The 115,343-nt window shown below is 50.3% G+C and carries 97 protein-coding genes (1 of these 97 running past the window's edge); 52 read left to right on the top strand and 45 right to left on the bottom strand.

The genetic code is table 11. The annotated features are described in order from the left end of the window. The 6 genes from FT643_RS15270 to FT643_RS15245 form a co-directional block, all read left to right on the top strand. Window positions 1-651 carry the 3' portion of a CaiB/BaiF CoA transferase family protein gene (locus FT643_RS15270; protein ID WP_156872282.1) on the top strand. 561 nt of this gene lie to the left of the window's left edge, so only the last 651 of its 1,212 coding nucleotides appear in the window; its start codon lies beyond the left edge, outside the window; it ends in the stop codon at window positions 649-651. A 171-nt stretch (window positions 652-822) separates the two neighbouring features. Next, window positions 823-1,845 (top strand): AraC family transcriptional regulator, encoded by a 1,023-nt coding sequence (locus tag FT643_RS23920; protein ID WP_156872281.1) that lies wholly within the window; start codon window positions 823-825, stop codon window positions 1,843-1,845. 39 nt (window positions 1,846-1,884) lie between these two features. Next, window positions 1,885-3,198 (top strand): cytochrome P450, encoded by a 1,314-nt coding sequence (locus tag FT643_RS15260; protein WP_156872280.1) that lies wholly within the window; start codon window positions 1,885-1,887, stop codon window positions 3,196-3,198. A gap of 93 nt (window positions 3,199-3,291) precedes the next feature. Next, window positions 3,292-4,149 (top strand): SDR family NAD(P)-dependent oxidoreductase, encoded by an 858-nt coding sequence (locus FT643_RS15255; RefSeq protein ID WP_198043585.1) that lies wholly within the window; start codon window positions 3,292-3,294, stop codon window positions 4,147-4,149. A 37-nt stretch (window positions 4,150-4,186) separates the two neighbouring features. Beyond that, the gene (locus tag FT643_RS15250; RefSeq protein ID WP_156872279.1) at window positions 4,187-4,519 is read left to right on the top strand and encodes a 2Fe-2S iron-sulfur cluster-binding protein; all 333 of its coding nucleotides are present in this window, start codon (window positions 4,187-4,189) and stop codon (window positions 4,517-4,519) included. Window positions 4,520-4,607: 88 nt separating this feature from the next. Further along, window positions 4,608-6,362: an FAD-dependent oxidoreductase gene (locus FT643_RS15245; protein ID WP_156872278.1), complete on the top strand. Its 1,755-nt coding sequence runs from the start codon at window positions 4,608-4,610 to the stop codon at window positions 6,360-6,362. On the opposite strand, the gene FT643_RS15240 is transcribed toward FT643_RS15245, so the two are convergent. After that, the gene (locus FT643_RS15240) at window positions 6,359-7,417 is read right to left on the bottom strand and encodes an aldo/keto reductase (protein WP_156872277.1); all 1,059 of its coding nucleotides are present in this window, start codon (window positions 7,415-7,417) and stop codon (window positions 6,359-6,361) included. The two genes, FT643_RS15245 and FT643_RS15240, sit on opposite strands and share 4 nt — an antisense overlap. A gap of 95 nt (window positions 7,418-7,512) precedes the next feature. On the opposite strand from FT643_RS15240, the gene FT643_RS15235 reads away from it, so the two are divergent. Then, window positions 7,513-8,817 carry a hypothetical protein gene (locus tag FT643_RS15235; RefSeq protein WP_156872276.1) on the top strand — a complete coding sequence of 435 codons (1,305 nt, stop codon included), beginning with the start codon at window positions 7,513-7,515 and terminating at the stop codon, window positions 8,815-8,817. Between the two features lie 26 nt (window positions 8,818-8,843). Here FT643_RS15235 and FT643_RS15230 read toward each other — a convergent pair whose 3' ends face one another. From FT643_RS15230 to FT643_RS15215, 4 genes are all read right to left on the bottom strand, one after another. Next, window positions 8,844-9,671, bottom strand: coding sequence for an alpha/beta hydrolase family protein (locus tag FT643_RS15230; protein WP_156872275.1), 828 nt, complete (start codon window positions 9,669-9,671; stop codon window positions 8,844-8,846). Window positions 9,672-10,185: 514 nt separating this feature from the next. Continuing rightward, window positions 10,186-10,779, bottom strand: a complete 594-nt coding sequence (locus tag FT643_RS15225) for a nucleotidyltransferase family protein (RefSeq protein WP_156872274.1) — start codon at window positions 10,777-10,779, stop codon at window positions 10,186-10,188. Continuing rightward, window positions 10,776-11,768: an XdhC family protein gene (locus FT643_RS15220; protein ID WP_156872273.1), complete on the bottom strand. Its 993-nt coding sequence runs from the start codon at window positions 11,766-11,768 to the stop codon at window positions 10,776-10,778. Before FT643_RS15220 ends, FT643_RS15225 begins: the two co-directional genes overlap by 4 nt. A gap of 92 nt (window positions 11,769-11,860) precedes the next feature. After that, window positions 11,861-13,060 carry a cytochrome P450 gene (locus FT643_RS15215; RefSeq protein WP_156872272.1) on the bottom strand — a complete coding sequence of 400 codons (1,200 nt, stop codon included), beginning with the start codon at window positions 13,058-13,060 and terminating at the stop codon, window positions 11,861-11,863. A gap of 168 nt (window positions 13,061-13,228) precedes the next feature. On the opposite strand from FT643_RS15215, the gene FT643_RS15210 reads away from it, so the two are divergent. After that, window positions 13,229-13,828 (top strand): TetR/AcrR family transcriptional regulator, encoded by a 600-nt coding sequence (locus FT643_RS15210; RefSeq protein ID WP_156872271.1) that lies wholly within the window; start codon window positions 13,229-13,231, stop codon window positions 13,826-13,828. A gap of 100 nt (window positions 13,829-13,928) precedes the next feature. Then, a complete protein-coding gene (locus FT643_RS15205; RefSeq protein ID WP_156872270.1) occupies window positions 13,929-14,816 on the top strand; it encodes an acyl-CoA thioesterase domain-containing protein in 888 nt (295 codons plus the stop codon). Window positions 14,817-14,842: 26 nt separating this feature from the next. Here the strand turns inward: FT643_RS15205 and FT643_RS15200 are convergent, their stop codons facing one another. Beyond that, a complete protein-coding gene (locus FT643_RS15200) occupies window positions 14,843-16,054 on the bottom strand; it encodes an MFS transporter (protein WP_156872269.1) in 1,212 nt (403 codons plus the stop codon). Between the two features lie 210 nt (window positions 16,055-16,264). On the opposite strand from FT643_RS15200, the gene FT643_RS15195 reads away from it, so the two are divergent. The 9 genes from FT643_RS15195 to FT643_RS15155 all read left to right on the top strand — a co-directional run bounded on the left by FT643_RS15195 (window position 16,265) and on the right by FT643_RS15155 (window position 24,115). Next, window positions 16,265-16,918, top strand: a complete 654-nt coding sequence (locus FT643_RS15195) for a TetR/AcrR family transcriptional regulator (protein ID WP_156872268.1) — start codon at window positions 16,265-16,267, stop codon at window positions 16,916-16,918. 181 nt (window positions 16,919-17,099) lie between these two features. Then, window positions 17,100-17,912, top strand: a complete 813-nt coding sequence (locus tag FT643_RS15190) for a TauD/TfdA dioxygenase family protein (RefSeq protein WP_156872267.1) — start codon at window positions 17,100-17,102, stop codon at window positions 17,910-17,912. Between the two features lie 52 nt (window positions 17,913-17,964). Further along, window positions 17,965-19,662, top strand: a complete 1,698-nt coding sequence (locus FT643_RS15185) for an FAD-binding protein (protein ID WP_156872266.1) — start codon at window positions 17,965-17,967, stop codon at window positions 19,660-19,662. Between the two features lie 9 nt (window positions 19,663-19,671). Then, window positions 19,672-20,253, top strand: a complete 582-nt coding sequence (locus FT643_RS15180) for an SRPBCC family protein (protein WP_156872265.1) — start codon at window positions 19,672-19,674, stop codon at window positions 20,251-20,253. 26 nt (window positions 20,254-20,279) lie between these two features. Continuing rightward, window positions 20,280-20,708, top strand: a complete 429-nt coding sequence (locus FT643_RS15175; protein ID WP_156872264.1) for a nuclear transport factor 2 family protein — start codon at window positions 20,280-20,282, stop codon at window positions 20,706-20,708. Continuing rightward, window positions 20,709-21,476 carry an SDR family NAD(P)-dependent oxidoreductase gene (locus tag FT643_RS15170; RefSeq protein ID WP_156872263.1) on the top strand — a complete coding sequence of 256 codons (768 nt, stop codon included), beginning with the start codon at window positions 20,709-20,711 and terminating at the stop codon, window positions 21,474-21,476. After that, on the top strand, window positions 21,473-22,033 hold the full coding sequence (locus FT643_RS15165) for a carboxymuconolactone decarboxylase family protein (RefSeq protein ID WP_156872262.1): 561 nt from the start codon (window positions 21,473-21,475) through the stop codon (window positions 22,031-22,033). Before FT643_RS15170 ends, FT643_RS15165 begins: the two co-directional genes overlap by 4 nt. Before the next feature lie 91 nt (window positions 22,034-22,124). After that, the gene (locus tag FT643_RS15160; RefSeq protein WP_156872261.1) at window positions 22,125-23,780 is read left to right on the top strand and encodes an MFS transporter; all 1,656 of its coding nucleotides are present in this window, start codon (window positions 22,125-22,127) and stop codon (window positions 23,778-23,780) included. Between the two features lie 44 nt (window positions 23,781-23,824). Then, the gene (locus tag FT643_RS15155; RefSeq protein ID WP_156872260.1) at window positions 23,825-24,115 is read left to right on the top strand and encodes a DUF1330 domain-containing protein; all 291 of its coding nucleotides are present in this window, start codon (window positions 23,825-23,827) and stop codon (window positions 24,113-24,115) included. Between the two features lie 30 nt (window positions 24,116-24,145). Here the strand turns inward: FT643_RS15155 and FT643_RS15150 are convergent, their stop codons facing one another. Further along, window positions 24,146-27,748, bottom strand: coding sequence for an indolepyruvate ferredoxin oxidoreductase family protein (locus FT643_RS15150; RefSeq protein ID WP_156872259.1), 3,603 nt, complete (start codon window positions 27,746-27,748; stop codon window positions 24,146-24,148). Window positions 27,749-27,757: 9 nt separating this feature from the next. Next, window positions 27,758-28,246 carry a VOC family protein gene (locus FT643_RS15145; protein ID WP_156872258.1) on the bottom strand — a complete coding sequence of 163 codons (489 nt, stop codon included), beginning with the start codon at window positions 28,244-28,246 and terminating at the stop codon, window positions 27,758-27,760. 179 nt (window positions 28,247-28,425) lie between these two features. Between FT643_RS15145 and FT643_RS15140 the strand changes: the two genes are divergently transcribed. From FT643_RS15140 to FT643_RS15130, 3 genes are read left to right on the top strand one after another with little or no spacing between them, the layout of a single operon-like run. After that, the gene (locus FT643_RS15140) at window positions 28,426-29,685 is read left to right on the top strand and encodes a metal-dependent hydrolase family protein (RefSeq protein WP_156872257.1); all 1,260 of its coding nucleotides are present in this window, start codon (window positions 28,426-28,428) and stop codon (window positions 29,683-29,685) included. Between the two features lie 35 nt (window positions 29,686-29,720). Further along, entirely contained in the window at window positions 29,721-31,112 is a 1,392-nt protein-coding gene (locus tag FT643_RS15135) for an aromatic ring-hydroxylating oxygenase subunit alpha (protein WP_156872256.1), read from the top strand. Between the two features lie 52 nt (window positions 31,113-31,164). Next, entirely contained in the window at window positions 31,165-31,491 is a 327-nt protein-coding gene (locus tag FT643_RS15130) for a Rieske (2Fe-2S) protein (protein ID WP_156872255.1), read from the top strand. 119 nt (window positions 31,492-31,610) lie between these two features. On the opposite strand, the gene FT643_RS15125 is transcribed toward FT643_RS15130, so the two are convergent. The 5 genes from FT643_RS15125 to FT643_RS15105 all read right to left on the bottom strand — a co-directional run bounded on the left by FT643_RS15125 (window position 31,611) and on the right by FT643_RS15105 (window position 38,120). Beyond that, on the bottom strand, window positions 31,611-34,067 hold the full coding sequence (locus FT643_RS15125; protein ID WP_198043584.1) for an efflux RND transporter permease subunit: 2,457 nt from the start codon (window positions 34,065-34,067) through the stop codon (window positions 31,611-31,613). Window positions 34,068-34,111: 44 nt separating this feature from the next. Next, window positions 34,112-35,590, bottom strand: coding sequence for a class I adenylate-forming enzyme family protein (locus FT643_RS15120; protein WP_156872253.1), 1,479 nt, complete (start codon window positions 35,588-35,590; stop codon window positions 34,112-34,114). A gap of 102 nt (window positions 35,591-35,692) precedes the next feature. Continuing rightward, window positions 35,693-36,403: an SDR family NAD(P)-dependent oxidoreductase gene (locus tag FT643_RS15115; protein ID WP_156872252.1), complete on the bottom strand. Its 711-nt coding sequence runs from the start codon at window positions 36,401-36,403 to the stop codon at window positions 35,693-35,695. 41 nt (window positions 36,404-36,444) lie between these two features. After that, window positions 36,445-37,281, bottom strand: coding sequence for an enoyl-CoA hydratase (locus FT643_RS15110; protein WP_156872251.1), 837 nt, complete (start codon window positions 37,279-37,281; stop codon window positions 36,445-36,447). A 59-nt stretch (window positions 37,282-37,340) separates the two neighbouring features. Then, the gene (locus tag FT643_RS15105; protein WP_156872250.1) at window positions 37,341-38,120 is read right to left on the bottom strand and encodes an SDR family NAD(P)-dependent oxidoreductase; all 780 of its coding nucleotides are present in this window, start codon (window positions 38,118-38,120) and stop codon (window positions 37,341-37,343) included. Window positions 38,121-38,368: 248 nt separating this feature from the next. On the opposite strand from FT643_RS15105, the gene FT643_RS15100 reads away from it, so the two are divergent. From FT643_RS15100 to FT643_RS15090, 3 genes are all read left to right on the top strand, one after another. Further along, window positions 38,369-39,595 (top strand): CaiB/BaiF CoA transferase family protein, encoded by a 1,227-nt coding sequence (locus tag FT643_RS15100; protein WP_198043583.1) that lies wholly within the window; start codon window positions 38,369-38,371, stop codon window positions 39,593-39,595. A gap of 69 nt (window positions 39,596-39,664) precedes the next feature. Continuing rightward, window positions 39,665-39,955 (top strand): hypothetical protein, encoded by a 291-nt coding sequence (locus tag FT643_RS15095; RefSeq protein WP_156872249.1) that lies wholly within the window; start codon window positions 39,665-39,667, stop codon window positions 39,953-39,955. Window positions 39,956-39,965: 10 nt separating this feature from the next. Continuing rightward, a complete protein-coding gene (locus FT643_RS15090; RefSeq protein ID WP_156872248.1) occupies window positions 39,966-41,459 on the top strand; it encodes a class I adenylate-forming enzyme family protein in 1,494 nt (497 codons plus the stop codon). Between the two features lie 117 nt (window positions 41,460-41,576). Here FT643_RS15090 and FT643_RS15085 read toward each other — a convergent pair whose 3' ends face one another. The 8 genes from FT643_RS15085 to FT643_RS15050 form a co-directional block, all read right to left on the bottom strand. Then, a complete protein-coding gene (locus tag FT643_RS15085; RefSeq protein WP_156872247.1) occupies window positions 41,577-42,830 on the bottom strand; it encodes an acetyl-CoA C-acetyltransferase in 1,254 nt (417 codons plus the stop codon). 124 nt (window positions 42,831-42,954) lie between these two features. Then, window positions 42,955-44,280: an amidohydrolase family protein gene (locus FT643_RS15080; RefSeq protein WP_156872246.1), complete on the bottom strand. Its 1,326-nt coding sequence runs from the start codon at window positions 44,278-44,280 to the stop codon at window positions 42,955-42,957. 69 nt (window positions 44,281-44,349) lie between these two features. Beyond that, entirely contained in the window at window positions 44,350-45,081 is a 732-nt protein-coding gene (locus FT643_RS15075) for a DUF2889 domain-containing protein (RefSeq protein WP_198043582.1), read from the bottom strand. Window positions 45,082-45,088: 7 nt separating this feature from the next. Next, the gene (locus FT643_RS15070) at window positions 45,089-46,267 is read right to left on the bottom strand and encodes a thiolase family protein (RefSeq protein ID WP_198043581.1); all 1,179 of its coding nucleotides are present in this window, start codon (window positions 46,265-46,267) and stop codon (window positions 45,089-45,091) included. After that, window positions 46,264-46,662: a Zn-ribbon domain-containing OB-fold protein gene (locus FT643_RS15065; protein ID WP_156872245.1), complete on the bottom strand. Its 399-nt coding sequence runs from the start codon at window positions 46,660-46,662 to the stop codon at window positions 46,264-46,266. Before FT643_RS15065 ends, FT643_RS15070 begins: the two co-directional genes overlap by 4 nt. Before the next feature lie 229 nt (window positions 46,663-46,891). Further along, on the bottom strand, window positions 46,892-47,932 hold the full coding sequence (locus tag FT643_RS15060; protein ID WP_156872244.1) for an acyl-CoA dehydrogenase family protein: 1,041 nt from the start codon (window positions 47,930-47,932) through the stop codon (window positions 46,892-46,894). After that, window positions 47,929-49,134: an acyl-CoA dehydrogenase family protein gene (locus FT643_RS15055; protein WP_156872243.1), complete on the bottom strand. Its 1,206-nt coding sequence runs from the start codon at window positions 49,132-49,134 to the stop codon at window positions 47,929-47,931. Before FT643_RS15055 ends, FT643_RS15060 begins: the two co-directional genes overlap by 4 nt. Before the next feature lie 48 nt (window positions 49,135-49,182). Then, window positions 49,183-50,094, bottom strand: coding sequence for an SDR family oxidoreductase (locus tag FT643_RS15050; RefSeq protein WP_156872242.1), 912 nt, complete (start codon window positions 50,092-50,094; stop codon window positions 49,183-49,185). A 460-nt stretch (window positions 50,095-50,554) separates the two neighbouring features. Between FT643_RS15050 and FT643_RS15045 the strand changes: the two genes are divergently transcribed. The 5 genes from FT643_RS15045 to FT643_RS15025 all read left to right on the top strand — a co-directional run bounded on the left by FT643_RS15045 (window position 50,555) and on the right by FT643_RS15025 (window position 57,952). Continuing rightward, the gene (locus tag FT643_RS15045) at window positions 50,555-52,792 is read left to right on the top strand and encodes an acyl-CoA dehydrogenase family protein (protein ID WP_156872241.1); all 2,238 of its coding nucleotides are present in this window, start codon (window positions 50,555-50,557) and stop codon (window positions 52,790-52,792) included. A 40-nt stretch (window positions 52,793-52,832) separates the two neighbouring features. After that, window positions 52,833-53,969, top strand: coding sequence for an acyl-CoA dehydrogenase family protein (locus FT643_RS15040; RefSeq protein ID WP_156872240.1), 1,137 nt, complete (start codon window positions 52,833-52,835; stop codon window positions 53,967-53,969). Further along, window positions 53,969-54,904 (top strand): acyl-CoA dehydrogenase family protein, encoded by a 936-nt coding sequence (locus tag FT643_RS15035; RefSeq protein ID WP_156872239.1) that lies wholly within the window; start codon window positions 53,969-53,971, stop codon window positions 54,902-54,904. Before FT643_RS15040 ends, FT643_RS15035 begins: the two co-directional genes overlap by 1 nt. Continuing rightward, window positions 54,897-55,724, top strand: a complete 828-nt coding sequence (locus tag FT643_RS15030; RefSeq protein WP_156872238.1) for an enoyl-CoA hydratase/isomerase family protein — start codon at window positions 54,897-54,899, stop codon at window positions 55,722-55,724. The genes FT643_RS15035 and FT643_RS15030 overlap by 8 nt, the downstream gene beginning before the upstream one ends. Window positions 55,725-55,804: 80 nt before the next feature. Further along, a complete protein-coding gene (locus FT643_RS15025) occupies window positions 55,805-57,952 on the top strand; it encodes a TonB-dependent receptor (RefSeq protein ID WP_156872237.1) in 2,148 nt (715 codons plus the stop codon). 57 nt (window positions 57,953-58,009) lie between these two features. Here the strand turns inward: FT643_RS15025 and FT643_RS15020 are convergent, their stop codons facing one another. Continuing rightward, window positions 58,010-59,320, bottom strand: a complete 1,311-nt coding sequence (locus tag FT643_RS15020) for a DUF427 domain-containing protein (protein WP_156872236.1) — start codon at window positions 59,318-59,320, stop codon at window positions 58,010-58,012. Between the two features lie 56 nt (window positions 59,321-59,376). Continuing rightward, complete coding sequence (locus FT643_RS15015; RefSeq protein WP_156872235.1) at window positions 59,377-60,084, bottom strand: TetR/AcrR family transcriptional regulator; 708 nt, start codon at window positions 60,082-60,084, stop codon at window positions 59,377-59,379. A 304-nt stretch (window positions 60,085-60,388) separates the two neighbouring features. Here FT643_RS15015 and FT643_RS15010 point away from each other — a divergent pair, with 304 nt between their 5' ends. The 4 genes from FT643_RS15010 (at window position 60,389) to FT643_RS14995 (ending at window position 64,558) form a co-directional block, all read left to right on the top strand. Next, window positions 60,389-61,516, top strand: a complete 1,128-nt coding sequence (locus FT643_RS15010; RefSeq protein WP_156872234.1) for an acyl-CoA dehydrogenase family protein — start codon at window positions 60,389-60,391, stop codon at window positions 61,514-61,516. A 71-nt stretch (window positions 61,517-61,587) separates the two neighbouring features. Beyond that, entirely contained in the window at window positions 61,588-62,778 is a 1,191-nt protein-coding gene (locus FT643_RS15005) for an acetyl-CoA C-acyltransferase (RefSeq protein WP_156872233.1), read from the top strand. Window positions 62,779-62,791: 13 nt separating this feature from the next. After that, a complete protein-coding gene (locus tag FT643_RS15000; RefSeq protein ID WP_156872232.1) occupies window positions 62,792-63,556 on the top strand; it encodes a 3-hydroxyacyl-CoA dehydrogenase in 765 nt (254 codons plus the stop codon). 27 nt (window positions 63,557-63,583) lie between these two features. Beyond that, window positions 63,584-64,558: an NAD(P)H-dependent flavin oxidoreductase gene (locus FT643_RS14995; RefSeq protein ID WP_156872231.1), complete on the top strand. Its 975-nt coding sequence runs from the start codon at window positions 63,584-63,586 to the stop codon at window positions 64,556-64,558. A 92-nt stretch (window positions 64,559-64,650) separates the two neighbouring features. On the opposite strand, the gene FT643_RS14990 is transcribed toward FT643_RS14995, so the two are convergent. The 4 genes from FT643_RS14990 to FT643_RS14975 all read right to left on the bottom strand — a co-directional run bounded on the left by FT643_RS14990 (window position 64,651) and on the right by FT643_RS14975 (window position 69,337). Beyond that, complete coding sequence (locus FT643_RS14990) at window positions 64,651-65,643, bottom strand: NAD-dependent epimerase/dehydratase family protein (protein ID WP_156872230.1); 993 nt, start codon at window positions 65,641-65,643, stop codon at window positions 64,651-64,653. Further along, a complete protein-coding gene (locus FT643_RS14985; RefSeq protein ID WP_156872229.1) occupies window positions 65,640-66,599 on the bottom strand; it encodes an alpha/beta hydrolase in 960 nt (319 codons plus the stop codon). Before FT643_RS14985 ends, FT643_RS14990 begins: the two co-directional genes overlap by 4 nt. Then, the gene (locus FT643_RS14980; RefSeq protein ID WP_156872228.1) at window positions 66,600-68,552 is read right to left on the bottom strand and encodes an acetoacetate--CoA ligase; all 1,953 of its coding nucleotides are present in this window, start codon (window positions 68,550-68,552) and stop codon (window positions 66,600-66,602) included. It lies immediately after the preceding gene. A gap of 77 nt (window positions 68,553-68,629) precedes the next feature. Continuing rightward, window positions 68,630-69,337, bottom strand: coding sequence for a GntR family transcriptional regulator (locus FT643_RS14975; protein WP_198043579.1), 708 nt, complete (start codon window positions 69,335-69,337; stop codon window positions 68,630-68,632). Between the two features lie 281 nt (window positions 69,338-69,618). On the opposite strand from FT643_RS14975, the gene FT643_RS14970 reads away from it, so the two are divergent. The 4 genes from FT643_RS14970 to FT643_RS14955 all read left to right on the top strand — a co-directional run bounded on the left by FT643_RS14970 (window position 69,619) and on the right by FT643_RS14955 (window position 74,307). Continuing rightward, on the top strand, window positions 69,619-70,992 hold the full coding sequence (locus FT643_RS14970) for an aromatic ring-hydroxylating oxygenase subunit alpha (RefSeq protein WP_198043578.1): 1,374 nt from the start codon (window positions 69,619-69,621) through the stop codon (window positions 70,990-70,992). A 37-nt stretch (window positions 70,993-71,029) separates the two neighbouring features. Further along, window positions 71,030-72,259: a CaiB/BaiF CoA transferase family protein gene (locus FT643_RS14965; protein ID WP_156872225.1), complete on the top strand. Its 1,230-nt coding sequence runs from the start codon at window positions 71,030-71,032 to the stop codon at window positions 72,257-72,259. 81 nt (window positions 72,260-72,340) lie between these two features. After that, window positions 72,341-73,507 carry an acyl-CoA dehydrogenase family protein gene (locus FT643_RS14960; RefSeq protein ID WP_198043577.1) on the top strand — a complete coding sequence of 389 codons (1,167 nt, stop codon included), beginning with the start codon at window positions 72,341-72,343 and terminating at the stop codon, window positions 73,505-73,507. A gap of 32 nt (window positions 73,508-73,539) precedes the next feature. Further along, window positions 73,540-74,307, top strand: a complete 768-nt coding sequence (locus tag FT643_RS14955; protein WP_156872223.1) for an enoyl-CoA hydratase/isomerase family protein — start codon at window positions 73,540-73,542, stop codon at window positions 74,305-74,307. Between the two features lie 124 nt (window positions 74,308-74,431). Here the strand turns inward: FT643_RS14955 and FT643_RS14950 are convergent, their stop codons facing one another. Genes FT643_RS14950 through FT643_RS14940 form a run of 3 tightly spaced genes read right to left on the bottom strand, consistent with a single transcriptional unit; the run spans window position 74,432 to window position 78,871 of the window. Continuing rightward, window positions 74,432-76,159: a thiamine pyrophosphate-binding protein gene (locus tag FT643_RS14950; protein WP_156872222.1), complete on the bottom strand. Its 1,728-nt coding sequence runs from the start codon at window positions 76,157-76,159 to the stop codon at window positions 74,432-74,434. 32 nt (window positions 76,160-76,191) lie between these two features. Continuing rightward, the gene (locus FT643_RS14945; RefSeq protein ID WP_156872221.1) at window positions 76,192-77,928 is read right to left on the bottom strand and encodes a thiamine pyrophosphate-binding protein; all 1,737 of its coding nucleotides are present in this window, start codon (window positions 77,926-77,928) and stop codon (window positions 76,192-76,194) included. A 31-nt stretch (window positions 77,929-77,959) separates the two neighbouring features. Then, the gene (locus FT643_RS14940; RefSeq protein WP_156872220.1) at window positions 77,960-78,871 is read right to left on the bottom strand and encodes an SDR family NAD(P)-dependent oxidoreductase; all 912 of its coding nucleotides are present in this window, start codon (window positions 78,869-78,871) and stop codon (window positions 77,960-77,962) included. A 368-nt stretch (window positions 78,872-79,239) separates the two neighbouring features. On the opposite strand from FT643_RS14940, the gene FT643_RS14935 reads away from it, so the two are divergent. Together FT643_RS14935 and FT643_RS14930 are read left to right on the top strand one after the other, a co-directional pair. Continuing rightward, window positions 79,240-80,490: a CoA transferase gene (locus FT643_RS14935; protein ID WP_198043576.1), complete on the top strand. Its 1,251-nt coding sequence runs from the start codon at window positions 79,240-79,242 to the stop codon at window positions 80,488-80,490. 108 nt (window positions 80,491-80,598) lie between these two features. Continuing rightward, on the top strand, window positions 80,599-82,035 hold the full coding sequence (locus tag FT643_RS14930) for an amidohydrolase family protein (RefSeq protein ID WP_156872218.1): 1,437 nt from the start codon (window positions 80,599-80,601) through the stop codon (window positions 82,033-82,035). Here the strand turns inward: FT643_RS14930 and FT643_RS14925 are convergent. From FT643_RS14925 to FT643_RS14910, 4 genes are all read right to left on the bottom strand, one after another. Further along, complete coding sequence (locus FT643_RS14925; protein WP_156872217.1) at window positions 81,995-83,479, bottom strand: alpha/beta hydrolase domain-containing protein; 1,485 nt, start codon at window positions 83,477-83,479, stop codon at window positions 81,995-81,997. The two genes, FT643_RS14930 and FT643_RS14925, sit on opposite strands and share 41 nt — an antisense overlap. Before the next feature lie 289 nt (window positions 83,480-83,768). Continuing rightward, complete coding sequence (locus FT643_RS14920) at window positions 83,769-84,773, bottom strand: enoyl-CoA hydratase/isomerase family protein (protein ID WP_156872216.1); 1,005 nt, start codon at window positions 84,771-84,773, stop codon at window positions 83,769-83,771. Next, entirely contained in the window at window positions 84,770-85,171 is a 402-nt protein-coding gene (folK, locus tag FT643_RS14915; RefSeq protein ID WP_156872215.1) for a 2-amino-4-hydroxy-6-hydroxymethyldihydropteridine diphosphokinase, read from the bottom strand. The genes FT643_RS14920 and folK overlap by 4 nt, the downstream gene beginning before the upstream one ends. Continuing rightward, a complete protein-coding gene (locus FT643_RS14910) occupies window positions 85,168-85,923 on the bottom strand; it encodes an SDR family NAD(P)-dependent oxidoreductase (protein WP_317622039.1) in 756 nt (251 codons plus the stop codon). Before FT643_RS14910 ends, folK begins: the two co-directional genes overlap by 4 nt. A gap of 366 nt (window positions 85,924-86,289) precedes the next feature. Here FT643_RS14910 and FT643_RS14905 point away from each other — a divergent pair, with 366 nt between their 5' ends. The 3 genes from FT643_RS14905 to FT643_RS23915 are packed head-to-tail and all read left to right on the top strand — an operon-like array spanning window position 86,290 to window position 90,453. Next, complete coding sequence (locus FT643_RS14905; protein WP_156872214.1) at window positions 86,290-87,300, top strand: hypothetical protein; 1,011 nt, start codon at window positions 86,290-86,292, stop codon at window positions 87,298-87,300. A 33-nt stretch (window positions 87,301-87,333) separates the two neighbouring features. Continuing rightward, complete coding sequence (locus FT643_RS14900) at window positions 87,334-88,359, top strand: putative solute-binding protein (protein ID WP_156872213.1); 1,026 nt, start codon at window positions 87,334-87,336, stop codon at window positions 88,357-88,359. A gap of 24 nt (window positions 88,360-88,383) precedes the next feature. Further along, window positions 88,384-90,453 carry a TRAP transporter large permease subunit gene (locus tag FT643_RS23915; RefSeq protein WP_156872212.1) on the top strand — a complete coding sequence of 690 codons (2,070 nt, stop codon included), beginning with the start codon at window positions 88,384-88,386 and terminating at the stop codon, window positions 90,451-90,453. 90 nt (window positions 90,454-90,543) lie between these two features. On the opposite strand, the gene FT643_RS14890 is transcribed toward FT643_RS23915, so the two are convergent. Next, window positions 90,544-91,488, bottom strand: coding sequence for a helix-turn-helix domain-containing protein (locus FT643_RS14890; RefSeq protein WP_198043575.1), 945 nt, complete (start codon window positions 91,486-91,488; stop codon window positions 90,544-90,546). Between the two features lie 38 nt (window positions 91,489-91,526). Continuing rightward, window positions 91,527-92,027, bottom strand: coding sequence for a DUF2244 domain-containing protein (locus tag FT643_RS14885; protein ID WP_156872210.1), 501 nt, complete (start codon window positions 92,025-92,027; stop codon window positions 91,527-91,529). A 179-nt stretch (window positions 92,028-92,206) separates the two neighbouring features. Between FT643_RS14885 and FT643_RS14880 the strand changes: the two genes are divergently transcribed. Beyond that, window positions 92,207-93,076, top strand: a complete 870-nt coding sequence (locus tag FT643_RS14880; RefSeq protein WP_156872209.1) for a metal-dependent hydrolase — start codon at window positions 92,207-92,209, stop codon at window positions 93,074-93,076. Between the two features lies 1 nt (window position 93,077). On the opposite strand, the gene FT643_RS14875 is transcribed toward FT643_RS14880, so the two are convergent. The 3 genes from FT643_RS14875 to FT643_RS14865 all read right to left on the bottom strand — a co-directional run bounded on the left by FT643_RS14875 (window position 93,078) and on the right by FT643_RS14865 (window position 95,714). Beyond that, complete coding sequence (locus FT643_RS14875) at window positions 93,078-93,467, bottom strand: response regulator (RefSeq protein WP_198043574.1); 390 nt, start codon at window positions 93,465-93,467, stop codon at window positions 93,078-93,080. Window positions 93,468-93,671: 204 nt separating this feature from the next. Beyond that, window positions 93,672-94,919, bottom strand: a complete 1,248-nt coding sequence (locus FT643_RS14870; protein WP_156872207.1) for a GAF domain-containing sensor histidine kinase — start codon at window positions 94,917-94,919, stop codon at window positions 93,672-93,674. A 168-nt stretch (window positions 94,920-95,087) separates the two neighbouring features. Further along, window positions 95,088-95,714: a TetR/AcrR family transcriptional regulator gene (locus FT643_RS14865; protein ID WP_156872206.1), complete on the bottom strand. Its 627-nt coding sequence runs from the start codon at window positions 95,712-95,714 to the stop codon at window positions 95,088-95,090. Window positions 95,715-95,806: 92 nt separating this feature from the next. Here FT643_RS14865 and FT643_RS14860 point away from each other — a divergent pair, with 92 nt between their 5' ends. From FT643_RS14860 to FT643_RS14850, 3 genes are read left to right on the top strand one after another with little or no spacing between them, the layout of a single operon-like run. Next, window positions 95,807-97,057 carry an oxygenase MpaB family protein gene (locus FT643_RS14860; protein ID WP_156872205.1) on the top strand — a complete coding sequence of 417 codons (1,251 nt, stop codon included), beginning with the start codon at window positions 95,807-95,809 and terminating at the stop codon, window positions 97,055-97,057. A gap of 4 nt (window positions 97,058-97,061) precedes the next feature. Further along, window positions 97,062-98,450, top strand: a complete 1,389-nt coding sequence (locus tag FT643_RS14855; RefSeq protein ID WP_156872204.1) for a cytochrome P450 — start codon at window positions 97,062-97,064, stop codon at window positions 98,448-98,450. After that, complete coding sequence (locus FT643_RS14850) at window positions 98,447-99,313, top strand: SDR family oxidoreductase (RefSeq protein ID WP_156872203.1); 867 nt, start codon at window positions 98,447-98,449, stop codon at window positions 99,311-99,313. Before FT643_RS14855 ends, FT643_RS14850 begins: the two co-directional genes overlap by 4 nt. 92 nt (window positions 99,314-99,405) lie before the next feature. Here FT643_RS14850 and FT643_RS14845 read toward each other — a convergent pair whose 3' ends face one another. After that, window positions 99,406-99,882 carry a VOC family protein gene (locus FT643_RS14845; protein WP_156872202.1) on the bottom strand — a complete coding sequence of 159 codons (477 nt, stop codon included), beginning with the start codon at window positions 99,880-99,882 and terminating at the stop codon, window positions 99,406-99,408. A 311-nt stretch (window positions 99,883-100,193) separates the two neighbouring features. On the opposite strand from FT643_RS14845, the gene FT643_RS14840 reads away from it, so the two are divergent. Then, entirely contained in the window at window positions 100,194-101,666 is a 1,473-nt protein-coding gene (locus FT643_RS14840; RefSeq protein WP_198043573.1) for a mechanosensitive ion channel family protein, read from the top strand. An 18-nt stretch (window positions 101,667-101,684) separates the two neighbouring features. Here FT643_RS14840 and FT643_RS14835 read toward each other — a convergent pair whose 3' ends face one another. Then, complete coding sequence (locus FT643_RS14835; protein ID WP_198043572.1) at window positions 101,685-102,833, bottom strand: AI-2E family transporter; 1,149 nt, start codon at window positions 102,831-102,833, stop codon at window positions 101,685-101,687. A gap of 353 nt (window positions 102,834-103,186) precedes the next feature. Between FT643_RS14835 and FT643_RS14830 the strand changes: the two genes are divergently transcribed. The 3 genes from FT643_RS14830 (at window position 103,187) to FT643_RS14820 (ending at window position 105,649) form a co-directional block, all read left to right on the top strand. Continuing rightward, window positions 103,187-104,467 (top strand): hypothetical protein, encoded by a 1,281-nt coding sequence (locus FT643_RS14830; protein ID WP_156872199.1) that lies wholly within the window; start codon window positions 103,187-103,189, stop codon window positions 104,465-104,467. Next, window positions 104,467-104,895, top strand: coding sequence for a hypothetical protein (locus FT643_RS14825; RefSeq protein ID WP_198043571.1), 429 nt, complete (start codon window positions 104,467-104,469; stop codon window positions 104,893-104,895). The genes FT643_RS14830 and FT643_RS14825 overlap by 1 nt, the downstream gene beginning before the upstream one ends. Window positions 104,896-105,061: 166 nt before the next feature. Beyond that, the gene (locus tag FT643_RS14820) at window positions 105,062-105,649 is read left to right on the top strand and encodes a DUF502 domain-containing protein (protein ID WP_198043570.1); all 588 of its coding nucleotides are present in this window, start codon (window positions 105,062-105,064) and stop codon (window positions 105,647-105,649) included. Between the two features lies 1 nt (window position 105,650). Here FT643_RS14820 and FT643_RS14815 read toward each other — a convergent pair whose 3' ends face one another. From FT643_RS14815 to FT643_RS14805, 3 genes are all read right to left on the bottom strand, one after another. After that, on the bottom strand, window positions 105,651-107,075 hold the full coding sequence (locus FT643_RS14815; protein WP_156872198.1) for a hypothetical protein: 1,425 nt from the start codon (window positions 107,073-107,075) through the stop codon (window positions 105,651-105,653). Between the two features lie 17 nt (window positions 107,076-107,092). Next, window positions 107,093-108,175, bottom strand: coding sequence for an amidohydrolase family protein (locus FT643_RS14810; RefSeq protein WP_156872197.1), 1,083 nt, complete (start codon window positions 108,173-108,175; stop codon window positions 107,093-107,095). Between the two features lie 259 nt (window positions 108,176-108,434). After that, complete coding sequence (locus FT643_RS14805) at window positions 108,435-108,941, bottom strand: RNA methyltransferase (RefSeq protein ID WP_156872196.1); 507 nt, start codon at window positions 108,939-108,941, stop codon at window positions 108,435-108,437. A 213-nt stretch (window positions 108,942-109,154) separates the two neighbouring features. Between FT643_RS14805 and FT643_RS14800 the strand changes: the two genes are divergently transcribed. Together FT643_RS14800 and FT643_RS14795 are read left to right on the top strand one after the other, a co-directional pair. Continuing rightward, a complete protein-coding gene (locus tag FT643_RS14800; RefSeq protein WP_156872195.1) occupies window positions 109,155-110,894 on the top strand; it encodes a GMC oxidoreductase in 1,740 nt (579 codons plus the stop codon). Then, window positions 110,894-111,943, top strand: coding sequence for a lipase secretion chaperone (locus tag FT643_RS14795; protein ID WP_156872194.1), 1,050 nt, complete (start codon window positions 110,894-110,896; stop codon window positions 111,941-111,943). Before FT643_RS14800 ends, FT643_RS14795 begins: the two co-directional genes overlap by 1 nt. On the opposite strand, the gene FT643_RS23910 is transcribed toward FT643_RS14795, so the two are convergent. Next, the gene (locus FT643_RS23910) at window positions 111,940-115,200 is read right to left on the bottom strand and encodes a diguanylate cyclase (protein ID WP_198043568.1); all 3,261 of its coding nucleotides are present in this window, start codon (window positions 115,198-115,200) and stop codon (window positions 111,940-111,942) included. The two genes, FT643_RS14795 and FT643_RS23910, sit on opposite strands and share 4 nt — an antisense overlap. Window positions 115,201-115,343 lie beyond the last annotated feature (143 nt).

Below are 115,343 nucleotides of genomic sequence, written 5' to 3'. Positions count from 1 at the left end.
GCAGCGTTGTTTCACCGCCGCCGAACCGGTGAAGGCCAATATGTTGATGTTTCTGCGGTCGAGAGCATGAGCAGTATGATCGGCGACTCCCTCATGGACTATACCCTCAACGGCGCAGTCCAGCCTTGCGATGGCAACCGGAACCCCGATATGGCACCCCATGGTGTCTACCCTTGCCTCGACGATGAATGGGTTTGCATCGCTGTAAACGACGATAGGCGTTGGCAGGCTCTAGCCAGAATCATGACGCCCTCAGGTCTAGAAAATGACAGTCGATTCAATAGATTAGCCGATCGCAAACAGAATGAAAAAGCCCTCAATGAGCTTATCAGTCGGTGGGCTTCAACTCAGAATGCGCAAACGCTGGCATCGGAACTTCAGGCATTGGGCATTGCCGCAAGCAAAAGCCAGAGTTCGGTTGATCTGGTGGCAGACGGTCAACTATGGGCCCGTGAATTTTATCGGGAAGTGGCTTATAGCGACGGCTCATCGGGCACCATTGTCGGGCCGGGTTGGAAGATGTCTAGAAACGCCGACATCACCAGCGGAGCCCCCCGTCTGGGGGAGCACAACGCTTACATTCTTGGTGACGTGCTCGGTCTATCCCCCGAAGAACAACAACAGCTCTGCTCTGCTGGTGTTACCCGATAGCTGTGCCCTCTCCTTGGATTGCGTGAAATGTGCATGAATTGACGCAGAGTGGAGAGAGTCGATACCGGGCAACGGATATATTTAGCATAGGGAACCGTTGAATACATTCGTTGTACGGTGTTGTAGCAGGCAATGTTAACGACATTGTAATGAACATTCGGGAGAGATGATGTGACAGAAAAGCTCTTTGCATTTGATGAACGAAATTTTCACGAATGCCAGTCCACCTTTCGGGGTGAGAATAATCAGGAATACTATCTGGGTGAATATACCATTGATGGTGGCTCTAATATTAACGTGCGCGCGGACAAAAAGGCCGTTGGCGCCTATTCGATTATTCGATTGCTATCAAAGTCACGCCTTTTCTTCCGGCGGTCCTGGTCACATATCCGAGAAGATGCGACGGATGTCACCGTTCTTTGGTTCGTCAAACGCGGCAGCATCAGTATCTCTCACCAAAGTGGAAAGTGCACCGCGAGTGCCGGGGAATTCGTAATTACCAAGTCCATGGCGCCCTTCACCATGGAGTGCAAAACAGACGATCAATCAATCCACGAAGTACTTCATGTTGTCGTCCCTTCTCATATTTTCAGACGGTTTTTTCCTGATGAAATTAATGCAGGTTTCTGCACATCGGTGGAGCGTCGCGAATTTAGGATTGCAGAACGTATGCTGGCGGAAGTGTACGAGGACCCCGGCGATCTAACCAGTCGGGTTGAACAGGTCTTAGTAGACAGTGCGCTGTCCATTCTGGCTGAAGGCTTGAAAAACACCGAGAACTCCATGCACGAACGTCAAACGCTGTCGCAAAAACGACGCCAAGATGTATTGCGCTTCGTTGAGATTCATTTGTCGGATCCAAAATTGAATGCTGAAATGGTTGCGCAAGCGTGCGGAATTTCCAGACGGTACCTGTCCCACCTATTGCGTCAGCATGGGACATCACTTCCGAATTTGATTTGGGATTGGCGGCTAAAAACAGCACACGAGTGGCTTTCGACTGAAGTTGGCCGGGACGTGTCCATCGCTGAGATTGCCTATCGTATTGGTTTTAAAAGTCCAGCCCACTTCAGTCGCTTATTCAAGCGTGTTTATAAAGTCAGTCCCCGGGAATTCCGGACCACGAAAGCAGATAAAGTGGCTCAGCCGGAACTAAAAGAATTTTTTGTGAGTGGACCCAGCTCAATACAATGAGCGTTGTCGCAACAGGAACACACAAGTGAGAGGAAGACGATGAACAGCAGTGAAAACGCCGGCACGAATACAGGTTGCCCCGTCGCACATGAGTCAATGGCGCTGAAGGATATGTCGTTGGCAGATCCGATGATTCAAGCACACCCCAAGCACTTTTATACCAAGCTGCGTAACGAAAGCCCGGTCCATTACGATGAAAAACTGGGTATGTGGCTGGTGTCGCGCTACGAAGATATTGTAACGTTGCTGCGTGACCCCAAAACCTATTCCGACAAGCATGGTTATGAGGCCCAGTATGCCAGTGGCTTTTTCGCCGAATTCAAACAAATATTGGAAGAGCAAGGTGGCGGCTTCTTTGCGGATGCAATAAAGAGTGATCCGCCAGAGCATACCCGTATCCGAACGTTATTGAACGGCGCATTCACCGCGCATCGCGTAAAAATGCTCGAACCGGTTATAACTCGCATTATTGCTGATTTGGCAGACCAACTGGCTGAGAAAGCGGCTAATGGTCAGGTAGTGGACGGTGTAAAAGATTTTGCTATTCCGCTAACGATAGCGGTTATCTGCGAACAGCTGGGCATGAGCCAGTATGACGGTGATAAAATTTCTGAGTGGTCTGCCGCGATCACAGCGCAAATTGGTCGCATGCAGAATCGCGAGCAAATGGTTGAGAACGCCATGAAAGTTTGCGAACTGCAGAATTACATTATCTCGCAAATGAAAGATCGAGAAAACGAACCCAAGGAAGATATGATTTCGGATTTGGTGCATGCCACGCTGGACGATGGAGGCAAGTTGGAATTCGGAGAGGCTGTCTCTCTTATCCGTGCATTGATTATTGCGGGCAATGATACCACTGCTACAGCGATCGGGAATCTGATGTTTATTCTGGCGACACAACCGGATTTGGCGCAGCAGTTATTCGATAATGTTGAAGATGAACGCTATCTGAACCGTTTTGTGGAAGAACTACTGCGCTTTGCGCCGCCGGTTCGTGGACTTGCGAAAATGACCACCTGTGAAACCGAACTGGGTGGCGTGAAATTACCAAAGGACGCCCACATGCTGGTGCTGTACGGATCGGGTAATGATGATGAATCACGATTCGAATGCCCTCGTACTTTTGATGTGTCACGAGGGAATACCGGGACACATGTTGCCTTCGGCGTCGGGATTCATCGCTGCATCGGTGCTTCACTGGCGCGTATGGAAATTAAAGTGGCCGCAAAAGAGCTGATTAAACGGGTAAGTGACATAAAGCTGGCGATTGCACCTGAAGATATAACCTATCAGCAATCCGTCGCGGTTCACGCGATCTCGTCTTTGCCGATCACCTTGAATCGTCGCTAATAAACGGCAGCGATCAAAATAGGCAGACTTCAGGGTTATCTATCCAGCATGCGAAATATCATCGGCGTCAGGCACGCCCAGCGGGAGGTTTAAGTGGGACAGGATCTAGCAGGTAAAGTAGCCATAGTTACCGGTGGTGCCGGTGGCATTGGGCGAGCAACGGTAGAATTGTTTGTGCGCGAAGGCGCAAAGGTGGTAATTGCCGATATCAATGACGAGCAAGGCGAGAGCCTGGCGAGCGAACTGGGCGAATCCGCCTACTACCGTCGCGTTGACGTCTCCAAAGCCGACCAGATGCAAGCATTGGTTGATTTTACGGTGGAGCATTTCGGGGGCTTGCACATTATGTTCAATAACGCGGGCATCTCCGGTGCCCAGCACGCCCGCTTCCTGGATGATGATCTGTCGGACTTTAACAAGGTGGTGGGTATTAATCTGTTCGGCGTGATGGCGGGTAGCAGCAGCGCGGGCAAGTATATGTCCAAGAATGGTGGCGGCGTCATTATCAACAATGCGTCTATCGCGGGCCTGCTTCCGGGTCAGGCATTGATGACTTATCGTGCCACTAAAGCAGCGATGATTATGTTCAGTAAATCTCTGGCCATTGATTTGGCAGAATACGGCATTCGCGTGAACTGTCTTGCACCCGGTCATATCCGCACCAGTTTGACGGCGTTTTCTATGCCGGGCATGACAGAAGAGCAAATTGAGCGGGTTAAACAAGCCATCTCCCCTGCTTTTGATTCCAATCAACCCCTTAAACGTCATGGTAAACCGGATGATGTTGCACAGACGGTGCTGTTTTTGGCCAGCGACCGGGCTGCCCAAATTACGGGTGTGGTTTTGCCAGTCGATGGCGGTATTACCGCTGGTGATCCGGTGAACCACTTGCGGGAAATACAAGAAGCGCGCGCACAAGCGCTGGCAGATATTCAAGGGGGCACCCTTTAAGGGTGTTCAAGGTTAAAAGCTCAGGAGTTTATGAGTAATGAGTGCAGTAAAAATTACCTTTGTGGAAATCAGTGGTACTGAAAAAGTAATCGAGAATGTCGAAGTTGGCGACAACATGATGCAGATCGCTCAAGCCAACGGTGTTGAAGGCATACTCGGTGAATGCGGTGGTGGCTGTGCCTGCGGTACCTGTCACATCTATGTTGATCCACAATGGCAGGAAGCCGTTGGCGAAGCCAGCGAAGTGGAAGACATGACCCTGGATATGGTGTATGAGACGCGCAAACCCAATAGCCGGTTGTGCTGCCAAATTGATGTCAGCGCGGATATGGATGGTCTGCGGGTAATGGTGGCGCCGGAAACGCTGTGATTCGTTTCGCTTGAGACGCGGGTGTTCGGTGGTTGTACTAATCAATTTATAATGGGCTGGGTTGCCTTAATAGTTCCGGAGAAAAAGAATGATTCAATCAGAAACCTATGATGTCATCGTGGTGGGTTCGGGAGCGGCCGGAGCATTGGCGGCTTTACGTGCTGCGGATCTTGGTTTGTCAGTATTGATCGTAGAAAAGGCGCATAAATACGGTGGCACTTCTGCTACCTCCGGCGGTGTGATGTGGATCCCGAACAATCAATTAGCACCCAGTGATGACGACCGCGATAAGACATTTACTTATATTGACAGCTTATTGCGAGGGCCGGTGCAGCGTGACCGATTGGAGGCGTACGTTGATGAGGCGCCGAAGATGGCGAACTTCTTGAAATCCATCGGTGTACCGCTCACTCAAGCCGCTTGGCCGGACTATTTTCAAAATGCGCCTGAGGCCCGGGCTGATCGCTCGGTACTTTGCGATACGTTTGATGGTCGTCAGCTCAACGACGCTCAGTTCGTTTCCATGCGTGAACAGTACAATCGCTTCAAAATATTCCGTCGCTATGCGATGGATATTGGTGAATTTTTTGCGATATCGACCAAGGGTCCCGGTTGGGTTCAGGTATTTCTGAAAATGGTCTGGCGTTATTGGTCTGATATCACTACCCGTAAGCTCAGCAGTCGAGACCGACGATTTACCCAAGGCGGCGCATTGATGGGCCATCTGTTTAAACAAATTTTTGATCGGGGCGTTGAAGTTCGTACAGAAACCGGGTTGAAAGAACTGATTGTTAACGAAGGGCGTGTCACTGGTGTGCAGGTTAATAATTTCGGCAGGTTGTATGAGATTAACGCCACCCATGGTGTCGTTCTAGCTGCAGGTGGATTTGAGTGGAATCAAGAACTGCGCGATAAATTCTTTACCGTACCCGGTCTCACCCGGCACAGCAGCTCTCCGGAAGATGCCAACCGGGGTGAGGCGCTTATAGCGGGGATGAATATCGGTGCTGCTACTGAACATACGGAAGCCGGTTGGTGGATTCCGACCATGCACAAGCCGATGGACAGTGCATCAAACTTTGAAGAAATTCACCAAGCGGCATTCGATGTCGGGCGCCCGCATAGCGTATGTGTAAACCGCAACGGTAAACGATTTGTAAATGAAGCCTGTAGTTACGATGAGTTCGGTATTGCGATGGTTGAAGATCAGCAGAAAACCGGTGCAAACACCCCTTGTTGGTTGGTGTTCGACGCCACCTTCCGTACCAAGTTTACCGCCGGCGGTTTCCTGCCGAGCATGATTATGCCGGATTGGAAAATCCCCTCCGATTGCTGGGATCACTATATTTTTAAAGCCAACTCCGTTGATGCATTGGCTAAGAAAATTCATCTTCCTGCCGACGCACTGCGTAGAGCTGTTGCCGATATGAACCGGTACGCTCAATCTGGCGCTGATCCGGAGTTTGGTCGCGGCAGCAACGCATACGATCAGATGTTTGGTGATGCGAATGTACAGCCTAACCCGTGCCTTGGGCCTATTGATACAGCGCCCTACTATGCCGTACCAATCAATCTAGGCGACCTGGGCACGAAAGGTGGACTTAAAGCCAACTCAAAGGCACAAGTCGTGGATGACAATGATCAGCCGATTGCCGGTTTATATGCAGCGGGTAATAATTCCGGCAGCCCGTTCGGGAATCTGTATCCCGGCGCCGGCGGCACCATTGGACCAGCCGCAACCTTTGGCTACGTAGCGGCGAATGACATTGCGGTGAAAGCTGGGAAGTTAGAAGCGGAGCCGTCTGACCAAGCCAGACCGGGTGGCAAAAAAGCCGTCGCCTAAGGTGACGGTCTTTTCGCAATTTTAATACTGCCGAACATCATATCGGCGGTGGGTGTATCGATCATAGTGTGCGGAAAGCAGGACTCAACACGACTGATTTCCTGTAAACGGATTATCTGGTCTTCGTTAAACTCAATTTGCAAAGCCGCCAGGTTGTCCTCGCATTGAGCGTAGGTTCGTGCACCGATAATCGGCGAGGTAACCGCTGGATTCAATAACGTCCAGGCCAACGATACCTGTGCAGCACTGCAGTTTAGCTCAACAGCGATGGTGCGAACGACGTCGGCAATATCCAACGCTTTTTCCGTGAGTCTGCCGGTGGCCAGATTGATATTTTTGCGGGTACTCATATCAGCGGACTTTTGATGCAGGTCTTCCCTGGTGTATTTGCCGGAGAGCACGCCACCGGCTAATGGTGACCAGGGTAATACTCCCAGTCCCATTTCCAGGGCCATCGGCATGAACTCTCGCTCCACAGTGCGTTCGGTCAAATTATAAGGCACCTGCAGCGCAACAAAGGGAGACCAGCCTCTTAAATCGGCAATAGCCTGTAAGCGGGAAATTTGCCAAGCGGGTGTGTCAGAAATGCCGGCGTAAAGAATTTTGCCGGAACGAACCAAATCATCGAATGCACGGAGAATTTCCTCCGCGGGAGTATGGTTGTCCCAAAGATGAAGATAGAAAAGGTCGATGTAGTCGGTCTGTAAGCGTTTGAGGCTTTCTTCTACCGCTTGCACCATATTTTTGCGCTGATTGCCACTGGCATTGGGGTCACCGCGACGCATCGATAAGCTGTATTTGGTGGCAACAACCAATTGCTGACGGCGTGTATCCAGAATTTGCCCAAGCATGGTTTCTGCTTTGCCTGCAGCATAAAAATTGGCGGTATCGATGAAGTTGCCGCCCTTCTCCAGGTAGTGATTAACCATCTTTTCTGCTTCGTTCAGATCGGTGCCCCACCCACTCATGCCAAACGTCATGGTGCCGAGCGATAGAGGTGATACGCGGAGCCCAGAACGGCCCAGAAGACGATAGTGATCGAGTTGAGTTGGCATAAAAATGACGTCCGGTTAGTTGCTGCTGATGTGAATGCTAGCAAGGTTGAATTTTGAAACCAACTTATTATTGGAATTAGTTAGCGAGCAGTCCATTGGAAAAATACGATTGGGTAACAGGTAATTTTTTAGAAGCAGAAATTCCAGCTCACAGTGATGCATTACGGGCAGGAGGAGCTGATTTTCTTACTGCGGCGTTTCATCGCGCCGGTTCTTTGTGCCGTAATAATCGGGTTACTGAAATAACCCAATTCACCGAGATCTCCGGAGGCAGTACAGGCCGCAAATTACTTATATCTGTGCAGTATGAAAAGCACCAGCCGCATTTGCACCAGGATTTGTTTATAAAGTTTTCTCGAGATTACGACAGCCCTGCTCGCGACGCAGCACGTACTCAAATGGCGTTGGAAGTTCAGTTCGCATTGTTGTCCATGAGCCCTGATTTTCCGATTGATGTACCTGTCTGCTATTTCGCAGATTATCACCACGATTCCGGCACTGGCATCCTCGTTACCCAGTGCATCCCGTATGGTAAGCAAGGTTTTGAAGATCATCACCCCAAGGCGCTGGATTACCGGATTGAAAATCAGTTGGAACATTATCAAGCCTTACTGCTTTCACTGGCCCGGTTAGCAGGCTGCCACAAAGCAGGTAATCTGGATGAGGCGGTGGAACGCTACTTTTCATTTGATCCCTGCCGGTTGGATGTCAGCAGACACAAACAGTCCACACCTGAACAGATCAGAGAAAAAGTACGGGACTATGCTGAATTCGTCGCCATATACCCGACTCTGTTCCCTGAAAATATTCGGTCTGAGGCATTTTTAGTTCGGCTTGCGGAAGAAGCCCCACGATTTCAGTCGCAGCTTGAGAAGATCAATTCTGTTTTACACAGCACGCCGGAGATGGTCGCCTTATGCCATTGGAATGCCCACATCGATAACGCCTGGTTCTGGCGCAATGACGACAACCAACTCGAGTGTGGATTACTTGATTGGGGCAATGTCAGTCAGATGAACGTCGCTATGGCTTTGTGGGGCTGTCTAAGTGCGGCGGAAACCTTTATTTGGAATGAACATCTGGACGATTTGCTGGCGTTGTTTAAGAACGAGTTCGAGCGCTGTGGAGGCGCAGCCATATCGGTTCAGGATCTGAAGCTTTACCTCATTCTGTATGCCTGCAAAATGGGACTGGTTTGGATGCTGGATATGCCGCTGGTTACGCTTTCGAAAATACGAGAACTGCCCCAATTGAGCTGCCGTTTTGATCCGCTAATAGAAACTAATGAACATGCCAGAGCGCAAATTCTTATAATGAGTAATTTTCTGAATCTGTGGCATAAGTCGGATATGGGGGCTGTAATCCGGTTTCTAGAGGCATACGATGGTGCCGACCTATAGCCTGGATGGCTATAGGTCGGTTGGTTCTATTGCAAGAGTGTATCAAGGTGTTTGGATGTTAACGTCCAATGCTCCGGTGTGCAGTCAGAGCACACCTTAGCCGAGGTCAGCTCATTATACGATTCGGTGGAACCATACAGTGCAAGTTGCATCCAGTTAAAGGAGATATCGGCAATTTCCTCCAAAATAGGTACGGTTGTTGAAACCGTCTGGTGGCCACCTTCAAAGCGATTAGCCACCATTCCCGGGATACCTTCAGCAAGTGCGTTATAGTCTGCGACCGCGTTAGGCCCGGCGATATCAGACGGACCGCCGACAACAAAGCCAACCGGAACGGTAACGTCATCCATGATATTGTTGCTTGATGCACCGAGTGCACTGGAACCGGATAGAACGAATACTGCTGATACTCGCGGGTCAATCGCCGTTAACCCCAATGCCGTTACCCCGCCACAGGAGTTACCGGCAGCAACGACCTTGTCTGCATCCAGCATATCCACATAGTCGGCCTGATTCAGCGCCCAATCAATCAGCGCACCGTGCTGTGTGACCGAAGTCATGCCCAGCTGACCTGCCCCTGGTGAGGCTGACAATGCCAGAACAACATAGCCTTCAGCAGCCCATCGTTTGAATAAAGGCTGCCAAGTAAAATCACTGCGGAAACAACCCCCGTTCGCCCAAACAATTACCGGCAAAAGATGCCCTTTTTGTTCTACTGCAGACGCCAAATCTGCAGGCCGGTATACCGTAAACCAGGGTGCCGTGTCCGGATCTTCTTTTACCGTGGCCAAACCCGGGCCCTGGTAATCGTACTCACTGCCACCGCATCCGTTTAGTATGAATAAACCTGCCACGATTACACTGAATACTCCCTTTTTCCCCCACCCGCCAAATGATAGGCTAGCCAAACGGGATGCGAGTTTGCTGAATCGTCTTAGGCTGATTAGTGAGTGCGTTCTTGTTGCATTTTTGGGTCTCATTCTATTCTCCAATATGAGTATCAATATTTTGTATCGAACCCGGTTTCGGATTCGGTTAAGTCGGGAGGAAAAAAGAAGTGAAAGCAATGTGAGTTCTTTTTTATTTTTTTTATATTTTTTATTATGTGGTCGCGCAGGCTCAATTTTGGAGCGCAATCCAAATTAACAGCCTGTGTCCACGGTTGTTGCCCGGTAGACGCTAGAGCTGCGACACCTTGATGTCAAGCAGTTGAATTAGCGATCTCGCGTTTTTGAGGAAGAGGTAGCAGTTTTGCTCGCCAGCCAGTGTAAAAGATGACTGCGAAGATTTTTGGTAACTATAAAAAATAGGGAGAATCCCATTGATCTGGATTACGCCGGTCGTTCAGGGGACTTTGTACATGTGCCATCAATTAGTTTTGTTTAACAGGCTGTGTAATTGTTCAGGTGTATCAATGTCTGATACCACGCCGGAATCGTTCACTTCGTATTGCATCGGCCGTGCCGACTCCAATACAGATCGCCCTCCTCTATCGCCGTTCAATTTCGCAAGTTCAGAAAAATAGTGTTGCCGGAACCCTACCGGATGTCCCCATTGTCCGTTATATACCGGAACGACGGCAGAGCAAGATTGCAATCCATTATGTAGCTGTTTTAGGGTTTCGGGTTGGACAAAAGGCATATCGCCCAGACCGATTAAGCTGGCGTTCCATCCCAACATTGAAACGCGCTTGATTGCTGCGGCCAAGCTGTCCGCCATGCCGTACACAGTAGGATTGTCTGACGGTTCGGGCATGACAAGAAGCTGACTTGTTTTTTCAAGTTCGGATACGGTGTTTTGCGATAGGCTCTGATTGATCACAACCAGGATCGGGCACGATAGCGCTGTATATTGTTGCACTGTGTACAATAATAACGGCATACCTTTTATCCGCGCTTCACGCTTGTCACTCCCGAAGCGGGTCGACCTGCCTGCGGCTAACAGAATAACGCCACAAGTCACGACGTTGGTTCTTCGTTAGTATTGCTTTCTGACGTGCGACGTATTTGAGTGAGTTGCGCTAGTATAGAAACAGCAATCTCCGGTGCGGTTTTACTCCCGATCGACAGTCCTACTGGCGCATGTAACCGATTAATCTGTTTTGGGCTCAAATCTAACTGAGCAAGCCGTTTTAGGCGTTGATTTGTCGTGCGTACTGATCCCAATGCTCCGACATAATAGTTTTGAAGTGTTAGCGCCTCCATGAGTGCCATGTCGTCAATGCGGGGATCGTGGGTTAGCGTGATGACGATACTGAACGGGTCATTAGCATACTGACGGGCCACATCATCAGGCATACCCCCGACGCACTCACAGTCGATGCTTTCGTTTTTTATATGCGACTGAAACTCTTTTAGTTTGTCCTCACGGGGATCGGTTACGATAACCCGGTAGTCCATCATGCTTGCCATCTGCGCGAGGCATTCCGCAATCTGGCCTGCCCCGACTAACAATAGGTTGTAACGAGGGCCATATACCTGGATACATCGCTTTTCGCTCATCTCCAAAGCGGCAAAACGCTGGGCAGGTCGTAAGCTTATAGTACCGCTTTCCAGCTCGGTCGTGCGCTCAATGCACTCGCGGTTATTCAGGGTTTGATTTATAGATTGCAATATCGGAAGTGCTGATCTATCCAGCTTTTCTATCATCACCGTGAGCTTTCCGCCACAGGGCAGGCCCAACCGTGCATTCTCTTCTGCACTCACGCCATATTCAACGATGGAGGGAAAGTCTGTGATATCGGAGTTCAGCAGACGTTGGATCAGATCCTCTTCAACACAACCGCCGGACAAGGAGCCTGTTACCTGTCCTTTCCGGTTGCAGGCCATTACAGACCCGACTGGACGGGGCGAAGAACCGTGTGTGGCAACGATGGTGCACAGCCAGGAAGTAAGTTCCTGCTCTACCCATTGCTGTAATGTGAATAACACCTGATGATCAAGACTGTGCATAAAAGTGTGTTTTAGATTCCGGCAGATATAAAACTGGGTGAACCGCACCTAACGCGGTTCACCCAGTCTAACAAATTCTACCTGGCTTTTTATCAGTCTTTTTTGTCGCAGGTAACAACGGCGTTCCGCAATTCGTAGCCGACCACTTCCTGGTGCCAGGAAATATCCGGTTCGCGGGCTAATTTGATTCCAGGCACCTTGAAAAGTAATTCAAGAAAGATGCGGGTTTCATGCAACGCCACCTGCCATCCGGGGCAGCTATGAGATCCGTCGCCAAAACTCATGTACCGGCCCAAATCCTTAACCCGTTTTGCCCGATCCGGATCCAGAGCGAAAGGACATTCCCCGACAAGTGCTTCGTCAACGTTGGATTTGCGCAGGTCAATTCCATAGAGTTCCCCGGAGGGAAGGGTTTCGCCTTCAAAATCCGGTAATTCTTCATGGAGGCGACGGTGGATCATGCCCGCCACCGGCTCCAGGCGCAGTATTTCCATTAAGATAGCGAGTTGATCTTTGGTATCACCCTGCATGAATCGATCGCGCAAGGCCTCGTCTTCAAACAGATACCAGGCTGCCATAACAATAAATTCCCGGGTTGTCATCATACCGGCTGCACCATAAGTCAGGCACTCTATGATGATCGATTTTACCGGGTATTTTTCTTCTATATAGTAAGAGAGGGCGTCATTTTTCGGCGACTTTTTCCGCGCGTTGATGGCAGGACGCACGTCGCGCCAGTAAAACGTGCCGATCAGGGAAATCTGCGTACATTTCTGAATCAGCCCGGCGATACCTTGTTTCGGCTTCACAATCGTCTCTTCCATAACGCGGCGAATACGATGCGCCCTTCCGGCTCGATCACTGTCGGTGAGGCCGAGGATCTCACCCACCACTTCAACGGCCAGTTTAAAACTTATATCTTCAAGATTATCGGAACCTTTTTTCTGGAATTCCTCGAGCAAGACGTTGGTAAAGTCCGTCATCACTTTAAAGTGTTGATCGCTCACGGCTTTGGGAGATAAAAAACGTTGGGTTTTTCGCTTTTTATTTGCGTGGTCCTCACCATCCAGGAAGAATACGGAAATATGTTCCGGGTTATCTGCGGTCATGTACTCCGCACCCGCACCAGCCTGTAATGATTTCTTGCTGCGTAATACTTTTCTGGCAATTTCCGCCGTTTTGACCCAGCGAGCCCCTTCATCCGGTTGGACATTCGCTTCGGCAAGTTTTGCACTCTTACGGCGGTCAATATTATCGTGCATTGGGCATTGCGAGGGTGCTGTATCGTTCATAATGACTTCTCTTGCTGGGTCGCATCAGTTAACGGGTTCGGGCCTGTAGAGCCAGGTAATCGCTGCCTATTTCTGTTAAGTAAGCAGTCGTTTACTTATGCTTGAAACACTATCAATTCCCCCGTAGCATGTCAATATCTGGCCTCTGCAGTAATGAGTATTTAATCTATGGATGAAGTCTCTACGATCAAACGTCGGGATCCGGAAAAAACCAAAGCACGTATTCTGGAAGCGGCGCAAAAGCTGTTCGCGGAGCGAGGCTACGCCCAAACAGGTTTGCGGGACATTGCTAAACTCGCCGATGTCTCTTCGGCTCTACCGGTGCGTTACTTTGAGTCGAAAGCCGGGCTATTTGAAGCCGCCCTACTCAGTGCGTTGGATCTTCAGGCGGTATTAAGCCTGCAAAAGGAAAGCTTTGGTAAAACCCTGGTTCGGGCCGTGCTCGATCCGGACCAGACGATCAGGTTACCTGCGATGATCGCCCTGGCCATCGGCGATGATGAATCGGCTGCCATCGCAAAAAAGTTCGCGCAAGACTATATGCTGAACCCGATCGCAGAATGGATTGGTCCCCCCCATGGGCTGGCCAGGGCCACCTTGATTCTGAACATCAGTACGGGATTTGTAATCTATAACCGGCATATTTTCATAGAGGGAACACCCGCATCGAAAGCAGCAGTAGCGGTTTGGCTGGAAAATACATTGCAGGGCATTGTTGAAGGAACCGCAGACTCGCTGGATTATTTTCTACCGAAAAATAATTTCTGAGAAATCAGCGCTAACGCATTACAATAAACGTAATTTAATTTTTGACGTTTCGGCCAGGTGAATAAACCTGATCCGGTGTGGTAAATGTGTGAGGTAATTGATGGCCATTTCAGAAGTAAATATTAAAAGCAACTTCGTCGCTGATCTTGATCTTACATCGATGCTGGTCACACCTGAGCGTTGTATTATGCTAGCGCCCTTAACGGATGCCGTGCGCTCCTCCAAGGGATCGTCCCGGGTCGGTGTTTTGTCTACGATGCTCGATGTTGCATGCTCTGACCCTGCGTTAGCTGCCTGTCGGCCTGATTGGACCGCAACCCAGGATTTAAGTGTTCATGCTATAGATTGGTTGGTAGAGGGTCCTATGGTGGTGGATGCGCAGCTGCTACGAATCGGCAAGAAGACCATTGTTATTTCGGCCATCATCTATGACGGACATGGCCGGAGTGATATTCAGGAAATAAAGACGTTAATAGATGGCGCGCCAAAAACCAATACTTCGGGTGAGCAATCCGCACTTACACCCGCCGCAAAATGCCTGCTGACATTTGCCCGTATTCCCGGTACTGCCGCCAGTGGTGCAGAAAATTATACGCCAGCTGAGTGGGTGGGAAAGCTTAGGCGTCGCACCCCGGAAGGTGCGGAACCGGGTGAAATCAATGAAAAAATTGGTATGAACATGATCGACGCAGAAAACGGCGTGATCGAGGTGAATTGCATACCCTACATTATCAACGCCATAGGAACGATCAATGGCGGTGTCCAAACAGTGATTCTGGAAGTTGCTGCCGAGAGTATGCGCCCCGGTTTGGTGGCGACGGATATACAGGTTAATTTTTTATCGCAACTGAAAGTCGGTCCGGCACGGACTTCGGCGACAGTTCTAAGAGATTCAGCCGATCATAGCGTGGTTTCATTGCAACTGATGGATGCCGGCAACGATGATAAACTACTAACCCTGGCGACGGTGCTTTTACAAAAACCTTAGGGCACCGTCATTCAAATGCCCGACGCTCAGTGCGCCGGGTTGTCCACGGTTTCAATGGAACCCAAACGCAAAAGATTTACTCCTCCGATTAATACCAGAGTGCCCCCGAGCAGTAAAAACCCTGTAAAGCTATCGGATTTCGACAGCATGAAGCTGAGTAAACCGGAGCCAATACCAATGGCCAGTCCCACTGCCGTGGTCAATAGCCCCATGACTGAGCTGTAAATATGCATCGGAAAATAGCGGGCTGTAGCATAGGCAAGAATGTCCGCTTCCGCACCGAACGACAGCCCGATCAGGATAATGGCAAAGCCGAGCACCGCCAACTGGGTGGTGTCTGTGGCAAGGATATAACTTCCTACGCAGGGTAAGCCCATACCGATGGCCGCAACGATGTGCGTAGGCCATTTATCCAATGCGACACCAGCGACTAAGCGCCCCAATATCACACCCACTGCAAACACCGATACCATATAACCCGCTTCGATGCCTGTGACGCCGTGGTCGGCTAACATGACTTTAACCTGAGATGTCGCCAATGCGTGGGTGAGACTACAAAGAAATCCGCTGACGGCAATGATCCGAAACGCCGGGCTGGTAAAGATAGAGCGGTAGTCTTTCCGCGCGTTGTGTTTACTGTCATCCGCTTTGCGTGCGTTGGATTTATTGGGTAGTAATATAAACGTGACCACACCCAGCAACCCGGAAAAGATCGCCATCGCATGGAAGCCGGCTCGCCAACCATTGAGATCAATGTAGGTGGTTAACAACGGGCTGGCCACGGCACCGGCCACCGCCGGCCCTGCTGCGCAAATGGCTAAAGCCACGCCTCGCCGTTCGGAAAATTTTTCTGCGACGACCCGACAATACACGGTTGCCGTGGTGGTGGCGCAGAAGATGACTTGCAGGAAGTGTATGGCATACAGACCGCGTATGTCTTCGGACAACATGCTCATCAAAATGAAGCTGCACGGGTACGCGAGAATACCGAAAAATGCCACTTTACGGACACCGAACAGATCCGCCATTCGACCTACGAACGGTATCCAGAAAACCGTGATTATCGAAATAGCACCGTTTAGGGCTAACTCGGATTTACTCCAGTTAAACGCCTCAAGTAGATAAGGTGCAAAAATATTATTAATGTAGGCATTCAGTCCCAATCCGGCGCTCATTCCCGCTGTGGCGGCTATCAGGGCTGTCCAGCCGCTCCGGAACTCTCCACGATTGGATTGCATTACAGGCTTCCTTTTTTATTTGAATTATCTGAGCACATTGACACTATCAGAGATGAAGTACAGAAGCTCAATTAAACACCATTGTTGTATATTGTTAAATAGGTAATCCCGTTAAAAGTATCGAATCCCAGTTGCGGCCAGGACATAACAAGTCTCTTGCCCTATGATTACCGCCATTGAGACAACCATCCGAGTTAATTCCGTGAGGCTATGACTAGAAAACCCATAAAGACAAAATCCGCCACCAGACCGCGTGGACGCCCACGCCCGGAGGATGTGGGCGCGATTGAAAGTAAATACCTTGAGGTCGCACTGAAGGAGTTTCTGCAATACGGCTACGGTGATGCGGCTATGGCCCGCATAGCACAGGCTGCGGGGGGCTCCAAAACAACTCTATACTCGCGCTACCCGTCCAAAGAAGATCTATTCAGGGCTATTATTTTTGACCAGATTGCGCGGGCTTCGCCTGAGGCGGCATTGCGCTCTGGCGCGGCTCCATTGGGGCTTCAGCAAGGGCTTAAATCGTTCGCGAATCATATGCTTGAACACAGTTTGCAGGCAGACCAGATTGCGGTGAATAAGCTAATGTACAGCGAATCCTACCGTTTTCCCGAATTGGGCGTGGCCTCTGCGGAAAAAACCAATCGTGGAATACTGAGGATTTCCGCCTTTATCCGGGAAAGTGCCTCTCGGGATCGTGTTCCCTGTGCGAATCCCGATGCAGTGGCCAAGGCGTTTATTTTTATGATCCGGGGCTGGTATATCCATCACCTGCTAACCGATACGACAGTCACGGATAAGGAACGGAAACAATGGGTGGATCAGGCCGTTAACACGCTGGTTCTATCGCGCGAAGACTGGTGATCGCCAGGCATCGGATAGTGGGTTTAACTGCTAGCAGGTGACACTGTCGAAATTCGACGCCTCCCTTGCCAGGCTTAGTCATCAGAGTTCCGCTTGACGGTTAATAGTACACGGGCGTACCATACGATAAATAGTACAGCGATGTATCAATAAGCATAATTGAATAAGGCGAGGTAAAAGTATGTCGTTTAAGGTGTCGCCGCTGAACGAGCTAATCGGTTCAGAAATAGAAATTGAATCGCAATATCTGAGTTCCCCTGAAGTGGTTCCTGAATTAAGAAAGTTACTTATTGAACGTGGTGTGCTGGTGTTCAAGGAGCTGCACCCAACGGACGCAGAGCAGATGAGTATGGCGCGCTTGCTCGGTACTCTGCGCGAAGAGCTGGGAAAAGGCATTTATAAAATCACCCTGGATAAAAAATCCAATGCCAACGCTGAATACCTTAAAGGTTCTTTTCAGTGGCACATTGATGGCACCCACGACGATATACCGCCATTTGCCACCATGCTCACCGGTCTGACCTTATCGGAAACAGGCGGACAGACTGAATTCGCGAATTCTTATGCTGCTTATGAGCAACTCCCACAAGAAACCAAAAAGCGTATTCAAAACCTCCAAGTTGTCCACAGCGTAGAAATGTCGATGACCCGCGCTGACATCACCCGCTCTGAAGCAAACCTGGCTTATTGGAGAAGCTTTCAACCGAAGACGCATAATCTTGTCTGGACACACCAATGCGGTCGCCGGTCTTTGGTCATTGGTTGCCACGCTTCGCATATTGTCGGTATGCCGAAATCAGAAAGCGATGCGCTGTTATCCGAATTGCTTGAATGGGCGACGCAACCAAAATTTGTCTACCGGCATGAATGGTCACCAGGTGATTTGATTATTTGGGATAACACCGGGGTTATTCACAGAGTGGAGCCCTATCCCCTGGATTGTGGGCGTATCATGCATCGATGCACGTTAATGGGTGAAGAGCCTTTCGCATAAGGCGATAGTCAGGGTTCTGCAGCACAACAAAAATAAAACGGAGAGATTGAAAATGATTCATAACGTACCCGAAAAGTGGGATCTCGAAGCAGACCTCGTTGCCGTCGGCTCCGGTGGCGGTGGGCTTACTGCCGCCATCACGGCTTTTGATCACGGTATCAGTGCTTTGGTATTGGAACGTAGTGATCAGGTCGGTGGCGTGACCGCATACTCGATGGGTGAAGTGTGGATACCTGGAAATCATTTGGCGCAGCAAGCGGGCATTACAGACTCTAAAGAGAGTGGCTATCGTTACGTAAAAGAACTGTCCATGGGTTACGGTGAAGAGCTGGCAATTCTAAATCAAGCGGTTCATGGGCCGGTTGCCTTGAAGTATTTCGAAGATACTATTGGCCTCAAGATGTGTGTTATCAGAGATTTGCCGGACTATTATTTTCCATACAACCAGGATGGATTGCCGGAAGGTCGTTATCTGGAGGCTTTGCCCTTCCCAGCTGAGTCACTTGGAGAATGGCAGAGTAAAACCCGGGTTTCCCCGCATGTCCCTTATAGTTTGACCCATGAGGATATTTTTAGCGGCGGTGGTATGGCAAATATGGCCGGTTGGGATTACAACGTCATGGCGGAGCGCTTGACCAAGGATTTACGTTGCGCAGGGCCCGGGCTGGCAGCGTATTTTGTCAAAGGGGTGCTTGACCGGGACATCCCGATTCACGTTAATACCAGCGTGGAAGAACTGATTGGCGATGGTGAACGGATTATCGGCGTGCGTGCCATGCAAGACGGTAAGGCGATATTTATAAAGGCCAATCGAGGGGTGGTCATCGCGGTTAGCAGTTATGAACGCAACGCCAGTTACGCCAAAACGCTGGGTCATCAATTGAAAGTTGAATCGATGGTAATGCCCTCGATTGACGGTGCCCATTTACGTCTTGCCGGTCAGTTTGGAGCCCGCGTAGCACGGGTGCCTGATGTCACTTTACTGGGTTTCCATGTGCCAGGAGAGGAACAGGAAAATGGTGTGCCTTTGTGGCGTGGCGCCCTCCCATTCCTCGGCATGCCGCACACTATAGTAGTGAATAAAGCGGGCAAGCGTTTCGCAAATGAAGGTTTCTATCGCTCAATTTATTACGCCACTGATGCCATTGACGGTAATACGCAAACCCATCCTAATTTTCCATGCTGGGCCATATTCGATCATCAGGCGCGGGAGAAATACCCGTTTGGCTCTCTGATGCCGATGCAGGAAATGCCGGAAGGCTTGGGCGTGACGGCAGACAGTCTGGCCGAATTGGCAGATAGAATCGGGGTTGATCCGCAGCAACTGGAGCAAACGGTATCCACCTTTAACGGTTATTGTGAAAGCGGCGTTGACGCGGAATTCCACCGTGGTACCCATCCCTGGGGTGCATTGATGTGCGGCGATCAATCGCAGAAGCCCAACGGTAATTTAGGTCCGTTATCAAAAGGGCCTTTTTATGCAGTTGAGCTTCATCGTCTGGCGGGTGGCGGTATCTGCGCTGCAGGCGTTTTGGCAGATCATCATTGTCGAGCGATGGGCTGGAACGATAAACCGATAGAGGGTCTTTATGTAGCAGGTAATTCAATGGCCCGACTGGACAATGGCGCTTTTATGCAAAGCGGTATCACGAACGCGCGCGGGCTTACACATGGCTATCTTGCAGGCAGGCATGCTGCGGGCAAGCCAAGTGAGTTACTGAAACAAGAAATTGAACGCCTGGGCTTGTAAGGAACCACTATGATTACAAGTAAACACACTTTCGTGATCAATACGTCAATTGATAACGTCTGGAAATATGTGGAAGATATCCGCGGTTGGGCCAGTATATTTCCAGGCCACCAGAGCTGCAACATCATCAATGAAAACGTCTCCGAGTGGGTCATTAAGGTCAGTGCAGCCGGCGTAACCCGCACCGATACCGTCCAGGTTTGTGTCGAACAATGGGACGGTCCTGAGCGAGTAAATTTCGTATACAACGTCGATGATTTACCGGTTGAAGGAAAAGGTGTTTATAGCGCAAGGCCCGTTGGTGCTCATGAAACCGAAGTCACTCTAGATATTTGTATTATCGGAAGTGGACCAATGACGGCAATGTGGGAAGCCATCGGCGCCCCGCTACTGCCTCAGTTTGTTAAGGCCTTCGCAACCAAACTGAAAGCGGAAGTGGAGCGAGTTGCAGGTGTGGGAACCGCCAGTGCTGCTGATACTGGATTTGCAATACCGATGGCAACCGGACTGGTGAAATCGACGTTTGCTGCGTTGCGTATATGGATAAAAAATTTGTTTGGATGGTCACCCAAAACCGATACCAAAGACTAATACGACAATAAGAAGGAAGGCACAGTATGAGTAGCCAAACTGAAACCAACAAATCCGTAGTTCGAAAATTTATTGAAGCGATGGGCGCCAGTGACGGAGCGACCGCAGCCACCTGCCTGAGTAAGGATGCGTATACGTTGGCCAAGGGTTTCGGAAAATTCGCCGGGGTTCGCCACTATGACACGATTATAGGCACGATCAACGCGTTCAATAAACTACTGCCAACCGGTTTGCGACCCGAATTCGGTAGCTTTACTGCGGAAGGCGATCGTGTGGTAGTGGAATTTGAAGGCAATGCTACGACCAGCGATGGCCAGCCCTACAACAATCAATACTGCATGGTGTTCGTGTTGTCGGAAGGCAAGATACGGCAGGTTAACGAATATTTCTGTACCAAAACCGCCGATGATGTTTTATGGCCATTGGTGGCGGCTATGTCGGATGAGATTGCCTAAATGAGCACATTACTAACCGATAAGATCGCCATAGTGACCGGTGGCGCTAGTGGCATTGGTCGCGCAACTGCAGAGTTGTTTGTTGAGCACGGAGCCAAAGTAGTGATCGCCGACCGTAACGAAGAGCAAGGGACTCTGCTTGCGCAAGCGTTGGGAGCCGGTGCTGAGTTCAAATACACCGATGTTGCCAAAGCCGAACAGGTGCAAGAATTGGTTGATTTTACCGTGGATCGATTCGGTGGTCTCAACGTTATGTACAACAATGCAGGCATCAGCGGCGCAATACACAACAGCTTTCTGACTGACGATTTTAACGATTTTGAACAGGTTATTTCAGTGAATTTGTTCGGCACAATGGTGGGTTGTCAGTGTGCAGCACGTTATATGGTGGACCATGGAGGCGGCTCTATTATCAATACTTCCTCTTTGGCTGCGCTCAAACCCGGCCTGCCATTAATCACTTACCGAGCAGCCAAGGCCGGAGTGATGCAGTTGACACAAAGTATTGCCAGGGAATTGGGCGTGCATGGGGTGCGGGTCAACTGCATCGCACCGGGACACATTCCGGCGGGTATGACGTTTTATGATATCTCCGCACGCATCAAAAAAACGCAACCTTTGCAACGTCAGGGGGCTCCGGAAGATGTCGCCAATGCGGCACTGTATCTGGCCAGCGATCTCTCCGCTCAAGTGACCGGGGTTATTCTGCCAGTTGATGGTGGCACCAATCTGGGTGATCCGATTTATGTTCAGGAGCCCGGTTTATGAGATTCCCTCCCATTGGACATGAACAATGGACGGATGACGTGCGTGACATACTGGCCTCTTTTTCAGTTCCCTTCAGCGAGTTCGGTTTGAATGGAGATGAGTCTGAAAAAGACCAGCTCTCCCCCATCCTGTCAACGGTGCTACAGAATCCGGCACTAGCGCGAGTCTATTTCCCATTCGCCAAATATCTGTTACGTGAGAGCAGCCTGCAACCTCGTCATACACGAATGATCATTCTACGGGTGGCCTGGTGCTGGCAGTTCGATCTGGAATGGACGCAACACTCGATGATGGCGGTACGCGATAATCTGCTGACAGAAAATGAAGTGGGACGTATAGCGGCAACGGAAATATCCGACCATTGGGGTGCTGAAGAGCGCCTACTGCTGACTGCAGTGGATCACATGCGCCGTCAGTCAGATATACCGGACGCTATCTGGCAGCAACTTGCGGTTCACTTTGATCAGCGGCAGCTTGCAGATCTAACCTTCACTATTGGTGGCTATGTGTTAGCCGGCATGTATATGAATGCATTCAGAATACCTGTGAATAGGTAGTGATTAATTAAGCATCATTGTTGTATATTGAAGGTAGGCGATCGGGCGGATCAGGCGCGATTTACATGCCTATGACAACAAGAGAATCTTAATGCAATCGGTTAATAAAAGCGTCGGTGCCTTTTCCCCGCTAAGGCACAAGACCTTCCGCAACATCTGGACCACCAGCGTTTTTTCTTATTTCGGGCATCTAATACTGGGCGTGGGCGTGGCCTGGGAAATGACCCGCCTAACGGATTCGCCGACGATGGTGGCATTGGCCCAAACGGCGTTAATGGCACCTTATGTACTAGTGGCTTTGCTGGCAGGGGCCGTAGCGGACATGTTCGACCGGAGGCTGATCGCGCTGGTCTCGCTGGCATTTGCCATTATTGCTTCGGCAACACTAACATCATTAGCTTTTATGGGCATCACCACGCCTTGGATGTTGTTGCTGTTTACCGTGATGATTGGCTGCGGCGTGGCATTCTACTCCCCTTCATGGCAAGCCTCTATACCTGAACAGGTACCGGCAGACCAGTTGCCGGCCGCCATCGGTTTAGGTGCAGTTGCCTATAACGTGGCTCGTAGTGCGGGTCCAGCGTTGGGTGGCGTCATTGTGATGGCTTTTGGTGCCAACTATGCGTTTGCAGTTAATTCTATTTTCTATATCCCGTTGTTTGTCGCCTTCTTCTTCTGGCGTCGCAACACGGTCGCATCGCGCTTGCCACCGGAACGAATCGGACGAGCGTTGGTTTCAGGTATGCGCTATGCCAAACACTCTGCCCACATTACCAGAGCGTTATTCCGCGTGTTCGTGGTCTGCTTGTGTGTCGCTTCTGCCAACGCACTGTCTCCGTTGATCGCGCGGGACATTTTGGGTGGTGAAGCGGATATGTATGGTTTATTGCTGGGTGCCAGTGGCATTGGTGCTGTGATAGCCGGACTTATGGTAAACGCCATGCGCATGAAACTATCGACCGAAAGCGCCTTAAAGCTATTGGCTCTGGTCGGCGCGCTGGCATTGGTGGTGGTGGGATTAAGCAAATCATTGCCGCTTACCTGTGCTGCATTATTCATTGCCAGTGGCGCAAGTATTCTTGTGGTGTCCCTGCTCAATGTCACAGTGCAGTTATCCACGCCACGCTGGGTCATCGCGCGCGCGCTTTCCATGTTTCAGACCTGCACTGCTGGGGGAATTGCCGTGGGCTCCTGGATCTGGGGCGAATTCGCCGCGGACTATTCGGTGCAAATCGCAATGATGTTGTCGGCAGGTGCGTTGGTGGTGACCGCCTTTCTCGGCTTTCTGTTGCCGGTTCCCAATGACATTGCAGAAGATATTCAGCAAATTGAAATCCCCGAGATACCGGAGTTTGCACTGGAGCTTTCGTTGCGTTCAGGGCCGATTGCATTAGAAATAGATTACGATGTTGATCCCGAACAGGCGCGGGAGTTTTATAACAACATGGTCAGCATGCAAAAAGTAAGAATGCGAAATGGTGGCTACGATTGGTCGTTGGCCCGCGATATAGAAAACCCTGCACTGTGGACCGAGCGGTTTCACTGTCCTACATGGGGTGATTATCTGAGAATGCGTTCCCGGTACACGCAAACGGATATTTCGGTTCAGGCAAAGATAAAAACATTTGACCGGTTTGAGGGTGCAACTAAAGTGCGTCGTAAACTCGAGCGCCCCATTGGATCCGTACGTTGGAAAGCAGAAACTCCGGATGCCAAGCAAGGGCCACTTGATTACACCGGGCCGTAGCCAACCTGCAATTCACTTTTTTATTTTGTTAACCAGGAAACAGTATGCCAGCTTATATCATTGTAATGCGTGAAGATTCTGTCCGTGATCAGGACGCGCTAAAGCAATACCAGAGTCTCACGCGGCAAATGCAGACAACCATCAAACCTGATCCAAAGGTGGTCTATGGTAACGTTGAAGCACTGGAAGGGGATGCACCGGACGGCGTTGTGTTACTGGAATTCGTTTCTATACAAGAGGCACGCAACTGGTATAACAGCGGTGATTACCAAAAAGCATTACCGTATCGGCTGCAAGCTGCAAAACACCGTGCATTTATTATGGAAGGTTTGTGAGCGTCAACATCAGAGCTGACGCTCCCCTGGTTACAGTTGCCTTACTTTTAATTTTTCTTGCGAAGGATACGCCGCAACCGGGTCATTAAAGGCTTGAAGCCAGTTTTTCAATTCTGCGTGATAACGCTGAACCGATTCTTCCTTCACCGGGCCGTATCCACCGATTTCCCGTGCGGCTGCTGCTATTTTAATGCCTATCTCGATGTTATCCTCGTTGAGATTTCCAATGACGCTGTCAATGAGTTCGCGATACTCGACAATTAATCGACGTTCCATTTTTCTTTCAGGAAAGTAGCCGAAGATATCAAAGGGCGTTCCACGTAAGCCTTTTAGCTTACTCAATAGTTTGAATGCTTTTAACATCCAGGGGCCAAAACTGCGTTTTTTCGGGCGACCGGTCGCCTTGTCCTGACCGGGTATTATTGGTGGTGCAAGATTAAGGGTAAGTTTGAAATCGCCGCTGAACTGCTGTTTGATGCGCTGCATGAATGTGGGATGAGTATATAGCCTCGCCACTTCATATTCGTCTTTATACGCCATTAATTTTGCCAGAGTGAGTGCGGTCTGGCGGGTGAACTCTTGTTCTTGGTCAAACATTTGATTGAGCTTGAGACCAGCAATTTTTTCGCGTACAGCACCGATGTACGCGCTATAGTGCTGTGCGTAGGCTTCGTTTTGGTATTCCGAGAGCAGTCGCGTGCGGCTCGCCAATACATCTTCCACGGTGTCCAGCGGTGGAAGCGACGGCGTGTCGTCCAATTCTTTTGCCAATGCGACCGGATCGTGCGCAGCGAGACGTCCTAACGCCAGCGTTCGCAAATTGCCTTCTACAAATGTCCCGTTCAGACGGATCGCCTGCTGGATGGATTCCACCGATAATGGCAGCAGCCCTTTTTGTATTGCATAGCCGAGCATTAACATGTTCGTGCCAATACTGTCACCGGTTAAATCGGTCGCTAGCTTACTGGCATTCAAATCATAACAACGCCCCCCGTCCAGGGCTTTGTGAATGGATGAGCGCAACCGGGCTTCACCTAAATCCAGGTACTTATTGCTTTGGAAGTCGCCTGTCGGTGCCACATCTGTATTTAGAATGGCGGTGCTCGTTCCCGGTCGCAAGGTTTTCAACACCGGAGCACCGGAGCCGACAATCATATCGCAGGCAATCAGTATATCGGTCATGCCCTCGCTCAAGCGCGAGGTAAAAATACCTTTTGGATCTGGTCCAATGCGGATATGGCTGGTTACCGCCCCACCCTTTTGCGCCATACCTGTTAAATCGAGGATGGTGCAGCCTTTGCCGTCCAGATGCGAAGCCATGCCCAGCAAGGCACCCACTGTCAGTACGCCGGTGCCGCCTATGCCCGCGACCAGAATATTAAACCCGGAATGGTCCAGGGAAACCTGAGCGGGTTGAGGTAGCGAATCCAGTAACGCATCCAGCCGTTTGGCATCACCATGAATATGAGTGGCTATCTTCGCCCCTTCGACGGTCACGAATGATGGACAAAATCCTTTTACGCAGCTGTAGTCTTTGTTACAGGTGGACTGGTCGATCTTACGTTTGCGTCCCATTTCGGTTTCCAACGGCGTAATGCTGATGCAGTTGGATTGTACCGAACAATCTCCGCAACCCTCGCAGACCTCGGGGTTAATGAACAGGCGTTTATCCGGGTCGGTCATCAAGCCACGTTTACGACGTCGGCGTTTTTCAGTGGCGCAGGTCTGCTCATACACGATGCCAGAGACGCCGGGTGAGTCCCGTAGCTCTTTTTGCAATCGATCCAGTTCATCCCGATGAAAAACACGGGCGTTTTCAGGCAACTTGATTTGGTGGTATTGATCCGGTTCATCCGACACCAGATAAACCGGGCGCACGCCTTCCGAAAGTAATTGGTTTACCATGTCAACCGGTGTGATTAGTTGCTCTACCGGTTGTCCACCGGTCATGGCAACGGCATCGTTATACAGCACTTTAAAAGTGATATTTACCTTTGCAGCCACTGCTGCGCGGATACCCAGTACACCGGAGTGAGAATAGGTGCCGTCCCCCATATTCTGGAACATGTGCTTGGTATCGACAAATTGCGACACTGATACCCATGGTGAGCCTTCATGGCCCATGGGCATGAATTGCATGGTATCCCGATCCATTACTACTGCCGCCAAGCCGTGGCAGCCAATCCCGCCCATGGCTTTGGAGCCCTCGGGCAATTTAGTGCTGGTGTTGTGCGGGCAGCCGGAGCAAAAATACGCGGGGCGATTCACGTTGCTACCCAGAGTTATTCCGCGGGCTTCCAACTCGTTGTAATTAGCATAGCGAGCAATGGCATTGGCATCGGCAACACCCAGTTGATCAAGCAAGACTTTTATGGCCTCGCGAACCTTGCCGACGGTTAATTCTCCAACAGAGGGCAATAACGCGTTGCCCTGCAGGTCGTCCTTACCCGCCAGAGCCGGGCGCAGATGAGAACTTACGCTGTAAAGGTGTCGCGCAATTTGCTCCTCCATGACCGGGCGCTTTTCTTCGACTACCAACACCGCTTTACTGCCTTCGGCAAACTGATTGAGGCCCACTTTATCCATGGGCCAGATCAAACCCGGTTTATACAATCGAATACCCAGTTGGCGGCATTTGTCGTCATCCAGATCTAAATCCGCAAGCGCCTGCCGTACATCAAGATAGGCTTTCCCAGCAGTGACAATCGATAAATTGCGCTGTTCGCTATCGAGGATGACTTTGTCGATTCCATTGGCTCGGGCAAATGCCGTAGCGGCCGGTAAACGATAATTGACTAGCGATGCTTCTTCCACCAGCGGAGGCAGATTAGGACGCAGATTTAATCCCTCGGGCGGAATAATAACATCGGTGGGTGTATTGTAGGTTCTGTACGGATCAGGCAGTTCCACACAGGCGGATAAATCCAGTGTATCGGTAATGGTTTTCAATCCCACATAACAACCGCTGTAGCGGGACATTGCCCACCCAAACAAGCCGAATTCAATGATCTCACTGATGGTGGCGGGATATAAAATTGGTACAAATGCGGCCATCAATGTGTTTTCGGATTGATGCGCACTGTCAGAGGACTTGCCGCCGTGATCATCACCCGCCACGATAACAAATCCCCCGGTAGCGGAGGCCCCTTCCAGATTGCCCAGCTTCATCGATTCGCAGGCACGATCAACGCCGATTCCCTTCCCGTACCACAGGCCGAATACGCCGTCGTATTTAGATTCTCCGAACCATTCCAATTCCTGAGTACCACGAATTGCGCTGATTGCCAGCTCTTCGTTCAAACCGGGTTGAAAAACGATGTTATGGCTATCCAGCAGGTTCTGAGCACCCCATAGCGCGGAGTCATACACCCCGAGCGGAGAACCTCGGTATCCCGAAATGTAACAGGCCGAGTTTAATCCAGCCGCTTTATCCCGGCGTGCCTGGTCCAGAGGTAGACGCACAAGAGCCTGGTTGGCGTTCATAAAAACGCGTCCGGTGGCCTGCACGTATTTGTCGTCCAGCGTGACTTTGCCGGTCGACCCTTGTTCTGCCCTATTGGCGTCAGATCCGGGCGATTCGATCGCCACCGGGTTTTTATTTACATCGTCGGAATTAACTACAGCGCTTGTCATTCAACAGGTCTACTTTGCTTTTTTAGAAATCGGAGTGAGGCAATCGAGGGGAAAATCACATTTACTATCAATGGTTTCCTGGATTTCGATAAGATTACCTTCGGGATCGCGCCCATAAATGGTAATGACGTGACCTACATTGATCGGTTCTGGCTCAGGAAAGGTCATGCCGAGACCTTTCAGGCGTTCAAATTCAAATCCGATATCTGTCACATCGACACAAAAGTGGGTATAGCCTTTATCAAAGGGATCTAACCCTTTGGTATTGTTAGGTTTCGGGGCGCTGTACTGGAAAAGCTCCATGTAGCAGCTGCCTGCGCGCAGCATTGCGCCCTTGGAAGCCGAGCCTTTCACCGCCACAATGCGGTCAACGAAGTCGTCTTTTTCCCAGCTGAAAGGTTCCCCGACGACCTCAAATCCGAATGCATCTTTGTAAAAGCGAATCATTCGCTCCATGTCGTGAACATGCACGGCAACGTGGTGTATTCCTCTTATCATTGTTCTCTCCCACTTGTTTTTGTTCTCTATACAGGCCGAGTCTACTGGCTTCGCTCAAAGCCGATAAGTGGGCGTGCAGAAGTAGTCAAGTGGCTATGCGCGTGAGGTCATTTTGACCATTATGTAAGGTGGGCATAATGGAGGCATAACAAAAATGAGAGAGGCGTAGGCAACTTAAGATGAGCAGATTACTTATTCGCGGAGCCAGAATCTTCGATGCTACCGGAACGGATCCCTATGCAGGAGACGTTCTGGTGGAAGGCAACCGGATTAAGCGGGTGCTACAGTCACCTGCGCAAATCCCTGCAGAGGGTTGCGAAGTTATTAACGCAAATGGCCTGTTTTTGATGCCGGGTATGACCGAGGGTCACGGGCATTTGTCATTTGATAATGTAACTTCGACCGGTGATCTGATCACGCCCTCTCCAGAAGAACATACGCTGCTAACAGCCAGAGTTGCAGAACGCTTGCTGGACCAGGGTTTTACCAGTGTCTGGGGTGCCTCGGAGGCAAAACTGAAATTGGGTGTGGCCGTACGCAACGCCATCAATGCCGGGCAATTAAAAGGCCCCCGTGTTCGTGCCGGTTCGCTGGAAATTTCTGTTACTGGTGGTATGGGTGACGAAAGCCGTCAACACGATCCACGTCCCGGTGGGCCTTCACACATTGTGGATGGACCGGAAGAGATGCGAAAGGCGGTGCGCCTGGCCTGCCGTGAAGGTTGTGACAATATCAAACTCGATGTTTCCGGTGATCCTTTTTATCCCAATACACCGGCTTACACCACCCCGATGACGTTTGAAGAAATTAAGATGGCCGTGGACACGGCTCATGCGTTTGGTCGCAGGGTAAATGCCCATGTTCGTTCGATTGAAGGCGCCAAACGCTGTTTGCAGGCTGGTGTAGATGCCCTCTTCCATTGCGAGTTCACCGACGAAGAAACGCTCGACCTATTTGAAGAAGCCAAGGACCGTGTGTTTGTGGTGCCCACCGTCAGCTTGTTCCATACCCTGTTATACGAAGCAGAACCCTATATGAGTAACGACATTGCCAAGGCAATGCAAATTGACAAGTTACTGGAAGCTTCGCAGGACACCCACAACGCGCTGCGTAAACGCGGCATTCGACATACTATTGGTGGCGATTACGGTTTTGCCTGGAGCCACAACGGCACCAACGCGCGGGATATTGGATTTTTTGTGCAGTATTTTGGCTATAGTCCGACCGAAGCTTTGGTGTGTGCCACAGCGAACGGTGGCGCCATGATGACCATGGGAACGGATGAGAAACTGGGGCTGATTCAGGAAGGCTATCTGGCGGACTTACTGTTAGTGAAAGGCGATCCGATCGCTGATCCGGCTGTTGTCGTCGATGCTGAAAATCTGAAGTTGATTATGAAAGACGGCGCAATACATAAGAATATCGTCGCTGCTGAATAAGCCTATTGAATTACAAAGAATTTGGAGAGAGCACCATGAACGTAAAAATCAAAGTCAACCAGGGTGATGCACGTTGTCCCAATGCACCGAGTACCCAGGAGATCATTTCTGCCGATAGAGTGCCCGCTCCGGATTGGGTGCGTTCGGAGTCTTACCAATTCATGGGCAGCGAAGATATCTCAACGGATCGCTACACCGATCCCGCCTTTGCGAAAAAAGAACTGAACACGCTGTGGAAAAAAACCTGGCAATTCGCCTGTCGAGAAGAACATATACCGGAAGTCGGTGACTACTACGTTTACGATTTGGAGCACTACTCTTTTATTGTGACTCGCGTGGCTGAAAACGACATCAGGGCGTACTACAACGCTTGCTTGCATCGCGGTACTAAGCTGCGTGCATCGGGCACCGAAGGCTGTGCCAGCGAATTTCGCTGCCCTTTCCATGGTTGGTCATGGAATATTGATGGCACCAACAAAAAAATCACCTGTGAATGGGACTTCCCGCATGTAAATAAAGATGAATTCAAACTACCTGAAGCAAAAGTCGAAACACTGGGTGGTTTTGTGTTCATCAATATGGACGACAACGCGCCAACGTTGGCGGAATACATTGGCCCGGAAGCAATGGGTCATATAACGAAATGGAAGCTCGAAGATCGATATATCACCGCACACGTTTCGAAAGTGATACCGGCGAATTGGAAATTGACCATCGAAGCCTTTATGGAAGCCTATCATGTTATCGAGACGCATCCCCAGGTTGCACCGTCCAACGGTGATGCGAATTCTCAATACGATACCTATGGTGATCACGTAGACCGTTTCATTTCGACACTGGGCGTGGTAAGCCCTCATTTGGCTGGCCGTGTATCTGAACAGGACATACTGGATCAGTTCACTGTAGGCGATAGCTCCGTGCTTGCAGGGGCCGACCGCAAGTTAAAAGACGGTGAAACGGCTCGTCAGCGTATGGCGGATATGATGCGCGGTATGTTCGAGCAAGCCACCAATTCCGATCTTAGTAACGTTTCCGATTCAGAGATACTGGATTGCTTCTCATACACGTTGTTCCCGAACACGTTCCTGTTTCCGGGAATCTCCTTACCCATGGTATATCGATTTCGCCCGGTGAAAGGCGATCACCGCAAGTGTCTGTACGAGGTTTTCTTTCTGCGCCCTGTGCCGAAGGATGGCGAGCGCCCGGAGCCGGCCTGCGTCGTGCATCTGGAAGACCATCAGTCATTCACTGAAGCGGAAGGTATGGATCCTGGATTTGGAGCCATTCTAGATCAGGACACCGAGAATCTGTTGTTAGAACAGGAAGGCATTGAAGCCAGTGCGAAAAAAGGCCTCACGTTGGGCAATTATCAGGAAATTCGGGTACGTCACTTTGAACAGGTGATAGAGAAATACGTAAACGGCTAACTCCATACTGAGTAAAACAGAATCCGAATACGAGAATAAAAGGTTGTTAATTTTGTCGGAAGAACAAGTGGTAAAAGAATTTACACGGTTTTGTGAAACCGCTGCCCTGCCCGATGGCTCCAAACGGGCGAAGAAAATTAACGGCAGTATGGTGCTGGTGGTGCACACCAAAGGCAAGCTGTATGCCGTTTCTAATGTCTGTTCTCACCAAGATAAATTTCTTCATGCTGGACGGGTGCGTAATTGCAAAATCACCTGTCCTTTGCATGGTGCTCAGTTTGATCTGGCAACGGGAAATGCAACCTGTCTTCCTGCGACCAAACCGATCCCTACCTATGAAGTGCGGGTGGTAGACGACTGGATTGAAGTGGCTGTTTAGGAAATTGGCGTCAACTGGTTTTCTTTAGCAGTAGCGCAACGCTACTGTCAAAGGGGTGAAAACCGGCGACAACTATTTGTTTGTCGCCGGTATTTTTTTGCTACAAGAAAGCCCGGCAATTACGAATTAACCGTTCCTTGCGTTTGGGTCAGAATGGGTTCCGCGACTATCAAGCCGTCTTCTAAAACAACATCCTGCTTGTGAATGGTTTTATTGGAAAGCACCATAAGTGCGGGTGCAACCAGATAAGATGCCACCAGTGCAAGCACTATACACGCCGCTGTAATAACACCAAAACTGGCCATAATGGTCATCTGTGCCGTGATATACACCATAAAGCCTAGGCTGAGTACGATGGAAGTTATAAGCATTGCCCGACCGGTCGACATCAGCGTGTGTTTAATGGCGTAAGCAGGGTCACCGGTTTTTTCATACAGCTTCCTAAACCCATGCATAAAGTGAATGTTATCGTCCACTGTCAGGCCGATGGCAATCGAGCCGATCAGCATGGTGAGCATATCCAGGCGCATTCCCAGTAACTGCATGCCAGCCAGAACTGTAGCGATTGGCAGCAATGACGGTATCATGCTTAACAGGCCCAGCTTCACATTACCGATCAATAGCACCATCATCAAGGTTATAGAGATAGCTGCCAAGCCATAACTTTCGGCGGTCGATATCAACATTTTAGCAAACGTGACCCCCATAATGGGAGCCACTCCGGTGTAGCTTATCGAGACATCATAAGGGGCCATAGCCGTGTCCAGCCGTGTTCGCAGTTGGTCCAGCAACGGTTGCATATAAACACCATCAAACCACGTAGAAGTGATGGTCAAGCGCGCAATCCGATAGTCTTTGTCCACCATGTTGTAAAGATCATCGGGCTCGTCCATTTCCACCATAAACAATTCCTGGCTGATGAGCATCGGATCATCGGGAATGGAGTAGTGCTCTTCGTTGTTGTCATGTAACGCGCGATTGGTTTCTTTGATGATATTGGTAATACCGATCGCCTTTGAAATTTTGTAGTTTTCTGTATCCCATTCCACTACTTCTTTCTGGATCTGGTCCATTGCCCTGAGGAAACCGGGATTAAGAATGCCCCTGTCCTTGCCGGTATCCAGCACCACCTCGATGCTGCTGGTTGAACCCATGCGCTCTTCGTATTTTTTAATGGCAATGGTATAGGGGTTGTCTTGAGGTAGCCAGGCCATAGGGTAATGACTGAATTTCAATTGGCTGGCAATGAACAAACTACCAGCCAGCAATACCACTCCGATTACCACGATGGGTTTTGCGTACCGAACAGAAAAATCCGCACAGCCGCCAAGGAAGCGAAGCATGACGCCGTTTTCGTCCTGCTGTACCGGGCGACGTTTGACCGGTGCCAAAGCGATAACGCAAGGTAAAATCGAGATAGATAGCGCAAATGCCACAATCGAACCCAGAGCACCATATATGCCTAGGGAAGAAACCATGGTTAGCTCGGACATGGCGAACGACAGTAAACCCGCAGCGGTGGTAATACTGGTAAACAACATTGCCAAGCCGGTATGTCCCATCGCGTTTGACAGTGCTTGTATTTTTTCCGCACCATCATCGTAATAACGATAAAAAATGGTCAGCAAGTGGATGCTGTCACCGACACAAACCGCGAGCAGAAACGCTGGTAAAATTGAGGTACTGACCTGAATAGGGGTTCCCAGTATTGCCATCATACTCATCGTAATCGTGACGCCCAGCGCCATAATCAATAAAGGCAGGAATACGCCGGATGCCCGTTTAAATATGATCATCAAAACGATACCGATAATCAGATTAGCCAACCCGGATAGGACAATGAAATCCAGTCTGGTCAGTTCCGATAATACCAGCGAAATCGGCATGCCACCGGTGAGATCGACTTCATCTGAAATAACCCCCTGGTATTGAGTGGTGATGTCGTTAAGTTTCTCGTAGGCGGTCAGCATATCGGCTTCATCAAGATATCTACGATGTAATTCACCGCTACTGTCTTTTTCATAGGCAAATGAATTCAAACGCACTATCAATGCCACAGTGTGGGAGTCTGCAGAGATTAGAAAGTTTTGATAATTCTCATTGGTGAGGGCGTAGTCCTTTAACTTTTGTATCTCAGCTGGATCGTCCGGCAGCGTCTCGGGCAACAGATCGTCAACATACAGTGTGTCATCAGCGCCGTAGGTATGTCGGGCGTTGGCGAGAGAGTCGACGCTGTTAATGTAAGGCACCTCATCCATTAGCTGCTGATGCAAGGCGTGTAACTGTGTTGCAAATGTCTGGGTGTAAGGGTCATCCGTTTGAACCGTTATGATGAAGGTTTCATCACGTCCAAATATTTCCTTAAAGTCTATATAGGACTTCACTACACTTGAGTCTTCGGGCAGAAAGCCTTCTATGCTGCTGTCTTGCTTCAGGTGTCCGAGCTGAGATGCCATGCCGGCAATGATCAAAAGACAGCCCAGCAGCCAGCGACCGGGATGCTTGCCCAGCATTTGCCCCAGCTGCTCAAAGCTATGTTCTATTCTTAGTTTCCAACCTGTTTTTTTCGGATTCATTATGAATGTCTGCCTGCGCCCTATTAGCGCTAAAACGAAAATATTTACTCGAATAAACTGCGTAACGTCGGCTGATGCACTTTGTAAGAGGCAGTACGTGGAAGCTCGCTGACAAACTTCCATTTTACCGGAATGTGAGTAGCGGCAATATGTTCGCGCAAGTGCTGTTCCAGCTCTTCAAATGAAGGCGTGGTTGCCCCGGCCTTCAGCTCGATTGCGGCAGCGGGTACCTGACCGAGCCGATGATCCGGTATTCCAATTACTCCTGCCGCTGAAACCGCACTGTGAAGCAATAGCGCGGTTTCGATTGTTTCGGGCAATACTTTAAATCCGCCGCGCATAATGGCGCCGTCTGCCCTGCCACACAGGAATATAAATCCGTCCTCATCAACGTAGCCAATATCGGAAGTGCGAATCCAGTGTGTACCCATACGGGGCGAGACGACTTCAAGAATCCCGGTCTCGCCCGGCGGCAACTCCTCGTTGCTTTCGGCATCGATTACTCTGAAACGTGCGCCTGGATACGGTTTACCAACACTGCCAGTTTTACGGCTGCCCCATTCAGCATACACCTCCGGTGACATACCGGCGACCGGGCCTCCAAATTCGGTGGCGCCATAGGCCAGTAAAATAGGCACACCATAGCGAGCTTCAAACGCACTCTGAACACCCGGATCAAGGGGTGCTGACCCCGAGCCAATCATTTTTAAACAGGCAAAATCTTCACGCGGTAAATTAGCATCCAGTACCATCTGAACACCGGCTGGAGGTAATCCTCCCGCGGGCGGCTGATAACGCTTCAGGTGATCATGCCAGCCTTCAATATTGAAACGGTCTAGCAGTACCCCTCTTTGTCCCCGCAATAACGGTGCGATGGTTGCGTGAAGCCCAGTGATATTGCCAGTAGGAAAATACATCAGAATTGGAGGAAGCGCGCGTGGATTATCTCCTTCCGAGGAAGGCGTTCTGCGCCCTCCTACGATATGTTTAGCAATGGTTTCGTAGTCGAATTCAAACGGCTTGGGCGCACCTGTCGTGCCGCTGGTATGAATTTCAATGAAGGGTGCTGGGTAACCAGTGGTCGGGTTTAGCGAGCGTTCCAGCCCCGGCACCTGTTTTGCGCCCCGTTGCGATAAGGCGATCCCGGCGATGCCTGCAGATTTCAGCGCTTTCGTTATTTCACTATTAAATGTTTCGTCCGCTGCAATCACGACCGAGGGGTTGATTTGCTCAATCTCCCGGGCCATTGAAGTGGAAGACTGAAATGGATAAACCAAACGAAAGGTAAACCGTTTTTCCATTAATCCCAGATAAGCCGCGATAGCGGAAGGCCTGTTTTTTGCTACCAAAACTATTTTGGTATCCGGAGCCGCACCGCATGCGGCGATCAGCTCCGTAACCATCCCAGCGATCCGTCTCAAATCTCCCCAGGTATACCATTGCTTTTCAAATTCAATGGCCTGGTCTTCGGGGTTTTGATTCAATACCGTTGCGCTGAGTTTATGGAGTCCCTCTGAGCCCATTGTCTTGCCATACCTTTTACGTAATTACTTTATTTGTAATTATCTTATTGTTTTTTCGTTGCCGGGAATAAAAAATAATTCATTCCTCTATGTTGTTTTGTTTTATACCAGGCCCACTACAGGAATACCCGCTCCGTGAATTGCACTGCTCGCATCGGAAGCCAGAAATCCAACTACATTCGCCAAGTCTTCCGGCTTCACCCACGCACTGTAATCAGCATCAGGCATTGCATTGCGATTATTCGGCGTATCAATAATGGAAGGCATGATGCTGTTCACATTGATTTTTTTCGCTCTCAGTTCGTCTGCCATGGTTTCGGTCAGACGGGACACCGCACTTTTTGAAGCGAGATAAGCGCCCATTTGAGCTCCACCTTTCACTGACGATGCCGCGGAGACGTTTATAATCTTACCACCACCCTGCTTTAGCATCACCGGAACAGTGGCAGCTGAAGTGTTGACGATCGAGCGGGTGTTCAGATTAAACAGAAAATCCCAGGTTTTATCTGATGTTTCATGGACTTGCTCGCCCATCATAAAACCACCGGCGATATTCGCCAGCACGTCGATTCGACCGAACCTTGATACAATTTTGCTGAATGCTTCCGCTGTGGATTCGCGCTTTGTTAAATCACAGGCCAGCAAAATCTCGTTTTCTTCATTGCTTTCAGGGAAGCTTTTATTCAGCAAATCTTCGCTATAATCAACCAAAGCCAGTTTAGCACCTTCGTTTCTGAAGTAGGCCGCAATACTTTGCCCGAGTCCACCGGCAGCACCGGTTATAACAACGATTTTATCGGAAAACATACTCATATTTTTACAATCCTTTTAATAGGTACCTGAATGGGTAAGCTTTATTCCTGCGGTTTCTTGCCCGCTTGTTTTAGCTTTTCCAGGTCCACTAATACCGGGAATCCACACTGGGCAACTGCGCTGCCATGCCCTATTGAATGAATATCGAATACCGATTGGATAGCGGAGTACTGACCCTGGATGTCCAGTGTCTGATTGACGGCACGTTTTGCCATCGCCAGTCCGAAGGCAGGCATTTTTGCAATCTGCTGGGCCAGCTCCATAGCCTGGGAATCGAGCTCTTCCAATGGTATGACGCGGTTCACCATTCCCAACTCACGTGCTTCTTCTGCGGTTATAGAAGACGCTGTGAATAGCATCTCTTTCGCTTTACGCGGGCCGAATTCCCATGTGTGACCATGGTATTCCACGCCCCCTATGCCCATCATGACAACCGGGTCACGAAATTTTGCATTATCGGCAGCAAGGATTAAATCGCAAGGCCAGCACAGCATCATTCCCGCAGCGATACAGGAGCCTTGCACAACCGCAATAGATGGTTTGGGTATATCGCGCCATTTGCGACTGAATCCGAGAAAATGCTTACGCTCGTGCATATATAATTTCATCATGCCGGATTCCGCTTTGTCTTTATCGAACTGCGCCTGAGCGTTCGAGTTGGACAAGTCGTGCCCGGATGAAAAATGCTTGCCGTTGGCCCGCAACACAATCACTTTAACCTGATCATCTTCAGCTGCACGGTCCCAGGCTTTGTCTAATTCCAATAACAGTTCTTTGTTTTGAGCATTTGCTTGTGCCGGGCGATTCAGGCTGATGATCGCTACCGCACCTTCAGTTGCATAATCGATCGGGGATGTCGTTGTGGTTTCATTGGTCATAACTCTGGTCCTCTCGAATTAGTCTGTTTCTAATTGTTGTATTGGTTTTTTCGCTTGGCTTACCGGGGTTGCATCCGTATTGCACCGTCCAAACGAATGGTTTCTGCATTCATGTATCGATTACGGACCATTTCCAGAACCAGGCTCGCAAATTCATCCGGGTGGCCGAGGCGACGGGGATGAGGCACCATTGCGCCCAGCGCGTCTTTCATTGCCTGAGGTGCTCTTGCCATGGCCGGGGTATCGAATATGCCGGGTTGTATCGTATTTACGCGAATTGCCTCACGGGATAAGTCACGGGCGATGGTCAGGGTCATACCCACAATACCGGCTTTCGCTGCCGAATAGGCAGCTTGCCCCATCTGTCCGTCTGTGGCAGCCGCCGATGCCGTGTTCACGATAACGCCGCGCTCCTCGTCCAGTAGATCTTCAGCCATCATGCCCGCTGCAGAACGGGTGATGCAGCGAAACGTGCCCACGGTATTCAAACGTAAAACCCACTCGAACTTGTCGGTAGGAAACATTTGAATTTCACCTGTCTTTTTATCTCTGCGCACGGTAGGGATAGCGTTACCACCGCCGGCACAACAAACTAAAATCCGCTCCTGTCCATTGACCTCACGCGCACTCGCAAATGCCTGATCGACACTTTCGTCTGACAAAACATCGCACTGACAGAAGACCGCGCCGGTCTCTTTTGCCATTTTTTCGCCGATCTCCTGATTAAGATCGAATATGGCAACTTTAACTCCCTGTGCCCTTAATGCTTTTACCGTTGCCAAGCCCAGTCCTGATGCGCCGCCCGTGACGACTGCAGATAGAGTAGAATCAAGTTTCATGGTATTAAATCCTATAGAAATTTCTTATTATCCAAGGCCGGACTTTGACTGGAAATCCAGTGCCTAATTTCCATCGGCAAACCTAATACTGTTCTGTTGCAGGTGAGAGTTTGCCCGTGCGTTGCGTCGACCTCATTATATACAACACTGTTGTTGTTTAGTATTATACCTTCAATTTCTCTTATAAAGCCAACGTCTTTGTCGTCAGGCACGTACCCGCAGAATAACTAGAAACCGGAGAATAACTTATGACTCAAGTAATGAAGGGCGTGAAAGTCCTTGAAGTAGCACAATTCACTTTTGTGCCTGCAGCCGGCGCTATTTTGGCTGATTGGGGCGCTGACGTAATTAAGATTGAACATCCGGTCCGCGGTGATACTCAGCGTGGTTTCATCAATATGGGTGGCATGAAAATAGACCCGCAACGTAACACCATGATGGAGCACGCAAACCGGGGTAAACGCAGTGTAGGCATCGACATATCCAATCCCGAAGGCGTGGAGTTGCTTTATGAAATTGCCAAGGACTGCGATGTCTTTATTACGAATTATCTGCCGTTCCAGCGCCAGAAACTGAAAATCGATCTGGAGCATATCCGTGCAGCTAACCCGAATATTATATATGCCCGCGGCAGTGCCTATGGCGACAAGGGCCCGGAACGGGACATCGGCGGATTTGATGGCACGGCATTCTGGTCACGTAGCGGTGTCGGTCACTCCATGTCACCAGAAGAGTTAGGTCAGCCATTGGCCCAGGGCATCGCTGCCTTTGGTGATTCTATCGGAGGTATGAATATCGCTGGCGGTATTTCCGCCGCTTTATTTCATCGCGCGCAGACCGGTGAAACCAGCGAAGTTGACGTTTCTTTGCTTAGTACCGCCTGGTGGGCGGCCGGGTCGGCAGTTGACCTCTTTATTGAAAAGAACGACGTCATGCGCAACCGTATGCCCCGCTCCGGTGGTAACCCGAATAACCCGTTCACCGGAAATTACGCCACATCCGACGGTGGCACTATTAATTTATGCATGATCACACCGGGTAACTTTATTAAAGACACCTTTACTCACCTGGGGATTCCGGAAGCCGCAGACGATGAACGATTTTCAACTGTTCAGGGGCTAATGAAAAACTGGAGCGATGCCAGTGACCTTATGACAGCTGCCTTTGCTGCCAAGCCCTTCGAATATTGGCGTCAGCACCTCAAAACCATGAAAGGTCAATGGGCGCCGGTTCAAAGCCTGCTGGATCTTGCAGGTGATGAGCAAGCCCTGGCCAATGATATGTTGTTTGAGGTTGAGTCGGTTGACGGAGGTGACCCGATCAAGTTGGTGCGTGGCCCCGTGCAGTTTAACCATCAGGCAGTGGAAAATACGCGAGCCCCTCAGGCTTCTGAGCATACTGAAACGTTCCTTATGGAATTGGGTGTTGAATGGGACCGCATTGAAAAGCTTAAATCCAGCGGCGCAATTGCCTGACGCCGGCCGGTATTAAGCAGCGTAAAATCAGAATTACATACAGAACCTATAAAATAGAACGAGCGCATTATGAAGCCAGGAACAAAACTAAAAAGCACAGCTTGTGATACTGAAGTCATGGTCATTAAAGGAAGCAATATCGAAGTGGATTGCGGCGGCAGCCCCATGTCGGATACTGCGCCGGAAGCAAAGGCTGAGCTGGATTCCGCTTTTGCCGAGGGTACAAAAGTGGGCAAACGTTATGTCGATGCCGATGCAACAGTAGAGCTGCTGTGTGTTAAAGCAGGTAAAGGTTCGCTCTCGATCGGTGGCACCGCGCTACAGATCAAAGACAGCAAACCTCTACCCTCTTCCGACTAAAGGTCCGCCCATGAATATTTCACTCTTTCTTCAAATGGCGGCAGAAACCGACCCCGACCGGATTGCCCTAGTCTGTAGCGGGCGGCGTTGGAGTTATGGCTCGTTATGGCAGGCTGCACAGGGTGCAGCAGCGGTCATCACCCGTAGCGGTTGCGAATTCGTGGCATTGCTGGATGAAAGTAGCGAGGCCACGGCAATTGCATTCTTTGGTGCAGCCTTGGCCGGGGTTCCCTACGTGCCGCTGAACTATCGCTTGGCAGATGAAGATCTAGCCGCGTTACTGAATCGGATTGCACCCGCCTGTGCCATAGGCGATGTGGAGCGTATTCAAAAACTGAACCCGGACGGCAAGCATAACTGCTTTCAAAGGGCTGAGTTTGTACTCGAAGCAGAAGCGATCAACGAACCTTTCGAAGAGCGTGAACAGGAAGACGGTATTGCTGCACAGATTTTCACCAGTGGCACGACCTCTGCGCCTAAAGCGGCCTTGCTAAAACACGCCAATTTGGTTTCCTACATTCTGGGCACGGTGGAATTTGCATCGGCCGCAGAAGAAGAAGCCAGTCTGGTGTGCGTTCCGCCCTATCATATTGCCGGTATTGCCGCCCTGCTCAGCTCTATCTATTCCATGCGGAAGATTTTGATGCTGCCCGCGTTCGATCCAGATACCTGGCTTACGTTGGCAAGTGAAGAGCGCGCCAGTAACGCGTTCGTAGTGCCTACGATGTTGTCACGCATAATCGCGCGCATGGAAGAAGGCGCTGAATCAGATCTGTCAAAACTAAAAGCGATCGCATATGGCGGTGGCCCTATGCCTATGGTGGTAATCGAAAAAGCCATGCAACGCTTTCCGGGGTGTGGTTTCACTAACGCCTACGGGCTGACAGAAACCAGCTCTACCATCGCATTGCTGGGCCCTGACGATCATATTTCCGCATTTGCCTCTACTGATCCTGCTGCTCGGGCTCGCCTCGGCTCGGTAGGTCGCCCGTTACCAACAATAGAACTGGAAATCCGGGACGAAGAAGGTAATTGTCTTCCTGCCGGCGAACGGGGTGAGATATACGTGCGTGGCGAACAGGTTTCTGGAGAATACAGGGAACGCTCTGCACTGGATTCCGATGGGTGGTTTCCGACCCGTGATGCAGGTTGGCTCGACGAAGAAGGCTTCTTGTTTCTTGCCGGGCGAGCTGATGACGTTATAGTTCGTGGTGGTGAAAATATTTCACCCGGAGAAATAGAAGAAGTATTGCTCAGCCACCCTTCAATTGCGGACGTCGCGGCAGTGGCGGTACCGTCAGTTGAGTGGGGTGAGGCGGTGGGTATTGCTTTTGCTGTAAAACCCGGCAGCCCCGTACCCGCTGACGACGAGCTGCGCAGTTTAGTGAAAGATCGCTTACGTTCGTCTCGGGTACCTGAGCGCATAGCCAAGATGGATGTGTTGCCGTATAACGAGATGGGGAAGCTACTGCGTCGGGAAATCCGTAAGCTGTTTCAAAGTTAACACATACGGTCTCTATCCGCGTTCGATTGCGGGAGTTTAGTTAGCGTCAGAAAAAAGCCGCATCAATTACAATTTGATGCGGCTTTTTTTATAAAGGCCTGTACGATATTAGCGCTGTCAAACACGCTCAATAATAATAGCCGGAGCCATGCCGCCTGCGGCGCACATTGTGATTAAACCGCGCTTGAGATTTTGTCTTTCCAATTCATCCAATACGGTGCCGATTAGAATGGCTCCGGTTGCGCCGATTGGGTGACCCAATGCAATCGCCCCGCCGTTGACATTGATTTTGTCTCTATCGATATTTAAGTCGCGAATAAACTTTTCTACCACGACAGCGAAAGCTTCGTTAACTTCCCACAAATCAATATCATTCACAGTGAGCCCGGCTTTTTGCAACACTTTCTCTGCTGCTGCAACAGGCGCATTTAGCATCAAAGTGGGATCACCGCCCATATTGGCAACGGCCACTACACGGGCACGGGGCTTCCAGCCTTGTTTTTCAGCGTACTCTTTTGAGGCCATTAATAAACCGGCCGCTCCATCAACAACACCCGATGAGTTACCGGCGTGATGGAAATGCTCGATTTTCAGATCCGGATAGCGCTTGTTGATTAACTGGCGATAGGTATTACCATCCCGGTCAGCGGGAAAATCTGCAATTTTGCTGAAACTGGGCTTCAGGTCCGCGAGGTTTTCCAGCGTGGTTTGGGGCCGAGGGTGCTCATCACGGTCCAATATAAGGTTACCCTCGTCATCCAGTACAGGCACGATGGAATGATCGAAACGCCCTTCTTCAATGGCGATCGCTGCCCGACGCTGACTTTCTAGCGCGAATGCGTCCAGGGCTTCACGACCAATACCTTCCATTGAGGCAATTGCATCCGCACACAGACCCTGGTGCGATTGCGGGTGTCGCTCGTGCAGGCGCAGGTTGCCGGTGCCGATGCCCATCGGCTTGATGCCCGCTTCCATTTCCTGTTTGCTGAGTGCCATAATCAGGGACATCATTTCAGTGCCCCCGGCAATAATACAATCCTCGAACCCGGCTTTCAGTTGTCCTGCCGCCAGGTTGGCTGCGGTCAAACCACTGCCGCAAAACCGATCCAGAGTCACTCCGCTGACCTTGACATCGAATCCGGCATCAAGCGCCGCCATGCGGCCTAAATCGCCAGCCTGAGTTCCTTTTTGTGCACTGGTTCCCCAGATAACATCATCCAACTCGGCTGTATTAATATTATTGCGTTCCTGCAGAGCCTTGAGCACGACAACCGCTAAATGTTGCGGATGCATTTTGGCTAAAGCACCTTTGTCCATTTTGCCGATACCTCGAGGTGTACGGACGGCGTCAATTATAAACGCTTCGGACATCTTGATTTTCTCCTGTTAGAGTTCCTGAATTGCGCACAGCGCAGTGCCATAGAATGCACTAAGGAAAAGAGGTTGCTGAAATAGAAAAAGGCGGCAACTTTTTGTGAGCTGCCGCCTTTTTTTGTTAGCCTGCGATCTTCTTACCTTGCTCACCGTGGTGCTGGAACATTCTCATCAAATCACCGGAGGTGATGCGACGAGGCTCTTCGCCTTTCGCCAGGGGGCTGGCGCCGCCGCAGGATTTCGGCGTCGTATCCACACCATCTTTGGCCGCTTGCGCACGTAGCGCGCCAACGGTCAGGTTTTCTTTTTTGATGTGCTTGAACGGATCAAAGTTGAACCAGTTCATCGCATTGAGGTGAGTGATCTTGTCGATCTGTTGTTGCTTGAGGTGTTTGATGTCACCCCACAAATGATCCGGGCAGTTAGGCCAAAGTGTGTCTGAGTGGGGATAATCACACTCATAAGCAATCAGGTCTTCATTCAGTTCGTCCAGATTCTTCAGGCCATATGCGTCATCAATAAAGCACAGCATGAAGTGTTTTTTGAACATTTCGCTGGGCAGCATGCCGCTGAAATGGTTGTGGGTCCAAAACTTATGACGAGAGTGGGCAAAATCAGCTCGTTCCAGGAAGTAAGGAACCCATCCGATACTGGCCTCGGACAACGCAACTTTGAGGTTATATTCGTGCAATGCACTCAGATGTAACCAGTCCGCAGCACCCACTGCACTCGACATCGGCATCGTCGTAATCCATGCCTCGATGGGCGTTTCCATCGACGCGTGTGGAACCGGGTTACCTGCGCCAATATGCAGACACATGGTCATGTCATGCTCGGCAATGGCTTTCCACATTGGATTCCAATATTCGTTGTGAACACTGGGTAATTCCTGCTTGGTTGGGTTCTCATTCAGAGACACTGCGGTGCAACCTTTAGCAGCAATCCGTTTGATCTCCGCTACTGTCGCATCCATATCCCAGGTTGGAAGGATTGCACAAGGAATGAATCGGCCGGGATAGGCGCCACACCACTCATCAATGTGCCAATCGTTGTAGGCACGCAGATGTTTAAGGGAGAGCGCCTTGTCTGGTGCTTTGTGAAAGCGTCCACCATCAAAGCCGACGCAGGTGCCGAAGTTCAGTGATGCCGCAACGCCGTTTACATTCATATCGTTGATGCGGGCATCTACGTTGTAAACACCCTCGCGCATTTCTTCCAGCGAGTTGGGTTCCATGCCGTATTCTTCCAGGGGACGCCCGACAACCGCATTGAGCCCGACTGACGGCATGTACATGCCCTGGTAAGTCCAGAAGCTCTTACCATTTTCATCTGTATCGAATTTGGGAGCGGTTTTCAAATCTTCAGCTGACAGGTGCTTATCGAACATGTCCGGTGGTTCAGTGATGTGATCATCTACGCTGATGATCACCATATCGTTCATTTCCATGATTCACGTCCTCTAGGTTCGTCGTGTTATTCGAGTTCTATTTATTCTTTAACTCTGTTGTTTTTAAACTTATCGTTGTTCAACAACCGGCTTATATTTGTCTAGCGGTTGTTCAGTCCTTTGGTTAGTCGTTTGACTAAAATCCAGTATTTCACCAATCCGTTTTGCCTTTATCGCCATTTCAGGCTGAAAGGAGTAACAGTTCGGTGGCATTTTAGTGGCATCCGATTGCTGTTCTATCGGAATACTACGGCCGTTAGCCAACATATTTCCCCACTGCAGCAGGCGGGCTGGTTCCTGTAAACCCGGCTCCAGCGTGTCGATCCACGAGCGCAACTTATCAAGCCTGATACCAGCTGCTGCGTCAGGTTTTACCAAATGGAAGCCGGATTCCGTCCACTTCAGTAGCGTTTCTCCGTTCTTTCTTATTTCAGCGACGCGCTCATTATCAATGGCATCGGAAACCTGAATATCATAGATCGTTTGTGCACCATCTTGAGCATGAGCGGCAGCGAGCATCGCCATATCGTATAAATGGGTACAGTTCGCTTTTTTGTCACCACGCTCTGCAAATTGTTTCAAAGGTAAACCGGTGAAAGTCTGCATCAGCATGTGCTCCGCTCCAGGACAGGTAGACCATGGTGCACGGCGCATATCGGGCTCTATTCGAATGGCGTTGCCGCCACTGTGGTGAACGATCACACTCATGCAGTGAAAATCGTCCTCCACCTCAGCTTGAACCGCCCCTTGTGAGGGCGTCAGCCGGATACGGCGCCAGAACCCGGTTAGTTGCTCCGGCACAGCGAACTCAGTCCCGCGCGAGAAGCAGCGCTGTTGCCAGCGGTCCGCCTCCCGAGGTGGCGATGGCCACTTTCGGATCACCTTTGATCTGGCGATCACCGCCCAACCCGCGTAATTGAACTACCGCTTCATGGGCAAATCCAAAGCCATGTAAACGTCCACCGGCGATCTGGCCACCGAACGTGTTCATGGGTAATTCTCCATCCAGCGCAATCCGCTGTCCGCCTTCAATAAAGCGACCGCCTTCCCCTACCTCGCAGAAACCCAAAGCTTCAAGCCAGGTCAGGGCAAGAAAACTGAAACCGTCATAAAGTTGTGCGGTGTCCACATCGGCAGGCTTGTAATCAGTGCGCTTCCACAAATCCCGCCCTGTCGCGTAGGAAGCCATCCACTCCGCCTGATCCCAACTGTGGCGATCAACGCTGCCGGCCATAGCCGCTATGCGGACTGGTGTACAGGTGACCTCGTCAAGCGCGTCGCCTGCAGAAACGATTAAAACAGTGGACGCGTCAGTGAACCGGTCGCAATCCATCAAACACAGTGGCTCTGCTACTAGGCGTGCCGCCATATACTCGTCCATTGTTAACGGCTTTTGGATCAGGGCACGGGGATTGAGCATTGCATTCGCGCGATCCGTTAATGCGATTTGCGCAAGTTGTTCACGGGTCATGCCGTATTTCTTGACGTGGCGCATGGCGTACTGGGCAAACCAGGTTGCCGGTGATAACGCATTAAAGGGCGCGGTCCACTGGGAATGACTTTCCACGCGGTCACGCCGTGGCATGGGAAATTCATCCGGGCGTGCCATCGCTGCAGCTTCGTATACAGTTCGATAGCATATGATATGGCGCGCCTGACCGGCACGAATGGCTCCGACTGCAGCAACAACTGCCCCTAATTGCGAGGTGATTTCGCCACCACCGGCATACCAGGTGGCTTTGATACCCAGAGCGTCGATCAGCTCGTCAGCCCCGATGGGTGAGAATCCCAACATTTGAGGAACACGACCCGGATAAGTAGAAACCCCGTCTATCTGGCTGATGGACAAGCCTGCTTCTTCAAGCGCTTCTTTTACTGCATCCAGGGTAAGTAGTAACGGGTGGCGTTCCAGGTTTTGCCCAATTTGAGACTGCCCGATTCCAGTTATATAGGCTTCTGCATCTTTTTTCATAGCTTGTTTATTCATGGGTCTGTCTTTTCAAATAGAGGCAGAAAAATGTCATCCTGCTGCTCGAATTTAACCTTAACGCGGTCTCCAATATCGACCTCGTCAACTTCACATCCCACGATGTTGGTGGTCAGATACACACCTGGAGCCTCATCCAACGCAACTCGCGCGATCACGAACGGAACCTCCATTTTTGGATGCCATTTCTGATGGTTTATGGTGAATGTATCCACCCGCCCAGCGCCACTAACGACTTTTGGTGCGACCTGCTCTGACAGGCAATGACGACAAACCGGCCGGGGCGGATGGGTAAACTCCCCGCAATCGCTGCAGCAGTAGATGCGTAGCTCGCCTTGCTCTCCGCCGGTCCAAAAATCGCGATTTATCGAGTCCAGCTTTGGTAACGGTCGCATTACTCAAACATCCTCACTGCATTGCTATCAGTAAACCATCTGCAAATGGCATCTGTTCTGCCTTGCTTATTCTTGGCAATCACAAAAATCTCCTGACTGTTTTACTCTTAATGCACACCACTGGTGATTACTATAAAGCATGCATCCGGGATAGTCCACCGGCTTCTGGCTAAGGGTTTATGCTCTAAAAAACAATAGGTTATAGTCTCTGCCCCTGGCGCAACCCAGGTTAAAAGGCAGATTTTGATAATAGGTCTTGGGCGATTTGATCAGCGTATGCATTGCCGGACCCGCTCAATTGCTCACTCAGCAGCGCGCGCTTCAAAAACAAATGGCAAGGGTGCTCGTCTGCCATGCCGATACCGCCATGCAACTGCAAACAATCCTCAGCCACGCTCGCAAACATCGTTGTAGAGAATAATTTAGCGCTTTTCGCTTTTAGTTCCGCATCACTGGAATGCAGCTGATCGCCGACTTTACGTAATGAGTCAAACAACATGGCTTCTGCCGCGACGATGGACGCTTTGCTGTCTGCACACCGGTGTTTAAGTGCTTGAAACATGGCTAAAGGTCGCTTGAACTGCACCCGGGTCTGTAGATGATCAACGGTCATCTCTAGCAGCGCCGCTGCACTCCCGATGGCATCAGCGGAAAGTGCAAAATCGCGCTGAGCCAGCAGTCGCTTGATCAGGCTACGTGCCTTATCACCTTGTGCAAGCCTCGTTTGAGCAGCCAGTTTCACACCCGTTAGCCGCACGTTGAACAGGCGCCGGGTCTGATCCCAGGTCGGCTTTGCGACGATCTCGATTCCGGGCTGGTCCAGCGCGACCAGAAGCACTGCTTCGCCATCGGCGGTGCCAATCAAAATGTGGTCTGCGTTGTCCGCGGATTGAACACCGACGGCAACTCCGTTGAGGTTGCTTCCGTCGCTGCGAACAACGCAATCGGAGAGAGGGGCAGTAATAAAATCGCCACTAAAAATACGCTCCAGCCAAGCTTCGCGATCGGAGAGGTCCGAGTGGCAAATGGCGTCTATTGCGAGCATCGCGGGTAGGTAGGGCGCACAGCAAAGTCCGCGACCGAGCTCCGAGTGCAAGGTCACCGCACCTTCAATGCCGGAACCGAGTCCCGATAACTCTTCCGGGACTGATACCATCAACCAGCCCAATTCGACTATCCGGGTCCAGGTGTCACTTTCGGCGGTCGCGACGCCAGCCCCATCGATAACCCGCCTGACGGAGTCCTGCAGTTCTGCTAATTCAACATTCATGATTTGCCCTCCGTCACCTGCCAGCTTTTGGGTTCGCGTGGCATACCCAACATTCTTTCCGAGATAATATTGCGCTGAATCTCGTTACTACCACCGGCTATCGACCAGTTGTAAGAGTTCATAAAATCCAGTGTCCAATTACCGGTTTCCTGGGTAGCACCACGCATAAAACCGGAATGGTATTGCCCTTCCAGCCCGTTTATACGAACACCAAGTGCGGCAAACTCACGCAGGGTTTTAGCGTAAACTAATTTCACAATAGACGCGTCACCCACCTGTTCCGTGTCAGAGATGCGTTTCATTAAATATTGATCCGCAAGTGCACAGGCAGCATCGACATTGACTATCAGCTTGCCCAAATCCCGCTGTAAGACCGGATCTTCACGGCAGCCGCGATCGTGCATTGTTTTGGTGAGCATCGGCAATGCATAGCGCATGCGCTGGGTCAGCTCAACCAGCGTTAATCCGCGTTCGGAGGCGAGGGTCGCCTGAGCCACAGCCCAACCTGCACCCTCCTCTCCCACTCGGTTTTCGATCGCCACTTCAACGTCGTCGAAAAAAATCTCTGCGAACTCATCGTCGCCGGTAATTTGTGAGATCGGGCGTACTGACACCCCTTTGGACTTCATATCCAGCAATAGATAGGTTAAGCCAGCTTGCGGTGGTCCGGAGTTATCTGTTCGAGTCAATAGCAGGCAGTAATCTGCATACTGCGCCATAGTGGACCAAGTTTTCTGTCCATTAACAATGTAATGGTCACCGCGGCGTACAGCTTTTGTTCGCAGTGATGCCAGATCCGAACCGGCATTGGGCTCGGAGAAACCCTGGCACCAGATTTCACCATTCAGAATGCCGTGCAGATATTTTTCCTGCTGTTGTTCCGTGCCACATTCAAACAGTGTGCAAGCAGCGTGATACAGAGCCACAAAAAATAGAATCAACCGTGGTGCATCAGCGCGTGCGACTTCTTCAAATATGACTTTTTGTTCTGCCAGAGAGCGGCCACCTCCATGCCAGCCTTGCGGCCAGTGCGGAGTGGCATAGCCGGCCTGGGAAAGCTTCACGAACCATTCTTTCTGCAAGGTTACGAATTGCTCTTGCTCGACATTCGTCATGGCTTCGCGCCAGCCGTCTGGAACATTGGTTTGCAACCATTCTCGCACTTCCAGTCGCAGCGACTGAATATTATCTTCTGTACTCATACAACAGCCTTATCGATTACCTGATTGGACAGACAGGTAAATTACTATTTACAACCCTGAAAGAAATCGAACGCCGGTTAACGATTCCGAAGTGGCCCAAAGTCGTCTGCCAAATTCGATATCACTTGCCAAGGGATTCATGCGCGCTTTGCCGGTTTTGCCTTTAATTTCAAACAACCCGGTGGGTCCGTAGTAATCACCACCCACCACATCGTCGGCGCTGATTGCATGAACCATCGGCTCAGCTGCGTGCACTGGCAGTGCAACAATCCAGGATTCGAGTTTTCCCTGGTACCATTTCCCAAACGCTGTTTTAGGTGTGGTGGCGCCGGTTTTGGTCCCCACATCAGTTGCAGCAAAACCAGGATGTGCACCAAGAGAAATAATGTCAGCGCCGTTTTTCTGCAGGCGACGATGTAATTCCATGGTGAAACTCGCCGTAGCAATTTTGCTGCGGGCGTACGCTTTCCAGTGGTTGAATTTTGTTTTGTCCCAATTGGGATCTTCAAAATCAAATTTACCGAAACGGTGGGCTAAGCTACCTATATTGATGATTCTTGTCGGAGCCCTTTTATTGAAATAGGGCAGCAGCCTTCCGGTTAGTGCAAAAGGGCCCAGATAATTGGTCGCAAGGTGAAGTTCGTGACCCATGCTATTACGGGACAGCATCGGGGTCACAATACCTGCGTTATTAACTAGAATATCCAACTCTCCGATTTGCTCTGCAAAACTTTTCACAAAATCCTCGACGGAGGACAGTTCGGAGACGTCAACGGGCAGAATATCAATTTTACCTTCCGGGACCTGAGACAGTATGGTGCTGCGGGCTTTCTCTGCTTTATCCATGCTGCGGCAGGCCATCAGAACGCGGGCGCCTGTTGCGGCTAGCTTAAGCGTAGCTTCGTAGCCAATGCCCGAGTTCGCGCCCGTGATCACGACTGTTTTATTAGACAAACTCATCTGTAATAGACCTTCTTACACAATACCGCTGCAGAAATCCGGGCAGTTATTTTGACGCTTTGCGGTCACTGCAGTTTGAAAAATGCTGACGGTTTTAGTTGTATTTATTTTTCGGGGTGTTGGGGGTATTAGCGGCTTTCCCGAAACGGTATTTTTTTAGTTATAAAGCTTTTTGCCACAAATCCCACTAATAAACAACCCTGTTGACCAGTAATTGATTGGGATGCTAGCATAGATCCACTAATTTACGTCGAGTTTAAAGTAAAAAAAAGAGCCCTGAAAAACCATCCGCAACGTCTTCCGGTTCAGGCCCGTTAGCGCAAACAGCTTTGATAACTAAAGCGATTGAGCCTCCCTGCGCTATAAGACCGTCGCCCGCACAACGGTTTTGATAAGGGCATTAAGAATAATAAGTCGGGGGCACATCCCCACTGAAGCTAAATAACGGAGTCGCCTTACCATGAATTTAAATCTCTCAGACGATCAACGCATGATGCGTGAGAATTTCGCGCGCTTTCTGACTGAGGAAAGTAGCATGTCCCGCGTGCGTGCTGCTCAACCGGGCGGGTTCGATCAGCGTCTGTGGCAAGGGCTTGCGGACATGGGGGCGTTTTCAATGCGCGTTCCTGAAGCATCTGGCGGTCTGGAATTAGGTTTATTGGATGCCGCTGTGTTCATGGAAGAAGTGGGTCGTACCCTGGCTTCCGGGCCGGTTGCTGAGACCTTGGTAGCCACGCGCTTGCTGGCTTTGCTCGGCGCTGAGTCGCAGGCGGCTCTACTCGATGACGCCATGAGCGGTAAATCCGTGGTCACGATTGCTTTCCATGATATCGCCGACGAGCCCATGCAATGGGTGCCCGGTGGTGCAGTTGCAACAAAGGTTATCGCCCGCAATGGCAGCAAAATAGTGCTGGTGGACGCGGCAACCGCCGCGGTGTCTGATAGTGGAGATCGAACTGAGGAAAACCTGGCTTCAACGCCAATTGCAGAACTGCATTTGGCAGACGCAACTCAATCCACCCTATCCGGCGATGAATCCGGGCTAATTGAATTTGCCAAAGCGTTGGAAGAGTGGAAATTGCTGGCTGCGGCCGCCTTATCCGGTTTGTCGCGTGAAGCGGTCCAGTTAGCTGCGGCGTATGCATGTGAACGTGAAGCCTTTGGTCAACCCATCGGTACTTACCAAGCAATATCTCATCCGTTGGCTGATCGCATTACTGACATTGACGGTGGCAAGTATTTCGTCTGGAAAACCATTCACGATATTGCCGATGCCAAGCCCGGCGATTCTGAGGCAGCGGCCCAAGTTTCCCTTTCTGCCTGGTGGAACGCGAAAACTGCCAGCCTTGCCGTGTCCCATTCACTGCACGTTTTCGGGGGCTACGGTTTAACTACGGAATACGATATTCACCTATACAACCTGCGCGCTAAGGATTGGGCGTTAATTCTTGGTGATCCGGAACGCCTGCTGGAAGAAGCCGGTCGCCGATTATACGGTGGTGAAGTTGTGCAGCTACCGGATGTGGGCGAGGCGCATATTGATTTTGACCTGGGTGAACAGGCCAGGGAAATGGGAGCCGAACTGGATGCTTTCTTTACCAAAACCCTGACTCCGGAATTAAAAGCGAAAGCCCACTACTCATTTGACGGCTTTGACGCGGGTGTGCACCGAAAACTGGCCCAGGCTAAGCTGCTTTTTCCGGACTGGCCTGTTGAATGGGGTGGGCGAGCCGCGCCTCCTTATGCTATGAGTGCCCTCTCCCATGTTTGGGAAAAACACCAGTGGAGTCACCATGCTGTAGGCACAACTTCGATGGTGGGTACCATGTTACGCCGATTCGGTAGTGACGAGGCAAAACGCGATATTTTAAGTAAAATCGTTGCGGGCGAAGCCATCTGCAGTCTCGGCTATTCGGAACCACACTCGGGTTCAGATGTGTTCGCTGTCAAAACCCGCGCCACCCGTGACGGCGACGGCTGGCGAATCGACGGATCCAAAATGTTTACCAGCGGCGCCAATATCGCACAGTATGTTTTAATGCTGACGCGTACCAATTCCGATGTCGCCAAGCATAAAGGGCTGACCATGTTTGTCGTGCCACTGGATGCGCCCGGAATTGAAGTTCAGCCGGTTTATACTTTTCAGGAAGAACGCACCAATATTACCTACTACGAAGGAGTGAAAATTCCCGACAGCTACCGCTTAGGTGATGTGGATGCGGGTTTGAAGGTTATGGCTGCCGGTTTGGAGCTGGAACACGGCGGTGGCAGTTTTGCCGGACATCAACGGGCTATGGTGGATGCTGCTGTTGAGCTTTGCCGTGAAATCCGTTATCGCGGGCGCCCGCTGATTGAAGACCCGATTGCGCAAAAGCGTCTGGCAAAATCGATGGCCCATTTCTATCTTACCGAAATGATTTCGCGCCGATCTCTCTGGTCTTCGGTTGAAAAATTGCCCAACCTTGGTTACGGCCCGATGGCAAAAATGTTTTCTTCGGAAAAATTCATGGAGGATGCGTCCGATCTGCTGGACCTGACTGCACCCTACTCTTTGTCGAAACGTCACGGGCCTGCGGGCGAATTGAATTTGTGTTATCGCCACGCTCAGGGCACAACTATTTATGGCGGCACCAGCGAAATTCATCGCAGCATGATTGCAGAGCGGGCACTTGGCTTACCTCGAAGCCGGGCTAAATAATTCCTGCAAATAATTAAAAAATAAATAGGATCAGTTCCCGATGGAATTTGACTGGAATCAAGAACAGAAAGAGTTTCGTGCTACTGTGCGCGAATTTCTGGCGACCCACTTACCGGATAATTGGGAAAATATTGCCCACGGTCCGGGCTCGGTAGCACAGAGCGACTTTTCACGGCAATTTTGTGGGCAGTTGGCAGATGCCGGCTTGCTGGTTCCTCACTGGCCAGAGCGTTGGGGTGGAAGGGATGCTGACGCCTGGTCTGCATTTATTCTGGCGGAAGAAATGTGGGCAGCAGGTGAGCCCCGTGGCGGCCAGTATATGAATGTAAACTGGATTGGGCCAACCTTGATGCGTTTCGGTTCTGAAGCACAGCAAGAACGCTATATTACCCCGATGGCTCAAGGTCAAACAATCTGGTGCCAGGGTTTTTCAGAGCCGGAGTCGGGCTCTGATCTGGCCTCATTGCGCACAAAAGCAGAAAAGCAAGGTGATCAATTTTGTATTAACGGCCAGAAGATTTGGACCTCCTATGCCGGTGAGGCTGAAACCTGTTTTTTGTTAGCCCGAACCGGAGCAGGCAAAAATGGTATTTCGATCTTTCTGGTACCAATGGATACACCCGGCATTGATGTAGTCGAAATTCCCAGTTTGATCGGGGAAGGCGATATTCATGAAGTGTTCTTTGAAAATGTGATGGTGCCTGCCAGTGCAATGCTCGGTGCAGAAGGTCAGGCCTGGGACATCGTACGCAAAGCGTTATCGTTGGAACGAGTGGGTATTCCCCGCTTTGCCCTGGCATCCCGGGTGCTGCACCGAACGGTTGCCAAACTCAAACAATTGGATCGTTTTCACCGCGGGGCCGAGGATCAGGCCGCACGCGCTCAGGCCGCCTGTGAAGCGGCTCGCCTTTTTAGCTATGAAATTATCGATCAGCGTCAGAAAGGCATCACCGCCGGACCCGAGGCCAGTGTTGCGCGGGTAGCGACGGTCAATGCGGAACGGTCAGTAGCGGAGTTTGTAGTCGAGCATTTACCGGAGACGCTGGCGGGTGGCGATCCATTATTGCTAGCTCACCACCAACGCGGCATTGTTGCCGGAATTGCGTCCGGAGCTGCTGAAATTCAGCTTAATCTGGTTGCAACCCAATTACTGCAGCTACCCAGGGAGCCACGCTGATGGATTTTGCCCTCAATTCTGACCAGATCACTCTTAATAGCGAGCTTGATAAGCTGGCTTCAAAACACGCCACCTCCCCTACTGAGTTTCGCGGCTTTGTACTTGAAGACAAACAACTAAACCTTGAACTAGAACAAGGTGGTTTTTTCGAAGCCGCTGAAATTCCGGAGCTTGGTCCTGTATCAGCTGCCATGATGGTGGAACGTCTGGCGCGTTTACCTTATACCGCTGAAGTTGCGCTTTCCATGTTAGTGGGCCCGCAGTTAAATGGCGATTGGCCTCGACCATTCGCTGTGGTGGAAAACGGGCGGCCTGGTCGTTTTGTGGCAGATGCTGCCACGCTGATCATTCTGGATGGCGATAAGGTGGGCGTGGTCAGCGCAACCCCGGACGCGGTCGAAGCGGTGGACTCGTTGTTTGCCTATCCCATGGGACGATTGAATAAATCCGTTGTTTACACGCCACTTTCCGAAGGGGAAGCAGCAAATGTACGAAAATGGCTGCGTATTGCCCTGGCTGCTGAAGCAGCGGGATTGTTGCAGGCAGCATTGGATGCGGCCACGGAGCATTTGACATTGCGCAAACAGTTCGGGCGACCTTTAGGGAGCTTTCAGGCAATACAGCATCGCATGGCGGAATGCACCGTGCTCGCACGCGGTGTGAGATTACTGGCCATTAAAGCTGCCTGGACCGGCGATGCAGGCGATGCAGCGGTTGCCGCACTGCATGCACAGGAAAGTGCGACCCGAGTCGTTTACGATTTGCATCAATTTATGGGCGCAATGGGTATGACATTGGAGTTTCCGTTACATTTATGGACTTATCGCCTGAAAGCGCTACTGCCGGAGTTGAACGGGCGTGGTGGCCAGGCACAAGCCGTGGCTGAACACTGCTTTAAAGAGAGCGGGAATAAAAAGGAACACGTCAATGTCTGACCAAGCACCTGTGCGTCAATACAATAAACTGAGCCTCATCCGTGACGGACGGCTACTGACAATAACCATGAATCGCGCGGAATTGATGAACGCGGTTAATCTGGAAATGTTGCAGGAACTCGCTGATGTCTTTACCTACGCTGCCCAGGATATGGATTCTGATGTCGTGGTGTTGACCGGCGCAGGCCGAGCGTTTTCAGCCGGCGGCGACCTGGAACACATCGAAGGTAACGCAGCCAACCCGGAAAATTTCGAATACGAAGCCCGCTTGGCAAAGCAAATTGTTTTTTCCATGCTGGATATGGAAAAGCCGCTAATATGCCGTATGAATGGCCACGCTGTCGGCCTCGGTGCTACATTGGCATTGATGTGCGACGTAATTTTTGCTGCCGATACTGCCAAAATAGGTGACCCTCATGTCGCGCTGGGGTTGGTTGCCGGTGATGGTGGGGCTGCGATCTGGCCACAGCGCATCGGCTTTGGCCGCGCCAAAGAGTTTCTTATGACCGGGGACTTGCTGACTGCGGCCAAGGCGGAAGAAATCGGCCTGATCAATCACTGCGTGGCCGCTGAAAACCTGGATGCAGAAGTCTCTGCGTTTTGTGACCGTATGCTGAATGGAGCGACCAAGGCCATTCGCTGGACGAAAGTGTTGATCAATCAGGAATTAAAACGAATCGTGCATAATGTATTGGATACCGGATTGGCTTATGAAGGCCTCAGCGCGCATTCTGCTGATCACCGAGAGGGTGTAAGAGCATTGCAGGAGAAGCGGAAGCCCGTATTTGGACAGAAGCCTGAACCGAAATCCGGTTTGTAATAGATCGGATTTCTCTGCGCAAGGAAGTGCCGCACCAAGCAGTTCAACACAACAACGATAAGCGATACTTCACAAAAATAATGAACATATTTCCTTCAGTATTACGCTACCAAAAATCGGGTTTTAGCGGTTTAGGGATTATCTCGGCAGCACTGCCGTTGGCTTTGGTTGCCGGCACCTCCCCACAATCCTACGCAACAGAATCGACTCCCGCCGATAGGTCTCAGCTTGAATCAGTTACCGTCACGGCCAATCGTATTGAGCAGCCAGTATCCACATTAAGCAACAGCTTCAGCGTGATAACGACGCAGGCGATCGAGCAAGTTTCTGCTGCGCATATTAGCGAACTGACGAGTCGTATGGCTGGTGTTTGGATTACCCGTGGTAATGGTCAGGAACACCTCACCGCCATTCGTTCGCCGGTGCTGACCGGTGCAGGTAGCTGCGGTGCATTTAATATCGCTGAAGACGGCGTTCCGGTGCGCCCCACCGGATTTTGCAATGTGAATGAGTTGTTTGATCTGAATACCGAGCAAGCGCAGCAAATTGAAGTGCTGCGCGGTCCCGGAACTTCTCTGCACAGTTCAGACGCGGTGCACGGTGTCATTAATGTCATTAGTCCTGCTCCGGCAGCAGAATCCGAAGCCTTGTTGACAGCCGAAGCCGGTCCCAATGAATTCGGGCGTATAAAGGCAAGCGCGAGTGAGCAATACGGACGCTATGGTTTTCGGGTTAATGTAAATGGATCTACTGACGGTGGATACCAGCAAGACTCCGGGTACGATCAGCAAAAGTTAACGGCCCGCCTGGATTACGCCGGTGATCAATGGTCCAGCTACACCCTGTTCAGCGCCAACAATCTGAATCAGGAAACCGCTGGCTATGTAGTCGGTACAGACGCCTATAAAGATAAAACGCTTCGACGTCAGAACCCCAACCCAGAAGCCTACAGGGACAGTCAGGCATTGCGTTGGCAAACCCGATTCGAACGCGAGCTCGCGAAAGAGGCGGAACTGATAATCACACCGTACGCGCGGTATTCCGATATGGCGTTTCTGATGCATTTCTTACCCGGTCAACCGGTGGAGCATAATGGGCAGAATAGTATCGGGATTCAGACCACCTATCGCACACCAATCAGTTCCCGGCTGGTCCTGTCTCAGGGTGTCGACCTGGAGTTTACTGACGCCTTCCTAACGCAGACCCAGGATGAGGATTTCTCCTGGTCTATACCCGCCGGTAAGCAATACGACTACGATGTGAAAGCTCGGGTTATCGCTACGTTCATGACCATGGACTACCAATGGACTGAGCGTCTCAGTGCAACATTTGGCGGCCGTTTTGAAAATCTGGAATACGATTACGACAATCGCATGATCAGCGGTGATACCGACGCAGACGGCAATACTTGTGTCAACGTGTCAAGCGGAGCAACCGGATGTCGCTACACACGCCCTGAAGATCGCACCGACCAATTTAATAATTTATCAACCAATGCAGGCTTGGTGTACCACTTTAGTGATACGTTCATCCCTCGTGCGCATTTCAGTCACGGCTTCCGTGCCCCGCAAGCAACAGAGCTATACCGATTGCAGGCAGGCCAATTAATCGCGGATCTGGATGCGGAAGAGATCAACAGCGCAGAGCTGGGATTAAAAGGCCGTGCTGGCGGATTCAACTATGATCTGGCCAGTTTCTATATGACGAAGGATAACGTAATCTTTCAATCTTCAGACCGCCTAAACCTGGATAACGGAGAAACCCGGCACTACGGACTGGAATTTCAGTTGTTTTGGAAAATAGCGGAACAATGGGACATCAATGTGAGCGGTACCTTTGCACGTCACGAATATACCGATGACGTGACTGCACCCGGCTCCAGTGCGTTACTGAAAACCGATGGCAATGATATCGTTTCCGCTCCTCATCACATGGGATCAATGCAATTGGGTTGGCGGCCGACCCAAGACACCCGTGTCGAGTTGGAATGGGTATCCATGGGCGACTATTACACCGACCTCGAAAACCTTCACAGTTACGATGGTCACAACTTATTGCATCTGAGATTACGCCAACAAATCAATAACGATGTCAGCTTTGGGTTGCGGTTGACCAATCTGACGAATCAATATTATGCGGAACGGGCTGATTACAGTAGTTTTGGGGGAGACCGATATTTTATTGGGCTACCCAGGTCAGTGTACGGTGATATTCAGATACGATTTTGAAGGAGCGATAGTGTCATCGCTCCGGTTTTGCCAATGGCTCGCAATTTGCCCGCTCAACTACATTGCGTTGTGTCCTGATTTATTGCCCTGCGGGTTAAAATCCCGAATCATGGTGTGCACGGCATAAGTTGCCAGCAAGCGCCCGTCGGAGGAAAATATTTTACCCTGCCCCTGAGCTTGGCCGCGACCGGAATACACGGCATCGTTTACATACAACATCCACTGTGTGACATCGACATCATCATGAAATGAAATATCGGTTTTTAAGGGACCGGTTGATAATGAGACATGCGCCAGCGCCTGACTGAGACCGGGGTGCGGACGTAAAGCCGCTGCGATAGTCCAGTGCGTTGTGGCTTGAGTCATTAACGCCGTATGTTGATAGGCGTGTTGCGGCGCATCCCGGAATCGAATCCAGGCGTACAGCTCCGGTGGTCCTATATGATCCAGGTCATTAGTATATGCACCATCCACAATGCGGATCTCACGACCCGTCACCTTCATATCCATAGGCTTTGATTCCTCAGGCCCCGGAACTTCCGGCATGCTGATGACGTTTCTGATCCGGTCCGCAGGGGAAGAATCCATCAACACCAAGCCAACCGAACGAAGTTGTTCGTTTTGTACGGTCTTGACTTCAAGCGTGGAAAAGTTGCGGCCACCCCGCAATACCTCAACTTGCACATCAAGCGTTTCATCGAAGCTGGCAGCTTTACTGAATATCATTGATGCGGAGGTAACGCGCTGACTGGGGACGGTCTTTGAAGCCGCAACAATGGCCTGACTAAGCTGATGCCCCCCTTCAATTACACTGCGCCGGCGCCGTTCCTTCAATTCTTCAATAAAGGTGCCGATCGGAGGGTCCGGGTACGGCGTACTCACAAAGTGGTGTTCGGTGACCGGCGTCACGTCAAGCAGGTGCAGCAAATCGGCAGCATCCCCCCAGACAGGGAAGGATGTGACAACGGCATGGTCTGCATCTCCACTCCAATTCTGGACTAATTCCACTTTAAGCTTGTCTGTGTCGAAAGAGACATAACCGCGTAGACCTTCCACCTCAGTGAGTGGCTGCCGATAGGTCCAAACTACATTTTGGGCAGCTTCGTCCTTTGACTGGAGTGACCAGTAACTGGCTTCACCCTTAAAAGGACAGAAAGTCTGATGGGTGCTTGGCTCGAAATAATCCCAATTTACATCAGCCTCCGGAAAATATAGTCGGGTATCGTGCTCAGATTCCTTCACCAGTAGGCAGCTGTCGCTGTGCGCGATGATGTTCCCCTGATACTCAATTCGGCCGGTGGAATGACACGGCAGCAGGTCAACCCGGTAGCCGGGATAGCGATCCCATGCAGAACGCTCGTCGCTCATAAAAAACTCCAAGTCCTGAACAATAAAAACAAATTATCTGGTCAATAATAGGGATTTTACGCAAGGTTTTTTGTCGGCTTAACGCTGGCAAGTTCGGGAACCCCACGAGCCTGAATCGCCAGGAACCCGTGCAACGTAAGGCGCAGAACTTCGTTTCCGAAACGTTCCGCCATTTGTTTGCGCCCTTTCTTGGTTTTAGCGTGGGAATCTACCCACACCGGCCATAAGAAAAAGCCTGACAGCATTAACACCGCCAAGGCTTCTATGTCGATGTCAGGTTCACTAACATCACTGTTCGCTAGCCTCTCGATCGCTTCCAGGAAACGCTTATAGAATACATCCTCCTGGGGATCTTTCTTAGATAAAACATCAAACAACCAGATGCGGCTAATATCCGGGTTATCCACTGTATAAAGCGCCATTCGCATGGTAAATCCGGCCATACGCTTAATAACATCGGGAAGGTGCTGCAGATCCGGTTGCAGGGAGTCATCAATTTTGCCGACGTCCTCGTCGGATTCCTCGAATACCGCTTCCAGCAGCTGGTGACTAACTCGGTCCATAGTGGCCTGAATCAGATCCTCTTTAGCAAGAAAATGCTGGTAGGCCGTGCCCCGGTTAACGCCCGCCAGGTTAGCAACGCGTGACACGCTCAGGGCTTCTGCACCATCCTGTGCCAAAATCGACTGAGCTGCATCAAGGATAACAGTGCGAGTTCCTTCCGGGTCTCTTTTACGGCGTTCACGGGGCTTTGCTTCGGACATTTTGGGGGTCTCATTTCAAGAAAGTTGTAGAAATAAAATTTGTCTACAAGTGTAACATGCTGTCGATCGCGGCTGTTATCCAGTTGATTTAAAAGACAATGAACTTGCCTATGCTCGCCCGGCATCCGAGGATAGGTGCAAAGACAAATAGACTGTAGACCTATTCGCGGGCATAATAAACAACAATGTTGTTCTGTATGATAGCAGTAATATTAATATTTGTACCAACATGTTGGCATTTGTCCTCTACATGCAGATTTTACGCCCGAAAGAACTTAGATTCATAAATTGAGAATAAGCCCTTATGGTCCTGACAGAAACTCAACAGGCGATCGCGGATGCGGTACGCAACTTTGCACAAAATCAACTTCGCCCCCAATCGGTTAATTTCGAAGCCAATGGCGGCTATCCGCCCGAGTTGTTCGAGGAGCTTGCCGGATTAGGTTTGATGGGAATGACCGCACCGGAAGAGTTCGGCGGTGCCGGCGCAGATTATGTCTCCTACGCTCTCGCGCTGATGGAAATCGGGGCGGCTGACGGTGCGCTTTCTACCATTCTTTCTATACAGAACAGCTTGATTGTGTCCGCCCTGCTCCGGAACGGGAACGATGAACAACGATCGCGTTTTTTGCCCGATCTGATTAGCGGGCGCATGGTCGGTGCTTTTGCCCTCACGGAAACCGATGCCGGGTCCGATGCATCGGCAATCCGTACCAAGGCCACAAAACGTGGCGACGACTATATTCTGAATGGCAGTAAGCAATTTATTACTTCCGGAAAGATTGCCGGTTTAACTATTGTTTTTGCTGTCACCGATCCCTCGGCAGGCAAAAAAGGGATTACCGGATTCCTGGTTCCCACCGACAAAGAAGGTTATATCGTCGATAAAGTGGAACACAAATTGGGTCAGGGTGCGTCTGACACCTGTGCATTGCGATTTGAGAACCTGGTGTTGGAGCCCGAGCTGCGTTTAGGCGAGGAAGGCCAAGGCTACAGTATGGCGCTCTCCAATCTGGAATTCGGGCGTATCGGAATCGCGGCGCAATCAATCGGAATGGCTCAAGCCGCATTGGAAATTGCGGTCGCTTACGCCAAAGACCGCCAGTCTATGGGGAAAGCCATTATTGAACATCAGGCCGTTGGCTTCCGCTTGGCGGATATGGCTGCTCGACTGGAAGCAGCACGCCAATTGGTTTTGCATGCGGCCAGCATCAAGGATACCGGTACCCCCTGTTTGAAAGAGGCCTCGATGGCAAAATTGGTGGCATCGGAAACGGCTGAAGCGGTTTGTTCAACTGCGATCCAGACCCTGGGTGGCTACGGTTATCTGGAAGAGTTTGGCTTGGCAAAAATCTATCGCGATGTGCGAGTTTGCCAAATCTATGAAGGTACTTCGGATATTCAACGTATGGTGATCGCCCGCTCCCTCTGAAGCCGGAAACGCACACACCAAATTGTTACACGAATTCACTCAATAATAAGAGTTAGCTAGGAGTCCAATATATGTCATCAGATCCTGTGGTAATAGCGTCTTACGCTCGTACACCGATGGGCGGATTGCTGGGCAGTTTTGCCTCGGTAAAATCCACCGATTTGGGTGCAACTGCTGTTAGGGCCGCCGTCGAGCGCGCGGGCATAAGCGGCGATGTTGTCGATCGTATTTATATGGGGTGTGTTCTGCCCGCGGGTCTGGGTCAGGCTCCGGCCCGTCAGGCCGCTTTGCGTGCTGATCTCCCACGTTCGGTCCAGGCCACCACGGTAAACAAGATGTGCGGCTCGGGTATGCAGGCAGCCATAATGGCAACAGAAACACTGTTGGCAGGCACCGCTGACGTTATCGTCGCCGGTGGCATGGAATCCATGTCCAATGCACCCTACTTGATGCATAAACACCGCGCCGGAAGCCGGGTCGGTCACGATACAGTGAAAGATTCCATGTTTCTCGACGGCCTCGAAGATGCCTATGAGGAAGGCACGTTGATGGGTGTATTCGCCGAGAATAACGCAGGTAAGTTCGGCTTCACCCGATCAGATCAGGATGCCTACGCAACTGAAGGCCTGGCCCGGGCTCAGCGTGCCATCGCCGAGGGATTGTTTAAAGATGAGATCGTTCCGGTTGAGGTGACCACCCGGGCTGGAACACAACTGATCGCTGAAGACGAGCAGCCCGGTAAAGCTAAACCCGAGAAGATTCCGTCGCTGAAACCGGCGTTCGCAAAAGACGGCACTGTAACTGCGGCCAACTCATCTTCCATTTCGGATGGTGCCGCGGCACTGGTGCTTACTCGCGCCAGCGTTGCTAAACGGCTGGGCATGAACGTGTGCGCAAAAATCGTCGCAACCGGATGCCACGCCCACGAACCCGGTGATTTCCCCAGCGCGCCGGTACCTGCAATGAAGAAGGTCATGGACCAGGCAGGTTGGTCCGTCGACGATGTGGATTTATTCGAAGTGAACGAAGCATTCGCTGTCGTGGCCATGATCGCAATGAAAGAGTTAAACATCCCCCACGATAAAATCAATGTAAATGGCGGGGCGTGCGCCTTGGGGCACCCTATCGGCGCTTCCGGAGCGCGGATTGTTGCCACGCTATTGGCCGCTTTAAAAAACCGTGGACTGAAACGCGGTGTGGCCGGTATCTGTCTTGGTGGTGGCGAAGCCACAGCCATGGCAGTTGAACTTATTAACGATTGAACGAGGCTTAGGAATGAAGGACATAACAGGATTAGCGGCCATCGTCACCGGTGGTGCATCCGGACTCGGCGCGGCAACTGCTGAAATGCTGGCAGAAGCCGGTGTGAAAGTAACACTGTTTGATATGAACGAAGAAGCGGGTCAGGCCCATGCTGAGAAAATTGGCGGAACCTTTTTAAAAGTCGATGTAACCGACGAAGACAATGTGCAGTCTGCCATTGCCACTGCAGAATCGCAGAACGGAGTCGCGCGGATACTGGTGAATTGCGCTGGCATCGCAACCGGTGCCAAGACCGTAGGCAGGGAAAGCAAGCCTCATCCCCTAGGTCAATTTCGAAAAACCATCGAAATTAATTTGATCGGCACCTTCACGGTGATAACGCACTTTGCTGCACGGTTATCGACAGCGGAGCCCATCGGTGAGGAACGCGGAGTGATAGTGAATACTGCCAGTGTGGCAGCATTCGAAGGCCAGATGGGACAAGCAGCCTATTCTGCATCTAAAGGCGGTATAGTAGGATTGACCTTGCCGGTTGCTCGAGATCTCGCACAACACGGCATTCGGGTTATGGCTATCGCTCCCGGCATATTTTATACACCCATGATGGCGGGTATGCCGCAAAACGTGCAGGATGCGTTGGGCCAACAGGTACCCTTCCCCAGCCGTTTGGGACAGCCTTCAGAATATGCCTTGATGGTGCACAGCATTATTTCCAACCCGATGCTGAACGGCGAAGTCATCCGTCTGGATGGCGCTATTCGTATGCCGCCGCGCTAATAAAAATTCAACCGGGAAGTGTAAGTTATGAAATTAAAGACACGTATTACTGAATTACTGGGAATCGAATACCCCATCGTGCAAGGTGGCATGATGTGGGTAGGCCGGGCTGAACTGGCCGCCGCCGTGTCCAATGCCGGCGGGCTTGGCATACTTACGGCACTCACCCAACCCTCCCCCGATGAGCTGCGCAGGGAAATTGATCGTTGCCGTACCCTGACGGACAAACCCTTTGGCGTAAACCTTACCATTTTGCCTTCGGTGACACCGCCACCCTATGCAGAATACCGCAAAGCCATTATTGACAGTGGTATCAAATTCGTTGAAACCGCAGGCCATAACCCGCGTGAACATGTAGAGGATTTTAAGGCCAACGGTATTAAGGTTATTCACAAATGCACGGCCGTTCGTCACGCGCTATCCGCAGAGCGCATGGGAGTCGATGCTATCTCTATTGATGGTTTTGAATGTGCAGGACATCCCGGCGAAGATGATATTCCGGGTTTGATCCTGATTCCGGCGGCGGCCAACAAAGTTAAAATTCCCATGCTGGCGTCCGGCGGATTCGGAGATGGCCGAGGTCTGGTTGCCGCATTAGCGCTAGGTGCTGATGGTATCAACATGGGTACTCGATTTTGTGCAACGGTCGAAGCGCCCATTCATGATCGTGTTAAGCAATTACTGGTGGATCATGATGAGCGTGACACGAACCTGATCTTCCGGTCACTGCGAAATACCGGTCGGGTCAGTAAAAACAGCGTATCCGATCAGGTAGTGGAAATCCTGAAAGATCCGGAAGCCAAATTCGAAAACATTCATCACCTGGTAAAAGGCGCTGATGGTAGAACGGCACTGGAAACGGGAGATTTGGATGCAGGCTTGATTTGGGCGGGACAGGTACAGGGCCTGATTAATGACATACCGACTGTGGCGGTTTTGATGGAGCGGATTATCAGCGAAGCCCGAGAAATCATTCAGAGCCGACTGGCGAACACACTGTAAAAATCCCGTTATTGTTCTGCCGCGCAGGGTTCTAACCATGTTGCGGCAGAACAAAGCTATATTAACCCTGGCGATTACCAGGGTTGACGGTATTATCTATTCTCTTCTTCGGTATACCAGGCCACTGCATCACTGATTGTTTCCCGCACCGGCCTGGGCTGCCAATGCAATTCTCTCCGCGCTTTTCCGTTGTCCATTTCCTGGAAGACATTTGAGAGAAAGACGGCGTCGGTGCTCAGCAGAAAATCTTTTTGTCGCAAGAGTTTCAGTACTCGCTCCCCTATCCAGGCAATCCCGAAAGCCACTGATTGCGGGATCATCCGCACCGGTTTGTGCCCACCCTGCTTGGCCGCCATGTTATAAAAATCGCGATTACTGATAAATTCATTGGCAATAATATAACGCTCTCCAATCCGTCCATACTGCTCAGCCAATAGAGCGGCATCTGCAACATCGCGAATATCGACAGTGGGTGCACCCGCATCCAATGCAACACGTACTTTTCCACGGGCGACATCCCACAACATTTTACCATGAGGTGTGGGTTGGTAATCTTGCGGCCCGTAGGTATTAGCCACGCACAAAGCGACTCCCGGCAAACCTTTCTCTTTGCAGTATTGTAGAAAGACCTGCTCCGCTTTCAAACGCGCAAGGATGTAAGCCGAGGCCTGATCATGCCAATTGAATTCGATGTCCTCGGTCACGGGGCCATCCGGATTAATGCCCAGGGTACCCATGGTACTGGTAAAAATAAAATGCTCGATACCGCAGGATAACGCCGCGTCCATCGCATTTACCAAGCCATCAACGTTATTGCGGTAAATAGGTGCGGGATCCGTTAGCCAAAAACGGGGATCAACGACGCTGTAAAACACGCTGCTACATCCTTTCATGGCTGCTTGCAAAGACGTCGCGTCAAGCACATCACCGTAAACAATCTGAACCGGTAAGTTTTCCAGGGCCCGTTGATCGCTGGATTTGCGCAGCAGAACTCTGACGTTTCGCCCTTTTGCCACAAGAGCCCGCGCCGTGTGACTGCCCACAAAGCCGCTAGCACCTGCCACTAACACCGGTTTGTCAATCATGCGGATAATTCCCTTTCTTTTGAGGGTTGAGTTAACTGCAGTGCTTTTCGCAAAAACTGATCGTGGGAGTCATAAAATTCGCGGGTAATCGGTACATCGGGCGCAACGGTTTCGAAACCATGGGGCGCCCCGGGCACGATTTTCAGATCGCAGGCTACCCCGGCTTTGGTAAGGCTGCCAGCATAATCGCAATCTTCCTGGTAGAAAAGATCGATGTCGCCTACTCCAATCCAGGCGGGAGGCAACCCGCTTAAATTTTCTCTTCGGGCCGGTGATGCGTAGGGAGGCACCGTAGGTGATCCGGGCGCCAGTCCTAAATAATCCGACCAGCCGCGTCGGTTACTTTTGCTGTTCCACCCCAGGTGTTGGACTTTATCAAGTTCTTTAAGAGAGGCAGTCCGGTCATCCAGCATCGGACAAAATAAGGCCTGCCCTGCTGGCTGTATACCGCTTTGATCAGCGATTCGTTGTACGAGTCCAGCAGCCAGACCGCCACCTGCGCTTTGTCCGGATACCACGATCCGGTGCGGAGAAACACCCAGTTGTGTGCATTGCTCAAGAAACCATTGCCAGGCTTCGTAGCAGTCGTCCAATGCACAGGGGAATGGAAATTCGGATGCCAGTCGGTAATCCACCGAAACCACTACAAGTTTCAATTCTCTTGCATAACGTGCACATTCTTTATCATTAAAGCCGGCGGCACCAAAAATATATCCACCACCGTGTATCCACAAAAGGCCGGCACCGGAACACTCCCCTTCGGGCCGGTATACTCGTATATTGGAGTTACTCAGCCTGTGTCTGGAAAGAAGGACGCCGTATTTTGATTTCGCCCTGGGCTGGAGGAAGCGCGAGCAAAATTTCGCTAACCCAAGTACAGCCGTATTATGGAATGGCAGTGTAGGTATTCGCTTATAGGTCTTACGCAGCTGTGGATGGACCCGTTTTAGGTTCATTTAGACCTCTAAATCTGCCAAATTCTGATAAAAGCGCAATGATTCAGGGTTTGCCAGGGATTCTACATTTTTGACCGGCCTTCCATGAACTACATCTCGGACAGCAAGCTCTGTAATTTTTCCTGAGTGGGTTCGGGGAATATCCGGTACGGCGATGATTTTTGCAGGCACGTGGCGTGGCGTCGCATTTTGTCGGATTTCGTTTTTAATACGTTTGACCAACTCCTCTGATAGCTCAAACCCTTCCTTTAATTTAACAAATAAAACCACACGGACATCGTTGTCCCAATTCTGGCCTATCACGACAGAATCGAATATCTCGTTGATGTTTTCCATTTGCCTGTAGATCTCAGCGGTTCCTATCCGTACACCGCCTGGATTCAGAGTAGCATCCGAACGGCCATAAAATATCATGCCGCCTTCGGGGGTTAACTCAACCCAATCGCTATGACACCAGGTATTTTCAAACTTGGCAAAATACTCGTTAAAATACCGCTGCCTGTCTGGGTCGTTAAGGAATCCAAGTGGCATGGCTGGATGGGGGGACAGGCAAACCAATTCGCCAGGTTCGCCGATAAGAGAATTGCCATCACTATCAAATACCCGGCAATCCATTCCCAGATGTCGCTTCTGACACTGTCCCGCGTATACCGGGCCAATCGGATTACCACCGACGAAACAACCTATGACGTCAGTGCCGCCGGATATGGAGGAAAGACACACCTCCTCTTTCCAGGCGTCATAGATATAACGAAACCCGTCGGCGGACAAAGGGGAACCGGTTGAAAAAACGGTTCGTAAGGCGGAAAAATCCCGGCTTTCATTCGGTTTGATGTGTTGTTTGGCACAGGAGTCGATATATTTGGCTGAAGTCCCGAAATGGGTTACTTGCTCGGCGGCCACAATATCAGGCAGGCAATAGGCATCCGGGAAAAAAGGAGATCCTTCGTACAAAACCAGCGTAGCTCCGGAGGCCAGTGCACTCACTTGCCAGTTCCACATAGCCCATCCGCAGGTGGTGAAATAAAGCAATCGATCCTGTGGCTTGATATCACATTGCAATTGATGCTCTTTAAGGTGATGCAGGAGCGTTCCACCCACGGAGTGCACAAAGCATTTTGGTAAGCCCGTTGTTCCCGAAGAAAAAAGTATAAACAACGGATCACGAAAATTGACAGCAGTAAACTCTAATGGCTGTGCCTTGTAGGCCGAGCACAAATCGGCTAATAGTATGCCCTTGGTTCCCAAGCTGTCGATTGCAGGGTTTTCACTGTTAAAGGGAATAACCACCGTCTTTCTGACGCTGGACAATACCTCGCTCAATTCTGCCATTGCCGGTAACGAATTAAACTGCTTGCCGTTATAAGTGTATCCGTCCGTAGTAAACAAGATCTTGGGCTCTATCTGTCCAAATCGATCTTTGAGTCCGTTAATTCCAAAATCCGGCGAACAGGACGACCAGACTGCGCCCAGGGAAGTGGTTGCCAGCATCGCTACCACGGTTTCTGCGATATTCGGCAGATAGCCAGCAACACGATCACCTGGCTCTACTCCCAGTTCTTTCAGTGCCTGTTGTAAAAGGGAAACCTGAGCACACAATTGCTGGCGGGTTATCTCCCGACGCGTTCCACTTTCATGACGAAAGATAATTACCGGATCACTTTGCACTCCCTGCAATAAATTTTCAGCGTAGTTCAGTTCCGAATCCGGAAAAAACTGGCAGTTAAACAAATCGTTCTTATTGCGCAGCACATCCCCGGCGCAGTTTCCGGTCACATCACAAAAGGACCATAAAGCACGCCAGAAGGCTTCCGGTTCGTCAACGGACCATTGCCACAGTTCATCGTAATCGTTGAACGTTGTTTGCTGTTGCGACCCCACGCTGTTCATGAAGCGGGTAAGCAAAGTGTTCTCAATTCGTTGTGCTGATGGAGCCCAGAGTTGCTGCGTCATAATATCGGCTTCTTTGATTTTTGTTAGTAATGATGTTAATCGCTGTGTGTTCCGCAATCGGTAATCTATCTACCACCTCAGGACCTGAATCGTTGCAAGGTCATGGAGTGACGATAGCGGGAGGCAGGATGCGTATTGACCGTGACCTGAAGAATGCGACCGTCGGGAATTTTGTAGCTACGCCGGATCTCAAGGGCAGCGGAGTTTTCTTTTACGTTTAGCTCGGCAGACAATGCTTTGGAAATCAGAGTGGCGGCAATTTGCTGGTGAACTTCGCAAACACTTTGGCCGAACATATCTTCGATAAGAGGAAATATGGGGCCCTGATGACGCAACAATATCCTGCCGACAGCCGCGAACGCCCTATTGATGTAATACTCGGATTGACCAACCGGAACCCCTTCGTTTTCAGTGCGACGGAAACCCAGCACCTGCAACCACTCCTCCCCTTCCGGCAATCCGGTTTTGTCTGCCAGTTTGTGATCGAGTGTAATCATCTTGATGGAGTCAATGGCATACCGGGTATCAGTACCGAACGCCAGCAGATCGTTGATGGACATCACTTTATGAATGTCAGTGTCTCTGGAGCGAGAGGGTTCAACGATGGTGCCCGCTCCGCGTCGCGACGACACCAAGCCCTCTTCTCGCAATACCCTGAGTGCTTCACGCACCGTATAGCGGCTAACGGAAAATCGCTTGCACAACTCATCCTCTGTCGGGATTAATGCTCCGACGGGATATACGCCATTGACAATTTCCTCTTTCAATTCAAGCGCTGCCTGCATGTAAAGGGGCCGCGAGGAATTTGCAGATTTAAGGGGTTTCGTCTCGGATGAAGAAATTTTTTTAACCATAATTAACTTTTCAGTCCATTTGTCAGCATGTTATATTTGTCCGTACATATAAGTCAATTGTTAAATAATCTAGTAAAAACTAGCCTTGATATTGGGTTTCTGTCATTATTTATGTCCGGACATATTAAAATTCACAGAAACCATCAGTATCCGCTTTCCGAATACGCGCAGGATTGGCGTCCAGCGCTACCAATAGTGGGTTGGAGATGACGATGACGAATAAAATAACAAACATCAAGGAAGTCCTTTCTGAGCCGGTCACCATACCGGTAGAAGCCTATGTTTCAGAATCTTACGCCCGCGATGAGCGCGACAAGCTCTGGCGTAAGGTCTGGCTGCAGGCAGGAAGGGTTGAAGAAGTCCCGGAACCCGGCAACTTTATCACCTACGAAGTGTTGGACGATTCTGTCATCATCGTCATGACCGATGAAGGCATTCGCGCCTATCATAATGCGTGTCCCCATCGAGGCCGCCGCTTAATAGACGTTCCTCCTGGCGCCCGCAACGCAAAAGGCCAGCGCAGTCAGTTTTTCTGTGGCTATCACGGTTGGCGTTTCAATACCAGGGGCGAAAACACCCACATACCTCACCAGGATGACTGGCAAGGCGTGCTCGACAAGCAATGCACCAGCCTTACGCCAGTGAAAGTGGACACATGGGGTGGCTGGATCTGGATTAATCTCGATTCTGACTGTGAGCCGCTTCAGGACTACCTGGACCCGGTCACCAGCATGCTGGACCCGTTTGAACTGCAAAACATGCGCTTTCGCTGGCGTAAATGGGGTGTTTTCGATTGCAACTGGAAAGTGGCAATGGAAGCGTTTAATGAAACTTACCATGTGCAGACCACACACCCCGAGTTCAATAAATACGGTGCCTTTCGTGGCTGGGCAAAAACCCACGGTAAGCACAGCAACATTGGTTATGAGCGTCCTAAAGATATGGATGAGAACCAATCAGCCAAGCTAAGGGTCAGTGAAAACGACGATCCCCGTGTTTCCACGGCCGAAATGCAGACCTATACCTGGGAAAAAGCCAATACCAATACGACCCAGACACTAGTCGATGCGGCTAACCGTCTGGCTGAAGAACTTCCAGAAGGCACGCCTGCCGACCAAGTGCTTAAACATTGGATTGAATCTGCACGAAAAGATGATGAAGCACGGGGTGTAATCTGGCCTACAGTGGATCCGGCCCACGTCGCTAAAAGCGGCACCGCCTGGCAGATATTCCCCAATTTTCAGATCGGGCACTCCGTTAATAACGCACTGTGTTACAGCGCTCGCCCCCATGGTTACGACCCTGATAAATGCATTTTTGAAGCTGCAGTTTACGAGTTATTTCCACCAGGTGAAGAGCCGCAAACTGAATGGGAGTTCTCGCCGCCGACAGAAGAAGCCTGGTGTTATGTTTTGTCCCAGGATTTTTCCAATATGGCTGCGGTGCAGCAAGGTATGAAGTCGATGGGATTCAGCGGCACCAAACCCAACCCCTATATGGAACGCAGTACTGCAAATTTACATCGTAACCTTGCGCAGTACATGGGGACAGGCAGCCCGAAACCCCTTGGCGATAATAAAAAATAATTCAGCATTCTATTAACTCGGCCAATAAGTAACGACTATGCACGATAATAAATTTGATACGCAGACTGAAACCAATAATGAAAATAATGGCAAACGACATACTGGCCCGCTAGCCGGAATTCGAGTCGTTGACATAACAGCCATGGTGATGGGTCCCTATTGTACCCAGCTGTTGGCTGATATGGGTGCAGAGGTAATTAAAATCGAGCCTCCCGGTGGTGATGGTACCCGGTTTATTTCTCCGGGCCCGGTGCCGGCAATGGGTGGCGTGTTTGTTAACGTTAATCGTGGCAAACGCAGTATCGTGCTGGACTTGAAATCTAAGTCGGATGTTAATGTACTGCGTGAACTGGTTAAAACCGCAGATGTTTTCATCCATTCAATGCGTGCAAAAGCCATTAATAAACTCGGGTTCAGCTATGAAGAAGTGGCCGCGCTGAATCCTTCAATTATTTATACAAATTGCTATGGTTATGGACGTCGTGGTTCTGATGCAGACTTGCCTGCTTATGACGATACGATTCAAGCAGAATGCGGCCTGCCCGTCGTGCAGCAAATGTTAACCGGCGAAGTCAGCTATGTGGGCACCATTATGGCGGATAAGATTGCCGGCATGACCGCCCTTTACGCTACCACCATGGCGTTGTTCCATCGCGAGCGTACTGGCGAGGGTCAGGAAGTTGAAATCGGAATGTTTGAAGCCATGGCATCCTTTATGCTCGTCGAGCACGCTAATGGAATGCTATTCACACCACCGATCGGACCGGCAAACTATCACAGAGCGGTCGCCCCTAACCGACGACCCTACAAAACAAAAGACAGCTACATTTCAGCACTGGTGTATAACGACAAGCAATGGTCACTGTTTATGGATGCGGTCAAACCGCATTGGGCCAGTGAGGATTTTGCGACGCTTGCGCAGCGGGCAAAGCAAATCAATACCATCTATGGTCTGCTGGGTGAAACATTTGAAGAACGTACAACGGAAGAGTGGCTTACCTTATTGCGTAAACTGGGTATTCCGGCTGCCCCGTTACGCACGCCAGATGAGTTGTTCGATAACCGACACTTGCAAGAAGTAGGCTTCTTTCAAACAGTTGAATCCTCCTACGGTGACTTGAGGTTTCCTGGCGTACCAACCGGGTTTTCGAAGACTCCGGGCAAAGTCGCCGGCCCTGCCCCGCTGGTGGGGGAAGATACGCAGGCGATATTGGAAGAGCTCGGTCTGGCAGGCGAAGCCGTCGCCACGCCGGCCAATGGTGCTTAGCACCGGTTCAACTCGAATTGAAACGAGGTTCTGAATCCGACTTCAGACCCATGGAAAACTAAGTTAACAGAGGTGAAATCTGTGGATTTTTCTTTAACAGATGACCAGCAAAATATTCGCGATACCGTGCTAAAACACTGTTCCCGGTTTAATGATGATTATTGGCTTGGCAAAGACCAGGACGGTCTGTTTCCCCATGATTTTCACCAATCCATGGCGCAGTCTGGCTGGTTAGGCATAGCAATGCCCGAGTCGCTAGGTGGCGCGGGTCTGGGTATCACCGAGGCCGCTTTGATGATGCAGGCGGTCGCCGAATCCGGTGGCGGCATGACAGCAGCGTCCAGTATTCATGGCCCGGTTTTTACCATGAAACCGGTTGAGCTGTTTGGTACTGAAGATCAAAAGCAACGTATGATTCCACCGGTTATCGACGGCAGCGATCTTATATGCTTTGCGGTCACAGAACCCAATACAGGGCTTGATACGACCAAACTGAAAACACGCGCGGAGAAGCGGGACGGGGGTTATTTGATAAACGGTGAGAAAATATGGATCTCCGTCGCCAAAGTAGCCAAAAAAATGATGTTGCTGGCACGCACTACGCCGCTGGACGAGGTAAAACGTAAAACAGACGGGTTGTCGCTTTTTTTCACGGATATGGACCCGTCGAAAATGGAGATCCGCACCATTCATAAGATGGGGCGACATGCTGTCGATTCCAATATGGTGTTTATCAACGATCTCTGGATTCCCGAGGAAGACCGTATCGGCAAGGAAGGCGACGGTTTTAAAATCATATTGCATGGTCTTAATCCCGAGCGTGTGTTGCTGGGAGCAGAAGCTATTGGTTTGGGTCGTGTGGCCATCCAGAAGGCCGCCCGTTATGCTAACGAGCGTATCGTGTTTGATCGCCCGATCGGAATGAACCAAGGTATTCAGCATCCACTGGCGAAATGCTGGGCGCAACTTGAAGCGGCTAATCTAATGGTCCTGAAAGCGGCAACGCTTTTTGATAAGGGATTGGACTGCGGATTGGAAGCCAACGCGGGAAAATACCTGGCCGCGGAGGCGGGATTTGAAGCGTGCCACACCGCCATGTCGACTCTGGGTGGAATGGGGTATGCGCAGGAATACCACGTAGAACGCTATTTAAGAGAAGTCTTGATCCCCCGTACTGCACCCGTAAGTCCGCATATGATATTGAATTTTCTTGCGGAAAAAGCCCTGGGATTGCCTAAATCCTATTAGACCGACCCGAATAAGCGAGACAGGAAACTGTAATGAACGACGCCGTATTATTTGAAGCCCGCGATGATGGAATCGCCATTATCACCTTAAATCAACCAGCAACGCACAACGCGTTGAGCCTCGAAATCCGTAAGGGTCTGTTCGCAGCCTGGGACCGGTTTGAGCATGACCCTGCTCTTCGGATCGCAATCTTGACCGGTGCCGGTGAAAAAGCCTTTTGTGCTGGCGGTGATTTGAAAGAAATGGTGGAACGCGGATTGAAAGTACCGCCCCGCGATATGTTCCCTGTGCCCTACGACTCGGTTGAACTCTCTAAACCGACCATAGCCGCAGTAAACGGCGTAGCCTTCGCTGGTGGTTGGATGATTGCCCAGGCTTGTGATCTTTGTGTCGCCAGCAACCGCGCTAAGTTCGCTGTGACTGAGGTAAAAGTCGGGAGAAGCTCGCCCTGGGCGGCTCCACTGATCAATATGATCCCGCAGCGCATCATGATGGAAATATTACTGACTGGAAAACCGATCACCGCCCAACGCGCCTACGAAATCGGCTTGGTAAATCGTTTAACCGAACCGGAATCCCTGCTGGAAACAGCACTTGAGCTGGCGGCTGAAATTCTGGATGGTGCTCCCCTTTCAGTGAAAGCCGCGCGTGAGACAGTTATGCTGGCAACGGAGATGGGTCGTTCTGCAGGACTGGCAGCGGCGAGGGGCGCCTCGGAATATTGCTATAATAGTGAAGATGCACAAGAAGGACCACGGGCTTTTGCACAGAAACGTAAGCCGGAATGGAAAGGTCGTTAAAATTTTATAGCGTCTCGGTTAATTCACTATTCGAACTATCTATTTTATCTTCCCTTATCTTACCCAATAAAACGCCAGCATATTATATTAGCTGGCGTTTTATTGGGTAAAGGCGTTGTATTACCTACTGCTGCCCTTCTGCATACCAAGTTCGGAAGCGGTCATAATTTGGCGTATCTTTATTCTCATTGCCTCCGTGGTTGATCACCGGATCGATAGGCACATGAATAACCGTAGGCTTACCACTGGCGAAGGCAGCCGTTACTGCGGCACTCAGATCTTCGCCTTTTTCAACATACATCCCTTCACAGCCAAGGCCTTCAGCGATTTTGTCGAAACGCACGTTCTTATTCCAATGTACACCCGGCTCCGTTGTATTGCCGTGGCCGAAAGTCCGCTTGTAGACACCCACTTCCAGTCCCCAGGAATTGTCCACTCCCACCACGATGACCATAGGCAATTCAAGACGCGCTACCGTTTCCAGCTCCCCGATATGGAACAGGAATGCAGAGTCACTGGTCGTAAACAAAACAGGGCGGTTTCGCCCTTCTGCTACAGAAGCCCCGATTGCATAGGGCAAGCCCGTGCCTAGGTGACCAAAGTTCTGGTTCCAGATAACATCGTGAGGTTTGCACTGAAGATAAGTCCAGGTAAAGATTACGGTACAACCACCGTCTCGAACGTGAATACCGTCTTTAGGAAAGGCTTTGGTCGCCTCAACCACCCATTGACCCGTATGGACACGGCCGCTTTCGGTAGAAAAATCCTGCTCAGCAAGTTTAGCCAGTCTTTCCTGATCTTCTTTAATCCAGCGCTGAAGATCAGGGGCTTCCGCGCGCGGACTGTCTTTCAGGCCCGCGGAAAGCTGCGGCACTACAGTACGCAAGTCTCCAACCAACGGCACATCAATCGGACGGTTTACGCCGATGGCTTGGGGATCAAGCTCAACATAGATCCATTTACGATCCACTTTTCCTTCGGCCCAGAGATAACCCTTACCATAGTGAGAGGGTTCACCGATTTCAGTACCGATGGCCACCACCAGATCGGACTTCGCCACAATCTCATCAGCCACTTCTGCGAACAGGTAGGGGAATGTGCGCTCTTCGATGCCTTCGATAAAGGCCGTGCCACCCGAAGTCTGCAGCACCGGACAGCCCATCAGCTCGGCCAACTCTTTTACCTGAGGCCCACCCCTGGAACACTGTACTGCATGGCCCACCAGCAACACCGGGTTATCGGCTGCTTTAATTAGCTCAACTGCTTTTGCAACCATTTCACCGTCTGCACCGGGCTTCACCAAACGGTAGTCTTCCGGAGGCAACGCAGGCGGCACATCCAGATCTTGCAAAATGACATGAGACGGATATTCAATATATACAGGACCTGGCGTGCCGGACTGACATACCCGCAGGGCATGACGAATGATTTCATCGGTTTGATCGGCGTATTCAATACTGGCGCTGTACTTGACTGAATTTTCGAACAGGGCTTCCTGTTTCACAAACTGAATACGACCACGACGAACCCGCTGTTCGGTGACCCGCGCACGTTGACCACCGATATAGATAACCGGTGAGTTTTCAACTTTTGCACACATCATGGCACCGGCGGTATTTGCAATCCCCGGGCCCAGAGTCGCAATGCACAAAGCCGGTGTTCCCGTCATGCGCGCATAGCCTTCAGCCATGAAACCGGCGGCGAGTTCGTGATGGGGCGTGACCACATTCCAGCCCCGCTTTTCGGCCGCAACGAACATATGCACGAAGTTAGGATCAGGAATACCGAAGAGAGTCTTAATACCCTCCGCTTCGAAAAGTTCCAGTATGCGTTCGTAAACTTTTACGCCCATGATCGAATGTTCCTCTTGTTTAGTTGTTTTAATTAGTAAGCATCTTCAGCGTCGGCGCCGTAGCCTGCTTTAAAGTCTGTATACCAGGATTTAAATTCTTCGTAGTTAGGTGCGTCCATCGCATTGGCGTCAGGGTCAATCGGCACCTGAATGACAGATGTCTTTCCGCTTGCAATAGCTCGTTCTACTGCCGCTGCGATATCCTCTTCACGTTCAACGAATTCGCCGTGTGCGCCAAACCCTTTCGCTATCTGATCGAAGCGAACCCAGTCGCCCCAATGGGCTTCTGTTTCCGGTGAATCCGGCCCAACTTGTTTCCGCCAGCAGCCCACTTCCAGACCCCAGGAATAATCGCAGCCCACCACACAGATGATTGGTAACTTTTTACGTACCGCGGTTTCCAACTCAGCGATGTGGAACATGAACGACGAATCGCCGGTGACCAGCACTACCGGACGTTCGCCGCCGGCGGCAATGGCGGCACCGATGGCATAAGGTAAACCGGTTCCCAAGTGGCCGGTATTTTGATTCCAAACCAAGTCGCGAGGCTGGTATTGCGAATAGGTCCAACCAAAAATAGTAACTGATCCGCCGTCGGCCGCGTAAATGGCATTCTGCGGAATCGATTTCGTAGCCTCGACAATGAACCGAGCCGGATGCACCAGCTCGCCGCCTTTGGGAACCGACTCCAGCAACTCGGCTTTCCATTCTTTTTGCTGCTTTTTCCAGGTTTCAAACTCCGCTGATGGTTTTCGGGGTTTGTCCTTTAACGCCTCCAACAATTGCGGCACGATATCGCGTATGTCCCCTGCCAAGGGTACATCGATAGGCCGGTTCACATTCAATGCCATGGCATCCCGCTCGATCTGTATCCATTTGCGGTTTGCGTCGTTGTTTTCCCAGTGGCGTCCAATTCCCATATGGACTGGCTCTCCCAGTTCGGTACCGATTGCGATACACAGGTCCGAAGCGTCTGCTGCTGCGCGCCCCGCCGGCGAAAAGCCATAAGCGAATGTACGATCTTCCATGCCTTCAATCACCATCGCGCAACCTGACGTTTGCAGGATCGGGCACGCCATCAGTTGCGCCAGCTCACCTACCACCTGGTGCGAACGGGAGGTAAACATACCCTGCCCCACCAACAATACCGGGTTGCGGGCAGCGGTGATCAATTCGATAGCGCGGGAAATCATTGACTCACTGGCGGCTTGCTCCACCAAGCGGTATTTTTCCGGTGCCATAACCGGCGGCCAGTTATAGGTTTCGTGGATAACGCTCAAGGGCAGTTCTATGTAAGCCGGCCCCGGTTTCCCGGAGGTAACCTGGCGAATGGCTTCACGTACAATTTCATCACACTGATCGGGCTCTTCCACGATACCGACGTACTTCATCATCGGCTTAAAGTTTGAGACCTGATCAATGTATTGTATACGGCCTCTGCGGGCGCGCTGATATGCGACCCGTGAGCGCTGGCCGCCAAAAAAGATAGTGGGCGAGTTTTCTTTTGCCGCTACGATCATGGCCGCTGCAAGATTGGATACTCCGGGGCCCTGTGTGCCGAAACAGACGCCGGGTTTACCGCTCATACGCGACCAGGCATCCGCCATGAAACCACCGGCTTGTTCGTGGTGGGGAGATACGACATTCCATCCCCGTTGCTCGGCGGTCATAGCCATGTGGATGAAGCCCGGATCCGGAATGCCAAACAACGAGTTGATTCCTTCTGCTTCCAGCAGGTCGAGAATGCGTTCGTACACTTTTACAGTCATGCTATTGAAGCCTCATATATAATTGTTTTGACTAACCCTTGGAAGCCATAGTAAAGCTGTAACGCAGATGATCAACATGGCCACTTGGAACCGGAGAAAATATCAAGGGTTCTTCGGTATTACGAATGGCGTCAATCTGTTCTGCCACTTGCTCAATGGTCCAGGACGGTTGATAAACGCCGGCATTTTCTGCTACGTATGCCCGGGCAATGCGGCCGGCAATCGACGTCATCATTTCGCCGGTGATGGTGCAGTTTTCGTGTGCCATCCAGGCCACTGCGGGTGCAACCAGTTCCGGGTCCATTGGCGGGTATTGGCTGGTATCCAAACCGTCCGCCATACGGGTAACGGCAGCGGGAAGAATAATATTGCATTTAACGCCGTGTTCTTCGCCTTCGATCGCGGCCACATTCGACAAACCGATGAGCCCCGCTTTGGCGGTACAATAGTTAACGACATCACGGTTACCGTACAGGCCGCCGATTGAACCGGTTAATACGATACGGCCATACCCGGCATCGCACATATGGGGGAAAGCTGAGCGCACAACGTGGAAGCCTCCGCGCAGATGCACATCTAACACACTGTCAAAATCTTCATAGGACATTTCACGTAGAGGGGCGCGGCGAACGATACCGGCGTTATGGATTAGAATATCTATGCGACCATAGTGATCCATTGCTGTCCGGATAAGTGATTCTCCGCCTTCGGGTGTGGCGATGGAATCGGTATTAGCAACCGCTATGCCCCCAGCAGCTTTAATTTCATCTACCACTTGTTGGGCCGGTCCGTTATCAACACCATCGCCTGACATGCTGACACCGGGATCATTCACTACCACCTTCGCTCCGCGTGAGGCGAGAAGTTTGGCGTAGGCCGCACCCAATCCCCTGCCTGCTCCGGTAATTACCGCTACGCGATCATCGTATCTCAAGTCTGCCATTGGATTTCCCCTATTTATCTTTGTTATTTGTTCAACCGACACGTGAGGCTGGTATCGTTAGGTAAATACCCGCAGCTTTAAACATAACGAATCGTTGCCGCAATGTATACTATAACTGCTCAACAACCGAAAAATATGTCCGGATATATATTTTCTTTAGAACCCTACTTTATTTGAAGTATATCCGCTTTACTCGGCATTTTGAAACCTTAAAACATAATATGTCCGGACAAATAAATGATAACCGCGCGTATCACAATCTGCCCTCCCCAGAGGCCGGAGTTGAAACCACTTGCAGGCGTATTAGGGATACTTTAGCTTGTGCATGGCATACACATTCAACCCAGCGGGCAGGCCCACCCTTTTCCATGGTTCAGGATATTACTCGCCGGAAACAATCTGCAGATACCCTGCCCCTTGTTGCCAGCGCCAATCGTGCATTAACTCAATTCATCCAGCTAACGGACATTAAAGACTGTCGTATTTCTGGCTCCGACTTACTCTATGAACGCAGGCTGTTACATTCACTCGCTACGCAGTCACCTCACCTTGCGCTTAGTAGCTGCCGCTTGCTGTCTTGTGCGGACCGAGTGCTGGCGGTCAATTTACCCAGAGATCTGGACTGGGAGCTGCTGCCCGCCTGGCTTGGGCCGTGGCGAGATCACGTATCCATTAAGAGCGGTGACTGGTCAACACTGGCTGATTACTGCCGCCAGCTGAACGCTGCCGACTTATTAGCGCAGGCGCATTTGCTTGGGATGGCTGTAGCGACCGCGGACCAACTGCCACCGCCCCCCTCAGAACCGGTCCATCGTCAGCCCTTCCACGATATTTCCGGTCCTGCCACCAGACGAAAAGCAGGCCCGCCGGTGGTCTTGGATCTGTCTTCGCTTTGGGCTGGCCCCCTTTGCGGGTATCTCCTGCAGCAGGCTGGCTGTCGTGTGATTAAGGTGGAAGGCTTGAATCGGCTTGACGGTGCCCGCCGCGGATTAGCCGATTTCTATCATTTGCTGAATCAGGGCAAGGAGTCTGTGGTTCTGGATTTTAAGACGGAAGCCGGCATCAAGCGGCTGAAACAGCTGATCGCAATCGCCGATATCGTGATTGAAGCCTCCAGGCCAAGAGCGCTACGCAATATGGGGATTTTTGCTGAACAGTTGGCACAAACACAACCAGGACTGGTTTGGTTGAGCATTACCGGGTATGGCAGAAATGGAGGGCAGGAGGATCGGATCGGGTTTGGTGACGATGCCGCTGCAGCGGCAGGGCTCAGCCAGGTAATGTTCGAAGCAACGGGAGATTACCAGATCGTAGGCGATGCTATTGCGGACCCCTTAACCGGTATCCAGGGGGCTTTAGCTGGTTGGCGCAGCCATCTGGCGGGAGGCAATGCCATGTTGTCCGTTTCTCTATTTGATACGGTTTCCTACTGTCTCCACCAGGAACTCCATTCGAATCGTGAAGCTGTGCTGCAAAGTTGTCGGCAATGGTCCCGGAACAGCAATAACCTGAGTCAATATTTTGCCGCTGGTCCCCGGCTGCCAACCTCGTATTGCGCATCGCCGGGTCAGCATAATGAAGCGATATTCAGCGCTTTGGATCATGGTTCATTAACTTAAAACTGACACGCAGCAACTGACGTCGAATTTTAACTGTGCTAGCTTGATCAAAGCTACTGTGCCTGGGTCGCCAGGCAAAACTAACTTATTAAATAAACGCCCCTATACATGTTGATTAAAGACGCCGAAATCTACCAGACAGGGTTGCAGGATGTGCGCATCGAGCGTGGCATCATAAGCGCTATGGGCCAGCTTGAGCGCCGGGCTGATGAACTCCTGATAGACGCCCGCGGTAGTGCCCTGCTTCCTGGTCTTAACGATCACCATATACACTTCCTCAGTTACGCAGCTTCATTGGCATCAATCGATTGCGGCACAGCCGCGGTTAAAAATCAGGATCAATTGGTTACTCTGTTGCAACAGCAGGCTGCGGGAGCGCATTGGTTACGAGGATATGGGTATCACGAAACTGTGGCTGGTGAGATCGATTGCCGCTGGCTAGACCGTTACGGACCCGACCGGCCCATTAGAATTCAGCACCGCAGCGGACGTTTATGGATTTTTAATTCTGCCGGCATCGCAATTATCAGGAACGCGTTACGCAGTAAAGAGGGCGCTGTTTCAATCCCGGTAGACGGTCTTCAATCTGGCCGATTTTACGACGCAGATCAACAGTTGGCCAGTTTGATTGGCCGTCGCCTGCCCCCGGTCAAGCAGGCCAGTGAAAAGCTGGCATCCTACGGAATTACCGGGTTCTCGGATATGACCCCCTCCAACGATCAAGATGCGTTTGAGTTGTTTCAGAATCTGAAATCCAAGAACACCATCCTCCAGCAGGTTCAACTAGCACGGCGCTGCGCTTTTGAAAGCACTTTGGCGCCCGAGATTACCCCCGGCCCCGTTAAAGTCCATCTCCACGAGAATCGGTTGCCTTCGTTAGAGGAATTGGTAGAACGTATTACGATCAGCCATCAAGCGGGAGTAAGCATTGCTGTTCATTGCGTCACTGAAGTTGAGCTAATGTTCAGCCTTGCTGCTTTTGAAGAAGCTGGCCCGATTTCCGGTGACCGTATCGAGCACGGGTCTGTGACACCGGAATATTTATTGGATAGGATCGTAGAGTCGGGTGTGACTGTGGTTACCCAGCCGCATTTCATCCTGGAAAAAGGCGACACTTATCTGAGTGAAATCGATGTCACTGAGCATCAATCCCTATATCGAGGCCAAACATTTTTGCAACGAAAGATTCCATTAGCAGGAAGCTCTGATGCCCCTTTCGGATCGGCTGACCCCTGGACAGCGATGCGTACTGCCGTTGCACGACGGACTTCCTCGGGGCAATCACTCGGAAGCAATGAAGCGCTGAGTCCGGAACAGGCCCTGGCATTATTTCTTGGTTCCCTGGAAACACCGGGAAAGGTACGCTGCATACAGCCCGGAATGAGCGCCGATTTGTGCTTGCTGTCATGCCCTTGGGAAATCGCCAGAGTGCGTTTAAATAGTCACGACGTCCGCTTGGTGATTAGCAAGGGGACGCCGATATTCAGTCGGGATCAAAGCGCGATCAGGGTAAACCAATTTCCGATTGCTGGGCTGAAGCCTTGATTAACTCGCCGTCTGGCTGCAGTAAAAACCCCTTTTCCACAGCATCATCCACAGAAGCACTTACCGCATCAACATAGGCTTCATGATCGCGGTAAAGCGTGCTCAGTGTAGCCTCATCAAACAGCTTAGTGGTGCCGTACAGTCTGCAAAAGAGATCTCCTTCCTGCCCCTCGCCTGACAAAGTTGCGATAGGAACATCGACGTAAGGCGTGCGAATGCCACCTAACACATTGCCGAATTCATCCCGAATAAACGAAGCAGTGGATTCATCAAAGGCAAACCGGTCTGCCGGGGTGGGAGCGACCCCGGTGCGCAGCCAGCTATCCAATGCCGCAATAGATGCTTTTACAACAAAATGCTGTGGTCCTGAATTAATGGGTTTGCCACACTTTTGAATCACCGGAACGGCATAGCGGGTCTCGGCAACATTCGCTACAGAAGGGTTTTTGCCTGTATCGTAAAGACCAAGATTACCCACATAGCGATCAGCATGCGCGGTGCCTGCTACCTCCCAGACACGGAACATATCTGTGTCCGGCTGACTATCAAGATACGCCCCCAGCACAGTGGAATCGGTTTCGGTTTGCAGCATCATCACCGGCACATCCAGGTCGTCCCGCACTCTTACCGTATCACGGGTTTCAAAATTCAAGTCAGACGCATCCGGCTCCGGAGCCAGTGGTGCGGAACCGTGTATACGACTGTGTATATAGTAAGCGTCGAATATTCTTTCCCGCGGTGCAATCGCATTAATGTAGGTCATCATATAATCGGCTGACTGTGATTCACCAGAGGCAATCGCGCGTTCAAGTTTTAATTCCCCTAACGGGTTGAAGTTTTGCGGTTGCACTATGGCCTTACCGACTTGGCGGAAAATATCATACGCATACTGGTCGCCGGGGTGAATCAATGTGCTGTATCGAGCAGGATTCAGCTTCTTCAATGAAAGGGAAATAGGTAAAACGGTCACCCCTGCCCCATCGATACCGGCTTTTTGGGCAGACACACCAATCCAGGCATAACCACTTCTTAACAGCTCGGTGTGGGCCATAATCCATTCAGAAGAAGCTTCGGTTCCGCCGCTAACATTAAACCACTCTACAATCACCGTGCCGTTGAATTTCTCCGGATCAGTCGGTCTATAAACGACAATCCGCGTCCTGAAATCAGCTTCGTCAGCAGGCTCAACATTCCACTTACCGTCGCTGGTAAGCGGCTCAGCACTGACATAACTTTGGGCTGTTCCCTTGATAAAGTACTCAGCCTTCTCATAGCCGAAATCATGCAGCCGGAACATTGTAGAACCTAACAGCCAGGGTATCCCCGGTACCAAGCCCTCATCGGGAACGGTTTGTTTGCAGCCACTAAACAGCAGAACGAATACGATGGAGGCGGCAAATAATTTGGCTCTAATAGATAGACGGGTGTGCTTCTTCTTATTCATGCAGGGGACCTGATAATTTATTTTAAATTATTTTTGTTCTGAATTTGCGTTGGTTTGTTCAGCACCACAAGACAGTTTCACTAAACACACTAACGGGGTTCGTCTACGCCTGTCTATATGTATTGATATTGATTATTGTGAAAATGTTATTGAATGTTGGATTTCAATTTATGATCAAACCGATCCTGACGGGAGTTATTGAGCATACCGAATGTGGGGCAATGCATCGTAACCAGCCGGGAACTGACGGCAGGTGTGTAACATACTGACTTGTTGTGCGGCCCTAAGATTATTTGTCTATCTCGTCCGTAATGGCGTCGATAAGACCCCACTGCAGCGCTGTTTGAGCATTGATTTTTTTATTCATAATTACGAGATAGGCCGTTCGTTGCCGTCCTATCCTGCGTGAAATACTGATGCAACCCCCTGCACCCGGAATCAGCCCCATAGACAACTCAGGCAGCCAAAACAGGGTTTTTTCTGACGCTGTAAAATACCCTGCGCAAGCTGGAAGCTCAACGCCACTTCCGACACAGGCTTTGTGAACATGAAAATGATACCGCTCCGGTGAAGACATTATGAATTTCGCTGGCGAACGCTGCGACCGGATGAGGTGCCCTGCAATAGGCGAAGCAACTTTGCCAAATTCTGTTAGCTCTCCCCCAGTACAAAAACAGCGTCCGTTCGCGAAAACACTGACCTGGTGTAACGAGTCGTCCAGATTCACCAGCTCGAATGCTTCCACCAAAGCGTCCCTCATTTCCACTGAAAATGCATTGTTATTCAGGGGCCGGTTGAGCACTACTGAAAGCTGTGCCTGGCTTCGTGTTACTAAAACAGGCGGGCCACTTTCCGGAACCGGGGGCGTTAGGAGCCGGGCTTGATAGTGAGTCAACCAGCGCTTGAATTCGTCTCCTGACTGCAACGCCGCGTAGCCAAGCGATTCCACCATCAACGCGTCTTCCGGTGCCAGGTCTTCAATAGCCCGCAATACCTGAACCAACACCAACGTAGCCTGTGGGTTGGCGGCAATACGGCGCAGCATTGCCTTGAATTCGGATCCATCAACGATCGAGTCTACGCAGTGTGCCACCGGGCTATCCGATGAGCCAACACCGATCACCGCGCAGGGTTGTTGCCGGCTCCACTGCCTGAGTTTATTCACCCACTCTTCGTCCAGTGCAGCTAGGCTATCTATATCCAACGCCAGCACCGGATACCCGCTCTCCTCTCGCAAATCGTCTGCAGAACGAAGCATTGCAGGTTGAATCGTTTCACAATCGAGCAGCTTCATGTAGCCAGCTCTATAGCGTGTTGTTCTAACAACTCATTAACCGGCACCACCACGTAGTGTTTGTTTTGTGTGTAGTCGTCGTGGACCACCTGGCTATCCCAGATGATAATATCCAGATCAATACAGCGGGGCCCTGATTTAATAGGCCCCTTGACCCGACCAAGACGTTCTTCGACGTTTTTCAGGTATTGGTTGAATTCATCGTAGGGCCTATCTGTACTAAGCAAATAAGCGCCATTAAGAAAGTCCGGCTGGTTCTGATAACCATCAGGTGCTGTTTGAATTACCTCAGCCTCTCCCAATATGCCCACTTCGGTATCCAATATGGCCCTGCATTTGTTGAGGTTCCGCTCGGGATCAATATTGGTGCCTACTGAGACAATGACCCGCACCATCATGCCGAATCCGGATAATTTTCATGATTCCTGCCGACCTGATTCACCGACTCGCCACCATCAACGTAAAGTATCTGCCCGGTAAGGAAGTCATTTTGCAGAAGGTAGCTAAGCGAGTTGGTTAGCTGTTCGTCGCTGCCTTTCTTACCCAGAGGGATCCCGGCTATGCGCCAATCGACATAGGCATTACCTCTTGTTTCTCCAGGCAGCGTCACGCCAGGCGCAATGCCGTTGACGCGAATTTCCGGGGCGAATTCCAAGGCTGCCATCTTGGTGAAATCAGCTAATGATTTTTTTGATAAAAGATACGCCGCGTATTGATATTGATGATAGGCAATCTTGTTGTCGAGAATGTTTATTACCTGCCCCTGGCCGCAATAACGCTTAAAGCTCCCGGCTAACAAAAAAGGCGCCACCAAATTCACACGAAACTGGGCTTCGAGTAACTCCCGGCTGGTGCCTGCCGTTGGTGCCGCTTCATAGGCTGAAGCGTTATTGATGATGCATTCAAGACCCGGAAAGCGAGCCTGCACTTGCAATATAAATTCGTCGGCGTCAAACGCTTCACTGAAATCCATACTGAACACCTCGCATTGTCTGCCCGTGCTCTGCAGCTCGCGCGCCAGCTGCTTTGCGCCATCCTGCGAAGAATTGCAATGAATTGCCACATCATAGCCCAGTGCAGCCATGTGCCTTGCAAACAAACTACCGAGCCTTGTACCTGCTCCGGTAATCAGAGCTGCGGGAGAATTCACGTCTAAACCACCTTTTTGATGTTGGGAGGATTGCCTGTTCTTATAACGACTTCAGTCCTAAATCGAACGTCTGTCGTGAGCAAATTAGTCTATTTAGTGTCTAATGCTATCAGCACTACCGGCATCCGATCTACCACGATAATCGAAAGCTGTGCTCGGTAAAGATCGTCTAAACTCGTTGAAACTGGAGAAATCACACGCCATAATAGCCACCAGTGTTGTTGAATTAGAAAAACGACCCGTGATATTCAATGGATAAAACAACCAACTGTTTGCAGCATTAGAAGAAGCAGTTTAGGTAAAAAACGGGCGCATAAAAAATAAGAATACAAAATAAAAAACTTAAATGAGAGGGAATGTATTCCGATGGGAATTAAGAACTGGGTCAGCGTCATGACCGCAGCAACGCTTGCGGTATCTATCACCGGCTGCTCCGTACGCGATATGGCGGCGAGTGGCATGGTTTCATTTGGTAACAAATACATGAGCCCCTGGTTCATGGCCTCCAACGATACAGACATCATGTGTGCAATGGGCGAAGGGATGGCAGCGATGACCTATCCTATGGGTCCCAATATCGACCCCATGATCCCGATGGTAACACTGGCATCCGGCATGTGTGCGGATGAAAAAGCCAAGCAGGAAGAGCTGCGTTTTCTGCGTGCCATGCATAAAGACGATGTAACCACCGCTCAGGACGCCCGCACGATGCAGAAGCGCTGGACCGCGTTGTCAGCAGAGCGTCAGTATTTTGGATACCAGGCTGCAGTACGCTACTTTGGTGAGCCCGGAAAGGAGTGCCCTGACTTTGCCGATGACAATGAAGAAATGGCTTATCTGTTCGGAATGTTTGGCGCATTGCAGGCAGTACAAATGGATTTGGCCGTGGGCGGAGTTGCAGGGGTTCCTCTTGACGTAATGCCCAAAGCACTGGAAGGATTGAAGTGTGTTAACAGTGATAAATTCTGGGGGCTGCCCGATGCGATTCTTGCGGTAGTTGATATCAGCAAATCCAATCTGGACGGAGATGAGGACGCGGTAAAACTGGGCAAAGCTCGCCTGCAAAAGGCGGCACGCGCGGGGGAAGAAGAAGGTGTACGCATGGTACATCTGGTCGAAGCAGCAATGTATGTTACCCAAGGTGACGAAGCAGCGGTGAAAGAGGTTATCCGCAAACACGTTGAAATGATTGAAGAAACTCCCCCTAATCCGGATCTAAACCTGTTAGATAAAATGACCACCCGCGGGTTGCGCTTGATTTCGGATAAACTCTGGACGGCGCATACCGGTCAGCGTACACCGTTCGGCAAATTCGGTACTTTCTGGGATGACCAAGTCATCTCCGACGATTCTATGGATATTGAAGACCTACTGTGATGATCTGATGTCAGTAACAATGAGGGATATACAATGAAAACAAGAATAATGAACCATATTTCAAAAATAGTAGCCGGCCTTGGCGCCGGCTTGATACTCTCCTCCGCCCAGGCCGCCGCGCCGGTACCCATTAAAATGTGTGCTTTTATGTTTATGGGCGAAGGTGGCCCTGAACATCAGGCACTCCTGGATTATCAGGCGGCCGCCCTCAATTGGGGCGCAAAACTGGAAATGAAATCTTATGTAAACGATAAAATCGTCGCAGAAGAATTGAAATCCGGTACCTGCGACATCGCAAATATGCCAAGTCTGCAAGCACGCGCTTTTAACAAATTCACCGGTACGCTGGACGCGCCGGCTTCCATGCCTACATACGCTCACCTGGAAACAGTTCTGCAAACGCTAGCCAAGCCTTCTGCCGCTAAGTACATGCGCAACGGTGACTATGAAATTATCGGCATTCAACCCGCAGGTGCTGTCTTTATTTTCACGAATGACAAAACCGTAAAAAATATTTCAGATCTAGCCGGTAAGAAAATGGCGGTGCTGGATACCATGCCGGAAATGAGACAACTGGTTGTGGATTTGGGTATGACACCGGTGTCCTCAACGTTGACTAATATTTTTCAAAAGTTTAACAACAAAGCGATTGATATCACCGGTGCTCCTGCCTTTGTGTATGACATGATGGAGCTGCACAAGGGACTGGAGCCCAACGGCGGTATTCTTGAGAACCCGGTAATGCAGGGCAACACTCAATTCGTCGGACGTACTAGTAAATTGCCGGAAGGTTTTGCGCAAAAATCCCGTGAATACTTTGTTAAAAACTTTGATCAGACGTTGAAGTTTGTACGTGAGGCCGAAGAAAAAATCCCCAAAGATCTATGGATTCCGCTAGGTGAACAAGCACAGAAAGACTATCGCGTTCAGACCAGACAAATCCGCATCTCGTTTCGCGACGATAACATTTACGATGCCAAAATGTTAACGCTGCTGCGTAAAATTCGTTGTAAGAAAGACGCCACCCTGGCGGAATGCACCTCCCCAGACGCCGAATAACAGAATAATAATACGGTAATTGCTGTGAATGAATTAACCTCGGAAAGTAGTACTTTGACAAAGGCAAGTTTTTTAGAGCGATTACCTATTATCGCTATTCTGTTTCTTTTGATTTTTATCATCTTTGCCCGAACAGGAGAAAGTGTCCACGGGCAAGTCACTCAACTCGGAACCTATCTTTGGGACGACTATTTTGTCCTGCGGGGCGACATCCCCGAACCGAAATGCAATCCGAACATAGATATTCAACAACGCCTGGATAAGTTAGAGGCAGAAGCCGGGGCTTCTGCCGGTGACTTTGATCTGTTTGACGAAGAATTTGACAGGGCATCAGCTCAGAGCTCGTTAGAAAACCAGCTTCACCAGTGTCAACGGGCCCATGCAAGAGCTGCGGAATTTCGCGATAAAGTAACGCCGTCTCTGCTGGTGTTCAGTGCGATCGAACACAAATTTTCAGAAGCCAGTATCTTCTCAACGGACAAGCAAACGGTCCTGCTATTAGCTTTGTTATTCATCTCTGCCGCTGTGGCGACCATGCAGCGACACCATATCGGGTTTCGTCCGATGGTGGCAAAGCTGGATTTTCAGATTTCACTTACTCTTCAGTTTATCGCCAACACTGCACTGGCAGTATCAGCCTGGAAGTTCCGCTCCAATATCATGGCGTCAGAGATACAGACCAGTAATCCTGAAATTGTTAACGGAATGGCCGTTGGTGCCACTATTCTTGCTCTACTGTCTTTGAAAGAATTGTTTAGTATGCCCAAGGATGCGCCCAGGGGTGGCACCCTAGGGCGGGCATTATTGTCGGTTCCCCTGTACACCTTCGTAATGCTGTTATTCGCCTTTATCGTGATAGTAAACCAAGGCAACCTGGCAGGACTGTCATTGTACTTCAGTGCCTTCTTCGATCAGTCCGGCACTTATATAGATATTGCACTGTATTTATGGTGTGGCATGTTGCTGAAGCAGACCCAGCTCGGTGAGCGTGTATTTAGCCTGTTTACACCCTGGCGACTGCCCCCGGAAGTTCTGGCATTTGTTGCCATTGCTGTAATGGCCCTGCCCACGGCCTACACCGGAGCGTCCTCCATCATTATTCTTGCTATGGGCGCTGTGGTATATCGCGAACTTAGAAAAGTGGGTACCCGGCGCCAGCTTGCGCTGGCGACGACGGCAATGAGCGGAAGCTCCGGTATCGTGCTGAGCCCCTGCCTGATCGTTATTATCGTCGCCATCCTGAATAAAGAAGTGGTCACCGATGATTTGTTCTACTGGGGTGTAAGGGTATTCTTGTTAACTGGGGTCGTGTTTTTATTTTATGCCATGATTACCCGCAAAGACCCTCTGAAAATTGCGCCTATCAGCGAAGCGCTACCGAAAACCCTACGGCATGCCCGACCACTAATGTCGTATGTGATCATTTTCTTTTTGGTGGCTTCTGCCTATTTCTGGGTGCTGGACGCGCGCCTGGATCAGTTTTCCGCTCCAATCATTCTGCCTGTTATTATTTTTTGGATGATCGTATTCGAGCGTTTGCTAACAAAAGAAAAACCGTTGTATGACGAACCTGAACGCATACCCACCCTTCCCGGTGCACTGACAAAATCGATGACCGATGCCTCAATCCATATTGGCGGATTACTGATGCTGATGTCGACCTTCATGATTATTACCAGCCTTGGTGGCGAAGCCGTGTCGGCGACCTTCCTCTACGATATCGAGAGCCCCTATCTGATTATGGGCGCATTAATGCTGATGTTCGTACTAATCGGGATGTTTATGGAATCCATGGCAGCTGTCGGTTTGGTTTCTCTGGCGATTGCGCCTATCGCATATCAACAGGGCATCAACCCCATTCACTTCTGGATGACTTGTTTGGTTGCGCTGGAACTGGGCTATCTAAGCCCGCCGGTTGCACTGAGCCACATCTTTACCCGACAGGTGGTGGGGGAAGAAGAAGCCGTAGCTGCTTCGAAAGAAGGTGATACGTTCTATTACCGGCACGAGCGTTTGTTCCTGCCCCTGCTGGTGATGGGAACCACTTTGTTAATCGTTGGTTTTGGCCCAATGATTTATGGCATAGGCAATTAATCACATACCAATTTCCTTTACTGGCCGGCGTCCTTCGACCGGCCTTTTTTTTATCCATTCATCCCTGTGTCGGGTTGCCGTGCGGTTAATCTATTTCCTGAATTTGGCTGGCGTTATTCCGGTCGCAGTGCGGAACGAATTGGAAAAATTCGCTGGTGTACTGAACCCTAACCGGAATGCAATTTCCTTTAATGGCAGGTCTGTTTCCAGCAGAAGTGCTTTTGCTTTGGTAATTCTTACTGCTCGAACATATTCAGAAACGGTACAACCGGTCTGCTTTTTGAAAATCTTTGTAAAATGCCGTTCACTGTAGCCACAGGCAGTAGCAAGTTCTAATGCCGTCACGGAATTGCCGCTGGCGTCTGACATATACCGGTCAATCAAACTAAAGTCCTGTGCAGTTAATTGTTTTTCTGTTGTTGGTTTATCAGAAACAGAAGATAACCAATGAGAGCACTCCACCAGCATCGCGTGCCCCAACGCATTAACCAGCTCGGTGCTTTTATTGCCGGGGTACATAGCCTCATTCATCATGCGTAACAAAATAGCCGACAACAAAGGGCTTTTTACGTCCAGCGCGTCAAGCAAGCGTGCCTGCGAAATGGTGTTCAAGGGGCCTAGAATGTGCTCGGTGTAGTCCTGATCAAATGAACAGGTGATAGTGCGTAACTTCCCCGTTGAATGGCTGGCATTGATTTCTTTACCTGGAAGCATCAACAGGATATTTCCAGTGCCGGAGGACCGGGATAAATCGCCGTCATATCCGTATTCAACTGATGCTGTCGCTGAAACCAGCAAAGTGAAGCCTACTCTGAACGGGGTAACATGAATTGTTGTGGGTTCAGAAAACACCACTTCGCTGACTTCGATATGCAGGACACTTGTTTGAAGTGCCGCTGTGCGATTGCGCAGGTTGTTCTGATGGCGGGATCGCGGGTCATCATCGGGCTCGATACAGCGGATTTCTTCGCTGAGATGAACACTTTTGTTCCTCCAATGTGCTAAAAAATCCGGCGCTTTTTTATTTTTATCCATAGTCATCTTTATCTGGGGTTGTATCTGAGTGATTTTTTTCAGCTGGATACCCACCAACGATTGGAACAAATTACTATACCCGCTTTTTGCAGTTCTTCCCGAACCGATTGTAAATCCTGATGATTCAGGAACACACCCAATTCTATATTTTTTTGTGAATCAACCAGGCTCATTTGAATGGCATCGGCTGGAACATTGGATTCGTGCAGGTCGATGTAACTGTTCACCCTATCAAACTGCCAGCTGTGCTCCGGATGGGATTTGCCCTCTTCCACTTTTATCGATTCCCGGTCGATGGTAATTACCTGCATTTGGCGGCTCTCTTTGAGTACCTTGCGAAGGACCAATATCAATACCAGCACTTCAAGCCCGGCAAAAGGCATCACCATCCAGGCGCCCATCAGACCCCAGACCAATGCGATAAGCAACGTTATACCGCTGACGATGCCAAAAAAGCATAATGTTTGGGTCCGTGTTGCAGACGTGTTGGGTGTCAGCAGTAAAACAGTGGAGCCTGAATTCACGTGACATCGAACCATTACTTTGCTCTCCCCTGATGATGAAAAATGTATCAAAAATATCCTAAGTCACATGGCCCGATATGACTTTTATTTAGCACGAGCGGACTGTATCCGAGACCTGTGTATTCCCTATACTGGCACGTAAGCAACCTATTTATAACCAAGCTAATCCAGAACTGAAAGATTGAGGAATGAATATGACCGCCGCAGCCAATCCAAGTACCCATCGTATCGGCACTGAAGCAATTCCGGTGCGTCATATGGATTTCGAGTTTGATGATAGTATACCTACCTTTTGGTTTGGGAATGACCCGCTCCGCACCATGATACTGACGGCCTTGTCGGGCACTTTTCCTGAAGGCGAAAGAATGTTCATGCGCTCGGTCCGCCACTTTCAAAAGGGGATTACCGATCCCGAATTACAAAAGCAGGTTAAAGCATTTATCGGGCAGGAAGCACATCACGGGAAGGAGCACCAGAGCTTTAACGACATGATGACCCGTAAGGGTATACCTGTCGATAAGGTAGATAAGTTCACTAAGGTCGGTATTTCACGAGAAGAGAAATTTTTTTCTCCTCAACGCATGCTTGCAAAAACCTGTGCGCTGGAACATTTTACTGCGCTGTTTGCGGAAACGCTGTTAGCGCATCCCGAGCTGATTGATGATATCGACGAAAACCTGAAGCCTCTTTGGATGTGGCACGCCATTGAAGAAAGCGAGCACAAAGCGGTAGCCTATGATGTGTATCAGGATCAGGTGGGAAGTTATTGGACCCGCGCCTCTGAAATGGCATTTACGACAGTGATGTTCAGTTTTTTTGCGAGCCTGCATACGGTGCAATTATTACGCGCTTCCGAGCAGCTTGATAAACCGAAGTCCCCGGTCGGACAACGCTTAAAAGGCATATGGAAACACCGCAATATTTTCGCTGACCTGGGTAAACACTATCTGGCCTATTACAACCCTAAATTCCACCCTTCTCAGATAGACAGTAAGATGCTGAGGGATCGAGGTTTAGCTTTGTTAACACAATACGTGGGCGAGAAAGCGAATATTTCAGCTTGAGTTAGGTTGTGTCGCGGCGGGGGCTGACGCGCTCGAGTGCTGCCGACAATTCATGAATCCGGATCGGCTTTCTCAAATATTCTGACACGCTCGTCGCCGCATCCATGTCGCCAGCGGTTGCGGACACGACAATAACCGGTACTTTCGAAAAGCTGTTATCTTTACGAAGCTCTTCCAGCATTGACCAGCCGTCCATAACCGGCATCATCAGATCTGTCAGAATCGCAAACGGCAGGCTTTCGCATTGACGTAAATACGCCAACGCCTGCAACCCATTTTCCGCGACTATGGCACCGTAATTCAATGCTTGTAGCGATTGCGACATAATGTTCCTTAGGTCGACGTCATCTTCGACAAGAAGGATAATGCGGGTTTGATCGGGCACAGCCATTGGGACACCAGCTAAAGCAGTCTTTTTAGCGCTCAACGACTTTGTAAGTTCTACAGAGGCTTGACGATATCTAAAAACACTTGGGTTTAGGTGGTTCGACTCACTTGAGACGAACCTTAACCTGTAAACTATTTCGCGCGGCATGACTTTGTTCACGTTATCAGTGAGTAACGGCACCGGATCGTAAAGTCAATTTCAGCCGCCTTATTCCAATTCTTTTCTTTCCCTTGGTAAAACAACCGTAAACGTGCTGCCTTTGCCAGTCCCCTCGCTTGATGCAGTTATCGTTCCACGATGCATTTGAATGATGTGTTTGCACAAATGCAAGCCAATGCCGAGACCGCCGCGTGTTTCTTTCGGGTTTGGTGCCTGGACAAAAGAATCGAAAATGCGTTCCAGATAGGTGTCGGAAATTCCCTGCCCACTATCGGATACCATGATTTGGATATTGAATGTATCCAGGGCGCGGGCTCTCACACTGATTTCTCCGCCCTTAGGCGTATAACGAACCGAATTGGTTAATAAATTAGTGATTGCCTGGGTGAGACGTACAGTATCCCCATGGACGACCAGGTCACTTTCGGGCAGTTCGATAACCAGGTTATGGTCTTTTGCTTTCAGTGCGGGCTGTACTATCTCGATGCTGTTTCGGACTATATCAGAAAGTTCCACTGAGTTTTTTTCCAGGGATATTTTTCCGGTCGCTATGCGCGAAGCGTCGAGCAAATCATCCACCAGACGGATTAAATGGTCTGTCTGCCGCCTCATGGTGGCGAACGCGGACGAGATGTCTGCAGGAAATGGCCCCTTCATATTGAGCAAATCCAGCGTCATGGTCAGGGGTGACAGGGGATTACGCAACTCATGAGAAATCATCGCCAAAAATTGCGCGTTGGCGCGATCCCGGGCTTCTAGACGTTCGTTCAGTCGCGACAGTTGCTTATTGGCTAATTTGGATGCGGATAACAGTTTGCGATGCTCGAGTTGAGACATGACCTGATTGGCTAATACTCTCAATGTACGGCGCTGACTTTCACTAAACTCACGGCAGTGATAATCCAGTATGCACAGTGTACCTATCGCATAACCGTCTGGATTCTTGAGTACGGCACCCGCATAAAACCGAATATTAGGCGGCCCGGTTACCAAGGGGTTGTTCGCGAACCGGGCATCGGTGTGGGTGTCCGGGACTACCAGCATATCCTGCTGCAACAGGGCGTGCGCGCAAAAAGAGGTCTCCAGCGGAGTTTCTCGGACACCAAGACCGATCTCTGACTTAAACCACTGCCTGCCATTGTCAATAAAGTTAACGACTGCAATGGGGGCATCGAACAGATCAGCGGCAAGCTCCGTCAATTCATCGAACGCAGGATCCCTGGGCGTATCGAGTATCTGATATTGGTAAAGTGCCGCAAGACGTTGCTCCTCGTCACATGAAACGGCTGTGTTCATAGGGGCTCCAGGAAGATCTCAACTTGATATAGAATTTGGCGCATTACTTTGCTGGTTTTACGGTGACATCCCGCATGTCACTGCTGCTGCACATCGTATTAAGGAGTGGGTGCTCCCCGGAAGTATCCGAAAGTTAGTCTAATACGTCCAGATATCTTTGGTAAATTATTACGGGGTTAAGACTTGGGCCCCATGTGGATCCTGATCAGCGTTCAGGTAACCCACCACCATGTCCGTCATCCCCGACACGACTTGCTGCTGAGTCAGCAACGCGGTGTTTTGCCCGATAAACCGAACCATATTAAACAAAACGCTATTAACGATTATAAATACCCGGACATGCAAATCTTCAATCGGATTTTGCTGGTAATTTTTCAGGAAATACAGCCGCGACAAGTCCATAAAGCTTTGTTGAAGGGTGTCCATGACTTTGTCAGTGGGCAGATTGTTCCAATTGCTCACCAATTCGAGAAACAGTCCATCACGGGAATGCAATACAGAGAACCCAAATTCAATAATCGATTGCACATTATGACGTAAACTGCCGCCTTCGATCATGGGTAGCTGAACCAGAAGAGAGGCGATATCGTTTGCTAACTTGTCCATCAACGCTTCGATTAACATTTCTTTACCATCAAAATACTGATAAAGGGATCCCACGCTGACCCCAGCAGCATCCGCAATATGATGGGTAGTAACAGCATCCAACCCTTTATCGATAATGGTCTGTGCTGTGGCTTCTATCAGAGCATCAACCATCTGCCGTGATCGTTTTTGCTTGGGCTTCTTGCGCATAAATCAAAATAATCCGAAACGCGAATTGAATGCGAATAAATGTTCGCATTAATCTGTGGACACATCAAGCGACTGTTCACCGGAGCCAACCCATGCCCATGCACCAGGAAAAAAGCCGGATCCCTGGCCGAGCGAGGCCCTTTGAGAAATCCCAAAAACCCACCCCGCTCTGGTTGAAAGCACTACTGGGACGTGAACTGGCGCCTTCACGTGAGGAATACACCGCAGTTAATCAAGCCCTCTGGGTGGGTGATTACAACATGGATGGCCTGGTTAATTGGATGTTTGAGGCAGACGCTGGGAAACGTAAGGCTCAAATTCAACAGGCGATACAATGCGGCCCTGACCGTGTTAAGGACTGCCCACAAGAGATTCAGGCATTTTTTAAAACACTGCAACCCGCCCCGACCTGGATCGATTTCGATCTAATCGAAGAAGGCATTCGCTTCACACACAGCAGCGGCTTGGCAGCGGGCTACGTATTGCGTGACCTGGCTTTGATGGGTGGCTATTTGCTCTCTGGATTTAATCAATCCCTGATCATGACCGGTGCGCTCAATAAAGGGACTTCGCGGCGGATTGCGGAGACCGGGAAGTGGTGGATTGATTGCACCGAACCACATGGTTTGAGGCCTCAAGGGCCCGGATATCAATCCACATTGAACGTCAGGCTGGTCCACTCACTGGTAAGGCGCGGCCTGAATAAACGTGCGGACTGGGATCACAGCCACTGGGCTTTACCCCTGAGCCAAATCGATATGGTCGCGACCTATTTAGGATTCAGCGTAGTCATGCTGGTGGGCTTGCGTAAATTAGGCTTTCCTATTCTGCCCCGCGAATCAACCGCTGTGATCCATCTTTGGTCGTATGCCTGCTGGCTGATGGGGGTTGAGGAACAATGGCTAGTGAAGTCGGAAGCGGAAGGGTTTGTGCTGCTAAACCATACCTACATGACGCAGAGCAAACCCGACGAAAACAGCAAAGAGTTAGCCGAAGCACTGTCGAAAGAACCGCTCGAGCGCACGTACCCTCGCTTTGAGCGAGCACAAAGAAAGCTGTCATACCATCTCCATTTAGGCATGAGCCGCTATTTTCTTGGGCGCGAAAAAATGCAGCAGCTGGGCTTTAAAGACCAAGGGATCCCCTGGCTTACGCTAGCGTCCAATGTTCCACGGCCCGCAATTTATTGCGCTGGGCACTTCTTACCGGGTATGCGTCCACATCAGCAACGGCGCGGACGGAAAGCTCAGTTGGCCATGTTGACTGCCATGTTTGGGGATGAGGATCACGGGCTGATCGCCCCAGATCGCAATCACCCTGCTCATATCGATACCGGAAATTAGCACTATGATATTCGACTTCATTCAAAGTCAAAACGCAGGCCGGCATTTGAAAGCCACGTTGCCGGGTGAGCCGGGCTTACCGCTGTTAGGACACAGTCTGGACTTCTTGTACCGACCGGTGAAAACCGCACTCCGATTCGAACGCAAACACGGCCCGGTTTTCTGGCTCAATATATTTGGTATGACTGCGGTGGTTTTGATCGGACCGGAAGCCAATAAACAGGTTTTACTGGACCGTGAAAAAGCATTTTCAAATTCCAGGGGATGGGATTTCTTTATCGGCGCATTTTTCAAACGCGGTATTATGTTGCTGGATTTTGATGAGCACCGGTTCCATCGCGGAATCATGCAAGCAGCATTTAAAAAACAGGCCTTGTTGAAGTATGTGGAACGGATGAATCCCGTTATTGAATACAGTTTGCAGCAATGGCCGGATACGCCTGTTAATAAAGGCCAGCAGACAGCGTTCAGGGTATTACCGAATATTAAACAGTTGACACTCAATATCGCGACCGAAGTATTTATGGGGGAGCAGCTTGGCCCGGAAGCGGATAAAGTAAACCAGGCCTTTGTGAATTGTGTGTTAGGGGGCACAGCGCTGATTCGATATTCCATTCCTGGTGGGCGCTGGCGCAGGGGTTTGAAAGCGAGAAAAACACTAGAGTCGTTTTTTGGTTGCAGGGTTGCGGAGCGTCGACGCAGGCCCGGCCCGGATCTATTCAGTCAGCTATGTCAGGCAGTAGACGACAACGGCAAGCGCTTCAGTGAAGAGGATGTCGTAAATCATATGATTTTCTTAATGATGGCCGCTCACGATACTTCCACCATCACTCTGTGCGCTCTATTTTACTACCTTGCCAAACACCCTCATTGGCAGCAAGCGCTGCGCATCGAATCTGAAAATCTGGCTAAATCTGCTGTTGAATATGAGGATTTGGACAAACTCACCGGTATCGAAATGGTGATGAAAGAAGCCTTGCGTATGATGCCGCCGGTGCACGGTATCCCCCGCCGCACTGTCAAAACAGTAGAAGTTAACGGATCAATTATCCCAGCGGATACGTTTGTTATTATCAGTCCTTACGTCACACATTATCTGGAACAATATTGGCCCGATCCGGAACGGTTCGATCCGGAGCGATTCAGCGACCCGAAGCGAAAAACACAGCAACAGCCTTACCAGTACATTCCGTTTGGTGGCGGCGCTCATAAATGTATTGGCCTTCACTTTGCTGAACTGCAAGTCAAAACCATTTTGCATCCCATTTTACTTAATTACCGCTGGCAGATCCCGGACGATTACGTGCTGCCCATCAATTTTACTACCCTACCCAACCCCGCTGATGGCTTGCCGGTTAAGTTATCGCGCCTGAATCGAGGGTCACTGACATGACACGAAAACTGAATAAAACGGTTTTGATAACAGGGTGTTCTTCCGGGATTGGCCGGGACAGTGCATTGTTTTTTCAGAACAAGGGCTGGAATGTCGTGGCCACAATGCGAGCTCCGGGCGGCGAGCAGGTGTTGAACCGATTGCCAAACGTGATTTGTCCGCTGCTGGACGTAACCGATGTTGAATCGATTCAGAAAGCAATACAAACGGCGTTGGTCGAATTTGGCACTGTTGATGCGGTGGTGAATAATGCAGGTTATGCGCTGATAGGGGCATTTGAAACCCTGGATGCGGTACAAATCCGAAAGCAATTCGATACGAATGTTTTTGGATTAATGGAGGTGTGTCGATCCATACTTCCTCACTTCCGCGAACGCAATCAGGGCATATTGATCAATGTCGCCAGTATGGTGGGTCGTGTGCCCCTGCCACTTTACAGTGTTTATAATGCCAGCAAGTTCGCTGTCGAGGGCTTTTCAGAATCACTCGTTTACGAGCTGGAAAATTTCGATATTTGTGTGAAATTAATTGAACCGGGTGCTACTGACACGGCTTTCTTTGGTGGTTCCAGTGACCGCTATAATGGCACCGGTGTTAAAGCGTATGATGATTACTGCGCACAATTGTTACCCCTCATGGACTCTATCGGACCGGCCGGATCTGATAGTCAGGATATAGCCGAAGTAATCTGGAAGGCGGCCACTGACGGTCGCCATCAGTTACGCTACGCTGCGGGATCCGATGCCCGGGCATTTCTGCTGGCTCGGCGCATTTTGCCGGATGGTCTGTTCAAGCGCACCATCAAGATCAGTCTGACGCCATGGGCGTTGAAGACGGTCGGTAAATTGTTCTATCGAACGTAACCGGTTTTGGCTCCTAGAAAAGACAAATCAATCACATCATCAAATTCGGAGAGACCCGGGAGAGACATTCGCCCGGGCATATCCTGTTAATTTTATTGCGCCGCTAACTTGGCAAAAGCATCAATCACTTCTTGGGGCGCCTGAACCAGCTCGATCAACACGCCCTCTCCCGCGATCGGAAACTCGTCATTGGCCTTAGGGTGCAGAAATGTGATATCAAATCCGGCGGCGCCCTTGCGAATGCCACCCGGGGCGAAACGAACCCCTTTTCCGGTCAGCCATTCCACCGCAGTAGGCAAATCGTCAATCCATAGCCCAATGTGATTCAGCGGTGTGGTATGGACGGCGGGCTTTTTCTGCGGGTCAACTGGCTCCATCAAATCGACCTCAACTTTGAAAGGACCCGTACCAATGGCGCAGATATCCTCATCCACATTTTCACGTTCGGACACAAACGTACCTGTAATATCGAGCCCCAGCATATCAACCCACAGGGTTTTAAGTTTGTCTTTGGAGGGGCCCCCGATGGCGATTTGCTGAACACCCAGCACCTTGAAAGGACGGTTCATAAATGTCTTCCTATTGATTATGTATTGGTTGTGTAGTCGGAAACCCGCCTAGTATACCTTCCAGGCAACGGATTTTTAAATGCGAATAAGGCGTTCTGCGACCCCGCCGTTTGCGGTAGACCTTCAGCTTGTGAAGGCGTAGTTACGTAATTTCTGCAACCGACCATGTAAAAATTGCAAGAATCGACGGCTGGTAGCCATGGCTGCACGGTTTTAGAGTGGCATAACTATTGAATGACGGGTACCAGCCGTTTCGGTCCAGCATAATGTGCAATTGCTTTACAATCAGTCTGTATCAGGGATACCATTATATGAAAATCAAAGCGATGAATATCGCAAGTCTGTTTTTTGTTTTCTCTCTACTCTTCACTATTGAGCCCGTCTTCGCGGCAGCGGATAGCACGGCACACGACCAGCCTCAACAACAAGCGGTTGCGGCTGGCTCCAATACCCTTTCGGTGGATAATCTCGATCAACTGATCTCTACTCTTGAAACAGAACAGGAGCGCCAACGATTTATCGATAATCTGAAGACCCTGCAAGCGGCTCGGCAAAGGGATGAATCAGCAGATTCCTTCCCTTTACTCGACGCGTTAGATTTGGAACGACGGAGTGGCTCGGTTCTGGACAGTATTATGGTGGCATTGGAAGATTACGGGTTAAGTGATTCTACAGCAGGTGGAATAATCCGCCTCGCCCTTGTTGCCATTGGACTGGTGGTTTTGGTGTTGTTAAACGGCTGGCTGTCCAGAAAGTTTGATCGTTCATTCGACCCGATGAGAAAAAAATTACATCTAAGCCCAACCCGATTTGACCTGTATTTTTTAACCCAGCGATGGTTTGTTTATTTTCTGGCGCTTGTCACGTTTTTCATCGCGTTGGACCAAACGTTTAATCTGAGCGTTCAGCACGTGTTTCCCGGCTTCAAATTTATGGAAATTTCCGCCCAGTTAGTGCAATTGTTATTTGTGGTGTTGTTATTTATCACTGTCTGGGAGGGAGTCAACGCGGTTACTGAATACCTCTCGTATACCAAGCGAGTCGTGGGCAATGCCAGAATGAAAACGTTGATTCCGGTCGTGCGTAATATCTGTCTTGCTGTGTTGAGTGTCCTCGGTGTTCTGGTCATTTTGGCCGAATTGGGAATCAACGTGATGCCGCTTTTGGCCGGCGCCGGAGTTTTGGGTATTGCGATTGGTTTTGGAGCGCAAACCTTGTTTAAAGACTTTATCACCGGTATGACCATTATTTTTGAAGATTTGGTGCAAATCGGCGATGTTGTGCGGGTGGGTGATCGCAGCGGATTGGTGGAAAAGATAACAATCCGTAAAATCCAACTGCGTGCGCTGGACGGGACTGTTCATACCGTACCTTTTGGCGAGATCGCTGTGGTCGATAATCTTACCAAGGAGTTCAGTTATTACCTGATGGACATAGGCGTTGCTTACCGCGAGAATATCGATGAAGTCATGCAGTGCCTCCAGGACATCGACAAGGAGCTGAGGCAGGACGAAAAATTCAAGCAAAAAATTCTGGAACCGCTGGAAATTTTCGGACTGGATAATTTTGCCGACAGTGCGGTAGTGATCAAAGCCAGAATCAAGACCCGTCCGATCGAACAATGGTCGGTGGGACGCGAATTCAATCGCCGCATGAAAATGGCGTTTGACGAGCGCGGCATCGAGATTCCATTCCCCCATCAGACACTGTATTTCGGCGAAGACAAATCAGGCCAGGCCCCCAGCGCGAAACTCAGCTTAACGGCAACGGAAAGCCAAGTTTGATTCACGCTGATGAACTTCCTAATCACCGGAGGGCGGCTCAGAGGGCGTATTATTCTCTGCGCGCTCTTCCCACTCGGCAACGTCGTCTTCAATAGCAATTTTCTTTGCCCCCGCAGGATTAAATTCCAGCACGAACATGTTCCACAGGGTGAAGAACAACGCTGCAATTAACGGCCCCACTACAAACCCCTGGAGACCTACCAACCCAATACCGCCCAGTGTAGAAAACAGCACTATATAGTCTGGCAGCTTGGTATCGCGCCCCACCAAGACGGGCCGCAGCAGATTATCCACCAATCCGATCACGAACACACCGAACGCGATCAAGCCCACGCCTTCAATATAATCGCCTATCGCCAACAAGTAGATGGCCACCGGCGCCCAGATCAGACCGGTTCCAACGGCAGGAATCAGAGAGGTGATCGCCATAACAGCAGCCCACAGAATTGCCGGCTGGATTCCTATTACCCAAAAAATAAAACCGCCTAATCCGCCCTGAATTAAACCAACCACCAAATTACCCTTCACGGTCGCCCGGGAGACTTCGGAAAACTTGGCAAACAAATGGGATTCTCTATCATCATCCATAGGAAATGCGATTTTGATCCAGTTAATGATCTTTGGACCATCCCGCAACAGATAGTAAGCCAGATACAACATAAGGCCCAGATTGAGCAAAAAGGACAGCGTATTTTGACCAAATTTGAGGGATTGTTTGGTAATAATATTGGCACCCGATGAAATCACCGAGTTAAGTTGCTGCTTAATTTCATCAATGCTGATGTTGTACTTTGCCAGTTCTTCCTTAGCGATCGGAAAAGCCTTAGTGATTTGATCCAGGTATTCGCTGGTTTTAATTTCACCGGATTCAAATCGCTTATACAGATCGGATGTTTCAGAGATCAGCGAGGTAAGAATGAACGAAAGTGGGATAATCAGAATGACCAGAGAGATTACAATCGTCGTGACGGCAGCCAGATTCTTTGAACCGCGGAATAACGAGACCAAGCGCCGATGCAGCGGGTAAAAAATAACGGATAAAATGCAAGCCCAAAGTATAGGTGAGGCAAAAGGCAATAAAACCCAAACAAACGCAATTGAGGTAGCGATTAGAACCCAGATGAATATCCTGGTGTCGTCAACCTTTACATCGGGGTTGCTGTTCACTGATTTTTTCTCCTGTTTTCGAATGATCGTCCGGTTGTTTCCCGGTGTGGGTGCCCGATTGTATTCCCAGACAAGTCGGTTCAGGTAATTTTTTCTATTTAAAATTGCGCAGTCTCAACCGGTCTTCCCTGCAAGCGATTAAACAATGCAATTCACTCGCCATTCCGGCAAATCCCCAGGCGCTAATTGTGGTGTGAGGTTCTCGCGGATTTGACCTTCCGTGAGGCGGTTACGCATGTAACTAAAAATTACACAACCTCAACCTTGTGACCAACGCATTACCCATTCCGCTGCTAAGCTCATTAATACGGCTTCTCCATTAAACACCAAACCCGCCATGAAGGGCTTTTTGCATGATTTCAGCTCAGCGCCTGCGTTCGCTGATGATACTGTGGACCGTATTATGTCTCAGCGGCGTCGCAAGTGCATCGAATAGCGTAGGTATAAAACACTTTAGATTCAGTGGGTTCGCTACACTTGGTGTGACCAAATCCGGTGATGAAGACCTTGGTTTTCACCGGGACCTGGATCGTGAAGGTGTGTTCGATGGTGATTGGTCTATCGCGGCAGATTCTCTGGTGGGCGTACAGTTTGATGTGACTGTGAACGACCAATTCGGCGGAGCAGTACAGTTGGTGGGAAAGGACCGCACTGAAGACAGTCTTGAAAACAGCGTGGAGTGGGCATTTTTACGCTATCGCCTGAATCCGAACTGGACAGTCCGGGCTGGCCGGATCGGATACGATCTCTTCATGTTATCTGACTATCGCAATGTCGGCTTTGCGTATCTATGGACGCGCCCGCCAATCGAATTCTATGCCCCCCTGACATTTACCGGCTTTAACGGCGGCGATATAGCCTGGGCCGGCGGATTTGGCGGCGGTACGCTGACAGGCAAGATCGCTTATGGTAACACGGCGTGCACGTTCAATATTTTGGGTAATCTGGTTGATATTGAGGCTAGGAATATCATAGCCGCTACCCTGAGCTGGGAGTCGGACCGATGGCAGTTTAAGTTAAACGCCTCGGATACACAGGTCGGCGAAAAGGGCGGGTTTTTTCCGGGGTCAGCCCCCCTGGCGAATATACTTCAGCAGGTATCGCCTATTTGGCCGGAAGTGAGTCGGGTGCTTGATGATTTCTACGTGTCAAACTCACACATTTTTTATTACGCTGCAGGGCTTGCATATAATAGTAATCCCTGGCAAATCCAGGCGGAAATCAGCCGTACTGATCCCAAATTGAATCTTTACCCCTCCACGCTTCAAGCCTATGTTAGCGCAGGCTATAAGGTGCAGGCGTTCACCCCGTATCTAATGATCTCTGGAGGCCAGGTGCAGGAAGACGCCAAGCAGGCACCGGATGCACCGGTCCTACCGTCAGCCCCCCAGATCTCCGGCCAGTTGGTGGCCATTCAGCAGGGAGTTCAATCGGTCTATGACGCTCTTAATACGGATCAGACTACGCTCACGGCCGGTATGCGCTGGGATATTCGATACGATACCGCACTAAAGGTGCAACTCGACCATTCGTGGGTTGGGCAGAAAGGATTCAGCCTGTGGGATACCAGAAACATCCCCACCCAAGATAAAAAAGTGTATACATTTTCCATTAACCTGAATTGTATTTTTTAATGACGACGCGGCTAAAGCAAATAATCTCATTGACCTTCGGGCTGCTGCTGACAGTAAGCGCCAGTGCCGACATCGTGGTTGTGGTGAATGCCGCAAATCCGGTCGAGCAATTAAGCTCTCGCGAGTTGGTGGATCTGTATATGGGGCGCAATCTGTATTTCCCGGATGGCAGCTTGGTGCTGCGGCTGGATCAGTCACCGGAATCCGCCACCCGTATAACGTTTTACCGAGAGTTGGTTGATAAAAGCGTAGCCGAAGTAAATGCCTATTGGGCCAAGCTTTTATTTACCGGTCGTGCCACACCACCCCAAACTGTTGAGAGCGCCGCTGGTGTATTGCAGGCAGTACAAAGTAATCTCAATGCAATCGGTTATGTCGATAGCGAAGACCTGAATGGAAGTGTCAAGGTTATCGGACGTGTTCCATAAACGCCGTCAGTGTACTTATCAATAATATACGATCCGCCTAATCAGACCGTGTGCGCTTCAGAGTAGCGATAACACCCGATGAGCATTGAATCCTGGCATTCAACGCTGGCTCGGGTCAATATGTGCGTGCACGTATTATCGAAGATTAGACGAAGGGATAAGAACAATGAATGCAGCCTATAAGCATGTAATGACCAGCATAGGAATAGGTTTGTTAGTCATAGCGCCAGTCTATTTATCCATATTGCTTCTACTAAAAGCCCTCCATTCGCTCGGGCAGCTTCTCCATCCTGTTATCGAGATCTTACCAGTGTATCTGCAATCCAAAACCGCTTTTGCGTTAGCGGTGCTACTGATTATTACCTTTATCATCGGCACCGCCCTTCGCACTGGGTTGGGTATGCGGGCACGCTATAAACTGGAAAGTGCGTTATTCGAACGTATTCCAGGTTACGCTATGTTCCGCGGCTTCACGCAACGGCTGGCCGGTGAAAGCGATGAGGAAACCTGGAAACCGGCATTGGTGGAAACCGATGACAGTGCTCTGATGCCGGTGTTTATCATCGAAGAATTGACAGATGGCCGTTACACCGTTTTCGTGCCTTCGGTACCCACCCCGCTGGCCGGTGCGGTGTTTGTATACGAACGGCACCGGGTGCATGAAGTGGATGTACCCTTTGCTCATGCACTGCGAGTGATTTCCCGGTGGGGTGAAGGTGCTCAGGATATGGTGGCGGCTATGAAAAAAAAATGAATCAGAATGCCACTGTCAGGTCTGTATTAAATACCCAACCGTTACCGCCAACCGCAAACGGGACACTACTGTACCCCACTGGAGAATCTTTCAGGTATAACGCCTGCAAACTGAAACGAAGTTCTTTTCGTTTCATCGGAAACCAGTTCACACCCAGCGTAAAATCATACGGGTCACCATATTCACCGAGTATTTGTGAATACTCTACATAGGCTTGGAGTGCTTTTGGAATCACCATGGCTGAGCCCTGCACTTGATAACCCTGATCGTCTAACTCGGTTACCGGAATCATGCCTACTGTCTGGAAATCATCCACCCATCGATGATAATACTCCCCTTCCAATGACCAGCCCCTATATTTAAAGCCCGCGTTTAATGCCAACATTTTATAAGTCGCTTGCCGAATCATTCCGCCTGTCTGGAACGGATCGTTGCCAAAAATCAGTGTGCCGTCCGATAAACGGATCTGGGCATTTTCAAACCCCTCTGTTCCTGGCTGGGCCTGAGCATCTTCGCGGCTGCGAGTAAAGTGTATGCCAATTTGGGTGGCAAAGACTTGGTGAAATTCATAATCACCGATTCCCTGCCCCGGACCGTATTCGCCGGTGGTTGGCATCCACCAAATCGCGCCTGAAAAGGTATTGAATCCATCATCGAGCTGGGAAGCATTAACGCCGAGTTGACTTAAGTTATTGCCCAACATTGCGCGATAGTTCAAGCCCGGCATAATCTCCCCAGACGCCCAGATACCCGAGGTATAAGATCCGCGGAAAAATTCATCGGCGATAGAGCGGTGATCGTTTTTCAGCCAGTTAGGGAACGTATAGTTGGTCGAACGGGTACTGGGTAAAGCACCGATACCGGCATAAAGTGACAACCCTTCATTAAAACTGTACCCCAGATTACCCGCAACGACGACTTGGGCCGGATCACCCTGACTGGTATTAGAGGTCCAGGTATAGAATAAATAGCGAAATTTGGGATCGAATAACCAGCCTTTGAAATTCAACGTCAGTTTTTGGAATTGAATGTCGTTGCGTAGATCCAACGTGGACGAACGGCCGAAGCGGTCTGTGTAAGTATCATTCAGTGCTCGTTGGTTAAGATAGCGAACATAGGTGAACGCACTGAAATCCACTTCACCCACAGGTGTGCGTGCTAATACAAAACCTTTCCCGGGTTCGTACTGTCCCCGAAATTCCGTGTCCGCCTGTTGCACTCCGGCTTCTTGCCGGGCTTGTTGTTCAAGTGCCTCGATGCGCCGCTCGAAACGTTTATTCTGCTCCGAAAGTTGATCGCGATCTGCTTTTAACTGCTCAAGCTCTCGCTCGACGGTGGTTGACTGCGAGTCCGCGTTAGCAACGTTTGCTGCAGGTAAAGACAGACTTAATATCGCGAACCCGCTCATCACTTTCAGTTTTTTCATTTTTATTCCGTTTTACTCTATTTCGCAGGTTCATCAGCCGCTGTTTCGCAAATTGCAGGCGCGTGATAATTCAGCCCTAATAATCGGAAATAATTTTCCCCCAGGGCGATATTACGAAACGCTTCGTCGTCAATTGCTTTCAACGCGCGACTAGTGATATCAAATTCTTTTGCATATTGATTGAAATCTTTCGTGCTAGCGGCGACGAAATCGGATCCGGGAAGAATGCGGGTGGAATACTCGTTGAAAAATGCAATAAAGATATCGCCCCACTGATGATATGCGTTAAACAGGACATCCCAGGAAATATCAAGCATCAACGCTGGGTAGCGATCGAGCAAATCTTTCATGATCGCAACGTGTTTATTAGGATCCATTGAGGTCAATTCTTTCGACAGGCCCATATGAGCCCATACGATTTTATTATCAGGATAGGTTTCAAGCACATGCTGCATCAAAAACAGAAATTCGGTAGGATTATCGTTGTTACCCAGATCAGAGTGCAATGTGACAGGAATATTGCGCTCGCGTAATAGCTGCATAAACGGAGCCCAGCCATCAATACTGGTCAGGGTGGCCGGCTCATGTTTGTTGGCTAATAGGGCTTGCTTCATAACATTAAGTTCACCGGCCCATTTGAACATGCCGGGGAATTCCTTATCGTAAAGCTGGATTGTTTTAACAATATCTTCAGGATGCGCCAGATCGGGAAAGGTCATGGACAAGGTGATATGGAGATTGGGATGCGGGTATTCCACTGAATCCATACCGTTTATAAAATCATTCTTTATGCTCGGCTGAGCTGCAATGCCCGGACAATCCAGGTAGTAGGTACAACCGGATTTCAATTCCAGCACCTGGCCAATACCGAAGTAATTCACGAAACGGATACCGAGCTTGTTAAAGTACGTGAACATCTCTTGAGTCTCGATAGGCGCTCCGCCGAATGGCTGAGGATGAAAATGCCCATCGATTATGGCGGTGTAAGGCTCGGTCGCTCGGTCATAACATGCTTGCTCATCCGTCGCTAAAGCGAAAGACGCCAGACTTCGCTGAGACCCGGGCTGCGGCGTCCCTGAATGCTTCTGAACCGGCAGCATTTCACAAGCCGAGATTGTAACCAGAACCGGAAAAAGTATGGCGCACCGTTTAGATGACAGCGCAGAAGACAAATTATGATTTCGAGTTGTACGGTATTGTGCCATGGTTGCGCCCATCCGTTTCAAGCCAAGTTCAAACCCAAACTGTTCGATCTATGCCGTGTTCAAGTCCGCATTGTAGGTATTGAATTACGCATTTGCTAGCGAAAAGTCCACCGTATTGCTTTCACAATGCATAGAGAACCGGGTAAAAAGAGAATTAGCGGGCGCGCACCCTGTTATTGGTATCTCTGCTTTTTTTAATCAGCGACTCATAGTCGTCGGACTGCGCGAATTTGCTCATGCGGTCATAGAGTAAAACATTAACCGTCGCCGCCAGGTTCATACACCCGCTAGTGGGTATGAATACCGTTGCGTCTGCCCGGTCAATAACGGACTGCGGCAAGGTCCCGTCTTCCGGACCGAACAAATACAGTGCTCGCTGCGGATGTCGAAATTGCGGCAGCGGGATGGCGCCCAATGCTAATTCCACACATACAATCGATACGCCCTCTTCCGCTGCCAGCACTAAATCGTCAACCGGAATCAGCGGGATCTGACTGCGTATGTTCTGGGTGTCAGTACTAAACCGCGCAGCCCGATCATAGCGTTGACCGGTGTAATAGACTGCATTCGCCACATAACATCCAGCGGCGCGCATTACACTGCCTACGTTTTCAGAACCCTTGGGATTATAAAGCCCGATCATTGATCTAAATTCCGCCATTTTAGCAACCACCACCTTCGTCAATCCGATGCACCGACTCTCAGTACAATGTGGCCAATAGTAGAGGTTAAGTTGGCCAGTTGCATTATAAAGGGCATCAACCACTTTATTGTTTTGCGGGTTTACTTACTATTCACCCGATTGAATAGAACGACCCAGACACCCTTTATATTCACCCGGAAGTGCGATTGATCAAATCCAAGGAACACGGAAATGCATGTATACCTAAAGTCATTAATAGCCTTTGCTATGTTTGCGCCTGTAGCGGTAACTCAGGCAAGCCCCGTAACAACCGGGAAGATTCATTCCCGTTACCCTAAAGCGAAAGCCGATTACGAAGCCATTGTAGTGGGAAGTGGATACGGTGGTGCCGTGGCTGCTCTGAATCTGGGAAATTGGGGTGTGGATACTCTGGTCCTGGAGCGTGGCCGTTGGTGGAAAGTTGAAGACCCGGCAACCGATGCGACCTTTGCCACTGTTGAAAGCATTGTCGAGCAGGCCGATTCCCGCGGGACCTGGCTTGACACCCGTTGCGGCGGGAATTTCTACCTTACCCTGATTCCCCCTATTCCCTGCGCAGTTGATACCGGAATACTGGAAGTGATCGATAGTGAACCGAATGCCTATGACCATTCCCCAAAAGTCATCGCTGAAGGCATCAACGTGATGGTGGGCGCTGGTGTTGGTGGAGGTTCATTGGTCAACAATGTGATCACTTACCGGCCCACGAAAGAAGGTTGGGATTTGTCTTTTCCACCCGCTGAACTGCCTTACATGCAACGCATCTGGAAAAGTCTGGAAACACGCTACTTTGAACGTGCAGAAAGCCGGCTTGATGCCTCGCCGGTGCCGCAGGATATCCTGATGACCGACGCCTATACCAGTTCTCAGGCTATGTGGAGTTTCGGCGCAGCAATGGGGTACCCGGACGAGAACCCGGAGGTGCCTGAAACCCAAACCTTTGGACGCGCATTTGCGCCTTTGATGGTGGATTGGGAGGCAGTGCGCGAAGAAATTGCCGGAGCACGCACACCCGCGTTCATTCTCGGAGAGGTTTGGTTCGGAAACAACAGTGGCGCCAAGAAATCGCTGGATAAAGACGACGCCTATTTGGGAAAAGCGATTGCGACCGGCAATGTGGATTTGCGGGCGTTACACACCGTTCAAAGCGTTCAGTACGATGAGCAAGCCGATCTCTACACGGTGACAGCCGTGCATACGGACGAGGAGTACAACACGCTACAGGAGGTTTCGTTTACCACGCGCAACTTAATCATGGCAGCGGGCTCGGTAGGCACAACCAAAATACTGGTCAGGGCCCGAGAGCGTGGTGACTTACCCAAACTAAATCGACACGTGGGCACGATGTGGAATAATAACGGCAATACCTCGCAACTGCGCTTTGCAGCCGACGGTTTAATTGGCCAAGGTGGGCCTGCCGGAGTGAAACTTACGGATTTCCGCGAACCGGGTAACCCGGTGGTTTTGGAAAATTTATCTCAGCGCGTGCCATCAGTCTTTGCCCAGGATCCACAGCTATCATCGTTTTTTGGCGCAATGCTCACCATCGGTATCGGTATCCCGCAAGGGACCGGCAATTTCGATTATGATGCAAAAAATGATACGGTAGCATTGCATTGGCCCGCTGATGCCTCCGAAAATGTCTACAACCGGGTGACAGAGCTCTACAGTGACCCCCAGATGCCAGGTACACCGTATATCCTGCCGTTGGAATCGTCGCAGAAAACAGCCGTACATCCACTGGGCGGCGTTCCCTTCGGCAAGGCGACTGATCTGAATTGTGGATTGAAAGGTTATCGCGGACTGTACGCTGTGGATGGTTCGATTATGCCGGGGGCGTCTGCTGTGGCCAATCCGACTCTGACGATTACTGCGATGGCGGAGCGCTGTATGGATTACATAGCTCCGTCCATCCGCTACGGACGACGTTAATGGTACTGAAAGCAAAATCCGAAACGAATAACAGACTGAAATTAATGGTGGTGGCTGGTATCGCAATTGCTGCCCTATTACTGGGCTTTGTTCTGGCCGGAATATTCCATTCCGGGCCAGAACAAAGCGAACGAGTACCATCCAATGCGGATAGCTCTGGTACACCTAGGCCAGACACAGACCAGCAACCTCTATCAGACATCTGGCAATGGGAAAAAGTGGATACCACGAGAAACGCTGACGGTGAACTATCGGCCTCTTCCTCCACCATAACTGCTTCGGGCTTACACCGAAAAGGCGTGCTCGATATGATCGGCAGAATTCAATACCAAGGTGACCAACTGATACTGGATTTCGATGCAAGAAAACTGCTGGAATCCGCGTTTGACAAATTGGGTCATCAGGCCAATCCTGGCCAGATCAACGAAATACAGACTATGTTAAAGCAAGTATTACCGGGCGCAATCGGGGAACAGGCGTCGGACGTTGTGGGACGATACTTTGAATATCAGCAAATAGTACAAAATAACGATTTAGACAGCCTTTCAGTAGAAGAGAGCATTGATCTGCGAGAGCAGGTTTTGGGGGTAAAGCTGAACTCTCGTCTGTATGGGGATGAACAAGCCTATCAACGGTTTTTGGGGGCAATAGCTCGGATTGATGGCAACGAATCATTGTCCAAGAGCGAGCGCAGTGACGCCGTGCGGCGAGTCAAACAGGACCTGAATGATGGGGTGTTTTTTGTAGCAGACGCTAGTCCGCAGGAACTGAGTGATATCACGGGATTGGTAGATTCTGCGCCGGAATTAAAAGATTATCTGAAATTGCAGGCACTTGCTCTTAGCGCCGCACACAAAAGCAGCGACGCCAATCACTCAGATTGGCAACAGCGTTATCAACAGTATGACGAGCAACGCCGCTGGGTGGTTGAGGCTGCCATGGTCGCGGAGGATAAACGTAAACAATTGGATCGCCTTTATAGGGAATTTTTCTCAGCAGAAGAACGTGCCAAAATACATGACTATATCGACCCTGATAAGCAGCCTTAATCAGCAATCGTCAACTGGTTGCGACCGTTTTCTTTCGAACGATACAGCGCCTGATCGGCCCGTTCGATTAACGAGGTTTTCGGCTCATTGGGAGTTTTTAACATCGATAAGCCCAAACTGATGGTAACGGAAAGTGAATTTCCTTCGTGAGAAATAGGATGGCTTTCGATGCAGGCTCTTATCCGCTGAGCGACATCCTGCGCGGATTCCATGTCGGTAGAGGGCAAAATTACAACCATTTCCTCTCCTCCATATCGAGCTACGATATCGCTGGTACGGCAAGTTGCTTTAATAAGCTGGGCAACCTCTCTCAATACCAGGTCGCCGAGTTGGTGCCCCCAATTGTCATTGAATTTTTTGAAATGGTCGATATCAACCAGAATCAGTGCTAATTCACGCTCATGCCGGATGGCAATGGCGATTTCCTGCGAGAGCATATTCTGAAAATATTCGTGATTGAACAAACCGGTTAAACCATCGAATGCGGCCTTTCGGGACAATTCCAGCCGACCCGCGGCTGCCATTCCGATAATTTCAAGTGTGTCGAAACGTTCCTGAGTGAACGTTCCGCTGGCAAGATTGTTTTCAAGATAGATAACGCCGTTAAGCTCTTTCTCATCGCCACCGCCACTTACAATGGGCAAACACAGCACTGACCGAACCTTATTTTCCTGAATATATTGGTCCAGCTCCAACCCCGGGATCTCTTCCACGGGTTGTTGGGCATCCCGTATAACCACGGAATTCAAGGTGCGGGTGACAAAGTGAAAGAGAGCCTGAGGGATGTTTTCAGACGTCACCGGAAGCGATTGCAAAATCCGTGGAGTGCCACCGTCTACATCCGCCTCCCCCTCAATGAAATACTTGCCCTCGGCATCTCTGAGTATGAGAATTCCATGCTGAGCACCGGCAAACTCGACGGCTGAAGCAACAATAACCTCCACCATCCGGCTGTGGATTTTTTCTTCTGCGATAGCCTTAAGCGCTTTCATTAATGAGGTGATATCAAAACTGGCCATATGCGCGGTGGTGGTCCCCGCAGCTGATTTCTTTACCGTATTGGTGGCCTGGGATAGTAAGTGCGGATAGCGATAGTGTATGTCGTCAACTTTAGCCTGCGATCCCCAGCGAGTATAAAGCTCACAAGCTTGTATCAGATAAGGGGTAGCCAGTGTATCCCGCTCAGCACGGGCGTGCATGGCTCCGCATAACTCTACCGCAAGTGCCTGCTCGTGAATAAAGCCCTGAGCTGCGGCCAATTTTGCAGATTTGTCGTAGAGTTCGTGCGCGCCGAAATGGTCGCCTTCAACACGGAGTAAATCGGCAGCAACCAATTCGTATTTGTTCTGATAATTATCCGGGCAACTGATCGAAAGCTTTTTAAGGGCTTTTTGGTTCCTTATTACCGCCTTCATCAGTTTACGTTTCACTTTGGTATTCGGTTCATCAACAATATTCGCAAGCCGGATCAGCGAATCAATCATAAATGAACGCACCGGGCGATAGAAGCCACCGGATTTAAACCGGCTTACCTGGGCATTTTTGCGTTGTTTAAGAGCGGTTTTGTGGTCACCGAACATATAGCTTAATAAAATGGAATAGTCTTCATCAACTACAAGTAGCGAAGCATCATTGATGTCTTTGTGCTGCGAGTATCTGCTTTCAATGTCATAAAAGTCACCCGACAGAATCGAAGGATCATCCGCCTTGCCGGTCAGGTTGTCGCAAAATTGTTGCAGCGCTTCGATGTATTGAGTTTGATTACCCTGGTTCAGAGACTTAAGAATGGTACGCACTTCTTCTAGGTTTTCACGCCACTGGTTCAGGCCTAAACCGGTATCGAATTGATACACCGCCAGAACAGACAAGGCTAACGCCGCGTATTCGAAGTCACCGTTTTCAAGGCTCAATCGATATGCATCCCACAGCGGATCAACCGAGTTCCGAATCGGCTCCTTCCAGTGTCGCACCATGCCATTGAACACATGGATCGCCCTCCCCCTCAATGTGGAGTTTTCATAGCGATCAACCAGCTTCATCGCTAACTGTCCATATTCGAAACCTTTATCCGCTTTTCCTAACTCACTGGCCTGGATCATTCCATACACACCCCAGGTGGTAACCGCTTCCGGGGTGTGTCCGAACTTTAACTGCACCCGGGCGGAAAACAACACCATTAGCGGCAAAAGATTCGGTTCAACAAATAACGCAGCCCTGGCAATCCGGGCGCCCAGCGCGTTTGCAGCAATGTGCTGGGCATCGCTCATTTCCGGCAAGTTGAGAATTTGTGCGATGCTGGTATTGCGCAGCGCCCAACGTAGTTTTATTAATTCAATTATGACATGCTTCTTGGTTGCGAACGCTGGATAGGGATGACCAAGTTGCGCCAGAACCGGTTTAGTCATATCGACGGCTTCACGGAGTTTACCTTGCGCTACCATTGCTGAAGCCAACACAATATACAGATCTACTTTATCCAGAAGGCTACGGGCGTGTTTCAAACCGGGGTCTATGAACATATCCAGCTTTTCAAACTGGTGGCTAAGATAAGCTGCTTCAGCAGCATCAGTATGAATAGAAAGCTTCATATCATAATGACTCTCCCACCATTGATCGTTGGTGAAAGAAAACGCCTTGCTAAGGTAATCCAGCGCCGCATGGTAGGCTGTTGAATTTTTGGCGCGCATACCGGCTTGAATATTAAGCTGGCACAATTGAATGAACTCGTCTTCGTCCTGAATTAGCTCTGATCCAAGATTCAGATGGTTGGTCACTTCAAACAAGATATCTTTGTTCTGAAACAGAATCAGATCCGGCAGCAAAAGGCGCCCAATATTCAGATGCGCTTCTTTGCGTTTGTTTCTATCCAGAATAGAATAAGCCGCCTGCTGAATTCGGTCGTGCGCGAATGCGAACTCAACCGTCAAATCCTCAGTTTTTAAACCATCAAGCTCAAGCAACTGATAGGCACCGGAAATAGGTGCAATAACCCCTTCGATCATGGCTGTGAACAGGTGTTTGGAAATATTGGCAGCAGGCGACTGGGACACCACCACCAAGCTGCGTAACTGGAAGCGATTGCCTATACAGGCTGCCAATTCAAGCAACTCCAGTGTTTGCTTTGGTAGTTCTTTCAGCTTCGCGGTCATCAATTCGACCAGGTTGTCCGTCATTTGCTGAGCTTGAATCTGATCGAGTTGCCACGTCCACCGGCGTTCTATTTGAGAAAACGAAATCAGACCTTCTTTGTGAAGCACTTTTAGAAATTCTTCCGTAAAGGGGGTCCTGTGGAAGAACCGACAAATTTGACAAGTTTGCATAAACGACCAATTTATCATCAATTCTGAGGCCCATCGTCACGCCAAAAATGCTGTTTCACATGATCCTCCAATATCCTTGC

This window comes from Ketobacter sp. MCCC 1A13808 (assembly GCF_009746715.1).
In the GTDB taxonomy this organism is placed as follows: domain Bacteria; phylum Pseudomonadota; class Gammaproteobacteria; order Pseudomonadales; family Ketobacteraceae; genus Ketobacter.
Note: the sequence above shows the minus strand (reverse complement) of the source record. Positions and strands in the feature narration are given on the sequence as shown.

What these genes read in the sequence shown, in the direction of transcription:
- FT643_RS15260 (WP_156872280.1), top strand. Translation starts at nt 1,885, where the DNA reads ATGAACAGCAGTGAAAACGCCGGCACGAATACAGGTTGCCCCGTCGCA.
- FT643_RS15250 (WP_156872279.1), top strand. Translation starts at nt 4,187, where the DNA reads ATGAGTGCAGTAAAAATTACCTTTGTGGAAATCAGTGGTACTGAAAAA.
- FT643_RS15245 (WP_156872278.1), top strand. Translation starts at nt 4,608, where the DNA reads ATGATTCAATCAGAAACCTATGATGTCATCGTGGTGGGTTCGGGAGCG.
- FT643_RS15240 (WP_156872277.1), bottom strand. Translation starts at nt 7,417, where the DNA reads ATGCCAACTCAACTCGATCACTATCGTCTTCTGGGCCGTTCTGGGCTC.
- FT643_RS15220 (WP_156872273.1), bottom strand. Translation starts at nt 11,768, where the DNA reads ATGCACAGTCTTGATCATCAGGTGTTATTCACATTACAGCAATGGGTA.
- FT643_RS15215 (WP_156872272.1), bottom strand. Translation starts at nt 13,060, where the DNA reads ATGAACGATACAGCACCCTCGCAATGCCCAATGCACGATAATATTGAC.
- FT643_RS15210 (WP_156872271.1), top strand. Translation starts at nt 13,229, where the DNA reads ATGGATGAAGTCTCTACGATCAAACGTCGGGATCCGGAAAAAACCAAA.
- FT643_RS15205 (WP_156872270.1), top strand. Translation starts at nt 13,929, where the DNA reads ATGGCCATTTCAGAAGTAAATATTAAAAGCAACTTCGTCGCTGATCTT.
- FT643_RS15200 (WP_156872269.1), bottom strand. Translation starts at nt 16,054, where the DNA reads ATGCAATCCAATCGTGGAGAGTTCCGGAGCGGCTGGACAGCCCTGATA.
- FT643_RS15195 (WP_156872268.1), top strand. Translation starts at nt 16,265, where the DNA reads ATGACTAGAAAACCCATAAAGACAAAATCCGCCACCAGACCGCGTGGA.
- FT643_RS15190 (WP_156872267.1), top strand. Translation starts at nt 17,100, where the DNA reads ATGTCGTTTAAGGTGTCGCCGCTGAACGAGCTAATCGGTTCAGAAATA.
- FT643_RS15185 (WP_156872266.1), top strand. Translation starts at nt 17,965, where the DNA reads ATGATTCATAACGTACCCGAAAAGTGGGATCTCGAAGCAGACCTCGTT.
- FT643_RS15180 (WP_156872265.1), top strand. Translation starts at nt 19,672, where the DNA reads ATGATTACAAGTAAACACACTTTCGTGATCAATACGTCAATTGATAAC.
- FT643_RS15175 (WP_156872264.1), top strand. Translation starts at nt 20,280, where the DNA reads ATGAGTAGCCAAACTGAAACCAACAAATCCGTAGTTCGAAAATTTATT.
- FT643_RS15170 (WP_156872263.1), top strand. Translation starts at nt 20,709, where the DNA reads ATGAGCACATTACTAACCGATAAGATCGCCATAGTGACCGGTGGCGCT.
- FT643_RS15165 (WP_156872262.1), top strand. Translation starts at nt 21,473, where the DNA reads ATGAGATTCCCTCCCATTGGACATGAACAATGGACGGATGACGTGCGT.
- FT643_RS15160 (WP_156872261.1), top strand. Translation starts at nt 22,125, where the DNA reads ATGCAATCGGTTAATAAAAGCGTCGGTGCCTTTTCCCCGCTAAGGCAC.
- FT643_RS15155 (WP_156872260.1), top strand. Translation starts at nt 23,825, where the DNA reads ATGCCAGCTTATATCATTGTAATGCGTGAAGATTCTGTCCGTGATCAG.
- FT643_RS15150 (WP_156872259.1), bottom strand. Translation starts at nt 27,748, where the DNA reads ATGACAAGCGCTGTAGTTAATTCCGACGATGTAAATAAAAACCCGGTG.
- FT643_RS15145 (WP_156872258.1), bottom strand. Translation starts at nt 28,246, where the DNA reads ATGATAAGAGGAATACACCACGTTGCCGTGCATGTTCACGACATGGAG.
- FT643_RS15140 (WP_156872257.1), top strand. Translation starts at nt 28,426, where the DNA reads ATGAGCAGATTACTTATTCGCGGAGCCAGAATCTTCGATGCTACCGGA.
- FT643_RS15135 (WP_156872256.1), top strand. Translation starts at nt 29,721, where the DNA reads ATGAACGTAAAAATCAAAGTCAACCAGGGTGATGCACGTTGTCCCAAT.
- FT643_RS15125 (WP_198043584.1), bottom strand. Translation starts at nt 34,067, where the DNA reads ATGAATCCGAAAAAAACAGGTTGGAAACTAAGAATAGAACATAGCTTT.
- FT643_RS15120 (WP_156872253.1), bottom strand. Translation starts at nt 35,590, where the DNA reads ATGGGCTCAGAGGGACTCCATAAACTCAGCGCAACGGTATTGAATCAA.
- FT643_RS15115 (WP_156872252.1), bottom strand. Translation starts at nt 36,403, where the DNA reads ATGAGTATGTTTTCCGATAAAATCGTTGTTATAACCGGTGCTGCCGGT.
- FT643_RS15110 (WP_156872251.1), bottom strand. Translation starts at nt 37,281, where the DNA reads ATGACCAATGAAACCACAACGACATCCCCGATCGATTATGCAACTGAA.
- FT643_RS15105 (WP_156872250.1), bottom strand. Translation starts at nt 38,120, where the DNA reads ATGAAACTTGATTCTACTCTATCTGCAGTCGTCACGGGCGGCGCATCA.
- FT643_RS15100 (WP_198043583.1), top strand. Translation starts at nt 38,369, where the DNA reads ATGACTCAAGTAATGAAGGGCGTGAAAGTCCTTGAAGTAGCACAATTC.
- FT643_RS15095 (WP_156872249.1), top strand. Translation starts at nt 39,665, where the DNA reads ATGAAGCCAGGAACAAAACTAAAAAGCACAGCTTGTGATACTGAAGTC.
- FT643_RS15090 (WP_156872248.1), top strand. Translation starts at nt 39,966, where the DNA reads ATGAATATTTCACTCTTTCTTCAAATGGCGGCAGAAACCGACCCCGAC.
- FT643_RS15085 (WP_156872247.1), bottom strand. Translation starts at nt 42,830, where the DNA reads ATGTCCGAAGCGTTTATAATTGACGCCGTCCGTACACCTCGAGGTATC.
- FT643_RS15080 (WP_156872246.1), bottom strand. Translation starts at nt 44,280, where the DNA reads ATGGAAATGAACGATATGGTGATCATCAGCGTAGATGATCACATCACT.
- FT643_RS15070 (WP_198043581.1), bottom strand. Translation starts at nt 46,267, where the DNA reads ATGAATAAACAAGCTATGAAAAAAGATGCAGAAGCCTATATAACTGGA.
- FT643_RS15065 (WP_156872245.1), bottom strand. Translation starts at nt 46,662, where the DNA reads ATGCGACCGTTACCAAAGCTGGACTCGATAAATCGCGATTTTTGGACC.
- FT643_RS15060 (WP_156872244.1), bottom strand. Translation starts at nt 47,932, where the DNA reads ATGAATGTTGAATTAGCAGAACTGCAGGACTCCGTCAGGCGGGTTATC.
- FT643_RS15055 (WP_156872243.1), bottom strand. Translation starts at nt 49,134, where the DNA reads ATGAGTACAGAAGATAATATTCAGTCGCTGCGACTGGAAGTGCGAGAA.
- FT643_RS15050 (WP_156872242.1), bottom strand. Translation starts at nt 50,094, where the DNA reads ATGAGTTTGTCTAATAAAACAGTCGTGATCACGGGCGCGAACTCGGGC.
- FT643_RS15045 (WP_156872241.1), top strand. Translation starts at nt 50,555, where the DNA reads ATGAATTTAAATCTCTCAGACGATCAACGCATGATGCGTGAGAATTTC.
- FT643_RS15040 (WP_156872240.1), top strand. Translation starts at nt 52,833, where the DNA reads ATGGAATTTGACTGGAATCAAGAACAGAAAGAGTTTCGTGCTACTGTG.
- FT643_RS15035 (WP_156872239.1), top strand. Translation starts at nt 53,969, where the DNA reads ATGGATTTTGCCCTCAATTCTGACCAGATCACTCTTAATAGCGAGCTT.
- FT643_RS15030 (WP_156872238.1), top strand. Translation starts at nt 54,897, where the DNA reads ATGTCTGACCAAGCACCTGTGCGTCAATACAATAAACTGAGCCTCATC.
- FT643_RS15025 (WP_156872237.1), top strand. Translation starts at nt 55,805, where the DNA reads ATGAACATATTTCCTTCAGTATTACGCTACCAAAAATCGGGTTTTAGC.
- FT643_RS15020 (WP_156872236.1), bottom strand. Translation starts at nt 59,320, where the DNA reads ATGAGCGACGAGCGTTCTGCATGGGATCGCTATCCCGGCTACCGGGTT.
- FT643_RS15015 (WP_156872235.1), bottom strand. Translation starts at nt 60,084, where the DNA reads ATGTCCGAAGCAAAGCCCCGTGAACGCCGTAAAAGAGACCCGGAAGGA.
- FT643_RS15010 (WP_156872234.1), top strand. Translation starts at nt 60,389, where the DNA reads ATGGTCCTGACAGAAACTCAACAGGCGATCGCGGATGCGGTACGCAAC.
- FT643_RS15005 (WP_156872233.1), top strand. Translation starts at nt 61,588, where the DNA reads ATGTCATCAGATCCTGTGGTAATAGCGTCTTACGCTCGTACACCGATG.
- FT643_RS15000 (WP_156872232.1), top strand. Translation starts at nt 62,792, where the DNA reads ATGAAGGACATAACAGGATTAGCGGCCATCGTCACCGGTGGTGCATCC.
- FT643_RS14995 (WP_156872231.1), top strand. Translation starts at nt 63,584, where the DNA reads ATGAAATTAAAGACACGTATTACTGAATTACTGGGAATCGAATACCCC.
- FT643_RS14990 (WP_156872230.1), bottom strand. Translation starts at nt 65,643, where the DNA reads ATGATTGACAAACCGGTGTTAGTGGCAGGTGCTAGCGGCTTTGTGGGC.
- FT643_RS14985 (WP_156872229.1), bottom strand. Translation starts at nt 66,599, where the DNA reads ATGAACCTAAAACGGGTCCATCCACAGCTGCGTAAGACCTATAAGCGA.
- FT643_RS14980 (WP_156872228.1), bottom strand. Translation starts at nt 68,552, where the DNA reads ATGACGCAGCAACTCTGGGCTCCATCAGCACAACGAATTGAGAACACT.
- FT643_RS14975 (WP_198043579.1), bottom strand. Translation starts at nt 69,337, where the DNA reads ATGCAGGCAGCGCTTGAATTGAAAGAGGAAATTGTCAATGGCGTATAT.
- FT643_RS14970 (WP_198043578.1), top strand. Translation starts at nt 69,619, where the DNA reads ATGACGAATAAAATAACAAACATCAAGGAAGTCCTTTCTGAGCCGGTC.
- FT643_RS14965 (WP_156872225.1), top strand. Translation starts at nt 71,030, where the DNA reads ATGCACGATAATAAATTTGATACGCAGACTGAAACCAATAATGAAAAT.
- FT643_RS14955 (WP_156872223.1), top strand. Translation starts at nt 73,540, where the DNA reads ATGAACGACGCCGTATTATTTGAAGCCCGCGATGATGGAATCGCCATT.
- FT643_RS14950 (WP_156872222.1), bottom strand. Translation starts at nt 76,159, where the DNA reads ATGGGCGTAAAAGTTTACGAACGCATACTGGAACTTTTCGAAGCGGAG.
- FT643_RS14945 (WP_156872221.1), bottom strand. Translation starts at nt 77,928, where the DNA reads ATGACTGTAAAAGTGTACGAACGCATTCTCGACCTGCTGGAAGCAGAA.
- FT643_RS14940 (WP_156872220.1), bottom strand. Translation starts at nt 78,871, where the DNA reads ATGGCAGACTTGAGATACGATGATCGCGTAGCGGTAATTACCGGAGCA.
- FT643_RS14935 (WP_198043576.1), top strand. Translation starts at nt 79,240, where the DNA reads ATGGTTCAGGATATTACTCGCCGGAAACAATCTGCAGATACCCTGCCC.
- FT643_RS14930 (WP_156872218.1), top strand. Translation starts at nt 80,599, where the DNA reads ATGTTGATTAAAGACGCCGAAATCTACCAGACAGGGTTGCAGGATGTG.
- FT643_RS14925 (WP_156872217.1), bottom strand. Translation starts at nt 83,479, where the DNA reads ATGAATAAGAAGAAGCACACCCGTCTATCTATTAGAGCCAAATTATTT.
- FT643_RS14920 (WP_156872216.1), bottom strand. Translation starts at nt 84,773, where the DNA reads ATGAAGCTGCTCGATTGTGAAACGATTCAACCTGCAATGCTTCGTTCT.
- folK (WP_156872215.1), bottom strand. Translation starts at nt 85,171, where the DNA reads ATGATGGTGCGGGTCATTGTCTCAGTAGGCACCAATATTGATCCCGAG.
- FT643_RS14905 (WP_156872214.1), top strand. Translation starts at nt 86,290, where the DNA reads ATGGGAATTAAGAACTGGGTCAGCGTCATGACCGCAGCAACGCTTGCG.
- FT643_RS14900 (WP_156872213.1), top strand. Translation starts at nt 87,334, where the DNA reads ATGAAAACAAGAATAATGAACCATATTTCAAAAATAGTAGCCGGCCTT.
- FT643_RS14890 (WP_198043575.1), bottom strand. Translation starts at nt 91,488, where the DNA reads ATGGATAAAAATAAAAAAGCGCCGGATTTTTTAGCACATTGGAGGAAC.
- FT643_RS14885 (WP_156872210.1), bottom strand. Translation starts at nt 92,027, where the DNA reads ATGGTTCGATGTCACGTGAATTCAGGCTCCACTGTTTTACTGCTGACA.
- FT643_RS14880 (WP_156872209.1), top strand. Translation starts at nt 92,207, where the DNA reads ATGACCGCCGCAGCCAATCCAAGTACCCATCGTATCGGCACTGAAGCA.
- FT643_RS14875 (WP_198043574.1), bottom strand. Translation starts at nt 93,467, where the DNA reads ATGGCTGTGCCCGATCAAACCCGCATTATCCTTCTTGTCGAAGATGAC.
- FT643_RS14870 (WP_156872207.1), bottom strand. Translation starts at nt 94,919, where the DNA reads ATGAACACAGCCGTTTCATGTGACGAGGAGCAACGTCTTGCGGCACTT.
- FT643_RS14865 (WP_156872206.1), bottom strand. Translation starts at nt 95,714, where the DNA reads ATGCGCAAGAAGCCCAAGCAAAAACGATCACGGCAGATGGTTGATGCT.
- FT643_RS14860 (WP_156872205.1), top strand. Translation starts at nt 95,807, where the DNA reads ATGCCCATGCACCAGGAAAAAAGCCGGATCCCTGGCCGAGCGAGGCCC.
- FT643_RS14855 (WP_156872204.1), top strand. Translation starts at nt 97,062, where the DNA reads ATGATATTCGACTTCATTCAAAGTCAAAACGCAGGCCGGCATTTGAAA.
- FT643_RS14850 (WP_156872203.1), top strand. Translation starts at nt 98,447, where the DNA reads ATGACACGAAAACTGAATAAAACGGTTTTGATAACAGGGTGTTCTTCC.
- FT643_RS14845 (WP_156872202.1), bottom strand. Translation starts at nt 99,882, where the DNA reads ATGAACCGTCCTTTCAAGGTGCTGGGTGTTCAGCAAATCGCCATCGGG.
- FT643_RS14840 (WP_198043573.1), top strand. Translation starts at nt 100,194, where the DNA reads ATGAAAATCAAAGCGATGAATATCGCAAGTCTGTTTTTTGTTTTCTCT.
- FT643_RS14830 (WP_156872199.1), top strand. Translation starts at nt 103,187, where the DNA reads ATGATTTCAGCTCAGCGCCTGCGTTCGCTGATGATACTGTGGACCGTA.
- FT643_RS14825 (WP_198043571.1), top strand. Translation starts at nt 104,467, where the DNA reads ATGACGACGCGGCTAAAGCAAATAATCTCATTGACCTTCGGGCTGCTG.
- FT643_RS14820 (WP_198043570.1), top strand. Translation starts at nt 105,062, where the DNA reads ATGAATGCAGCCTATAAGCATGTAATGACCAGCATAGGAATAGGTTTG.
- FT643_RS14815 (WP_156872198.1), bottom strand. Translation starts at nt 107,075, where the DNA reads ATGAAAAAACTGAAAGTGATGAGCGGGTTCGCGATATTAAGTCTGTCT.
- FT643_RS14810 (WP_156872197.1), bottom strand. Translation starts at nt 108,175, where the DNA reads ATGCTGCCGGTTCAGAAGCATTCAGGGACGCCGCAGCCCGGGTCTCAG.
- FT643_RS14805 (WP_156872196.1), bottom strand. Translation starts at nt 108,941, where the DNA reads ATGGCGGAATTTAGATCAATGATCGGGCTTTATAATCCCAAGGGTTCT.
- FT643_RS14800 (WP_156872195.1), top strand. Translation starts at nt 109,155, where the DNA reads ATGCATGTATACCTAAAGTCATTAATAGCCTTTGCTATGTTTGCGCCT.
- FT643_RS14795 (WP_156872194.1), top strand. Translation starts at nt 110,894, where the DNA reads ATGGTACTGAAAGCAAAATCCGAAACGAATAACAGACTGAAATTAATG.